At 69.2% G+C, this 84,145-nt stretch carries 80 protein-coding genes and 1 pseudogene; 36 read left to right on the forward strand and 45 right to left on the reverse strand.

What is annotated here, in order from left to right; translation table 11 throughout:
• From ON29_RS17110 to pip, 4 genes are all read left to right on the forward strand, one after another.
• On the forward strand, positions 1-681 hold a 681-nt coding region (locus tag ON29_RS17110; protein WP_040867461.1), incomplete at its 5' end, for an ATP-binding cassette domain-containing protein.
• A complete protein-coding gene (locus ON29_RS17115; RefSeq protein ID WP_040867462.1) occupies positions 678-1,469 on the forward strand; it encodes an ABC transporter permease in 792 nt (263 codons plus the stop codon). The genes ON29_RS17110 and ON29_RS17115, both read left to right, overlap by 4 nt.
• A 66-nt stretch (positions 1,470-1,535) precedes the next feature.
• Positions 1,536-2,510, forward strand: coding sequence for a COX15/CtaA family protein (locus ON29_RS17120; protein WP_040867463.1), 975 nt, complete (start codon positions 1,536-1,538; stop codon positions 2,508-2,510).
• 124 nt (positions 2,511-2,634) lie between these two features.
• Positions 2,635-3,624 (forward strand): prolyl aminopeptidase, encoded by a 990-nt coding sequence (gene pip, locus ON29_RS17125; protein ID WP_040867464.1) that lies wholly within the window; start codon positions 2,635-2,637, stop codon positions 3,622-3,624.
• 12 nt (positions 3,625-3,636) lie between these two features.
• Here pip and ON29_RS17130 read toward each other — a convergent pair whose 3' ends face one another.
• The 3 genes from ON29_RS17130 to ON29_RS17140 all read right to left on the reverse strand — a co-directional run bounded on the left by ON29_RS17130 (position 3,637) and on the right by ON29_RS17140 (position 7,324).
• Positions 3,637-5,868: a serine/threonine-protein kinase gene (locus ON29_RS17130; RefSeq protein ID WP_040867465.1), complete on the reverse strand. Its 2,232-nt coding sequence runs from the start codon at positions 5,866-5,868 to the stop codon at positions 3,637-3,639.
• 298 nt (positions 5,869-6,166) lie between these two features.
• Entirely contained in the window at positions 6,167-6,970 is an 804-nt protein-coding gene (locus ON29_RS17135; RefSeq protein WP_083863658.1) for a transporter substrate-binding domain-containing protein, read from the reverse strand.
• 3 nt (positions 6,971-6,973) lie between these two features.
• Positions 6,974-7,324, reverse strand: a complete 351-nt coding sequence (locus ON29_RS17140) for a hypothetical protein (protein WP_040867466.1) — start codon at positions 7,322-7,324, stop codon at positions 6,974-6,976.
• A gap of 61 nt (positions 7,325-7,385) precedes the next feature.
• On the opposite strand from ON29_RS17140, the gene ON29_RS17145 reads away from it, so the two are divergent.
• A complete protein-coding gene (locus tag ON29_RS17145; RefSeq protein ID WP_040867467.1) occupies positions 7,386-8,351 on the forward strand; it encodes a quinone oxidoreductase family protein in 966 nt (321 codons plus the stop codon).
• A gap of 42 nt (positions 8,352-8,393) precedes the next feature.
• On the opposite strand, the gene ON29_RS17150 is transcribed toward ON29_RS17145, so the two are convergent.
• A complete protein-coding gene (locus tag ON29_RS17150; RefSeq protein ID WP_217999210.1) occupies positions 8,394-8,996 on the reverse strand; it encodes a TetR/AcrR family transcriptional regulator in 603 nt (200 codons plus the stop codon).
• A gap of 84 nt (positions 8,997-9,080) precedes the next feature.
• Between ON29_RS17150 and ON29_RS17155 the strand changes: the two genes are divergently transcribed.
• A complete protein-coding gene (locus tag ON29_RS17155) occupies positions 9,081-10,496 on the forward strand; it encodes an FAD-dependent monooxygenase (RefSeq protein ID WP_040867468.1) in 1,416 nt (471 codons plus the stop codon).
• Here ON29_RS17155 and ON29_RS17160 read toward each other — a convergent pair.
• Positions 10,489-11,478, reverse strand: coding sequence for a heme o synthase (locus tag ON29_RS17160; RefSeq protein ID WP_083863688.1), 990 nt, complete (start codon positions 11,476-11,478; stop codon positions 10,489-10,491). The genes ON29_RS17155 and ON29_RS17160 overlap by 8 nt on opposite strands.
• 561 nt (positions 11,479-12,039) lie before the next feature.
• Here ON29_RS17160 and tkt point away from each other — a divergent pair.
• The 7 genes from tkt to ON29_RS17195 all read left to right on the forward strand — a co-directional run bounded on the left by tkt (position 12,040) and on the right by ON29_RS17195 (position 21,601).
• Positions 12,040-14,181 carry a transketolase gene (tkt, locus tag ON29_RS17165; protein ID WP_040867470.1) on the forward strand — a complete coding sequence of 714 codons (2,142 nt, stop codon included), beginning with the start codon at positions 12,040-12,042 and terminating at the stop codon, positions 14,179-14,181.
• Positions 14,182-14,187: 6 nt separating this feature from the next.
• Positions 14,188-15,324 carry a transaldolase gene (gene tal, locus ON29_RS17170; RefSeq protein ID WP_040867471.1) on the forward strand — a complete coding sequence of 379 codons (1,137 nt, stop codon included), beginning with the start codon at positions 14,188-14,190 and terminating at the stop codon, positions 15,322-15,324.
• A 3-nt stretch (positions 15,325-15,327) separates the two neighbouring features.
• Positions 15,328-16,902, forward strand: a complete 1,575-nt coding sequence (gene zwf, locus ON29_RS17175; protein ID WP_040867472.1) for a glucose-6-phosphate dehydrogenase — start codon at positions 15,328-15,330, stop codon at positions 16,900-16,902.
• Entirely contained in the window at positions 16,899-17,807 is a 909-nt protein-coding gene (gene opcA, locus ON29_RS17180) for a glucose-6-phosphate dehydrogenase assembly protein OpcA (protein WP_174371833.1), read from the forward strand. The genes zwf and opcA overlap by 4 nt, the downstream gene beginning before the upstream one ends.
• On the forward strand, positions 17,800-18,555 hold the full coding sequence (gene pgl / locus ON29_RS17185; protein ID WP_040867474.1) for a 6-phosphogluconolactonase: 756 nt from the start codon (positions 17,800-17,802) through the stop codon (positions 18,553-18,555). Before opcA ends, pgl begins: the two co-directional genes overlap by 8 nt.
• Positions 18,556-18,770: 215 nt before the next feature.
• Entirely contained in the window at positions 18,771-21,074 is a 2,304-nt protein-coding gene (locus ON29_RS17190) for a thiamine pyrophosphate-dependent enzyme (protein WP_083863664.1), read from the forward strand.
• Positions 21,075-21,121: 47 nt separating this feature from the next.
• Positions 21,122-21,601, forward strand: a complete 480-nt coding sequence (locus ON29_RS17195) for an SRPBCC family protein (protein ID WP_040867475.1) — start codon at positions 21,122-21,124, stop codon at positions 21,599-21,601.
• Between the two features lie 26 nt (positions 21,602-21,627).
• Here the strand turns inward: ON29_RS17195 and ON29_RS17200 are convergent, their stop codons facing one another.
• A complete protein-coding gene (locus tag ON29_RS17200; RefSeq protein WP_040867476.1) occupies positions 21,628-22,230 on the reverse strand; it encodes a DUF7691 family protein in 603 nt (200 codons plus the stop codon).
• Between the two features lie 61 nt (positions 22,231-22,291).
• The gene (locus ON29_RS17205) at positions 22,292-23,281 is read right to left on the reverse strand and encodes an alpha/beta hydrolase (protein ID WP_040867477.1); all 990 of its coding nucleotides are present in this window, start codon (positions 23,279-23,281) and stop codon (positions 22,292-22,294) included.
• Between the two features lie 54 nt (positions 23,282-23,335).
• On the opposite strand from ON29_RS17205, the gene ON29_RS17210 reads away from it, so the two are divergent.
• The gene (locus ON29_RS17210; RefSeq protein WP_040867478.1) at positions 23,336-24,184 is read left to right on the forward strand and encodes an SDR family NAD(P)-dependent oxidoreductase; all 849 of its coding nucleotides are present in this window, start codon (positions 23,336-23,338) and stop codon (positions 24,182-24,184) included.
• A gap of 6 nt (positions 24,185-24,190) precedes the next feature.
• On the opposite strand, the pseudogene ON29_RS17215 reads toward ON29_RS17210, so the two are convergent.
• The 4 genes and pseudogenes from ON29_RS17215 to ON29_RS17230 form a co-directional block, all read right to left on the reverse strand.
• Positions 24,191-24,550: pseudogene (locus ON29_RS17215) on the reverse strand (LysR family transcriptional regulator substrate-binding protein); the annotation flags it as partial.
• Between the two features lie 153 nt (positions 24,551-24,703).
• Positions 24,704-24,937, reverse strand: a complete 234-nt coding sequence (secG, locus tag ON29_RS17220) for a preprotein translocase subunit SecG (protein WP_039798855.1) — start codon at positions 24,935-24,937, stop codon at positions 24,704-24,706.
• Between the two features lie 71 nt (positions 24,938-25,008).
• Positions 25,009-26,607 (reverse strand): MFS transporter, encoded by a 1,599-nt coding sequence (locus ON29_RS17225; RefSeq protein ID WP_040867479.1) that lies wholly within the window; start codon positions 26,605-26,607, stop codon positions 25,009-25,011.
• A 10-nt stretch (positions 26,608-26,617) separates the two neighbouring features.
• A complete protein-coding gene (locus tag ON29_RS17230) occupies positions 26,618-27,562 on the reverse strand; it encodes a DMT family transporter (RefSeq protein WP_051175314.1) in 945 nt (314 codons plus the stop codon).
• Positions 27,563-27,850: 288 nt separating this feature from the next.
• Between ON29_RS17230 and ON29_RS17235 the strand changes: the two genes are divergently transcribed.
• Positions 27,851-28,633, forward strand: coding sequence for an META domain-containing protein (locus ON29_RS17235; protein ID WP_040867480.1), 783 nt, complete (start codon positions 27,851-27,853; stop codon positions 28,631-28,633).
• Between the two features lie 6 nt (positions 28,634-28,639).
• Here ON29_RS17235 and ON29_RS17240 read toward each other — a convergent pair whose 3' ends face one another.
• From ON29_RS17240 to ON29_RS17285, 10 genes are all read right to left on the reverse strand, one after another.
• Positions 28,640-28,840, reverse strand: a complete 201-nt coding sequence (locus ON29_RS17240; protein ID WP_040867481.1) for a hypothetical protein — start codon at positions 28,838-28,840, stop codon at positions 28,640-28,642.
• Positions 28,841-28,890: 50 nt separating this feature from the next.
• The gene (gene tpiA / locus ON29_RS17245; protein WP_040867482.1) at positions 28,891-29,676 is read right to left on the reverse strand and encodes a triose-phosphate isomerase; all 786 of its coding nucleotides are present in this window, start codon (positions 29,674-29,676) and stop codon (positions 28,891-28,893) included.
• 2 nt (positions 29,677-29,678) lie between these two features.
• Complete coding sequence (locus ON29_RS17250) at positions 29,679-30,893, reverse strand: phosphoglycerate kinase (RefSeq protein WP_040867483.1); 1,215 nt, start codon at positions 30,891-30,893, stop codon at positions 29,679-29,681.
• Between the two features lie 5 nt (positions 30,894-30,898).
• Positions 30,899-31,918, reverse strand: a complete 1,020-nt coding sequence (gap, locus tag ON29_RS17255) for a type I glyceraldehyde-3-phosphate dehydrogenase (protein ID WP_040867484.1) — start codon at positions 31,916-31,918, stop codon at positions 30,899-30,901.
• Between the two features lie 206 nt (positions 31,919-32,124).
• Positions 32,125-33,108, reverse strand: coding sequence for a DNA-binding protein WhiA (gene whiA, locus ON29_RS17260; protein WP_040867485.1), 984 nt, complete (start codon positions 33,106-33,108; stop codon positions 32,125-32,127).
• Positions 33,099-34,145 (reverse strand): gluconeogenesis factor YvcK family protein, encoded by a 1,047-nt coding sequence (locus tag ON29_RS17265; protein ID WP_040867486.1) that lies wholly within the window; start codon positions 34,143-34,145, stop codon positions 33,099-33,101. The genes whiA and ON29_RS17265 overlap by 10 nt, the downstream gene beginning before the upstream one ends.
• Positions 34,142-35,122, reverse strand: coding sequence for an RNase adapter RapZ (gene rapZ / locus ON29_RS17270; RefSeq protein ID WP_040867487.1), 981 nt, complete (start codon positions 35,120-35,122; stop codon positions 34,142-34,144). Before rapZ ends, ON29_RS17265 begins: the two co-directional genes overlap by 4 nt.
• A 113-nt stretch (positions 35,123-35,235) precedes the next feature.
• A complete protein-coding gene (gene uvrC / locus ON29_RS17275; RefSeq protein WP_040867488.1) occupies positions 35,236-37,245 on the reverse strand; it encodes an excinuclease ABC subunit UvrC in 2,010 nt (669 codons plus the stop codon).
• Between the two features lie 54 nt (positions 37,246-37,299).
• Complete coding sequence (locus ON29_RS17280; RefSeq protein ID WP_040867489.1) at positions 37,300-37,728, reverse strand: hypothetical protein; 429 nt, start codon at positions 37,726-37,728, stop codon at positions 37,300-37,302.
• Between the two features lie 143 nt (positions 37,729-37,871).
• On the reverse strand, positions 37,872-38,561 hold the full coding sequence (locus ON29_RS17285) for an HAD family hydrolase (protein ID WP_040867490.1): 690 nt from the start codon (positions 38,559-38,561) through the stop codon (positions 37,872-37,874).
• A gap of 151 nt (positions 38,562-38,712) precedes the next feature.
• On the opposite strand from ON29_RS17285, the gene ON29_RS17290 reads away from it, so the two are divergent.
• Positions 38,713-40,665 (forward strand): gamma-glutamyltransferase family protein, encoded by a 1,953-nt coding sequence (locus tag ON29_RS17290; protein ID WP_040867491.1) that lies wholly within the window; start codon positions 38,713-38,715, stop codon positions 40,663-40,665.
• Between the two features lie 92 nt (positions 40,666-40,757).
• Here the strand turns inward: ON29_RS17290 and ON29_RS17295 are convergent, their stop codons facing one another.
• From ON29_RS17295 to ON29_RS17315, 5 genes are all read right to left on the reverse strand, one after another.
• Complete coding sequence (locus tag ON29_RS17295; protein ID WP_040867492.1) at positions 40,758-41,297, reverse strand: GNAT family N-acetyltransferase; 540 nt, start codon at positions 41,295-41,297, stop codon at positions 40,758-40,760.
• 56 nt (positions 41,298-41,353) lie between these two features.
• Positions 41,354-41,854, reverse strand: coding sequence for a PH domain-containing protein (locus ON29_RS17300; RefSeq protein ID WP_051175315.1), 501 nt, complete (start codon positions 41,852-41,854; stop codon positions 41,354-41,356).
• Between the two features lie 2 nt (positions 41,855-41,856).
• Positions 41,857-42,336: a 6,7-dimethyl-8-ribityllumazine synthase gene (ribH, locus tag ON29_RS17305; RefSeq protein WP_040867493.1), complete on the reverse strand. Its 480-nt coding sequence runs from the start codon at positions 42,334-42,336 to the stop codon at positions 41,857-41,859.
• Between the two features lie 30 nt (positions 42,337-42,366).
• Positions 42,367-43,611, reverse strand: a complete 1,245-nt coding sequence (locus tag ON29_RS17310; protein WP_040867494.1) for a bifunctional 3,4-dihydroxy-2-butanone-4-phosphate synthase/GTP cyclohydrolase II — start codon at positions 43,609-43,611, stop codon at positions 42,367-42,369.
• Positions 43,612-44,560: 949 nt separating this feature from the next.
• Positions 44,561-45,184 (reverse strand): riboflavin synthase, encoded by a 624-nt coding sequence (locus ON29_RS17315; RefSeq protein WP_040867495.1) that lies wholly within the window; start codon positions 45,182-45,184, stop codon positions 44,561-44,563.
• Positions 45,185-45,822: 638 nt separating this feature from the next.
• On the opposite strand from ON29_RS17315, the gene ON29_RS17320 reads away from it, so the two are divergent.
• Positions 45,823-46,218: a hypothetical protein gene (locus ON29_RS17320; RefSeq protein WP_245548992.1), complete on the forward strand. Its 396-nt coding sequence runs from the start codon at positions 45,823-45,825 to the stop codon at positions 46,216-46,218.
• A gap of 6 nt (positions 46,219-46,224) precedes the next feature.
• Here the strand turns inward: ON29_RS17320 and rpe are convergent, their stop codons facing one another.
• Positions 46,225-46,881, reverse strand: coding sequence for a ribulose-phosphate 3-epimerase (rpe, locus tag ON29_RS17325; protein ID WP_040867497.1), 657 nt, complete (start codon positions 46,879-46,881; stop codon positions 46,225-46,227).
• A 96-nt stretch (positions 46,882-46,977) separates the two neighbouring features.
• Between rpe and ON29_RS17330 the strand changes: the two genes are divergently transcribed.
• Together ON29_RS17330 and ON29_RS17335 are read left to right on the forward strand one after the other, a co-directional pair.
• Entirely contained in the window at positions 46,978-47,400 is a 423-nt protein-coding gene (locus ON29_RS17330) for an ATP-binding protein (protein WP_040867498.1), read from the forward strand.
• Positions 47,400-48,272: an RNA polymerase sigma factor SigF gene (locus ON29_RS17335; RefSeq protein WP_051175316.1), complete on the forward strand. Its 873-nt coding sequence runs from the start codon at positions 47,400-47,402 to the stop codon at positions 48,270-48,272. Before ON29_RS17330 ends, ON29_RS17335 begins: the two co-directional genes overlap by 1 nt.
• Positions 48,273-48,392: 120 nt before the next feature.
• Here the strand turns inward: ON29_RS17335 and ON29_RS17340 are convergent, their stop codons facing one another.
• The 3 genes from ON29_RS17340 to def are packed head-to-tail and all read right to left on the reverse strand — an operon-like array spanning position 48,393 to position 51,531.
• A complete protein-coding gene (locus ON29_RS17340) occupies positions 48,393-50,045 on the reverse strand; it encodes an RsmB/NOP family class I SAM-dependent RNA methyltransferase (RefSeq protein ID WP_083863669.1) in 1,653 nt (550 codons plus the stop codon).
• Entirely contained in the window at positions 50,042-50,965 is a 924-nt protein-coding gene (fmt, locus tag ON29_RS17345; RefSeq protein WP_040867500.1) for a methionyl-tRNA formyltransferase, read from the reverse strand. Before fmt ends, ON29_RS17340 begins: the two co-directional genes overlap by 4 nt.
• Entirely contained in the window at positions 50,965-51,531 is a 567-nt protein-coding gene (gene def / locus ON29_RS17350; RefSeq protein ID WP_040867501.1) for a peptide deformylase, read from the reverse strand. Before def ends, fmt begins: the two co-directional genes overlap by 1 nt.
• A gap of 329 nt (positions 51,532-51,860) precedes the next feature.
• Here def and ON29_RS17355 point away from each other — a divergent pair, with 329 nt between their 5' ends.
• The 7 genes from ON29_RS17355 to ON29_RS17380 all read left to right on the forward strand — a co-directional run bounded on the left by ON29_RS17355 (position 51,861) and on the right by ON29_RS17380 (position 58,514).
• Positions 51,861-52,691 carry an LLM class F420-dependent oxidoreductase gene (locus ON29_RS17355; protein WP_040867502.1) on the forward strand — a complete coding sequence of 277 codons (831 nt, stop codon included), beginning with the start codon at positions 51,861-51,863 and terminating at the stop codon, positions 52,689-52,691.
• A 265-nt stretch (positions 52,692-52,956) separates the two neighbouring features.
• Complete coding sequence (locus tag ON29_RS17360) at positions 52,957-53,334, forward strand: VOC family protein (protein ID WP_040867504.1); 378 nt, start codon at positions 52,957-52,959, stop codon at positions 53,332-53,334.
• A 185-nt stretch (positions 53,335-53,519) separates the two neighbouring features.
• Positions 53,520-54,149: a TetR/AcrR family transcriptional regulator gene (locus ON29_RS17365; protein ID WP_040867532.1), complete on the forward strand. Its 630-nt coding sequence runs from the start codon at positions 53,520-53,522 to the stop codon at positions 54,147-54,149.
• 363 nt (positions 54,150-54,512) lie between these two features.
• Entirely contained in the window at positions 54,513-55,778 is a 1,266-nt protein-coding gene (locus tag ON29_RS17370; RefSeq protein WP_051175317.1) for a PucR family transcriptional regulator, read from the forward strand.
• 95 nt (positions 55,779-55,873) lie between these two features.
• Positions 55,874-57,256, forward strand: coding sequence for an ABC1 kinase family protein (locus tag ON29_RS17375; protein WP_040867536.1), 1,383 nt, complete (start codon positions 55,874-55,876; stop codon positions 57,254-57,256).
• Between the two features lie 94 nt (positions 57,257-57,350).
• Positions 57,351-57,497 (forward strand): hypothetical protein, encoded by a 147-nt coding sequence (locus ON29_RS35925; RefSeq protein WP_157172815.1) that lies wholly within the window; start codon positions 57,351-57,353, stop codon positions 57,495-57,497.
• Between the two features lie 39 nt (positions 57,498-57,536).
• Complete coding sequence (locus ON29_RS17380; RefSeq protein ID WP_040867505.1) at positions 57,537-58,514, forward strand: NAD-dependent epimerase/dehydratase family protein; 978 nt, start codon at positions 57,537-57,539, stop codon at positions 58,512-58,514.
• Between the two features lie 32 nt (positions 58,515-58,546).
• Here ON29_RS17380 and ON29_RS17385 read toward each other — a convergent pair whose 3' ends face one another.
• Positions 58,547-59,110 carry a PadR family transcriptional regulator gene (locus ON29_RS17385; protein WP_040867506.1) on the reverse strand — a complete coding sequence of 188 codons (564 nt, stop codon included), beginning with the start codon at positions 59,108-59,110 and terminating at the stop codon, positions 58,547-58,549.
• Between the two features lie 122 nt (positions 59,111-59,232).
• Here ON29_RS17385 and ON29_RS17390 point away from each other — a divergent pair, with 122 nt between their 5' ends.
• Positions 59,233-59,649 (forward strand): nuclear transport factor 2 family protein, encoded by a 417-nt coding sequence (locus ON29_RS17390; RefSeq protein WP_040867507.1) that lies wholly within the window; start codon positions 59,233-59,235, stop codon positions 59,647-59,649.
• A complete protein-coding gene (locus ON29_RS17395) occupies positions 59,646-60,530 on the forward strand; it encodes an SGNH/GDSL hydrolase family protein (RefSeq protein WP_083863672.1) in 885 nt (294 codons plus the stop codon). The genes ON29_RS17390 and ON29_RS17395 overlap by 4 nt, the downstream gene beginning before the upstream one ends.
• A gap of 29 nt (positions 60,531-60,559) precedes the next feature.
• Here ON29_RS17395 and ON29_RS17400 read toward each other — a convergent pair whose 3' ends face one another.
• A complete protein-coding gene (locus tag ON29_RS17400; RefSeq protein WP_157172816.1) occupies positions 60,560-60,949 on the reverse strand; it encodes an RICIN domain-containing protein in 390 nt (129 codons plus the stop codon).
• 331 nt (positions 60,950-61,280) lie between these two features.
• On the opposite strand from ON29_RS17400, the gene ON29_RS17405 reads away from it, so the two are divergent.
• The 3 genes from ON29_RS17405 to ON29_RS17415 all read left to right on the forward strand — a co-directional run bounded on the left by ON29_RS17405 (position 61,281) and on the right by ON29_RS17415 (position 65,138).
• On the forward strand, positions 61,281-61,637 hold the full coding sequence (locus tag ON29_RS17405) for a hypothetical protein (RefSeq protein ID WP_040867509.1): 357 nt from the start codon (positions 61,281-61,283) through the stop codon (positions 61,635-61,637).
• A gap of 250 nt (positions 61,638-61,887) precedes the next feature.
• Positions 61,888-63,345 carry a flavin-containing monooxygenase gene (locus ON29_RS17410; RefSeq protein ID WP_040867510.1) on the forward strand — a complete coding sequence of 486 codons (1,458 nt, stop codon included), beginning with the start codon at positions 61,888-61,890 and terminating at the stop codon, positions 63,343-63,345.
• Positions 63,346-63,395: 50 nt separating this feature from the next.
• A complete protein-coding gene (locus tag ON29_RS17415) occupies positions 63,396-65,138 on the forward strand; it encodes an FAD-dependent oxidoreductase (protein ID WP_040867511.1) in 1,743 nt (580 codons plus the stop codon).
• Between the two features lie 29 nt (positions 65,139-65,167).
• Here the strand turns inward: ON29_RS17415 and ON29_RS17420 are convergent, their stop codons facing one another.
• Positions 65,168-65,830, reverse strand: coding sequence for a maleylpyruvate isomerase family mycothiol-dependent enzyme (locus ON29_RS17420; RefSeq protein ID WP_040867512.1), 663 nt, complete (start codon positions 65,828-65,830; stop codon positions 65,168-65,170).
• Between the two features lie 76 nt (positions 65,831-65,906).
• Between ON29_RS17420 and ON29_RS17425 the strand changes: the two genes are divergently transcribed.
• Positions 65,907-66,362, forward strand: coding sequence for a MarR family winged helix-turn-helix transcriptional regulator (locus tag ON29_RS17425; protein WP_040867513.1), 456 nt, complete (start codon positions 65,907-65,909; stop codon positions 66,360-66,362).
• Between the two features lie 26 nt (positions 66,363-66,388).
• A complete protein-coding gene (locus tag ON29_RS17430; protein ID WP_040867514.1) occupies positions 66,389-66,700 on the forward strand; it encodes a DUF7161 family protein in 312 nt (103 codons plus the stop codon).
• A gap of 51 nt (positions 66,701-66,751) precedes the next feature.
• Here ON29_RS17430 and ON29_RS17435 read toward each other — a convergent pair whose 3' ends face one another.
• A complete protein-coding gene (locus ON29_RS17435; protein WP_085994898.1) occupies positions 66,752-67,528 on the reverse strand; it encodes a DUF1206 domain-containing protein in 777 nt (258 codons plus the stop codon).
• A 606-nt stretch (positions 67,529-68,134) separates the two neighbouring features.
• On the opposite strand from ON29_RS17435, the gene ON29_RS17440 reads away from it, so the two are divergent.
• Positions 68,135-69,667 (forward strand): acyl-CoA synthetase, encoded by a 1,533-nt coding sequence (locus tag ON29_RS17440; RefSeq protein ID WP_040867515.1) that lies wholly within the window; start codon positions 68,135-68,137, stop codon positions 69,665-69,667.
• Positions 69,668-69,674: 7 nt separating this feature from the next.
• Here the strand turns inward: ON29_RS17440 and ON29_RS17445 are convergent, their stop codons facing one another.
• Together ON29_RS17445 and ON29_RS17450 are read right to left on the reverse strand one after the other, a co-directional pair.
• Positions 69,675-70,622, reverse strand: coding sequence for an alpha/beta fold hydrolase (locus ON29_RS17445; RefSeq protein ID WP_040867516.1), 948 nt, complete (start codon positions 70,620-70,622; stop codon positions 69,675-69,677).
• 112 nt (positions 70,623-70,734) lie between these two features.
• On the reverse strand, positions 70,735-71,619 hold the full coding sequence (locus ON29_RS17450) for a TetR-type transcription factor C-terminal domain-containing protein (protein WP_051175318.1): 885 nt from the start codon (positions 71,617-71,619) through the stop codon (positions 70,735-70,737).
• A 157-nt stretch (positions 71,620-71,776) separates the two neighbouring features.
• Here ON29_RS17450 and ON29_RS17455 point away from each other — a divergent pair, with 157 nt between their 5' ends.
• The gene (locus tag ON29_RS17455) at positions 71,777-72,997 is read left to right on the forward strand and encodes an acyl-CoA dehydrogenase family protein (RefSeq protein ID WP_040867517.1); all 1,221 of its coding nucleotides are present in this window, start codon (positions 71,777-71,779) and stop codon (positions 72,995-72,997) included.
• A gap of 169 nt (positions 72,998-73,166) precedes the next feature.
• On the opposite strand, the gene mbp1 is transcribed toward ON29_RS17455, so the two are convergent.
• The 6 genes from mbp1 to ON29_RS17485 all read right to left on the reverse strand — a co-directional run bounded on the left by mbp1 (position 73,167) and on the right by ON29_RS17485 (position 78,389).
• On the reverse strand, positions 73,167-73,412 hold the full coding sequence (gene mbp1, locus ON29_RS17460) for a microaggregate-binding protein 1 (RefSeq protein ID WP_040867518.1): 246 nt from the start codon (positions 73,410-73,412) through the stop codon (positions 73,167-73,169).
• A gap of 606 nt (positions 73,413-74,018) precedes the next feature.
• Positions 74,019-75,242 (reverse strand): NADH:flavin oxidoreductase, encoded by a 1,224-nt coding sequence (locus ON29_RS17465; RefSeq protein ID WP_051175319.1) that lies wholly within the window; start codon positions 75,240-75,242, stop codon positions 74,019-74,021.
• Positions 75,239-75,820, reverse strand: coding sequence for a TetR/AcrR family transcriptional regulator (locus tag ON29_RS17470; RefSeq protein WP_040867519.1), 582 nt, complete (start codon positions 75,818-75,820; stop codon positions 75,239-75,241). The genes ON29_RS17465 and ON29_RS17470 overlap by 4 nt, the downstream gene beginning before the upstream one ends.
• 166 nt (positions 75,821-75,986) lie before the next feature.
• Entirely contained in the window at positions 75,987-76,994 is a 1,008-nt protein-coding gene (locus ON29_RS17475) for an esterase/lipase family protein (RefSeq protein WP_083863681.1), read from the reverse strand.
• A gap of 60 nt (positions 76,995-77,054) precedes the next feature.
• Complete coding sequence (locus ON29_RS17480) at positions 77,055-77,708, reverse strand: PadR family transcriptional regulator (protein WP_040867520.1); 654 nt, start codon at positions 77,706-77,708, stop codon at positions 77,055-77,057.
• 102 nt (positions 77,709-77,810) lie between these two features.
• Positions 77,811-78,389 (reverse strand): TetR/AcrR family transcriptional regulator, encoded by a 579-nt coding sequence (locus tag ON29_RS17485; protein ID WP_083863684.1) that lies wholly within the window; start codon positions 78,387-78,389, stop codon positions 77,811-77,813.
• A 72-nt stretch (positions 78,390-78,461) separates the two neighbouring features.
• Between ON29_RS17485 and ON29_RS17490 the strand changes: the two genes are divergently transcribed.
• Complete coding sequence (locus ON29_RS17490; protein ID WP_040867521.1) at positions 78,462-79,304, forward strand: SDR family oxidoreductase; 843 nt, start codon at positions 78,462-78,464, stop codon at positions 79,302-79,304.
• 33 nt (positions 79,305-79,337) lie between these two features.
• Here the strand turns inward: ON29_RS17490 and ON29_RS37135 are convergent, their stop codons facing one another.
• The 3 genes from ON29_RS37135 to ON29_RS17505 all read right to left on the reverse strand — a co-directional run.
• Positions 79,338-81,956, reverse strand: coding sequence for a primosomal protein N' (locus tag ON29_RS37135; protein WP_505777304.1), 2,619 nt, complete (start codon positions 81,954-81,956; stop codon positions 79,338-79,340).
• An 88-nt stretch (positions 81,957-82,044) separates the two neighbouring features.
• A complete protein-coding gene (metK, locus tag ON29_RS17500) occupies positions 82,045-83,256 on the reverse strand; it encodes a methionine adenosyltransferase (protein ID WP_040867522.1) in 1,212 nt (403 codons plus the stop codon).
• Between the two features lie 233 nt (positions 83,257-83,489).
• The coding region (locus tag ON29_RS17505) for a phosphopantothenoylcysteine decarboxylase domain-containing protein (RefSeq protein ID WP_040867523.1) at positions 83,490-84,145 on the reverse strand (656 nt) is incomplete at its 5' end.

The following is an 84,145-nucleotide window of genomic DNA, read 5'->3' on the forward strand; positions in this document are numbered from 1 at the left end:
GTCATGCTGCAAGGCGGCGGCGCGTATCCCGGTGCGCGAGCGGGGGAAATGCTCGACTTGGTGGCCGCCTACTCCGCGGATCCGCTCGACCCGGACTGGCTGCTGCGCACGCTCGGCCTCCAGGACAACCGCCGCACCCCCTACCGCCGCCTCTCCGGCGGCCAGCAGCAGCGGCTCGCCCTCGCCTGCGCGCTGGTGGGCAAACCGGAGATCGTGTTCCTGGACGAACCGACCGCGGGCCTGGACGCCCAGGCCCGGCTGATCGTCTGGGAGCTGATCGACGCCCTGCGCCGCGACGGGGTGACCGTCGTGCTGACCACGCACATGATGGACGAGGCCGAGCAACTCGCCGACCAGCTGGTGATCATCGACCACGGCCGCATCGTCGCCTCCGGCACCCCCGCCGAGGTCACCGCGCACGGAGCGGCGGGGCAGCTGCGGTTCAGCGCGCCGCCCAAACTGGACCTGGAACTGCTGGCGAACGCCCTGCCCGAGGGGTTCGCGCCCCGGGAGACCACCCCCGGCACCTATCTGGTGGAGGGCGAGATCAATCCGCAGGTCCTCGCGACCGTCACCGCGTGGTGCGCGCGAATGAACGTGCTGGCCACCGACATCCGGATCGATCAGCGCCGCCTCGAAGACGTCTTCCTCGAACTGACCGGACGGGACCTGCGCGGATGAGCGAGCACGACGCGACCGCCAACCGATTCGCGCCGGGCACCTTCGCCCCCGGCCCGCGCCCGAGCAGCCGCGCCGCGATGCTGTTCGCGCAGACCAGGCTCGAGCTGATCCTGTTGCTGCGCAACGGCGAACAGCTCCTGCTGACCATGTTCATTCCGATCACCCTGCTGGTCGGCCTGAGCCTGCTGCCGTTCGGCGATCTCGGCGCGCACCGGGTGGACAAGATCGTGCCCGCGGTGATGATGGTGGCCGTCATGTCCACCGCGTTCACCGGTCAGGCCATCGCCGTCGGCTTCGACCGCCGCTACGGCGCACTCAAGCGGCTCGGGGCGACGGCGCTGCCGCGCTGGGGCGTCATCGCGGGCAAGAGCGCGGCGGTGCTCATCGTGGTCGTGCTGCAAGCCGTCCTGCTCGGCCTCATCGGCTTCGCACTGGGCTGGCGACCGCAACCCGTCGGGCTGCTGCTGGGCGCGGCGGTGATCGCGCTCGGCACCGCGACCTTCGCGGCGATGGGCCTGCTGCTGGGCGGAACCCTGAAAGCCGAGGTCGTGCTCGCGCTGGCCAACATCCTGTGGTTCGTCATGCTCGGCGTCGCCAGCATCGTGTTCGCCGCCGACGACCTGCCCGCCGTGGTGAGCGTGCTCGCCCGTCTGGTGCCCTCCGGCGCGCTGGCCGAAACGCTCGAAACCGCGATGGACACCGGTGTCGACTGGTTCGGGATCGCCGTTCTCGCCGTATGGGGCGTGGTGTCGGGCGTCGCGGCCACTCGCCTGTTCCGCTTCCACTGAGTCTCAACGACGAAATGTAGTAGACCGGGTGAAGCCGCCGGATCCGGCCCGGCTACCATTTTCGACGTGCTGTATCGCGCGTTCTTGCGACTCGTCGACAAGCTGCCACTGCCCTCGCTGCGAGCGCAGCGCCTGATCGCGCTCGCTGTCGTCCTCTCGCAAGCGGGCATCTCGGTGACCGGCGCCGTCGTGCGGGTCACCGCGTCCGGTCTGGGCTGCCCGACCTGGCCGCAGTGTTTTCCCGGCAGTTTCACCCCCGTCGCAGTGTCGGAGGTTCCCGCGATCCATCAGGCGGTCGAGTTCTCCAACCGGCTGCTCACCTTCCTGGTCACCCTGTGCGCCGCCGCGGTCGTGCTGGCGGTGACCAGGGCGCGCCGCCGCCGCGAGGTGCTGGTGTACGCCTGGCTGATGCCCGGCGGCACCGTCGTGCAGGCGATCATCGGCGGCATCACCGTGCGCACCGGACTGCTGTGGTGGACCGTGGCGACCCACCTGCTCGCGTCCATGGTGATGGTGTGGGTCGCGATGGTGCTGTACGCGAAGATCGGCGAGCCCGACGACGGTATCGAGGCCGTGCGCGCCCCAGCGCCACTGCGCTGGCTCACCGCGCTCGCCGGGGTCGCGCTCAGCGCCGTCCTGGTGGCGGGCACCCTGGTGACCGCGGCGGGTCCGCACGCGGGCGACAAGAGCATCGAGCGTCAGGTCGAGCGGTTGCAGGTCGAGATCGTCACCCTCGTGCATCTGCACTCCCAGCTGCTCGTCGGGTATCTCGCGCTGCTGGTCGGCCTGACGTTCGGCCTGTTCGCGGTCGGCATCGCACCCGCCGTGCGCACCCGGCTGTTCGTGCTGCTCGCCCTGGTGTGCTCGCAGGCGCTGGTCGGCGTCGTGCAGTATTTCACCGATGTCCCCGCGGCGCTGGTCGTCGTGCACGTGGGCGGGGCCGCGGCGTGCACCGCCGCCACCGCCGCCCTGTGGGCTTCGCTGCGCACGCGCGAGCGCGTCACCGCCCCGAAGCCGGAACCCGCGACCCAGGCCGCCTGAGCGAGCCCCGCGCGTACGGTGGTCGTCCGGACCGCCGCTGGTGAACGAGCCGATCGGGAGGCGGTGAGCGGTAATTTCGCGACGCCGGGCGGTGATCCAACGCTCGGCGGTAGCGTGATCGGTCGTGTCCACGCCTGATCCGCGATCCGACGCGCCGCAGCCCTTTCCCGATATCGAGCCCTATGCCCACGGGCTGCTCGACGTCGGAAACGGCCAGCGGATCTACTGGGAGACCAGCGGTAACCCGAATGGCAAACCCGCGCTGGTGGTGCACGGTGGGCCGGGCGGCGGTGGACGGCGCGGAGCGCGGAAGAGCTTCGACCCGGCGGCCTACCGGATCGTCCTGTTCGATCAACGCGGCTGCGGGGAGAGCCTGCCGCACGCCTCCGACCCCGCGGTCGACCTCGCGCACAACACCACGCATCACCTGATCGCGGACATGGAACGGCTGCGCGAACACCTCGGGATCGACCGATGGCTGCTCTACGGCGGGTCCTGGGGGGCGACGCTGATCCTCGCCTACGCGCAGCGCTTTCCCGAGCGAGTCGGCGAGATCGTGCTGGCCGGTGTCACCATGACCCGGCAAGAGGAGGTCGACTGGCTCTACCGCGACGTCGCGCGGCTGCTGCCCGAACAGTGGGAGACCTTCCGCACCGGCGTCCCGCTCGCCGACCGCTACGGCGATCTCGTCGAGGCCTACCGGCGGCTGGTGGAAAGTCCCGACGCCGCCACCCGCGAGTCGGCGGCGCGACGGTGGTGTGCCTGGGAGGACGCCGTGATCGCGCACGAAAACCTCGGCAGCCCCGGGCAATACAGCGCGAAACCGGACGCCGCGCGCATGGCGTTCGTCCGGATCTGCACGCATTACTTCGCCAACGCGGCATGGCTGGAGGACGGGCAGTTGCTGCGCGACGTGCACCGGCTGACGGGCATTCCCGGCGTGCTGATCCACGGCCGACTCGACCTGAGCGCCCCGCTGTACACCGCCTGGCAGCTGGCCCAGGCATGGCCCGAGGCGGAATTGCGGGTCATCGATGATTCCGGGCACACCGGCAGCCCGGCCATGGGTGCGGCCATCCGGCGCGCGATCGCCGAGTTCGCCGGACAGCTCTAGCCCCGCGCCCGATCAGCCGACGCCCGCCGCCGGTCTCCTGACCACCCGCTGAAGCGCGCGCAGGTCCGCGTCGAGCGTTCGGTACAGCCAGTACACGGCGACGAAGGCGAGTCCGCCGACCGCGCACAAGCCCAGGACCGAATCGCGCACCAGTGGCAGTTCCTCGGGTTCGAGCAGGCTGAATCCGGCCAGCACCCCGACCAGCGGCACGGAGGCCGTGACCGCGAGATACACCGTGGTTCTCCGCCGCAGCGTGCGAATGTCACCGGAGTCGAGTGCGGTCGCGCGGCTGTAGCGCAGATAGACCGGATAGACACAGCGGACGATGTAGAACGTCGACAGGAAGAACGTGTAGGCAACGGAGATGATGCCCGCCATGAAAACGGTCATCGCCGCGTGGATCACCAGCCGCGCGGGAAGATCGGTGAGCCACAGGCACAGGAAGACCCCCGTCACGGTTGCCGAAACCCCGGTCTGGAAGGTGTTCAGCGCGCACATGTCACCCCAGAACAGTGTTCGCGACCGCACTCGCGCGAGCAGCGCGTCGTCGTAGCGTTTGCCATTGCGCAAGCCGCGGGGAACCGCGACCAGATCACGCGACATATACGCGTAGATGACGATCGACAGCGTCCCCGCGATGAGAACGAAAACATAGACGCCCATGTTGAGCTGGGCATTAGTGGCATCGGACAGGCGCTCCCTGATCAGTTCTTGAACGTGCACCGCCATGTAGACCGTGGCCAGTCCGACGCCGACCAGCGAGGACAGCCACAAGATCGGGGTGGGCCTGCGGGAAAGTCGTGCGCGCCAGCTGGCCGGGGGCGGATAGACCAGATCACGTGCCCGCTGCTCCAGGCACAAGTCGAGCTGCTGAGCCAGTTCCGAACCGGACGAGTAGCGGTCCGCGGGGTCGGGCGAAAGACAGGTCAGCAGGACCCGCCGCAGCGCCATGGGGCAATCCGGCGGCAGCTCCGACAGGAACGCGGGCTCCACGGGGCTGCGCCGCAGTTCGATCATGCGGGCCAGCGACGTCTGCGAATCACCCGCGGACGTTTCGTCCGCGAAGGGGCGGCGCCCGGTGAGCAACTCCCACAGCATGACGGCCAGCGCGAAGATGTCACTGCGCGTGTCCAGTTCCCCCGCGGTCGCCGCGAGGCCGGGGTGGCAGGCTTCGAGCTGTTCGGGCGACATGTACGCCAGCGATCCGCCGAAGTACGCCAGCGGACTGGTGCCCTTGACGCGTTTGCTGAAGCTGACGTTGAAGTCGGCCAGTTTCGGGCTTCCCTCGGCGCTCAGCAGCACGTTCGCGGGTTTGATGTCGCGATGCAGCACCCCCCGTTCGGACGCGTGCTGCAGGGCATCCGCGAGTCGGCGGCCCAGCCAGGCGACGGTCTCCGGCCAGGTCAGTGCGGCGATCCGCGCCCGAACGGCGGATTCGGTGGGCCGGACCTCGCCCTTGTCGGCGAGCACCTTGTCGATGGCGTCGAGCAGCAGTTGCCCACCACGCTGCTGCGGCGGCGTCGCGCGCGCCAGGCGCAGCACGTCGAGCAGTGTCCCGCCGGGGAGGTACTGCATGTAGAGCAGCTTCAGCTCGTCGTCGGCGATGAGCCGCTGGTCGTAGATGCGCACGATGTATTCGTGGTCCAGCTGGGCGAGGGTCTGCGGCTCGTTACCGTGGTTGTGCGAGATCTTGACTGCGACCAGTCGCTGCATCGATTGCTGGCGAGCGAGATACACCTGGGCGAACGCGCCCACCCCGATCCGCATCAGGAGGTCGAAATCGTCGACTTGATCGCCGGCGTCGATGGCGTCGAGCGCGACCTGGGCACTCGGGCGGGCGATCATCGTGCTGCGGTAGTCGCTGGTGAGCCGGTCGAGTTCCGCGGCGGCCGCGGTGGCGGTGGCGGTCAGGTCGGTGGTGTCGCCGCCCTGCTCGGCGCGGCGCATGGCGTGGTATTCCTCGTAGACCAGATCGGCCGGGAAAGGACCATTGCGCAGTTCGGGGAACTCCGCGCGGTAGTCGATGAGCCGCTTGGGAAAGTGGTAGCGCAGCCAGCGGTACTCGAGGTCGAGCTTGATCAGTTCGATCAAGATCGTGCGCCGCTCGGCTTGCTCGGCGGGTAGGTAAGCCGACAGGTCGGGCGGGGAGCCGGCCGCCCATGCCTCCGAGAACCGCGCCACGACGGCGGCGAGCACCGCGCGGGTTCGTTCGGCTGAATCGACCAGGTCGATCGGCTCACGCATCGGTAGCTCGGAGTCAGCCAGGATCGTTCATACGGCGGCTACGCACGGTGCGTCCTGCCTCGTAGGTCTCCCACATCAGCTCCTCGAGTTGAAGGGCCCTGTTCAAGGGTATCGCCCAGCGAGGGGTGGGCGCTGCGTCTGCGCGAGATGCGGCAAACAGGTCATTTTGCCGACGATTCGCCGACTCGATCGCTTCCGATATCCCGCCCACCGCCATGAGCGCACCCGACGCTTCCGGAAGTCGGAGGGCCCTAGGACTTCGGCGCTGTCCATCGCGCTCCCCAGACGGCGAACGGACTCAGCCGGCGGAGGCGTTCGGCCCGATCCATTGCTCGAACAACCGGTCCACCGCGCCGGTCGCGAGCCGGGTCGCCAGGTAGGCGTCCACCAGCGCCGCAAAGACCGGATCGTTCTTGCGCACCAGCAGCACCTTCCCGAACGAGTCGAACGGCGCTTCGGGATGCAGCACTTGCAGGTCCGGGTGCTGACGCACGCGGTAGCGGCCCTCGACCGAATCGGTGACGAACACGTCGGCACGGCCCTGTTCGACTTCGCCGAAGATCGTCAGATTGTCCGGCCACAAGGTGAGCTGCGCCTCGGGGAAGTTCTTGCGCGCGAATTCCTCGTTCGTTCCACCGCGATTGGCGATCACACGCACACCGGGACGGTTGATCTCCGCGATGGTCGAGTACGCCGCACCGTTCGCTCGATGGGTGATCGGGGCCTTGCCGTCGGTCCCGTAGGTGATCGAGAAGTCGGCGAACGCCCGTCGCGACGGCAGGTCGGAGATGCCCCCGACCGCGAGATCGCAGTTCCGTTCGGCGAAGTCCGTCTTCAGGGTCGCCCAGGTCACGGGCACGAACTCGAGCGGGCGGCCGAGCAGTGCGGCGAACCCCTGCGCGAGGTCGACGTCCACACCCCGGTAACCGCCCGCGTCATCTCTGATCGAGTAGGGCGGATAGTCCCCGGGAGTGCAGGCGCGCAGCACGTTCGAAGTCTCCGACGGCTGTGCGGCCGCCGGAATCGCCGCCGCGGCAAGAGCTGTCCACCCGGCGACGAGCACCGCGCCGATGCGGCCGGGCAACGTCACTGGGCTACGCACCGATCACTTCTCGTTGCGCGCCTTGGGAAAGCGAGACTGCTTGGCGACCCAGCCCGCCATCTTGGCCCAGTGGCCCTTGCGCGGGGTGACGATCGAGCTGAGTTCCCGGTCCCATTCGTCCGCCTCGGTGAGGCCGTCGATGGTCTCGATCAATGCCTTGGCGGTGTCCAGATCCGGAACGACCCGGTCGCCGAGGATGCCGTCGGCGCCCACCAAGGTGACGCGCACGCCCGCGCGACCGATGGGCTGGAGCACGGCCGTGGCCGATCCGCCGTGGTCGGCGACGAACCCCTTGACGGACTCCACGAGGGCGCCCGGCAGCTTCGCCGGCGCCGTGGCGGTTTCAGTACTCATGGCAGGCAGTTTACCGACCGGTAGGCAGCATGCCTGCCGTGCGGGTGTAGAACTAAAACACATGCGCGCCATTCAGGTTTCCGAACACGGTGGTCCCGAGGTCCTGAAGTACGTCGACGTGCCCGATCCGCGGATCGGACCGGAGCAGCTGCTGGTCGAGACGCAGGCGATCGGTGTCAACTTCATCGACACCTACATTCGCACCGGACGCTACCCCCAGGACGTTCCTTACATCCCGGGCGCGGAGGGCACCGGCGTCGTCGTGGAGGTCGGCTCGGACGTCACCGAGTTCGCGGTCGGTGACCGGGTGGCGTGGTCGGCCGCGCCGGGCAGCTACGCGCCGAAGGTCGCCGTGCCCGCGGCCGTCGCCATCCGGGTGCCCGACGGCGTCGACCCGCCGGTGGCCGCGTCGGCGCTGTTGCAGGGCATGACCGCGCACTATCTCATCGAGTCGATCTACCGGCCCGAGCCCGGCGAGACGGTGCTGGTGCACGCGGGCGCGGGCGGCGTCGGCCTGATCCTCACCCAACTGCTCACGGCACGCGGTGTACGGGTGATCACGACGGTGTCCACCGACGAGAAGGAGACGCTCTCGCGCGCGGCGGGTGCCGCGGAGGTGCTGCGCTACGGTGACGACCTCGCCGAGCGGGTGCGCGCGCTCACCGACGGCGTGGGCGTGGCGGCTGCCTACGACGGCGTCGGTGCGGCGACCTTCGAGGCCAGCCTCGCCGCGTTGCGCGTGCGCGGCACGCTCGCCCTGTTCGGCGGCGCGAGCGGCCCCGTGCCACCGTTCGACCTGCAACGGCTCAGCACGGCCGGTTCGCTGTTCGTCACCCGTCCCACGCTGGCGCATTACACCCGCGACCGCGCCGAGCTCACCTGGCGCGCGGGTGACATCCTCGACGCCATCGCCAAGGGCACGCTGAACATCCGGATCGGCGCCACCTACCCGCTCGCCGACGCCGAACGGGCACACCGCGACCTGGAAGGCCGCAAGACCACCGGTTCCATCGTCCTGCTGCCGTGAGCCGCCGACGGTGGGCGATCCGACGAATCGCCCACCGTGGCATCAGTAGTCGCGGCCGGTGAGACCGCGATAGATGAAGCGGGTCAGACCCTCCACGGCCTGCTCGTCGGTCAGTTCGACGTTTCCTTCCTCGACCGCCGCCAGCAGGCTCTGGGTGAGCAGGAACATCATCGCCAGGCTGGCATCGGCGGTGCTCGGCAGCCGCAATCCCTGGTCGGCGAAGCCCGCCACGTGATCGGCGATGTCCGCGCGCTGCTGGAGGCCGAAGCGCGCGACCATCCGCGCGAATTCCTCGTTGACCAGGGCGGCCTGATTCACCGCGCGCAGCACGGGCGCGTGCTCCCGCGCGAAGGTCCAGTACCCGGCGACGTGATAGCGCACCGACTCCGGGTCGCTGAAATCCGGTTTGTGATCCGGCCCCTCCGCGCGCTCGTCCCCCGCCGCGGCCAAGTCGTTCAGCAGGGCCTGAAGCAGTTCTTCCTTGCTCGCGAAGTGGTTGTAGAACGATCCGGCCGCCCGGCCCGCGGTCGCCGTGATGTCGGTGATCTTGGTGTTCAGGTAGCCGCGCTCGGCGAACAAGCGCAACGCCGCGGCCTTCAACGCCTGCTCGGTTTCGGCCGACTTCTCCTTGCGACTCAGCGACACCCACCTCACCTCCTTGACAAGGCAACGTACCAAGAGACAAACTGAATTTGCATTCAGTGAATTTGAATTCATCAGGAGAAGCTCATGGCACAGCCCGTTCTCGTCGCCGGCGCCGGACCCACCGGTCTCACCCTCGCCCTCGATCTCGCTCGCCGCGGCACCCCGGTTCGCATCGTCGACAAGGCGGCCACGTTCTTCGCGGGCTCCCGCGGCGACGGCATCCAGCCCCGCACGCTGGAAGTCTTCGACGACCTGGGGGTACTGGACGCGGTGCACGCCGCCGGGATGCCGACACCGGTGATGCGGGTGCACCTCGGCGGCGAGTTCGTCACCGAGCGCAGGATGAGCGAGCCGGTCGAGCCCACCCCGGCGGTCCCCTACCCCAACCCCTGGGTGCTCGGCCAATCGCAGACCGAGGCGATCCTGCGCGATCGGCTCGCCGAATTCGGCGTGCGCGTGGAGCTGGGCACCGCACTGGCCGCCTTCGACCAGGACGACAGCGGCGTCACGGCGACGCTGGAACGCGACGGCGTGCGTGAGACTGTGCGCGCCGCGTACCTGGTGGGTGCCGACGGCGGCAAGAGCACCGTCCGCAAGGGGTTGGGTATCGCATTCGAGGGCGAGACCGACGAGTCGCTGCGGATGCTGCTCGGCGACGTGCGCGCCGACGCGCTCGACCATGAATTCGGCTACTGGTTCGCCGCCGCCGACCAGCCGATGCAGGGCATCGCGTTGTCCCCGCTGCCCGGTGGGCGGCACTTCCAGTTCGCGGCGCCGCTCACCGCGGACGAGCAGCCGAGCCTGGAACTGCTGCAACGGTACGCCGACCGCTACTGCGGGCGCGACGACGTCACGCTGACCGACCTGACCTGGGCGACGGTATGGCGGCCCAATGTCCGTCTCGCGCAACGGTTCCGGGACGGGCGGGTGTTCCTCGCCGGGGACGCCGCGCACGCCCATCCGCCCACCGGCGGCCAGGGACTGAACACCGGCATCCAGGACGCCTACAACCTCGGGTGGAAGCTGGCCGCCGCCCTGGCCGGTGACGACACCCTCCTGGACAGCTACGAGACCGAGCGCAGGACGGTCGCCGCCAGGGTGCTCGGACTGAGTTCCGAACTGCTGGACAAGCTGATCGACGGCGACGAGGACGCGATGCGGCGGGGACCGGAGACCCAGCAGCTGGACATCAGCTACCGCGACCCGGCCGTGGGCGACCCGCTGGCGACCGGCGACCGGGCGCCGGACGCGCCGGTGAAGGACGACGCGGGGCGGCCGGTCCGGTTGTTCGACCTGTTCCGCGGGCCGCACGCGACGGTGCTGTCCTTCGGCACGCCGCCGGTGGCCGGACCGGACGCGTATGCGGTGGTTCGCCCGGGGACATCGGTAGCCGGGCCGCATGTGGTGGACGTCGACGGGCACGCTTTCACGGCCTATGCCGCGGTCGAGGGCACCCGGGTGCTCGTCCGCCCGGACGGCTACATCGGCGCGATCAGCTGAAGAAGCTGCCGATGGTGTCCCAGCCGAGCACCGAGTCCACCGCGAGGCCGCAGAACACCACGGCCAGGTAATTGTTCGACTGGAGGAACAGCCGCAGCGGCTTCACCGATTCACCGCGCCGCACGCCCGCGTACAGCTGGTGCGCCATGAGCAGGAACCACGCTCCGGCCACCAGCGCAACGGCCGTGTAGATCACGCCGGTGGCGGGCGCCAGGGCGAGGGTGGTGAGCACGGTCAGCCAGGTGTAGACGACGATCTGCTTGGTGACCGTCCGCTCGGTGGCGACCACCGGCAGCATGGGCACGCCCGCCGCGCGGTAGTCCTCCTTGTAGCGCATGGCCAGCGCCCAGGTGTGCGGCGGCGTCCAGAAGAAGATGACGCCGAACAGCGCGAGGGCGGGCCAGCCGATGCCGCCGGTCACCGCCGACCAGCCGACCAGCGCGGGCATGCAGCCAGCCGCGCCGCCCCACACCACGTTCTGCGAGGTGCGGCGCTTGAGGCCAAGCGTGTAGACGAAGACGTAGAACAGGATCGTCGCGACGACGAGCAGGCCGCTGAGCAGGTTGGCCTGCCACCACAGCCAGGCGAAGGAGCCGAGGCCGAGCACGACACCGAAGACGAAGGCGTTGCGGGTGGGCACCGCCTCCCGGGCCAGCGGCCGCTTGGCGGTGCGCTTCATGACCTTGTCGATGTCGGCGTCGGCGACACAATTGAGCGTGTTCGCGCTCGCCGCGCCCATCCAGCCGCCGAACAGGGTCGCGAGGATCAGGCGGATGTCGACGGTGCCGCGATCGGCGAGCAGCATGGTCGGGATCGTGGCGACCAGCAGCAGCTCGATCACCCTTGGCTTGGTCAGCGCGATGTAGGCCAGCGCCCGTCGCATCAGCCGGGACGGTAGGCCGGGACCCGTGAACCGGTCGGCCAGCGCCGTCGCGGAGGAGCCGTGCGCACCATCGCCACCCGGCCGTTGCCCAATCCGCACTGTCTCTCCTCGCACGCTGTGCATCGCATCCGGCATGGACCAGCAGTGCGCTGGTTCCGGTGGTAAGGACGAGCCCGCGCCGGACTTCCGTCCGCCCCGGCGCCCCTGCCGACCGGTGCGGCGCGACTACTACTACAAAGGATGGTAGACCCCCGCCGCCCCCGCCCCTTTCCTCGCCCCCGGGCAACGTCACCCGTATGTGACGCGCCGTACCGCTGTTTCCGCACCGCACGGAGGGACTTCGCCAGGGGCGCGCGACCCGCCGGTAGGACTGTTGGTCGAGGCTCTCGGTCGCCCGGTCCCCGCATCGAGTCCGTGTGGTTCGCGCCGCGACCCGCATACCGTTTCCCGGCGCGGACGAATTTCCTCACCTGGTTCCGGCGCGAGCGAACACGCAGAGCGACACAGGCCGCGAAACCAAGACAGGGTTAATGGTGTGCCGGTCACCGGGCACATCTAGGGTAGTTGGGTATACCCGGTGAGCACGCCGTAGCTGCCGCGCGATCATCGCCGTCAGAACCCACCCGCCGTCGACGAAACAATGTCAGGAGAACCTCGGTCGTGTCGATCACAGACGACATCCGCGCCCTCACTCAGCCGAACCACCCGGACGACTGGACGGATCTGGACACCAAGGCTGTCGACACCATCCGGGTCCTGGCCGCCGAGGCGGTGCAGAACGCCGGAAACGGCCATCCCGGTACCGCGATGAGCCTGGCGCCGCTGGCGTACACGCTCTACCAGCGCACCATGCGCATCGACCCGAGCGATCCGAGCTGGGTCGGCCGGGACCGGTTCGTGCTGTCCTGCGGTCATTCCAGCCTCACCCAGTACATCCAGCTCTACCTGGCGGGTTACGGCCTGGAACTGGACGACCTGAAGAACCTGCGCAAGTGGGGCTCGCTCACCCCGGGCCACCCCGAGTTCCGGCACACCGACGGCGTCGAGATCACCACCGGCCCGCTCGGCCAGGGCCTGGCCTCGGCGGTCGGCATGGCGATGGCGGCGCGGCGCGAGCGCGGCCTGTTCGACCCGGACGCCGCACCCGGCGCGAGCCCGTTCGATCACTTCGTCTACGTCATCGCCTCCGACGGTGACCTGGAGGAAGGCGTCACCTCCGAGGCGTCGTCGCTGGCGGGCACCCAGCAGCTGGGCAACCTCGTCGTGGTCTACGACGACAACAAGATCTCCATCGAGGACGACACCACCATCGCCTTCACCGAGGACGTCGCGAAGCGTTACGAGGCCTACGGCTGGCACGTGCAGGTGGTCGAGGGCGGCGAGGACGTCGTCGCGATCGAGGCCGCGCTGGAGGCCGCCAAGGCCGAGACCGGCAAGCCCTCGATCATCGTGCTGCGCACCATCATCGGCTACCCCGCCCCCAGCAAGATGAACACCGGTACCGCGCACGGCGCGGCGCTGGGCGCCGACGAGGTGGCCGCCACGAAGAAGATCCTCGGCTTCGACCCGGACAAGAGCTTCGACGTGGATCCCGCGGTCATCGAGCACACCCGCAAGGTCATCGAACGCGGGCGCGCGGCACATGCGGAGTGGCAGAAGTCCTTCGACGCGTGGGCCGCGGCCAACCCGGAGAACAAGGCGCTGTTCGACCGCCTGATCGAGCGGCGGCTGCCGGACAACTGGGTCGCGAATCTGCCCACCTACGAACCGGATCCGAAGGGCATGGCCACCCGCAAGGCGTCCGGCAAGGTGCTCGCCGCGCTGGCGCCGGTGCTGCCGGAGCTGTGGGGCGGCTCGGCCGACCTGGCCGAGTCCAACAACACCACCATGCCCGACCAGCCCAGCTTCGGGCCGGAATCGATCTCCACCGGCATGTGGAAGGCCGACCCGTACGGCCGGACCCTGCACTTCGGCGTCCGCGAGCACGCGATGGGCGCGATCCTCAACGGCATCGCGCTGCACGGCCCGACCCGTCCGTACGGCGGCACCTTCCTGGTGTTCAGCGACTACATGCGTCCGGCCGTCCGCCTGGCGGCGGTGATGCGGGTGCCCGCGATCTATGTCTGGACCCACGACTCCATCGGCCTCGGCGAGGACGGCCCGACGCACCAGCCGATCGAGCAGCTCGCCGCGCTGCGCGCCATCCCGGGCCTGAACGTGGTCCGTCCGGGCGACGCCAACGAGACCACCTACGCCTGGCGCACCATCCTCGAACGCGACAGCAGCGAGCACCGGTCGCACTTCTCGGTGTCCGAGCCGCCGCACCAGGACGGCCCGTCCGGGCTGGCGCTGACCCGCCAGGATCTGCCGATCCTGGAGGGCACCAGTTTCGAGGGTGTGTCGAAGGGCGGTTATGTGCTGGCCGAGGCGTCCACGGGCACACCGCAAGTGATCCTGATCGCCACCGGCTCGGAGCTGCAGCTCGCGGTCGCCGCCCGCACTACGCTGGAGGAGCAGGGCATCGCCACCCGCGTGGTGTCGATGCCGTGCGTGGAGTGGTTCGACGCGCAGGACAAGGCTTACCGGGACGAGGTGCTCCCGCCCGCGGTCGCCGCTCGAGTTGTCGTCGAAGCCGGTATCGCGATGCCGTGGCACCGGTTCGCCGGTGACGCGGGCGAGATCGTGTCGATCGAGCACTTCGGTGCCTCCGCCGACTACAAGACCCTGTTCCGCGAATTCGGCTTCACTCCGGAAGCCGTCGTTGCCGCCGCGCAGCGCACGCTCGAGAACGTGAAGGGATAAGCGCTCATGGCTCAGAACGAGAATCTCGCCGCTTTGTCGGCGGCGGGAGTGTCCGTATGGCTCGATGATCTGTCCAGGGACCGCATCCGCTCCGGCAACCTGGCCGAGCTGATCGAGACCCGCTCGGTCGTCGGGGTCACCACCAATCCGACGATCTTCCAGGGTGCGCTCAGCCAGGGCCACGCCTACGACGGCCAGCTGAAAGAGCTTGCCGCGCAAGGCGCGGACGCCGACGCCGCGATCCGCACCATCACCACCGATGACGTCCGCGCGGCCTGCGACGTGTTCGCTCCGGTCTTCGAGGCCACCGGTGGCGTGGACGGCCGGGTCTCCATCGAGGTCGACCCGCGCCTGGCGTTCGACGCCGACCGGACCGTCGCGCAGGCGGTCGAACTGTGGAAGATCGTCGACCGGCCCAACCTGTTCATCAAGATCCCCGCCACCGAGAAGGGCCTGCCCGCCATCACCGCGGTGATCGCGGAGGGCATCAGCGTGAACGTCACGCTGATCTTCTCGGTCCAGCGCTACCGCGCGGTGATGGGCGCCTACCTGGAGGGTGTGAAGAAGGCCAAGGTCGCCGGCCACGATCCGGCCAAGATCCATTCCGTCGCCTCGTTCTTCGTCTCGCGCGTGGACACCGAGATCGACAAGCGGCTGGAGGCGCTCGGCACCGAGGAGGCGCTCGCGCTGCGCGGCAAGGCGGGAATCGCCAACGCCCGCCTGGCCTACGCGGAGTACCAGGACGTCTTCGACGGCGGCAGGCACACCTCCACGTTCCTGACCCTGGCCGCCGCGGGTGCGAATCGGCAGCGTCCTCTGTGGGCCTCGACCGGTGTGAAGAACCCGGACTACCCCGACACGATGTATGTCACCGAGCTGGTGGCCCCGAATACGGTGAACACGCTGCCGGAGAAGACGCTCCAGGCGGTCGCCGATCACGGCGTGATCCGCGGTGACACCGTGTCGGGCAAGGCGGAGGAGGCCAAGGAGGTCTTCGATCGGCTCGCCGCGGTCGGCGTCGATCTCGACGACGTGTTCGTGGTGCTCGAGAGCGAGGGCGTGGACAAGTTCGAGAAATCCTGGGAGGAGCTGCTTTCCGCCACCGCCGACGAGCTGAAGTCGGCGTCGACCGGGAACGGCTGATCGATGGCCGGGGCAGCGCCGACGGATCGGCCCGAGGCCGCCGAATGGCAGAACCCGCTGCGTGACAAACGGGACAAACGGCTGCCGCGCATCGCCGGACCGTGCAGCATGGTCATCTTCGGTGTCACGGGTGACCTGTCTCGGAAGAAGCTGATGCCGGCCATCTACGACCTGGCGAACCGGGGGCTGTTGCCCCCGGCCTTCGGCCTGGTCGGCTTCGCGCGCCGCAATTACGCCGACGAGGATTTCGCCCAGGTGGTTCTGGAGGCGGTGAAGGCGCACGCGCGTACCCCCTTCCGCCAGGAGGTCTGGGATCAGCTCTCGGAGGGCATCCGGTTCGTCCAGGGCAGCTTCGACGACAACGCGGCATTCGACCGGCTCGCCGACACCTTGACCACGCTGGACAAGGAGCGCGGCACCGGCGGCAATCACGCGTTCTACCTGTCCATCCCGCCGAACATGTTCCCGGTCGTGCTCGATCAGCTCTGCGCGCACGGCCTGGCGCAGACGACCGGGCCGGACGCGGCGCGCAAACCCTGGCGACGGGTGGTGATCGAGAAGCCGTTCGGGCACGACCTGCACAGCGCGCAGGAGCTCAACGCACTGGTCAACGGGGTTTTCCCCGAGGAGCAGGTGTTCCGCATCGACCATTACCTGGGCAAGGAGACGGTGCAGAACATCCTGGCACTGCGCTTCGCCAACCAGCTCTACGAGCCGATCTGGAACGCCAACTTCGTCGACCACGTGCAGATCACGATGGCCGAGGACATCGGCCTCGGCGGTCGAGCGGGCTACTACGACGGCATCGGCGCCGCGCGGGACGTGATCCAGAACCACCTGCTGCAATTGCTGGCGCTCACCGCCATGGAGGAGCCGATCAGCTTCGAGCCCAAGCAGTTGCAGGCCGAGAAGATCAAGGTGCTCTCCGCGACCAAGCTCGTCGAACCGCTGGACGAGACCACCGCGCGCGGCCAGTACACCGAGGGGTGGCAGGGCAGCGAGCACGTGGTCGGCCTGGCGGAGGAGGAGGGCTTCGATCCGAATTCCAAGACCGAGACCTACGCCGCGATCAGGCTGCAGATCGACACCCGCCGCTGGGCGGGTGTCCCGTTCTTCCTGCGCACCGGAAAACGCCTCGGCCGCAGGGTCACCGAGATCGCGGTGATCTTCAAGCGGGCGCCGCACCTGCCGTTCGACCAGACCATGACCGAGGAACTCGGGCAGAACGCGCTGGTCATCCGGGTACAACCGGACGAGGGCATCACCACCCGGTTCGGCTCGAAGGTGCCCGGCTCCAGCATGGAGGTGCGCGACGTCAACATGGACTTCACCTACGGTGAGGCGTTCACCGAATCCTCTCCCGAGGCCTACGAACGCCTGATCCTCGACGTGCTGCTCGGGGTGCCGTCGCTGTTCCCGGTGAACGCGGAGGTCGAATTGTCCTGGCGGATCCTGGATCCGGTGCTCGAGCACTGGGCCGCCGAAGGCAGGCCGGAGCCGTACGAGGCGGGCACCTGGGGTCCGCCATCGGCCGACGAGATGATCGCCCGTACCGGGCGGGAATGGCGGCGCCCGTGATCGTCGACATGCCCGAGACCAAGACCGGCGAGGTCACCAAGCGCATAGTGCAATTGCGCGAGAGCAACGGCGTGATCACCGTGGGCCGCGTGCTCACCCTGGTGGTGTGCACGCTCGACAGCTCCGAGGCCGAGGACGCGATCGACGCGGCGAACGAGGCCAGCCGTGAGCATCCCTGTCGCGTCGTGGTGCTGGCGCGCGGTGACCGGGAGGCAGCTACCCGGCTGGACGCGCAGATCCGAGTGGGCGGCGACGCGGGAGCGGCCGAGGTCATCGTGCTGCGGCTGCAAGGCGAACTGGTCAACCACGAGAGCAGCGTCGTCACCCCGTTCCTGCTGCCGGACACGCCGGTGGTCGCCTGGTGGCCACGCGGAGCGCCGGAGTTCCCGTCCAAGGACTCGGTGGGCCGCCTGGCCGGCCGCCGCATCACCGACGCCACGTTCGCGCCCGATCCCCAGGCGGCGATCAAGAAGCGGCTGCAGTCCTACGCCAGCGGCGATACCGACCTGGCCTGGAGCCGGATCACCTACTGGCGCGCCCTGCTGGCCGCGGCGATGGACGAGCCGCCGTTCGAAAAGGTGGATTCGGTGACGGTGTCCGGGCTGCGCGACGAGCCCGCCCTGGACATCCTGGCCGGCTGGCTGGCCGCCCGGCTGGACTGCCCCGTGCGCCGCCGCACCGGCCCGCTGCAGGTGGAATTGCACCGTCCCACCGTCTCCATCGCGATCGAACGCCCGCAGACCGGCCGCACCGCGACGCTGACCCGCACCGGCGAGCCGGTGCAACGGATCGCCCTGGCGCGCAGGGAGACGCGCGACTGCCTCGCCGAAGACCTACGCAGGCTGGACGCCGACGAGACCTACGCGGAAGCGCTGGCCGGAATCGAGAAGGTGATCTATGAGTGAGCACACCGATTCGCCGTTCCCCAGCGACACCGTCGAGGTGCACCTCGACACCGAGTCGCTGGTGGCCGCCGCCGCGGCCCGCTTCGTCTCGATCGTCGTCGCGGCGCAGGCCGAGCGTGGTTCCGCGTCGGTCGTCCTGACCGGCGGCGGAACCGGCATCGCCCTGCTGGAGCTGGTGCGCAAGTCCCCCGGCGACATCGACTGGTCCCGGGTCGAGGTGTTCTGGGGGGACGAGCGTTTCGTGCCCGCGAACGATCCGGAGCGCAACGACCTGCAAGCCAGGCAGGCGCTGCTCGACCACGTGCCGGTCGATCCGGCGCGGGTGCATCCGGTGGCCGCCTCCGACGGCGAGTACCCCGATCCGGTGGAGGCGGCGGCCGAGTACTCCGCGACGGTGCACGCCTATCTCGCCGAACACGGCGCGTTCGATCTGCACCTGCTCGGCATGGGCAGCGAGGGCCACGTCAATTCGCTGTTCCCGCACACCGACGCGGTGCGGGAAGAGCACGAGCTCGTCGTCGCCGTGACGAATTCGCCGAAGCCGCCGCCGGTGCGGGTGACGCTCACCCTGCCCGCGATCCGCCGCAGCCGCCACGTCGTGCTGGTGGTCGCCGGCGCCGCCAAGGCCGAGGCGGTCGCCGCGGCCATCGGCGGCGCGGAGCCGGTGGAGGTGCCCGCCGCCGGCGCGATCGGTCTGGACTCCACCACCTGGTTGCTCGATCAAGAGGCCGCGTCCGCGCTGCGCTGAGCAGGCCACCCCGGCCGTCGGCGTGGCCGCGTCCGCGCGGGCTGCCGCGCCCAGGAGCCGGAGCGTCGTGGCTTGCTCCGGCCCTCGCGGGGCAGCGGTGTCACTGCTGCCGAGCCCGGGATATCTCGTAAATTTGTCCGACACTGTGCCCGGCGGCCGAAAGAACACCGCCGGATAACGCAGCCGAACAGCGAAGTTTACGAGATGATCGGTCGGTGACCGAGCAGGCAGTTGATCTGGACGAACGGTGGCGCACCACCGTCACCGCACTTCGCCCGCGACCCGGCCGTCCGGTGGATCAGCCGGTCGTACCCGGCGTCGCGGTCACGGGTGCGGCGTGCCTGGAATTGTTCGACGCGCAAGCGACGAGCAGGCACCTCGACCTCGCGGCACGCCGCCTCGGCAGTGCCCGGCGCGGTTTCTACAGCATCGGATCGTCCGGTCACGAGGGCAATGCCGCCCTGGCCGCCGCTGCGCGGACCACCGACCCCGCCCTGCTGCACTACCGCTCGGGAGCGTTCTTCGTGCACCGGGCCCGGCGCGTACCCGGGCTCGACCCGATCCGGGACGTGCTGCTCGGCGTGGTCGCCGCGGCGGCGGACCCGATTTCCGGTGGGCGGCACAAGGTATTCGGCAGCGCTGCCGCCCACGTCATCCCCCAGACCTCGACCATCGCGTCGCATCTGCCCCGCGCGGTAGGTCTGGCGTTCGCGATCGATCGCGCGGCACGGCTCGGCGTCGCCGGTCCCTGGCCCGCCGACGCGGTGGTGCTGTGCAGTTTCGGCGACGCGTCGGCCAACCACTCCACCGCGGCCGGAGCGATCAATGCCGCGATTCATACGGCCGGGCAAGGGATTCCGATGCCGGTCCTGTTCGTCTGTGAGGACAACGGCATCGGGATCAGCGTCCCCACTCCCCCGGACTGGATCGAGCAGGCGTACGGCCACCGCCCGGGTCTGGCCTACTTCCACGCGGAGGGCTGCGCCGCACTCGACGCGCTGACCACCGCCGACGCCGCCGTCCGGTGGGTGCGGGGTAGCCGCGCGCCCGCGTTCTTGCATCTGCGGACGGTGCGGCTGCTCGGTCACGCGGGCTCGGACGTCGAAACCGCCTACCGCCGTCCCGCCGACATCGCCGCCGATCTCGCTCGCGATCCGGTCCTGGCGACCGCACGGCTGCTGATCGAGTCCGGCGTAGCCACCCCCGCCGACCTGCTCGACCGATACGCCGACCTGGGCCGCCGCGTGGCCGCGACCGCCGAACTCGTTTCCACGGAGCCGAAACTCGCTTCGGCGGCGGCCGTGACCGCCCCGATCGGCCCCTACCGTCCGGCACTCGTGCGCGCCGACGTACTCCGGCGCGACAGCCGCGGAAATGCGGACATCGGCCACGCGATCGCCGACGTCGATGCGCCGTATCGTCGCAACGGCGCCGCGCAGGGTGATCCGGCAACCCTGGCGCAGGCGATCAACGACACGCTCGCGAGCCTGCTGGCGCGCGACCGCGACGTGCTCGTCTTCGGGGAGGACGTCGGCCGCAAGGGTGGCGTATACGGCGTGACCAAGGGTTTGCAGCGGAGGTTCGGCGCCCGCCGCGTGTTCGACACCCTGCTGGACGAGCAGAGCGTCCTCGGGACCGCGCTGGGCTCGGCGCTGGCCGGATTCGTGCCGATCCCGGAGATCCAGTACCTGGCCTACCTGCACAACGCCGCCGATCAGATCCGCGGCGAAGCGGCCACGCTGTCCTTCTTCTCCGACGGCCGCTACCGGAATCCGATGGTGGTGCGGATCGCCGGATACGCCTACCAGAAGGGCTTCGGCGGCCATTTCCACAACGACAACTCGGTGGCCGCGCTGCGCGACATCCCCGGCGTCGTGCTCGCCTCCCCGTCGCGCGCCGACGACGCAGCCGCGATGCTGCGCACGTGCGTGTCTGCCGCCCGGGTGGACGGCAGAGTGTGCCTGTACCTCGAGCCCATCGCGCTGTATCACACCCGCGACCTGCACCATCCGGGCGATGACGGCTGGCTGGCCCGCCCGTCTCCTGACGAACACGTCGAGATCGGCCGTGCTCGGGTCTACGGCGACGGGGCCGACTTGACCCTGGTCGGCTTCGCCAACGGCGTGCCGATGAGCCTGCGCGCGGCACAGCGCTTGGCCCGGCTCGGGATCCGCGCGCGGGTGCTCGATCTGCGCTGGCTCGCTCCCCTGCCGGTGCACGATCTGCTGCGGCACGCACGCGCGACCGGGCGGGTCCTCGTCGCGGACGAGACCCGGCGCAGCGGCGGTGTGTCGGAGGCGGTGTGCGCCGCGCTGATCGACGCCGGTTTCACCGGCAGGCTCGCGCGTGTGACCAGCGAGGACAGTTTCGTGCCGCTCGGTCCGGCCGCCGCGACGGTGCTACTCGACGAGGACCGCATCGAAGCCGCCGCCCTCCGGCTTCTACGCGACGCGACCGGCGTGCAACCGCGGCGCGCCGGGGCCCGGCATTCCCCGGAATCCGATTCGACGGGGGAATAGTGGAAATACAGTGAGGTGACGGTGACCAGCAGTGGAAAGGACTCGCGATGACCACGATGTCCATGCTCGGCGAGGTGCGGCCGGAGCACGAGCACACGACCGACGGCGATCTGGTGCTCCTGCACTACCTGCGGTCGTTCCACAAGCCCGTACTGGACGTGTGGTCGGCGGCCACCGAGCGCGGCCAGCTCGCCCGCTGGCTCGGGGCCGTCTCCGGCGGCAACGGCAACCTCACCATCGAGTTGTTCGACGGTCCGGTCCCCGGCCCGGTCGCGGTGCGGGTCGACCACTGCCAGGCGCCGCACGAATTGGTCGTGCACATCGACGGCTGCCTGCTCGAAGTCCGGATGACCCAAGTCGGCGTGGTCACCACCGTGGAACTGACCCGCCGCCACGTGGTCCCCGCCGACGCGGGGGCGATCGGCCCGCGCTGGCAGTACCTGCTCGACCGCCTCACCGCCTACCTCGATTTCCAACCGTTGCCCCGGTGGTCGGACTACCCGAAGCTGGCGGAGGAATACCGCTAGGCCATCGAGCCGCCCGCCGGGCAGGTTCAGTAGAAGAACCCGGCGATGCCCCAGCCGGGACGCGCCTGCGCCTCCCGGATCCACTCGACGCAGGACTCGATCGCGGCGAGGACCTCGTGGTCGACCTCCTCACGCTGCGGCGGCGTGGTCGACTCCCACTGCACGAGCGCTTCGGCGCACTGCTCGGGCGTCCATTCGCCGTAGCCGGGCAATTCATCCGGCTGCGGCAGCGACGGCGGCAGCGAGTGGTACATGAACGCGCGGACGCTCACCGCTTTGATGCCGAGTGTGGCCAGGCCGTCGTCGATGTGGTCGAGCCAGCGACCCCGGAACGCCGAGAAGTAGCGGTTGTCCACGAAGCGACCGTAGAACTGGCAGATCGTCTGATAGGCGTAGCCGTACTGGAAACCGTAGGCCGGGTCGAACGGACCGCCGTCCACGACGGCGCGCACCGCCTCGTAACGGGTGGGCGCGCCGGCCGCGATCTCGTCGGCGAACCAGTCGTCGTCGTGGGTCAGCTGGGCTTTGAACCGGCCGCCGATCATCCGCCGGAGCTTGTCGTCCCGAGACCCGATGGCGCCCTTGACCCTGTCCAGTTCGACGACGTAGATGCTCAGGCTATAACTCATTCACCGAACATTAGCGGTGCCCACCGACAACGAACATCGCTGAGCCCGAAGGCGTTTCACCTCAGGCCGGAAGCCGGGCCGGATGCGCGGCCAAGTGGGCGAGATGAGCGGTGAGCAACGCGTTCACCGGCTCGGTCCGCTCCAGCTGCACGAGGTGGCCCGCATCGCTGATCTCGGTGACCGCCCGCAGGTCGGCGACGTGCTCACGCAGCGTGGCCAGCGGGTCGCGGCCACTGAAGCCTTCCATGTCGGGATCGCGGTCGCCGTACAGGAAATAGGCGGGCACAGCGACTTTCGCGTCCGCGTACTCGGCGGTGAGTTCCCAGTTGCGATCCAGGCTGCGATACCAGTTCAATCCGCCGGTGAAGCCGGTGCGTTCGAAATCTCGGGCGAGCACGTCCAGCTCGTCCGCGCCGAGCCAGCTCCACGGCAGCGCGGGCGCCTCCGGCAGCACATCGAGATAGCCGGTGCCCTCGGCCGGGAAGCGCCAGGTGTCCAGGTAATGGTAGTCGGCGCTGAGCGCGTAGTAGACGCGGGCCAGGAACTCCCGGGGACGCGCACCGAGTTCCGCATCCGCCACGCCCGGAGTCTGGAAGTAGTGCAGGTGCAGGAAGTGCCGCGCCGCGGCCTTCGCCCACAGCTGCGAGGGAGCACGCGGCGGACGTGGCGCGAACGGATTGTTCAAGACGATCACGCCGCGCACCCGCTCCGGGGCGCGCAATGCCAGTTCCCACACCAGTGCCGCGCCGAAGTCCAAGCCGACGAATACCGCCTGCTGCGCGCCGATGTCGTCGAGCAGAGCGAGCAGATCGCCGCAGACCGCGCGATTGGTGTACGCCTCGGGGTCGGCCGGGACGTCGGTGCGACCGTAGCCGCGCAGGTCCGGCGCGAGAGCTCGATACCCGGCGGCGGCGACCGCGGGAAGCTGGCGGTGCCAGATGTACCAGGTGTGCGGAAAGCCGTGGCAGAAGACCACCGGCTGCCCGGTTCCCTGCTCGGCGACGTGCATACGGACCCCGCCGGTCGTCACGAACCGATGCGTCAGCTCCACTCGGGCCTCCAAAACCTAGAACACGTTATCGTTTCACGGTAATGTTCCGGTTTCGTGAGCGGAATACCCGAGAGGCTCGAAGGCAAGATCGCGGTGGTCACCGGCGCCAGCCGCGGCATCGGCAAAGGGATCGCGCTGGAACTCGGTGCGGCGGGTGCCACGGTGTTCGTCACCGGACGCTCGGCGGCGCAGGGACGACTACCCGGCACCGTACACGCCACGGCCGCGGAAATCGATGCCGCGGGCGGGGTCGGCATCCCGTTCGTGTGCGACCACCGCGACGACGACGCGGTGGAGCGGCTGTTCGAGCTGATCCGCACCGAGCACGGCAGGCTGGACGTGCTGGTCAACAACGTCTACAACTCCCCCGCCGCGGCCCGATGGCTGGGCAAGCCGTTCTGGGAGGTGCCGCCCGCAGCGTGGGACGAGTCGGTCGACGTGGGCGTCCGGTCGCATTACGTGGCAAGCTATTTCGCCGCGCCGCTGTTGATCGCATCGGGCGGGCTGATCGCCAACATCTCCTCGCCGGGGGCGCGCAGGTACATGCACAACGCGGTGTACGGCGTCGCGAAATCCGCCCTGGACCGGCTCACCGCCGACATGGCGCACAACCTCGCGGGCACCGAGGTCACCGTGGTCTCGCTCTGGCCGGGCATCGTCGACACCGAACTGCTGCAACTGGTTCCGGCAGGCGCCGATGGCCGCAGGCTGGTCACGCTGCCCGGTGAGGGCACCTTCGACCTCGGCGACGCGCAGACGCCGCGCTTCACCGGCCGCGCCGTCGTCGCGCTCGCCACCGACGCGGGGCGTCGCTCCCGCACCGGGTTGCCCTGGCCGGTAGCCGATCTCGCCGAGTACTACGGGTTCACCGATATCGACGGGCGCATCCCGCGCGTCGACTGACTCCGTTCACAGCGCGCCGAGGAAGCGCTGCACCGAGCGCGACGGGACCGGTCTGGCCCGCCACGCCACGTACACGTGCGAGGGCGGTGCGTCGGGGATGTCCAGATAGACGACGCCGGGATGCGGCGCCCTGGTGCGCGCGAGATCGGGTACGACACCGATACCGCGGTCGGCCGCGACCAATTCGATCCATTCGTCGAAGTTCGTGCAGGTGATGACGGCGCGGTCCGGGTCGACCGGCTGCCAGGACGCCGCATCGGTGGTGCCGGACACGGTGTTGACCACCAGCGGCCGACCGGCCAGATCGGACCAGGACAGGCGGGGCGCGCTCGCCAGCGGCGAATGGGTGGCCACCGCGAGCACCCGCCGTTCCGTCGTCCGCGGGGTACGGGGCGGGACAGATCCTCGGGCCGGTGGCGGTGGCCCCGGTCCTCGGGACGTCCTATCCCGCCGCGTTCGCCATCGCCGCGGTCGTGCTCGGCGCGGCGACGCTCACGGCAGGCGTGGTGACCGCCGGGATCAGGCGAACTTGATCTCGAGGCCGATGCCGAGAATGGCGATCAACCAGATGACGCCGGTGAAGATGGTGACGCGGTCGAGGTTCTTCTCCACAACAGTGGACCCGGACAGGCTGGACTGCACGCCGCCGCCGAACAAGCTGGACAGACCTCCACCCTTGGCGCGGTGCAGCAGCACCAGCAGCACCAGCAGCACGCTGGTGATGATCAGGAGGATATCCAGGAACATCCGCATGCCGGACAGTGTATGCGGTCGGGGCGACCGCACCGAATCAGGCACTCGGCAGCCGCGCGCAGGGCACCGCCCTAGCGCCGGTCGACCGCCACGAGGTGGGTGACCTGCTCCCCCTCGACGGCGCCGAACTTCGCGACGGCCTCTTCCCGCAGCTGATCCTGCGCGGTGAGCCGGACCTGGTGCTGGTGCATGTGCTCGGCCCAGGACCGCACGACGAACGCCTCGACATAACGGTCGATCACCCCGACGTCGCGATACAGGCGCCATTCCATCGCGCCGGTGCGCTGCCGCGACCGGCCGACGAAGGCCATGGCGGCGAGGAATTCCTCGACCTCTTCCGGCGGCACGTCGTAGCTGCGCAGAATCAGCACCGGACCGTCGTCGGGATCGGGTTCCACCGCCAGTTGCGGCTCCGGCCAGAACGCCGAGGGCGTCAGGTCGAGCACCTCGGGATCGTTCCGGATGGGCAGCCACACCGTGCTCACCGCGCAGAACGCGAGCAGCGCCGTGGCCCACAGCAGCGCGGGCACCGAGCCGATCGCGCCGGCGACCAGGCCCCAGACCAGCGAGCCGATCGCCTGGCCACCCATGAACACCAGCAGATACACCGACAACCCGCGCGCACGCACCCAGGCGGGCAGCAGTAGCTGCATGGTCGAGTTCATCGTGGACATCGCCAGCAGCCACGCCAGTCCCGCGAAGACCAGCAGCACCAATACCACCGGCACCACGCGCAGCAGCGCGGTGCCCGCCGTCGCCGACCCGAACAGGATCGCGGCGATGGTGAGCCGCTGCGTCGGGGTGAGCCATGCCCGCAACCGGGACAGCATCGCCGCGCCGAGCACCGCGCCGACGCCGAGCGCCCCGAGCATCAGACCGTACCCGGACGACGACAGCGCGAGGCGGTCGCGCGCGATCACCGGCAGCAGCGCCCAGACCGCGCTCGCGGGTGCGATGAACAGGATCGACCGCAGCAGCACCCGGCGGATCGCGGGCGCCGCGCGGATGAAGCGGGTGCCCGCCTGCAACGCCGCCAGCGGGCGCTCGGTGGGCAGGCGCCGGTCGATCGCAGGCCTGCGCCAGACCGTCAGGACGGCGACGATCCCGACGAACGACACCGCGTTCAGCGCGAACACCAGCGTCGGCCCGGACAACGAGACCAGCGCGCCGGCCAGCGCGGGACCGACCGCCCTGCCGATGTTGATGTTCATGCTGCCCAGCGCGGAGGCCGCCGGGATCTGCTCGCGCGAGACCAGTTCGGGCTGGATCGCCTGCCAGGCCGGGGCGGTCAGCGCCTGCCCGCAACCGAGCAGGAACAACAAGGTGAGCAGCACCCCGGGGGTGGTGTGACCCGTCGCCGTCGACACGGCGAGCAGCGCGGCCAGCGCCGCCATCGCGGACTGGGCGCCGAGCAGCAGCCTGCGCCGGTCCACGAGGTCGGCGATCACCCCGGACGGGATGGCCAGCAGCATCACCGGCAGCGTGATGGCGGTCTGCACGAACGACACCAGCACCGCGGCGTTGGGCTGGTCGACCATGATCCACTGCGCGCCGACGGTCTGCATCCAGGTGCCTAGATTCGACACCAGCTGCGCCACCCACAGCGCGCGGTACACCGGTGATCGCAGCGGCGCCCAAGTGGAAATCGGGGTCGTCGCGGCTGTCGTCACTCGCCGAAGCTTAGTCGCGGCGGCGCCCCCGCCCCGACGCCGCGTCCGGCCCCCGGACCGCCGGACGCGCCGCTGTCGCGGCCAGCAGCAACGCCACGATCAGCAGCGCGGCTCCCGCCAGGCCCGCCACCGTCAGGCGTTCGCCGAGGATCACCGCCGCAAGCGCCGCTCCCGTGAGCGGTTCCAGCAGGGCCAGTACCGCGGCGATCCCAGGACCGGCGTCCGAGAGGCCGCGGAAGTACAGCGTGTAGGCGACCGCGGTTGGCGCGAGCCCCAGCACCAGGACCAGCGCGATGCTGCCGGGCTTCGGGTCGAACACCAGCCCGCTCGTGGCCGCGAGTGGCGCCAGCAGCAACGCGCCTCCGGTGAACCCGAGGCCGGTCGTGGTCATCGCGTCGAGCCCGGGCACCGGCACGGCGTTGAGGACGGTGACCGTCGCGAACGCCGCGGCGGCCACCGCCGCGAACGCCGCGCCCACCAGCACCCCGTGCGCACCGCCGGTACCGCTCGGCACACCGACCAGCAAGGCCAGTCCGCACACCGCGATGCCGATCGTCGCCGCGCGGCGACGGTCCACCGCGTGTCGTCCGGTGACATGCTCCAACCCGGCGACGACCACCGGCGACATACCGATCGTGATCAACGTCGCGAGGCTGACCGAGGAGGCGGCGACCGCGCCGAAGTAGGCCGCCTGGAAGGCCGCCGCGAGCACGGCGACCGCGCCGATCCGGCGCCAGGCCAGCGGGTCTCGCGGCCACGGCCGCCGCGTGCCCGCGAGCAGAACCACCAGGAGCAGCCCGCCGACGGCGAGCCGGCAGGTGGCCACCGAGACGGGTGACAAGCCGGTGGCCCGGTGCACCAACGTGCCGAGCAGACCGCCGGTGCCCCACAGGAGGCCGGCGCCGACGAGGTAGACCAGCCCGGGACGCGCGGCAGTGGACACAGTGGAGGACATGAGAGATCGCGCTCCTGCGACAAGAGGGATTGGGGTCGCGGAAGCGAGGTGCACAGTGCTGCCGAAAGAAGCGCGCCCACCCGTTCGGCGGCGCGCTGGATGCCTACACCTCGCTCAGGAAGCGGGCGGCGGAGTGATCGGGAAGCACCGGTGCACGGCACAGATACTAATACGGGGCCGAGTGAGTCATCCCATGAGTATTGATTCCGGCGGCGGGCGAGTTCACCGGCAGGCCGTGACGACCGACGCGACCTCGGTGGCGCGGCCGGTCGTCGGTAACATCGCCGCATGGCGGCACTCTTCGCGCGACCAGGACCGCTCGTCTTGCTCGCCCTCTGCACGGTGGCGGCGTGTTCGAGCGGTGAGCCCGACCGCGGCGCCGACGAGCCGACGCCGGTGGGCCGCACATTTCTCTCCACCGGCGTCGAAGGCACCCCGATTCCCGGCGGCGGGCCGCTGACCATCAGCTTCACCGAGGGCCGGGTAGCGGCCGACGCGGGATGCAACAAGTTCACCGGCGCGGCCTCCCTGGACGATCAGGTGCTGCACGTCTCCGGTCTGGCCACCACCCTGATGGCCTGCGAGGACGATCGGCGCGGCGCCGACGAGTGGCTCAGCGGCCTGCTGAACTCGCAGCCCACCTGGCGGCTGGACGACTCGCGGCTCACCCTGCACAGCCCCGACCGCACGGTGAGCTTGATCGACAAGAAGGTCGCCCAGCCGGACAAACCGATCGTGGGCACGCCTTGGCTGGTCACCGCGCTCATCACCGACAACAGCCAGATCCGCTCGCGTGCCCTCGACGAGGCGCAGCCGACGCTCACCATCGCCGCGGACGACAGCGTCTCCGGCGGCGCCGGGTGCAATCGCATGACCGGCAGCGCCCAGGTGTCCGGCGCCCGGATCACCTTCCGGATCGCCACCACGAAGATGCTGTGCTCGCCGGAGGTGATGGAGGTCGAGCAGGCCGTGTTGAGAACCCTGGACGGCACGGCGACCGCCACGGTGGACGCCGACACGCTGACCCTGCGCAACGACAACGGCGCGGGTCTGGTCCTGCACGCGCAGTGACGCCTGCTACTTCACCGACGATGCCGGGTCACCGCCGCTCCCCTCGGCGCCCTTGTAGCTCATGGTCATCGGCGTGACGCTGTCGAAGGTCGTCCATTCGTAGCGATGGTCGATCGGTCCCAATCCGAGGAGTCCGAGCCGGTAGTACGCGCCGCTGCCGTGGATGTCCTCGGCTTCCTCCGTGAGCGCTCTCGGCGTATACGGCACAGCCCGGTATCGCGGGAAGCGATACCGGGCTGTCGCGCGTCGGACCCGGGTCAGGGCAGGGGGCCGCCCGCGGCGATCGCGGAGAGGGTGGCGAATTCGTCACCCTTGAGCGAAGCGCCGCCCACCAATGCACCGTCGATGTCGCTCTGGGCGACCAGTTCTCCGACGTTCTTGGCGTTCACCGATCCGCCGTAGAGCACGCGCACCTGTGCCGCGACTTCCGGCGAGGCGAGTTTCTCCAGCTCCCCGCGAATCGCGCCGCAGACCTCTTGCGCGTCGGCGGGGGTGGCGACCTTGCCGGTGCCGATCGCCCACACCGGCTCGTAGGCGATGACGATCTTCGAGATCTCCTCCGCCGACAAGCCTTTCAACGATCCGCGCAGTTGCTCGAGGTTGTACTCGACGTGCGTTCCCGCCTCGCGGACGTTCAAGCCTTCGCCGATGCACACGATCGGGGTGATCCCGTGCTTCAACGCCTGCTTGGCCTTGGCCAGCACGGTGGCGTCGTCCTCGTTGTGGTACTGCCGCCGCTCGGAGTGCCCGACCACGACGAAGGTGCAGCCCAGCTTGGCGAGCATGCTCGCGCTGATCTCACCGGTGTAGGCGCCCGCCTCGTGCATCGAGACGTCCTGGCCTCCGTAGGTGAGCAGGAGTTTGTCGCCTTCGACCAGCGTCTGCACGCTGCGCAGGTCGACGAACGGCGGGAGCACCGCGACGTCCACCTTGTCGAAGTACTTCTCCGGCAGCGCGAACGCGATCTTCTGCACCAGGGCGATGGCCTCGAGGTGATTGAGGTTCATCTTCCAGTTGCCCGCGATGAGCGGTTTGCGTGCCATGCTCAGTCCTCCAACACCGCGATGCCGGGGAGCTCTTTGCCCTCCAGGTATTCCAGCGACGCGCCGCCACCGGTGGAGATGTGCGAGAAGCCGTCCTCCGGCAGGCCGAGCGCCCGCACGGCCGCGGCCGAATCGCCGCCGCCGACCACGGTGAACGCGCCCTTGCCGGTGGCGGTCACGATCGCCTCGGCGACCCCACGGGTGCCCGCGGCGAACTTCTCGAACTCGAACACGCCCATCGGCCCGTTCCAGAAGACGGTCCGCGCCTCGGTCAGCAGGACCGCGAAGCGGTGCACCGAGTCCGGGCCCACGTCCAGACCCAGCCAGCCGTCCGGAATCTCATGCGCCGGTACCACCTTCGACTCCGCGTCGGCGGCGAACTTGTCGGCCACCACGATGTCGCGCGGCAGGTGGATGACGTCGGCGTACTGCTCGAGCAGCTGCTTGCAGGTGTCCACCATCTCCTCCTGCAGCAGCGAGTCGCCCACCGAAAGGCCCTGTGCGGCAAGGAAGGTGAAGCACATGCCGCCGCCGATCACCAGGGTGTCGACCTTCGGCGCGAGCGCCTCGATGACCGCCAGCTTGTCGGAGACCTTGGAACCGCCGAGCACCACCGCGTACGGCCGGTCCGGGTTCTCGGTCAGCTTGGCCAGCACCTCGACCTCGGCCGCGACCAGCGTGCCCGCGTAGTGCGGCAGCAGCTCGGCGACGTCGTACACCGACGCCTGCTTGCGGTGCACCACGCCGAAACCGTCGGAGACGAACGCGCCGTCGTCGCCGACCAGCTCGACCAGCGCTGCCGCCAGCTTGGCCCGGTCGGCGTCGTCCTTGCTGGTCTCGCGCGCGTCGAACCGGATGTTCTCCAGCAGCAGCACGTCGCCGTCGGTGAGGCCCTCCGACCGCGCGAGCGCGTCCTGGCCCACCACGTCACCGGCGAGCTGGACATTGCGGCCCAGTTCCTCGGCGAGGCGGGCGGCCACCGGCGCCAGCGAGAGCTTCGGGTCCGGTTCACCCTTCGGGCGGCCGAGGTGCGCGGTGACGACGACCTTGGCACCTGCCTCGGCGAGTGCCTTGATGGTCGGCGCCGAGGCGATGATGCGGCCGGGATCGGTGATCTGTCCTTGGTCGTCGAGGGGGACGTTCAGGTCGGAGCGCACCAGCACGCCCCGGCCCTCGACGCCCTCGCCGAGCAGATCCGCGAGTGTCTTGACAGTCATGCGCGTCAGAGCGACTTGCCGACGAGGCCGATGAGATCGGCGAGACGGTTCGAGTAGCCCCACTCGTTGTCGTACCAGGACACGACCTTGACCTGGTTGTCGATCACCTTGGTCAGCGGCGCGTCGTAGATCGACGAGGCCGGGTCGGTGACGATGTCGCTGGAGACGATCGGGTCGGTGTTGTACTTCAGGATGCCCTTCAGCGGGCCTTCCGCGGCGGCCTTGTAGGCGGCGTTGATCTCCTCGATCGAGGCCGACTTGCGCAGCGTCGCGGTCAGGTCGGTGACCGAGCCCGTCGGGACCGGCACGCGCAGCGCGTAGCCGTCCAGCTTGCCCTGCAGCTCGGGCAGCACCAGGCCGATGGCCTTCGCGGCGCCGGTGCCGGTGGGCACGATGTTCAGCGCGGCGGCGCGGGCGCGACGCAGGTCGCTGTGCGGGCCGTCCTGCAGGTTCTGGTCCTGGGTGTAGGCATGGATGGTGGTCATCAGGCCGTGCTCGATGCCGAACTCGTCGTTGAGCACCTTGGCCAGCGGGCCCAGGCAGTTGGTGGTGCAGGACGCGTTGGAGATGATGTTCTGGCTGCCGTCGTACTTGTCGTCGTTGACGCCCATGACGATGGTGATGTCCTCGCCCTTGGCCGGGGCGGAGATGATGACCTTCTTGGCGCCCGCGGCGAGGTGGCCCTTGGCCTTGGTGGCATCGGTGAAGATGCCGGTGGACTCGACGACCACGTCGACACCCAGGTCACCCCAGGGCAGCGCGGCAGGGCCTTCCTTGATCGCCAGCGCCTTGATCCGCTGGTCGCCCACCACGATGGTGTCGTCGCCGTCGAGCGAGACGTCCTGGGGCAGACGGCCCAGGATCGAGTCGTACTTGAGCAGGGTCGCCAGGGTCGCGTTGTCGGTGAGGTCGTTGACCGCGACGATCTCGATGTCGGTGGTGCCGAGCGCCTTCTGCGCCTCCACCGCCCGGAAGAAGTTACGTCCGATACGACCGAAGCCGTTGATGCCTACCCGGACAGTCACGTTATCGCTCCTCAACTTTCCAGCGGATCATTCCGATGCCCACTCACACTAACGTCCTGCGGCGACCTCGCCGACACGCACCTGGCATTCGCGAGGACGGGATGCCTGGTCAGACGCCCGACCAACACGGTTTCCGCAGTCGAAACGCCGCGATCCCCGCGACTGGCCCAGTCGCGGGGATCGCGGCGAACGTCCGGAGCGCGGGCTCAGGCTTCGTCGAGCAGTTCGGCCGTGACGGCCGATTCGGTGTCCGGAACGCCCAGTTCCTTGGCGCGCCGGTCGGCCATCGACAGCAGCCGCCGGATGCGGCCCGCGACAGCGTCTTTCGTCATCGGCGGCTCGGCGAGCTGGCCGAGTTCCTCCAGTGACGCCTGCCGGTGCTGCACGCGCAGCCGGCCCGCGGCGGCGAGATGGTCGGGCACGTCGTCGCTGAGGATCTCCAGCGCGCGTTCCACCCGCGCCGCCGCGGCGACCGCGGCGCGCGCCGAGCGGCGCAGATTGGCGTCGTCGAAATTGGCCAGGCGATTCGCGGTCGCGCGCACTTCGCGGCGCAGCCTGCGTTCCTCCCAGACCATCCGGGTGCCGTGCGCGCCCATCCTGGTCAGCAGCGCGCCGATCGCCTCACCGTCGCGCACCACCACGCGGTCGGTGCCGCGCACCTCGCGGGCCTTGGCCGTGATGCCGAGCCGCCGGGCCGCGCCGACCAGCGCCAGCGCCGCCTCGGGTCCGGGGCAGCTGACCTCGAGCGCCGAGGAGCGTCCGGGTTCGGTGAGCGAACCGTGCGCGAGAAACGCGCCGCGCCAAGCGGCTTCGGCATCGGCGATGCTGCCGCCGACCACCTGCGCGGGCAGGCCGCGCACCGGACGGCCCCGCACGTCGAGCAGACCGGTCTGCCGAGCCAGCGCCTCGCCCTCCTTGGAGACGCGCACCACGTACCGGGAGGTTTTGCGCAGTCCGCCCGCGCCGAGCACGTGCACGTCGGAGCCGTAACCGTAGAGTTCGAAGATCTCCCGGCGCAGCCTGCGCGCGATGGAACCCATGTCCACCTCGGCCTCGACGATCACCCGGCCGCCGACGATGTGCAGGCCGCCCGCGAAACGCAGCAGAGCGGACAGTTCCGCCTTGCGGGAACTCACCTGCGACACCGTGAGCCTGCTCAGCTCGTCTTTCACATCGGCTGTCATCGCCACGGGACGCGCTCCTTTCCACCCAACCCGGAACGCACATCCTGGCCCATGTGCCGTCCCTCGACTCGAAGCCCTGCCATTTGCGGCCGAGGTTGCCGGATCAGTTGATCCAGTGCGGCGGCAAGCTTTCCGGGGTGATGCCGGTCCGTTCCCGCTTCGGCGACATCGGAGAACGTTACCCGTGCCCGCAACTGTTCGGCAGCCCTGGCCACATGTTCCCGTTCACGACCCTCCGGCACCGAGCCGGAGTCGACCAGCACCTCATCGACGACGAATTCCGGTGCGTGCTGGGACAATACATGCAAATGCCGCTCCGCGGAGAATCCGGCGGTCTCCCCCGGCTCCGCGGCGAGATTGAGCACGAGGACTTTCCGGGCCCTGGTGTACACCAGGGCTTCCCGTAGCTCCGGAACGAGGACGTGCGGAATCACGCTGGTGAACCACGATCCCGGCCCGAGCACCACGACATCCGCGTGTTCGATCGCCGAGGTCGCCTCCGGACTGGCCGGTGGGTCGGACGGAATCAGCCGCACCCGCCGCACCTTACCCGGCGTGGTCGCGATGGCAACTTGGCCGCGAATGCAACGGCTCACCCGTGGATCCGCCTCCAGCCCAGACACATCCGCCTCGATGTCCAGCGCGATCGGCGACATGGGGAGCACTTGTCCGGTGATGCGCAACATGCGGGCGACTTCATCGAGCGCGGCGACCGGATCGCCGAGCACCTCGGTGAGCCCGGCCAGGATCAGATTGCCCACGGAGTGCCCGGCCAGCGCGCCGGTACCACCGAAACGATGCTGGACCGTCTGCGTCCAGACGCCGTCGGCGTCCGCGGCCAGGGCCGCCAGCGCCATCCGGAGATCCCCCGGCGGCAGCACCCCCAGCTCGGCGCGTAGCCGGCCCGAGGAGCCGCCGTCGTCGGCGACGGTGACCACCGCGCAGATCTTCCTGGTCAGCCGCCGCACCGCGGTCAGTGTCGCGTACAGCCCATGTCCACCACCCAGCGCGACGATGCTGGGATTGGATTCCCAACCGGTCATTCGCGCCCCAGGTCTCGATGGACGACCCGGACCACGTCGGCGGACTCCTCCGGCCCACCGGTGACCTCACTCATCAACTCGCCCAGTGCCTCGGCAATCGCGACGCTCCGGTGCTTGCCTCCGGTGCAGCCCACTGCGACCGTCATGTATCGCTTCCCCTCTTGGCGGTAACCGTTCGTGGTCAGCTCGACCAGGTGGTGGCAGGTACGCAGATAATCGTCCGCGCCGGGACGCGACAACACGTACTCGCTGACCACCGTCTCCTGACCGGTGTGTTCCCGCAACTCCGGTATCCAATGCGGATTGGGTAGAAAACGCACATCCAACACCATGTCGGCGTCCAGCGGAACCCCGTACTTGAAGCCGAACGACTGCACGGTGAGTTGCAACGCGCTGGGCGCGCCGCCGCCGTAGGCCTCCTCCATCTTGCGGTGCAACTGATGGATGGACAGCTCGGTGGTGTCGATCACCAGGTCGGCGGCCGCCTTCACGGCGGACAGCCGCACCCGCTCGGCGGCGATACCCGCCGACAACGTGCCGTCCTTGCTCTCGCTCTGCAGCGGATGTCTGCGCCGGGCGAAGCCGAAGCGGCGGATCAGCACGTCGTCGGAGGCCTCGAGGAACAGGACCCTGGTGCGCACGCCGAGGATCCGCAGCTGCTCGGTGACCACCGAGAGATCGCCGGTGAAGAACCGGCTGCGCACGTCCATGACCAGCGCGAGACGGCGGATCGGCGGCTTCGCGGACGCGCCCAGCTCCACCATCCGCCCGAACAGCTCGGGCGGCAGGTTGTCGGCCACGTACCAGCCGAGGTCCTCGAGCACGCGGGCGGCCGTGCCGCGGCCCGCGCCCGAGAGCCCGGTCACGATCACGACCTCGACCTGCGGATTCGCTCCGCCGACGGCGCCGGACGAAGCCACTCGTCCCGCACTCGTCGGCGGACTGCCCGCACTGCTGTTCGATTCGACGCGTGTCATGTCCTACCGGATCCGTGTCTGGGGTGCCTTCCGATCATCGCGCACCGGTTTCGGTATCGGCCGCAGACACACAACGTACGCGATACCGAAATTTCCGGTGCACTGTCGACTGTCTATTCGGACTCGAGCGCCGCAAGGACCGCTTTCGCGGTCGCCATCCCGATTCCGGGCACCTCGATGATCTCCTCGACCGTGGCCTGCTTCAGCTTGGCGACCGATCCGAAATGGGTGACCAGCGCGGTCCGGCGCGCCGTGCCGAGCCCCGGCACCGAGTCCAGGGCCGAGGCGGTCATCCGGCGTGAGCGTTTGCTGCGATGGAAGGTGATGGCGAAGCGGTGCGCCTCGTCGCGCACCCGTTGCAGCAGATAGAGCGCCTCGCTGTTGCGCGGCAGGATCACCGGGTCGCTTTCGCCGGGCACCCACACCTCCTCGAGCCGTTTGGCCAGGCCGATCACCGCGACATCGGTGATGCCCAGCTCGTCGAGCACCTCGGCGGCCGCGGCGACCTGGGGCGCGCCGCCGTCGACGACGAACAGGTTGGGCGGATAGGAGAACTTGCGCGGGCGCCCGGTGCGGGGATCGATACCCGGAAGGGAGGTCAAGTCGAGCGCGTCGTCGTCGCTTCCGGTCGCGGCGAGATCGTCCTGCTCCATCGTGTCGCGCTCACGGCGCAGCTTGAGGAACCGGCGACGGGTCACCTCGGCGATGCTGCCGACATCATCGGAACGGCCGTCGCCCGCTGCTTCCCGGATCGTGTAGTGGCGGTAATCGGACTTGCGGGCCAGGCCGTCCTCGAAGACCACCAGCGAGGCGACCACGTCGGTCCCCTGCACGTGACTGACGTCGACGCACTCGATGCGCAGCGGCGCGCTGTCGAGTTCCAAGGCGTCCTGGATCTCTTGCAGCGCTTGCGATCTCGAGGTCAGGTCACCCGCCCGCTTGAGCTTGTGCTGGGCCAGCGCCTCCATCGCGTTGCGCTGCACGGTCTCGGCGAGCGCCTTCTTGTCCCCGCGCTGGGGCACCCGTACCTTCACCGCCGAGCCGCGCAGGCCGGACAGCCACTGCTGGACCTGCTCGATATCGGCGGGTAGTTCGGGCACGAGCACTTCGCGCGGCACCACGGTGGCGAGCAACTCGTCGGCGGACTGCTCGGCCACCGTGACCTGCTCGCCGTAGAACTGGGTGAGGAACTGCTCGACCAGCGCGGCGAGCTCACCGCCCTCCTCCGGGACATCGACCGCGTCACCCGACTTGTCGACCACCCACCCGCGCTGGCCGCGCACCCGGCCGTCCCGCACATGGAAGACCTGCACCGCCACCTCCAGTTCGTCGGCGGCGAAGGCGATGACGTCGGCGTCGGTGCCCGTGCCGAGCACCACCGCCTGCTTCTCCAGCGCCCGGCGCAGCGCTTGCACGTCGTCGCGCAGCCGGGCGGCGGCCTCGAAATCCAGGTCGTCCGCGGCGTCGTGCATGCGGCGCTCCAGTTCGCGGACCAACCGATCGGTGCGGCCTGCGAGGAAGTCGCAGAAGTCCTCGACGATGGCGCGGTGCTCCTCGGCGCTCACCCGGCCGACGCACGGCGCCGAGCACTTGTCGATATAGCCGAGCAGGCAGGGACGCCCGATCTGGTGGTGCCGCCGGAAGACGCCGTTGGAGCAGGTACGCGCGGGAAACACCCGCAGCAGCAGATCGAGCGTCTCGCGGATGGCCCAGGCGTGCGCGAACGGGCCGAAGTAGCGCACCCCTTTGCGGCGCGCGCCGCGGTAGACGAACAGCCGCGGGTACTCCTCGTTCAAGGTGACCGCGAGCACCGGGTAGGACTTGTCGTCGCGGTAGCGGACGTTGAAGCGGGGATCGAATTCCTTGATCCAGTTGTATTCCAGCTGCAACGCCTCCACCTCGGTGGAGACGACCGTCCATTCGACGCTCGCGGCCGTGGTGACCATCTGCCTCGTGCGCGGATGCAGGCCCGCGACGTCGGCGAAATACGAGTTCAGTCTGCTGCGCAGGCTCTTTGCCTTGCCGACGTAGATGACCTGCCGATGGGCGTCCCGGAATTTGTAGACACCTGGTTCGACGGGAATCGTGCCCGGCGCGGGCCGGTACGTCGCTGGATCTGCCACCCATCCAGCGTATCGACCGCGACCGACAGCCCGGCCGACGGCGGCCACGCGTGACTATGCGGACCCCGGGACCCCGAACCACGTCTTGGCTTCCGGGCGGCACAGCAGGTACACGACGGCGGCCGAGGTGGCGAGCGAATACGCCGCCGCCACGATGGCGACGACGGGCGGGACGGTCGCCGAGTCCCTGATCGCCCAGCATCCGACGACCGCCTGCAGGAATGCCAGCCCGATCGTCAGCTTGCGCACGGCGGGCGCGCCCTCCGCGAATCCGAGCACGAGCAGACCCAGTGCCCACGCCACACAGAACTGGGTGGACGCCGTGGCGGCCGCGTCGCCACCGCGGGTCAGATTCATCAGGACGGGATAGGCGAGTCCGAATCCCGCCATCCCGGCGACGGCTTCCCGCACGTCCCGAACCGCCTCCGGCATGGCGGTTTCCACGCCGGCGGACGGCTCCTCACCGGAGAACGCCAAGCTCACAGCCGTACCTCCGTTGGTACCGAACCTTCCGGCACATCCTGCGACTACGCCGGAATCGCACCGTAACACGGTGACATCCCGCGCAACTCGGAGTTCGGCAAATGCACCAGACGGTCGCGGCGCGGCCCGACCGCGCGGGTCGGTCAGTCCACGAGACCGTGCCGCCGCAGCGCGGCCAGCAGCGCGTCCGGGCGCTCCCCGGTGGGCAGGGCCTCCACCAGAGCGAATAGGCTGCCCAGCGCCTCGGCGCCGCCGTCGGCCTCGGCGCTGTCACCGATCATCAGCGCCGCCTCGGCGGGCACGCCCAGATCGCGCAGCGCGGCACGGAAGATCTCCGGGTCGGGCTTCATGGCGCCGACCTCGAAGGAGAGGGTGAACGCGGCGACCAGCCGATCCCAGCCGCGCGCCGCGAACGATGGACGGATGTCGAACGGGATGTTGCTCACCACCGCGACCGGAACGCCTTGTGCGGCCAACAGATCGAGGACGGCCTCGCTGTCCGGGTACGGCGTCCACTCCAACGGGTCGAGCAACCGGGCGTACAGCCGTTCGGCGTCCTCGTCGGTGGGTACACCCGACGTGCGCAGCACCTTCATCATCACCTTGCGATGCAGTGCCGGGTCCAGGTCACGGTGGTCCCACGCGTATTGCGTCTCTTCGTCGAATTCGGCGATGTGGTCGACCGGCGCCGTCATCCGCCGCATGATCTCGGCCTTCTCGTCCACGTCGAACGCCTGTCCGTCCGGCCGGGTCAGATCCGCGTACCAGGATTCGTCGGCCTCCAGGCGGAACAAGGTCCCGGAGAAGTCGAACAGCACCGCCTCGATCGCCACCCGGCCAGCCTACCGACCGCTCGCATCGCGCCGCCGGGTCGCGCGGGACGGTCCGCACCGGCCCGACCTCGACACACGCTGCGGCCACGGCGATTTCGTCCGTGGGAAGGAAACCGGCGCGGCTGCCGGTGCCTGGGGTTAGAGTCCGGGCATGGGGCACAAGCGAGGAAGTTGGGTCGCCGCCGCGGCGGCGTTCGCACTCACCGTCGGAATGGCCACCGCGTGTTCGTCCGGCGAAAGCCAGGCCGGCGGGGTGTGCGAGACGGTTCCGAACGGCACGCCGGTGACGGCCACCGCGGCGGGACCTGCGGGCGGTGGCACCAAGGATCTCAGCACCAACCCGGAAATAGCGAGCGGCTATCGCACGAACATGACGCCGGTGCGCACGCATACCTTCGCGGTGTCGACGGCGAATCCGGTGTCGACCAAAGCCGCCTGCGAGGTCCTCCGCGACGGCGGCACCGCGGCGGACGCCCTGATCGCGGCACAGACGGTGCTCGGCTTGGTCGAACCGCAGGCCTCCGGTATCGGCGGCGGCGCGTTCCTGCTCTACTACGACGCGAACACCAAGACCGTGGACGCCTACGACGGCCGCGAGGTGGCCCCCGCGGCGGCCACCGAGAACTATCTGCGCTGGATCAACGACACCGACCGCACCGAGCCCAAACCGAACGCGCGCGCCAGTGGCCGATCCATCGGCGTCCCCGGTGTGCTGCGGATGCTCGAGCTGGCGCACCGCGACCACGGCAAGACCGCGTGGCGCGAGCTGTTCGACCCGGCCATCGGACTGGCCGATCAGGGTTTCCCGATCAGTCCCCGCCTCGCGGGGCAGATCGCGGAATCGGCGAAGGACCTCGCCGCGGACGAGGACGCCAAGGCGTATTTCCTCGAGCCGGGCGGCAGCCCGAAGACCGCGGGCACCGTCCTCACCAACCCCGCCATGGCGAAGACGCTCGGCGCCGTCGCCACCGAGGGCGCGCAGGCCTTCTATACGGGCGCCATCGCCCGGGACATCGCCGCGGCCGCGGGCCGATCCTCCGGCGGGCGCACCCCCGGCCTGATCACGACTGAGGACTTGGCCGGTTACCAGGCGAAGAAACGCACCGCGCTGTGCACGGGCTATCGCGAGCACGAGATCTGCGGCATGCCCAGTCCCTCGTCGGGCGGCATCGCCGTCGCCGCGACACTGGGCATCCTGGAGAACTTCGACCTGGCCACCATGCGGCCGGACAACATCGACCACAACGGCGGCAAGCCGAACCCGCAGGCCGTGCACCTCATCTCCGAGGCCGAACGCCTCGCCTACGCCGATCGCAACAAGTACGTGGCCGACACGGATTTCGTACCGCTGCCCGGCAATTCGGCGCAAACCCTGCTGAATCGCGACTATTTGCGGCAGCGCGCCGGGCTCATCGACCCGAACCGCAGCATGGGCACCGCGCAGCCGGGTGACTTCGGCCCCGTGCCGCTCGGTGTGGGCCCGCAACCGCCCGAGCACGGCACCAGCCACATCTCGGTGGTCGACAAGTACGGCAACGCCGCGGCGATGACCACCACCGTGGAGTCGGCGTTCGGTTCGTTCCATCTGGTCGACGGCTTCGTGCTGAACAATCAGCTCACCGACTTCAACGCCGATCCGCTGGGCGCCGACGGCGTGCCGATGGCCAACCGGGTGCAGCCGGGCAAGCGCCCGCGCAGCTCGATGAGCCCGACGCTGATCTTCGGCAAGGCCCCCGACGGCTCGCGCGGCGAGCTGACCCATGTCGCGGGCTCGCCAGGCGGCTCGGTGATCATCCAATTCGTGGTGAAGACGCTGGTCAACATGTTCGACTGGGGCCTGGATCCGCAGCAGGCGGTCTCCGCGGTCGCGTTCGGCGCCGGGAACGGCCCGTCCACCGGTATCGGCGGTGAGCATCCGGCGATCAACGCCACCGACAACGGCGACCACGACCCGCTCGTGGTGCGGCTGCGGGAGCTGGGCCATCAGGTCTCGGTCGCACCGCAGTCCAGCGGCCTGAGCGCCCTCAAACGCAACGGCGCGGACGGCTGGATCGGCGGTGCGGACCCGCGCCGCGAAGGCGCGGTCCTAGGCGACACCCACTGAATCGACCCGGTCCCGGGCTCGCTGGGAGAGTCCCAGCGAGCCCGGGCGGCTCACGGCTCACGAGGATCGACATGGCCGCCGGAATAGGGCGGTTATTTCCTCCGAATCATCGGATACACCACCGGACCCCGTCCGATCGGCAGCTCGGCCTGCGGCTCGAAACCGAATCGCTCATAGAAGGGCACCGTGCGGCGGGTATTCGAGATGAGGAAGCCGTCCTGCCCGGCCGCCGACAGCCGTCGCTCGAGCAACGCGCTCGCCAATCCCCTGCCCTGCGCGCCGGGCAGCGTCCCGATGGCGGCCAGGTACAGATGCGGTGTGGCCGGGCGAGCGCGCTCCATCCGCCGCCCGGCGGCCAGCGCCCGCGCCGCGCTCGGCCCCAAGGCTCGCAGCAAGGTCACCGGCTTCGCCGTCGGCGCCACCACGTCCGCCGGTTCCCACAGCGCCACACAGGCGAGATTGCCCTCCGCGTCGTGCGCCAGATCGACCAGGCTGTTCTTCCGGCGCGACGCGATGCGCGAATCCCAGAACAGCGGAAGGGCTTTGCGCCGCCGCGGCGACCCCGGCCAGAAATAGGTCATCAGCGGATCGTCGGCGAAAGCCGCCGCGAGGACGAACGCACCCGGCTCCATACCGGCGAGGCTAGACCAGCTTCCGAACCCGCGCGAGCACTGAATGCCGCGCCAGCTCACTTGCTCCCGGAATACTTCGCGCCGAGTTCACGCAGCCGAGCCATGGCTCTGGCCGCGTGCTCCTTGTCGTTCGAGCGGATCGCCAGCATCGGGACGTAGTCGTCGTCGACCAATTCCAGGCGCGCCCAGGCCTTCCGGTCCGGGAACGACACGCCGCGGATGTAGTCCCAGGGGAAATCGTTGTCGCCCAGGATGTTTCGTACCGACACGCCGCGAGCGCCGACGCGAACCCGCGGCCTTGTCAACAGCAGTACCGCGGCGGCGCCGAGTACGCCGATCCCGATCATCGCGATCTGATCGGCCACCCGGAAGTTGACGCCGGTCGGGCCGCTGCGCAGCCAGACGCCGCCCACGGTGAAAGTGGCCGCGATCAGCACCGCCGCGATCCAGGCCGTCCGCACCGCACGGCGGGGACGCACCTCGAAGTCCCACTCCGCCCCGTCGCCGGCCGCCGGAGCCGAGCCCGCGTTCCTGCGGAAGATACGGACGACCGGCATCGTCACGCGGACTGTCGCAGGGCGCGCAGGGTCAGCGCGGCGTCCAGCGCCGCGGCAGCCGCCTGCTCGCCCTTGTTCTCTTGGGATTCCGGCAGCCCGGCCCGGTCCAGGGCCTGCCGCTCGTTGTTGGTGGTGAGAACCCCGTTCGCGACCGGCGTGCCCTCGTCCAGCGACACCCGGGTGAGCCCCGCGGTCACCGCGTCACAGACGTACTCGAAATGCGGGGTGTCACCGCGGATCACCACACCGAGCGCCACCACCGCGTCGTGCGACCTGGCCAGCTCCTGAGCCACCACCGGCAGCTCCATCGCGCCGGCGCAGCGCACCACCGTGATCTGCTGGACACCCGCCTCCTTGGCGACCCGCTCGGCGTTCGCCACCAGGGTGTCGCAGATCTGGGTGTGCCAGCGCGAGGCGACGATACCCAAGGAGAGGTCCTTGGCGTCCGCCAGCGCGAAGGTCGGTACCCCGGTACCGCTCATCGATGTCCGCCTTTCCGGTCTGCTCGCAGTTCAGTGCGCCGTCTCGCCGAGATCGAGTTCGTCGAGGCCGATCAGGTCATGCCCCATCCGGTCCCGCTTGGTGCGCAGGTAGCGCAGGTTCTCCGCGTTCGCGCGCAACGGCATCGGCACCCGATCGGTGATCCGCAGGCCATAGCCGTCCAAGCCGACCCGCTTGGCCGGGTTGTTGGTGAGCAATCGCATCGAGCGAAGGCCGAGATCCACCAGGATCTGCGCGCCGGTGCCGTAATCGCGCGCGTCCGCGGGCAGCCCCAGCTCCAGATTCGCGTCGACCGTGTCGTGGCCGGAATCCTGCAACTGGTAGGCCTGCAACTTGTGCATCAGGCCGATGCCGCGCCCTTCGTGACCGCGCATGTACAGCACCACGCCGCGCCCCTCGGCCGCGACCATCTCCAACGCGGCATCCAGTTGCGGACCGCAGTCGCAGCGCAACGACCCGAACACGTCGCCGGTCAGGCACTCCGAATGCACCCGAACCAGGACGTCCTCACCGTCGCTGATATCGCCGCGCACCAGCGCGACGTGCTCGACCTCGTCGTAGATGCTCTGATAGCCGACGGCCGTGAACTCGCCGTGCGCGGTGGGGATGCGCGCCTCGGCGACGCGCACCACGTGCTTCTCGTGCCTGCGCCGCCACGCGATCATGTCGGCGATCGAGATCAGCGCCAGCTCGTGCTCGTCGGCGAAGACGCGCAACTCCTCGGTGCGGGCCATGTGGCCCTCGTCCTTCTGACTGACGATCTCGCAGATCACACCCGCCGGACGCAAACCGGCCATGCGCGCCAGATCCACGGCCGCCTCGGTGTGGCCGGGCCTGCGCAGCACGCCACCATCCTTGGCGCGCAACGGCACCACGTGGCCGGGGCGGGTGAAATCGTCGGCCTTGGCGTCGCCGTCGGCCAGCAGCCGCATGGTGGTGGCGCGGTCGGCGCCGGAGATACCGGTCGTCACGCCCTCGCGCGCGTCCACCGAGACGGTGTAGGCGGTGCCGTGCTTGTCCTCGTTCATCGCGTACATCGGCGGCAGGCCCAGCCGATCGCAATCGTCACCCGTGAGCGGCACACAGATGTAACCGGAGGTGTAGCGGATCATGAAGGCGACCAGCTCCGGGGTGGCCTTCTCCGCCGCGAAGATGAGGTCGCCCTCGTTCTCGCGGTCCTCGTCGTCGACGACGACGACCGCCTTACCGGCGGCGATATCGGCGACTGCGCGCTCGATGCTGTCGAACCTGGTCACGTCTGTTGTGCTCCATCTCGAAATAGGTGCCTCACCACAGTACTGTGTTGGATTTGCAGCGCCTGCGGCGCTGCGTGTTCGCGGCCCCTTTGTGGCTCGCGTGTGCGCGACCGCCGCTGGCGACTTCGTCGCGGACGCGGCGGTCGCGCACACGCGAGCCGGGCCGCGAACGGCGCATGCTCGGTCTCGCTTCGCTCGAAAGCCGGAGTGCGGTTGAGCCGGTTACTCGATGCCGTTATCACCGGGCCCGCATGTTCGCCGCATTCCCGCGCCTCGCGGGCGGAGGACGGGGGCGGGCCGACGGTACCGAGTAGGCGGTACGGCGGCTCTTCGGCCGCGAGCTGGGCCGACTTGCTTCGCGCGGGGACCGGAGTGAGATCCGCCTGGTCACTCGACGCCGTAATCACTTGACCCGCGCACCTGGCGCATTGTGGCGCTCCGTGGGTCGGCGACCGGCGCGGGCTCACAGTACTGGGTAGGAAGCACGGCGGCTGCTCGACCGCGAGCTGGGCCGACTTACTTCGCGCGGGAACCGGAGTGAGATCCACTTGGTTACGCGAAGTCGCTTTCACCGAACCCGCAGGTTCGCCGCATTCCGGCGCTTCGGGGGGAGGCGAGCGGCGGAGGCTATTACTACGGGGTGGGGGTTCGGGCTTCTCGAGTGTGGGCCGATCCGCGTCTCCGTTGTGTCCGTGCGCACCGAGAACTGGGGGCCATTCGAGGCTATCGGGGCGCGGACGTGGGAATCGTTCGGATGCGGGTTGAGGCGCGGACCGTGCCCGCTCGGTCTCGGTGCGCGCGGTGACCAGGGTGGAGCAGACCATACTGCGCCGGACAGTGATCACCGCTCCCGCGCGCACGGCGCTTCCCGGCAGGCAACGCCGGAGGAGCGCGCTCGCCGTCGCGCGCCCTCGTCCGGCGTGGGCGGGGACGAGCGGGGCGGTCACGGTCAGCCGCGCTGCTGGAGGCGTTCGACGTACTTGGCGATCACGTCGACCTCCAAGTTGACGGTGGTGCCGACGGTGGCGAAGCCCAGGTTGGTCAGCGAGAGGGTGGTGGGGATGAGGGAGACCTCGAACCAGTCCCGGCTGCCGGTTTCGGCGGGGTCGTCGGAGACGCCGAGTCCGGAGACGGTGAGCGAGATGCCGTCGACGGTGATCGAACCCTTCTGCACGACGTAGCGGGCGATGTTCTCGGGCAGCGAGATCCGCACCACGTCCCAGTTCTCCGAGGGAGTGCGCGAGAGCACGGTGCCGGTGCCGTCGACATGGCCTTGGACCAGATGCCCACCGAGCCTGCTGTTCAACGCCGCGGCGCGCTCGAGATTCACCTTGGCACCGACGTCCAGTTTGCCGATGCTCGAGCGGTTGAGTGTCTCGGCCATGACGTCGACGGTGAACGAGTCGCCGCCGATCACCTCCACGACGGTCAGGCACACCCCGTTCACGGCGATCGAATCACCGTGCCCGGCATCGGAGGTCACCAGCTTGCCCTTGATCGTCAGCCGCGCGGCGTCGGTCAGCTGCTCGCTGGCGACGATCTCGCCGAGTTCCTCGACGATGCCTGTGAACATGTGCCCTGACTCCCTGTCGCGTCGTTGTCTTCCGGTTGCGGAACCGCGCGGGGCCCGGCCGATATTCCCGCGCCCACTCAGCCTAATGACGCCGGGGCGGCCGCAGACAGCGGCGCTCAGGAGCGGAACGGCGCACCGGCGATCGCACCGTAAGCAGACCGGCGGGCGGGCCGAGGCGCGCGGAACCGGCCGGTCTCATCGAATATGGAACGAAATATGTCCACATAGGCCGCGAAACACCGCGGGGCACGGGATCCGATGATTATTCGGCGCCTACCGGCATACCGCACGTATTTATTTACCCCCGGTGAGTTTGCCGATTCTTACTCGATACCCGAAAGAAACACGCTTATAACGCAGATTCCGCGCTCCGACGAGTGCGGAGGCGATATCGTTACGCGGCCGACTTCTCGCGTTCAACCATTCCGCCCAAGTAGCTCGATGGGGTGTTCTACCAGGTCATACGGCGGACGACCGGGAAGCCTGTCGCACGATGTCCACTCCTCGAGAAAGCCGGAGAACACAGTGGAACAAATTGGGTCGGACACAGCCGGGGGCGCGGTGTGACCACATTTCTCGATTCGACGCCGGAAGTTCGCTGCTCACGGTATCGGCGCGAATTCCAGCTGCCGGCATCGATGGATCCCGGTTCGCATCGCATTCTCCTGCACATCGGCGTGGACTACGGTGCCGTCACCATGCCCGCCGAACTCGGCGAGCGGGTACTGCGACAACTCGTCCAGGACGGAATCGCGGGCCCGGTCGTCGACCATCCGCGGGCCAGGCACTGGACCTTCCTCACCGGCCCCGCCGGGCCCGACGCGATCAGCCCGGCGGTCTCGGCCGAACTGTTCCGCCTGTACGCGGCGGTGGCCTGCGCGGGCAGCCAGGTTGTGCTGCCCTCACCGGAAGACGAGCGCACCGGCTACCGCGTGTGGATCCGGTCGCCCGAGGCCGGGCCGCGCCGCCCGTCGATCAGCGCGATGATCGAGACGATCCGCGCGGTCGCCGCACGGCGGACCCGCACCGGATAGATCCGATCAGCGCGCCCACGCCGAGGCAGCCTGATCGCGCAACTTCTGCACGGTGGCCCCGGGATCGGCGGTGCTGTACACCGCGGAACCGGCGACGAAGCAGTCCACTCCCGCCTCCGCGGCCGCCTCGATGGTGTCGGCGTTGATGCCGCCATCGATCTCCACCAGCAGCCGCAGCTCACCGGAGTCGACCAGGTTCCGCACGATGCGCGCCTTCTGCAACACCTCCGGGATGAACGACTGCCCGCCGAAGCCCGGTTCCACGCTCATCACCAGCAGGGTGTCGAAATCGCGCAGGATCTCCAGGTACGGCTCGATCGGCGTGCCGGGCTTCACCGAGAGCCCCGCCTTGGCGCCCGCGGCGCGGATGTCGCGCGCCACCGCGATCGGATCGTCGGTCGCCTCCGCGTGGAAGGTCACGTTGTGCGCGCCCGCCTCGGCGTACGGCGGCGCCCAGCGGCCCGGATCATCGATCATCAGATGGCAGTCCAGCGGGATCTCGGTCGCCTTCAGCAGGCTCTCCACCACCGGAAGGCCGAGCGTGAGATTCGGCACGAAGTGCGCGTCCATCACATCCACGTGCAGCCAGTCGGCGCCTGCGACGGCCTCCGCTTCATCCGCGAGATGCGCGAAGTCGGCGGACAGAATGGACGGGGCGATCATCGGAACGGCCGGACGCGGGTAAGTCGGGTTGGACACAACGCCTGAGTCTAACGGTCGCCGGGGTTGCCCAGCGCGGGAGTGGGTAGCCTGCATAGGGTGATCAATATTTCGGCGGAACAGGGGCTCTACAGCACCCCGGTGGAGATTCGGGTGGCGGCGTCGGTGACACAACTGCCCATCGTGCGTGGGCTCGCCGAAACCCTCGTCCTACTCAGCGAATTCACGCTGGACGAGGTCGCCGACATCCGGCTGGCCGTCGACGAGGTCTGCTCGACGCTGATCGCGGTCGCCGCCCCGGAAACGAGCTTGAACTGCCGGTTCACCGTCGGTGACACCGAGTTGCTCGTCCGGGTCGAGGGCATCGCGGAGAAGCCGGGACTGCCCGACCAGCGCAGCTTCGGCTGGCATGTACTTCGCACCCTCACCGACGCGGTGGACGCGACCCAGGATTCGTACGACGCGGCGATCTCCGGATATCCGACAACGGTCGAGTTCCGTCGGGTCCGGGGGAAGGCGTAGTGGCGGACGAAGAAACCGTGTTCGATGCACAGCGCGACGAGGACGCAGACACGCTGACCACCGAGGACGCCGAGGATGCCGTCGACGCCGAGGAAACCCTGGAAGCGGCGGGAACGGTCCCCGGCTACGACGACGTCGGATTGCTCTTCGAGCAGCTCGCGGCCAGCGAGAACGGGACGGCGCGGCACGCCGCGCTCCGCGCGGAGCTGATCAGCCGTTGCATTCCGCTCGCCGACCACATCGCCCGCAAGTTCAGCGGGCGCGGTGAGCCGTTCGATGATCTGACCCAGGTGGCGCGGGTCGGCTTGGTGCACGCGGTGGATCGTTTCGACGTGGAGCGCGGCTCGAATTTCCTGTCTTTCGCGGTGCCGACCATCATGGGCGAGGTCCGCCGGTATTTCCGCGACAACACCTGGGCGATGCGAGTGCCGAGACGGGTCAAGGAGACTCACCTACGCATCGGCGCCGCGATCGACAGTCTCTCCCAGACCCTCGGCCGCTCCCCCACGGCGAAGGAGATCGCCGCGGAGCTGGACGTCGATCCGGACGAGGTGACCCAGGCGGTCATCGCGGGCAACGCCTACCAGCCGAGCTCGATCGACGCGGCCACCCTCGGCCGTGACACCGACGCCTCGCTGCTGGACACCCTCGGCGAGGAGGAGTCCCAGTTCGACCGGGTCGAGGAGTACGTCGCGATCCGGCCGCTGCTGGCCGGGCTGCCCGAGCGGGAACGGCGCATCCTGACGATGCGGTTCTTCGAATCGATGACCCAGACCCAGATCGCGCAGCAGATGGGCATCTCCCAGATGCACGTGTCGCGCATCCTGGCGAAAACCCTTGCCCGTCTGCGGGAACAGTCCAGCCGGGAATGAGATAGCCTCCTCCACCTCCGGAAGTTCGGCAGCCATGGCCACCACCTGCTGCCGGGTCATCGTCATGGTCCGAGTGCGCGGCCGGTTCCGCGCGTCCGGCGCGGACGAATGGCATGCCGCTCAGCGCGGCTTGCGCAGCGCGGCCAGGAACATCGCGTCGGTGCCGTGCCGGTGTGGCCACAGCTGCGCCCCCGGTCCGTCCCCGACATCGGTCACGCCGGGCAGCAGCTCGCGGGTGTCGAGTTGCTCGGCGCCGAGGCGGCGCACCGCGTCGGCGACGATCGACACCGTCTCCGGCAGATGCGGCGAGCAGGTCGAGTACACCACGACACCACCGGGGCGCAGCAAATCCCATGCGGCGGAGAGTAATTCGCGCTGTAGGACGACCAGTTCGCGGACGTCCGCGGGGGTGCGCCGCCAGCGCGCCTCCGGCCTGCGGCGCAGCGCGCCGAGCCCGGTGCACGGGGCGTCCACCAGGATGCGGTCATAGCCCGGGGTCAGTCCGCTGGCGCGGCCGTCGGCGACGTGGATGTCCACCGGCAGGTCGCGCACGGCCTTGCGCACCAGTTCGGCACGGTGCGCGGCGGGCTCGACCGCGTCCACCCGGAAGCCGTCGATCGCGGCGATCGCGCCGAGCAGCGCGGCCTTGCCGCCCGGTCCGGCACACAGGTCCAGCCAGCGACCGGTGTCCGGTCCGTCGAGTTCGGCCCTGGTCAGCGCCAGCGCCACCAGCTGGCTGCCTTCGTCCTGTACGGCCGCCATGCCCTCGCGCACCGGCTCGAGCTTGCCCGGGTCGCCGCCCTCCAGGTAGACCGCGTACGGCGACCAGCGGCCCTCCTCGCCGCCGGTCACCAGCGCGAGTTCCTCCGCGGTGATGTCGCCAGGGCGGGCCACCAGATGCACCAGCGGCCGAGCGTCGTCGGCGGCGAGCACCTCGCGCAACTCCCCCGCTCGCGCTCCCAGCGCGTCGGCGAACGCCTGCGCGATCCAGGCCGGGTGCGCGTACTCGAACGCCAGCCGGCCGACCGGATCGGCGGGCGCGAGCGCCTCCACCCACTGTTCGGGGGTCTTCTCCCCCGCCCGCCGGAGCACGGCGTTGACGAATCCGGCCTTGCCCGCGCCGAATTCGGAGCGCGCCAATGCCACCGAGGTGTCCACCGCGGCGTGCGCACCGATCCTGGTGCGCAGCAGCTGGTAGACGCCGAGCCGGAGCACGTCGAGCAGCGGTCCGTCGATCTCCTCGATCGGCCGGCCCGCCCCCTCGGCGATCACCGCGTCGAGCAGACCCAGCGACCGGCACGCGCCGTAGGCGAGTTCGGTCGCCAACGCCGCGTCCCGGCCCGACAACCCCAGGTCCCGCAGCAGCGGGGGCAGAACGAGGTTGGCGTAGGCGTCGCGCTCCCGGACCGCTCGCAGCACATCCCTCGCGGCCGTCCGTGGCGGATCGGTGGGCTCTTTACGATGCGGTCGCCTGCCCGCGGCGGCTTTGGACCCCGAGGACGGACGCCCGGCGGTGGAACGATCCGACCGGCCCGTCGCCGCGCGTTGTCCCGCGCCACCCCGCCGTTCGTCGCGACCGCGCGCTTCGGCCGGCCCGCTGCCTGCCCGCGGATCGGCCGCTCGTGACCGTCCCGCGCCGGTGCGGTCCTGCCGCGGGCCACCCTGCGCACGAGGCCGACCGGCCTCGCCGGAACGGTTCGGCGCGGACTCCCGGTCGTCGCGCCGCCGGTCGCGGGCGTTGTCGTCACCGGGCCGATTGCCGCGCGGCGTCATTCGACCACCGCGCCGGGCTGCAGGCGGGCGCCGCGCGCCCAGTCGAGCGCGGCCATCATGCGCTTGCCCTGCGGCTGCACCTGATCCAGCCGCACCGCGGTGGTGGCGGTGCCGACGAACACGCCGGACTTGCGCACCTCGATGACGCGTTCCGGCAATTCCTCCTCGACCAGTTCGACCGGTCCCAGCTTCAGCCGTGTGCCGCCCACCTCGGTCCAGGCGCCGGGAGCCGGGGTTACCGCGCGAATCCGCCTGCTGATGGCCAGGGCGGGTTGGTCCCAGCGCACATGCCCGGCCTCGACACCGACCTTGGGCGCGTACGAGACGCCGTCGGTGGACTGCGGGACGGGCTGCAAGGTCCCGTCCTCCACTCCGTCGAGCGTCGCTTCCAGCAGGCGGGCGCCGCTGTCGGCCAATCGCTGCAGCAGGGCGCCCGCGGTATCGGTGACGGCGATCTTCTCGGTCACCATGCCGAAGACCGGCCCGGTGTCCAATCCGGCCTCGATCTGGAAGGTGGAGGCGCCGGTGATCTCGTCGCCCGCGTCGATCGCCGCCTGCACCGGCGCCGCGCCCCGCCAGGCGGGCAGCAGCGAGAAATGCAGATTGATCCAGCCGAAGCGCGGGATGTCGAGCACCGGCTCGGGCAGCAGCGCGCCGTAGGCGACGACGGGACAGCAGTCCGGCGCCAAGTCGGTGAGCTGCGCCAGGAATTCCGGCTCCGAAGGACGACGGGGAGTGAGCACCGGGATGCCGTGCCGGTCGGCCAGCTGACCGACCGGCGACCTGGTCACCTTCCGGCCGCGCCCTGCGATCGCGTCCGGCCGCGTCACCACGGCGATCACCTCGTGACGCGCTGATTCCAGCAGACGCCGCAGCGACGGAACCGCCGGTTCCGGGGTGCCCGCGAAGACGACGCGCATCAGCGGCCGGCCCCGAACGGGTTGGGCCGGCCCGAGCCGCTCATCGAGCGCGCGGGACGCACCGTCGATCCCGCTGTGAACCAATCGGATTCGCGGATCACCCGCATCGCCTCCTTGCGCTGGGCCGGGTCGAGACGGTCGATGAACAGCACCCCGTCGAGATGATCGGTCTCATGCTGCACGCACCGCGCGAGCAGGCCTTCCGCCTCGAAAGCGACAGGCGCGCCGTCGACGTCCACACCGGACGCTCGCACACGCAAGGCCCGGCGCGTGTCGTAGCGCACGCCGGGGATCGACAGGCAGCCTTCCGGCCCGACCTGCTCTTCGTCTCCGACGACCTCCCACTGCGGGTTCACCAGATGTCCCGAAGCGTCGCCGGTGTCGTAGACGAACACGCGCAGCCCGACCCCGATCTGCGGCGCGGCCATCCCGACCCCGCCGTCGTCGTGCATGGTCTCGGTCAGGTCGGTGACCAGCTGCCGCAGATCGCGGTCGAACGCGGTGACCTCCGCGGCGCGGGCACGCAGAATGGGATCGCCGAACAGGCGAACGGGCTGGATGGTCACGGCTGGCTCCCGGAAGCGGACGAATACGGTCGCCCCATTCTAGTGAGACACCGGAAATCCCCGATTCCCCGGCCGGAAGCTGGTAGAACTCCTATGCGGTCCGGGCGGGGTGTCGATCCCTCCGCCCGGCCGCCCGGAAATGTCCTGGTCAGCGGCCTGCCGGTGACACCTGGCCTGCTTCTCACCCGCAGGTTCACAACACGATGTCACCCCGAGGAACCCGGGAGCAGATCGAGGCCCCGGTCGAGGTCCGCGAATCGGGTCGGGTCGGCCTTCGAATCGAGAACGGCATCCGGAACAGACGAGCTCACAGGAAGGTTGGGATATTCATGGCGATCGACGGTCTCGGACGGTTCGGAGTATGGCGCGGCTACCAGGGGTTCACTCCCGAGGATGCCGCCGAACTGGAGAAGCTCGGCTACAGCGCGTTGTGGCTCGGCGGGTCACCGCCCGCTGACCTGCCGGTGGTCGAATCGTTGCTCGAGGCGACGCAGACGCTGATCGTCGCCACCAGCATCGTGAACATCTGGACCGCCCCGGCGAACGCCGTCGCCGAATCATTCCACCGGATCGAACAGCGCTTCCCCGGTCGTTTCCTGCTCGGTATCGGCGCGGGCCACCCAGAAGCCAACAAGCCGTACCAGAAACCGTACGACGCGCTGGTGGATTACCTCGACGAACTCGACGCGGCCGGGGTGCCGAAGAACCGGATAGCGCTGGCCGCGCTCGGGCCCAAGGTGCTCGAACTGTCGCGCACGCGCACCGCGGGTGCGCTGCCGTATCTGGTCCCGCCGGAACACACCGCGCGGGCACGCCAGATCCTCGGCCCCGCTCTGCTGGTCGCGGAGCAGAAATTCGTGCTCGACGACGACCCCCAGCGGGCACGCGAGGTCGGCAGGCAGATGGTCGATGTGTATCTCGGCCTGCGCAACTACGTCTCGAACCTGCGGCGTCTCGGCTTCTCCGAGGAGGACGTGACCAAGCCGGGCAGCGACCGTCTCATCGATGTGCTCACGGTGCACGGCACACCCGTCGAGGTCGCCAGGCAGGTGGTCGAGCACCTGAAGGCGGGCGCCGACCACGTCGCGCTGCAAGCTCTGGGCGAGGACTACCTCGGTTCGCTGCGCCGGCTCGCGCCACTGCTGACGGCGGCCGAATGAATCAGATGCAGAACCGTCGTACGGTAAGCACCCCCGAGTCGGGGAGGCTTGGCCGGCTTCGCCCGATGGGCTACGCTGTGTGGCGATGACTACCGGGACGGCCTTGCGCCACACACGGATTGGTTACCCGGTGCTCTTCTGAGCGCCGTTCGGGCCTGCAGCGGCCCGAACCAGCCATTCGATCGAGGACCTCGCGCCGCTGCGCGGGCCCCACCTCCGTCGTGATGATCACACGCTTCACAGATCGATCACGACAGGAGAAATCATGCCCGCACGCTTCAACCACACCATCATCGCGGCCAAGGATCGCCACGAGTCCGCGGCCTTCTTCCGCGATCTCTTCGAGTTCGCCGAAGCCCCTTCGTGGGGAGTGTTCACCAACCTGCTCTGCGAGGACGGGGTGCTGCTGCAGTTCGCCGAACCACCGGTCGAGGACATCCAGATGCAGCACTACGCCTTCCTCGTCGACGACGAGCTGTTCGAGCGGGCCTACGGAAAGCTGCGTGATCGGGGTATCGAACACGCGGCCGACCCGTTCTTCCAGCGGCCGGGTACCACCAACACCGAACACGGCGGACGCGGGGTCTACTTCCGCGACCCCGCCGGGCACGGGATCGAGATGATCACCCGGCCATATCTGTGACCTGCCGCCGATATCGTTGCGACCCTGCGCTTTGCGCTTCGCCCGGCCGGGGTCGCGACGGGGCTCCATCGGTTTCCGCGCGGCATCGCGGAGGTCGGGAATCCACCTCGTCGTTATGCCGACGGCGGCGCTGACGCTCAGTAACATGAGCGTTGCTCATTTTCCATGATCAGCAGGAGGGCGTGATGCCGTCGAAGGCTGTCGGTCAGCGCCGTCGTCCGACGCAGGAGCGTGCGAAGGCGACCAGGGAGCACATCCTCGATACGGCCGCGCGGCTGTTCGGCGAGCGCGGTATCGCCAACACCTCGACCAACCGGATCGCGGTGGAGGCCGGTGTCAGCATCGGGACGGTCTACCGCTACTTCGCCGATCGCGCCGTCCTGGTCGAGGAGTTGCTCGAGCGGCTGCTCGAGACCATCGAGCGGCGCTTCACGCAGCAGGTGTTCAATCTGTCGGAGAAATCGATCCCGCAGGTCGTCAGCGATGTCCTGCAAGTGATCACCGCGGAACTGGTCGCGAACGCGCAATTGGTTCGCGCGCTGGTCGGCGGAGTGCAGTTCTACAGCAGTGGTATTCCGGAATTCGAGCCACGACTGCGTCTGCTGGTCAAGGTGATGTTGATCCAGATCCTCGGCCCGGGAGACGATCACGAGTACGACGTGATGACCTTCGTCATGATCAACACCGGATTCGCGGCCGTCCTGCGCGCGTCGGCTCTGGATGTGGACAGCCGGGCCCGCGCGGAGGCAATCGACATGACCGGGCGGATGATCGGCGCGTGGATGGAAGCCGAAGCCGAGGCCGCCGCCGTCTGATCGACGCGGCGTCCTTCGGCACGGTGACGATTCCGTCTGCCGTCGCACCTGTGCTGCGCGTGGCCGCCTACCGATCGGACGACTGTCCACGTGCGGGGCGAGGAAAGTGAGCGGGTCACCAGGTTCTGGCTCCGGCACACTCCCCCAGGCTACGGCCCCGGTCGCTATTCCTCCTGGTTAACAGCTGTTTTCGTGGTATCCGGCCGACCGGCCGAAAGCGGAGTAGTAGCTGATCTAGGACTCGGATTACCGTTGAGGACAGGGTGAACAACCGGTGATGCCGAGGCGCCGCACGGTTGCTTCCCCGGGCGGTTCGAGCTTGGACGTGGCCGCGGATGCGCGGTGGCGAGGAGGTCACACGTGATGATCGAAGACATCGCTCCCCCTGCGGTCGATCCGGAAGGACAACCGGTCATCCGGCCGCTGCACGATGTGCACCGACTCGCGCGCGAAGTGGTCGCACACGTCGCGGATACGGCGGCGCCCTGCCGCACGCTGCCGGGTGGTGCGGTCGGCGCCGACGTCGCCGAGGTGGTCCGTGCGTGCATGCGATGGGCCATCCAGCGATTGGACGGGCAGGCGGTGCCGGACCGCATCGACTGTTTGCAGGTCGCGGCAGCGGGATGGGCGCGCGAGGGGATCCCGGTCGACGCCGTCCTGCACGCGGTTCACGTGGGGTTCAAGTTCGGGCTCGGATTGCTGTTCGGCGACCGCGAATCCACGCATCGCGTCGATATCGCCACCGGCACCGCGACCGTAGTGGAGCTGTTGAATCTGCTGACGTCGACGGTCAGCAAAGCCTACGTCCGCGAATACAAGGCCATCGCCGCCGAACACCACACCGCGGTGCACACTCTGACCTCGGCGTTGCTGGGCGGGCACGCGACATCCGCGATGGCCCGCGAATGCGGAATACCCCTCGCCGACCAATATTTCGTGCTCGCCCTCGCCGTGCCCGCGCATCCCGACGAAACCCGCCCCGGGCTCGACAGCCAGGTCGTCGCGCGGCGCAAACTCCGCCGCCTCCAGGCCGCCCTCGCGGGCCTGTTCGATGACCGAGCACTGTCGCTGCTGTCGGTCGACGGGGGAACCATCCTCATTCCCTGTACCCGGCCCGGAGATCCCGGCGACGACATAGACCTCGACAAGGTCGTCGCGACACTTTCCGGCGCCGCGCAGGTGCCGGTCACCGCCGGCGTCGTGTCCGCCGGTCCCGACGAGGTCTCCGCGGCGGCTGTCCAAGCGCACGAACTGCTGGACACGGTGCAACAACTGGAACGTGGACCAGGGCTGTACAGGTTCCCCGAGCTGGCGCTGCACTATCAACTGACCCGCCCCGGAGTCGGTCGAGACCAGCTCCGCACACACCTCGCCCCGCTGATGGGCCATCCGGAGCTGTTGGAAACCCTGCGGACTCACCTCGACACGGGCATGCACCGCTTGCGCACCGCGCGGCGACTGCATGTTCATCCGAACACCGTCGATTACCGGCTGCGGCGCATCGCGCAGCTCACCGGCTTCGACCCCGCCGACGGCAGAGGCCTGTGGTATCTGCGGTCGGCGCTCATCGCCTCTGCCGTCAGCGACCTTCCGAGCGAGGTACCGGCCGGCACCCGCCGCCCGGCCTGAAGAAGCACCCGACACCGGTCGACAAGCGGCGGTCGGGCTGCGAAGAATACGGACGTGCGGCATCGGCGGCACGAATGCTCATGGAGGTGCGTGCGGTGGCCGGACGGGTACCCAAAGGTCGCCTGGCGAGAAGTGGCCGCCTCGGCGGCCTGGCCGCAGGCCAGGCGGTACGCGGGGTCGGGACCCGGCTGTCGATGATCGGCAGAACCGAGGAAGCCCGGCGGGTTCTCGCCGAGCGCTCGACGCTGCAGACGGCGCAGCAACTCGTCACGGTGCTCGGTGCCATGAAGGGCGCGGCGATGAAGCTGGGGCAGATGCTGTCGGTTCTCGAGGTCGACCTCGTGCCCGAATCGCACCGTGAACTGTTTCGCACCAAGCTCGCCGAACTGCGGGATCGCGCGCCGGTCGTGCCGTTCGCCGCGATGAAGCAGGTGATCGAGGACGATCTCGGGCCATTGGCGCGCGTGTTCGCCGACTTCGACGAGACACCGATCGCCGCGGCGTCGATCGGGCAGGTGTATCGGGCCCGGTTACACGACGGACGCACCGTGGCGGTCAAGGTGCAATACCCGGGGGTGGACGCGGCGATCCACGCGGACCTGCGCAATCTGGAAGTGCTCAGCAAGCTGTGGAAAACCGTCCTGCCGAGTGCGGCCGACACCGCCGTGCTGGACGAGATCGCCCGCAACATCGGCAACGAACTCGACTACCCCCGCGAAGCCCGGACCCAGCACCGGGTGGCGCTGCGCTACCGCGACCACCCCTTCATCACCGTCCCCGACAGCATCGAAGAGCACTGCACGCGAAGCGTTCTCGTCTCCGAGTACGTCGAGGGCGGTGATTTCCAGCGGATTCGATCATTGCCCGCCGCCGATCGCGATCGCCTCGGCGAGTTGATCTACCGCTTCTACATCAGTGCGCTGTTCAGCGACAACGAGTTCTGCGGCGACCCGCATCCGGGCAACATCCTGCTCGCCGCCGACGGCCGGCTGGCGTTCGTCGATTTCGGGCTCTACGACCACATGGACCCCGTGCACGTGGACTTCGAGCGCACGTGTCTGCGGGCCGCCAGTGAACACCGCGCACGAGACCTGTACGACGCCTGGGTCGGACGCGGCATCATCGACCCGGACGCGGGAGTCACCACACAGGAATGCCTGGATTATGTATGGGCCGCCGCGGGATGGCATCTGCTCGACGAACCGATCACCATCACACCCGAGGTCGCCACCGGCGCGGTCATCCTCGCCATCGACCCGCGAGCCGCCGAGTTCAAAGGTATGCGCCACCAATCACTCCCGGCCGAGCACGTCTTCTCCCGCCGCGCGGACCTGTTCACCTTCGCCGCGCTCGGTCAGCTCCACGTCACCAACAACTGGCATCGACTCGCGCGGGAGTGGCTCTACCACGAGCCCGCCACCACCGACATCGGCCGGGCGATCGAGCAGTGGCAACGCGACCGGGAACACCGAGCGTGACCCCCCACGGCACCGGACCCGCGCCTCGTACGGCACCCAACGGATATGCGCGCGCACTCCGCGTGAAGTCCACGCCGATGGGTAGCCCACGGGCGTGACCGAACCCGGAAACAAGAACGCACCCGAACTGGGCGACCAGACCGACACTTCCCACCCTGACGACCTGGACCTCGAGACCCGCGAAACACCCGAGAACGAGGACGTGAACGAAGAGGCGGGCACCGTCGAACCGCCCGACTGAGCACGGTTTCACCCACGGCGGCCGGGGAATTCCGGCCGCATGGGTATCACTGTCGCCGTCACCGGGCCGACCGGCGAGATCGGCATCTCCGCCGTCTCCGCACTCGAACACGACCCCGCGGTCGACCGGATCCTCGGAATGGCCCGCAGGCCGTTCGACCCCGCCGCACACGGCTGGGCCAAGACCGAGTACCGGCGCGGCGACATCCTCGACCGAGCCGCGGTGGATGCCTTGGTCGCGGATGCCGACGTGGTGATCCATCTGGCGTTCGTGATCATGGGCTCGCGGGAGGAGAGCGCGCGGGTGAATCTCGCGGGCACCCGCAATGTCTTCGAGGCGACGGTGGCCGCCGAGCGGGTCCGCCGCCTGGTCTACACATCCTCGGTCGCCGCCTACGGCTACCACCCGCGCAATCCCTCCCCCATCACCGAAGACGTGCCGCCCGAGGGCTCGCCCGAGCACTACTACTCCGAGCAGAAGGCCGCGTGCGAGGCGGCGCTCGCCGAGATCACCGCCGGTTCCGGTCTGGAGGTGTTCGTGCTGCGGCCGTGCATCGTGGCCGGCCCGAAAGCGCCGGCTCTGCACGACCTGCCATGGGAGAAACTTCCCGGCCCGCTGCGCACTCTGGCCCGCTCGAACCCGCTGTTCAAACCGGTGATTCCCGACCCGGGCCACCCACTGCAACTCGTCCACCACGACGACGTGGCCGCCGCCATCGCGCTGGCCGCCACCGCGCAGGCGCCACCCGGCGCCTACAACATCGCGGGCGATGGCACCCTCACCCTGTCCGAGGTGGTCGCCGCGCTGGGCGGCCGGCCGGTGCGCGTTCCCGCGGTCGCGGCCACCGCCGCGTCCGCCGCCCTCGCCCGTCTCCCGTTCATGCCCGCCACGCTCGAATGGCTGCACATCGTCCGCACTCCCGTGGTCATGGACACCAGCCGCGCGAAGCGGCAGCTCGGTTGGGAGCCCGCGCATACCTCCGCGGAGACCCTCGCGGCACTCGCCGCCGCCCGCTGAGCCGCGCCGGGTCCGGACATCCTCGCGGATCGCTACGGGTGCGCGGCCATCCGCCGGTCGATCACCGACAGGGCGAACTCCGCCCAGCGGACGTTCTCTTGTTCGAAGGAGATGCCACGCAGCAGGGTGAGATACGGGCCGACTCGTTCGGCCTCGGCGAGATAGGCATGTTCGCTGCGGCCGTTCAGCAGCCGGGTGCGCAGCCGTTCGTATCGCGCCAGTTTCGCCTTCGACCAATTCAGGCGCTCGGCCACCGTGGCGCGCACCGCCGCGGCGTCCTCGACGTCCATGCCCTGGACCTTCACCATCATCTCGTCGCGGATGGCGGTGGGTTTGGCGGGCTCGGCGACGAACTCGTGCAGCGCCGCCCGTCCGGCGGGGGTGATGGAGTGCAGGCGCTTGTTGGGGCGGCGCTCCTGGTGAACGATCCGGGTCTCGATGAGACCGTCGGCCGCCATGCGTTCCAGTTCCTTGTACAGCTGCTGGGGCGTGGCCATCCAGAAGTTCGCCACCGAAGCGTCGAACCCCTTGGCCAGGTCGTAGCCGGACGCCTCGCCTTCCAACAGGGCGGCCAACACCGCGTTACGTAGCGCCATCCACCCAGGCTAGCACTGGATGCGAATATTCAATTAGTTGTCCTTCAATCCCTGGACATACCTCATGAGCCGCAACTACTGTTCAGTTCACCTATTCAACTTCTTGAGTATGCGAGGTGCACATGCATCCCTTCCGGGCAGCCGTGGAGGCCCGCGACGAGGCCGCCATCGAGGCACTCCTGGCCGACGACGTCGTGTTCACCAGTCCGGTGGCGTTCAAGCCCTATCCGGGCAAGGCCATCACCGCCGCGATCCTGCGCGCGGTGATCCGGGTCTTCGAAGACTTCCGCTACGTGCGCGAGATCGCCGATGCCGACGGCCGCGATCACGCGTTCGTCTTCGAGGCCACCGTCGACGGCAAGCAGCTGACCGGCTGTGACTTCCTGCATTTCGACGAGGACGGCAAGATCGACGACTTCACCGTCATGGTGCGCCCGCTCTCGGCCGCGCAGGCCCTGGCCGCGCGGATGGGCGAACAGTTCGAACGCATCAAGGCCGAAGCCACCGCGCAGCTCGAGGGTGAGGCGAGCGGAGCATGAGCGACTACGACGCCGTGGTGGCCGGCGCGGGCAGTGCCGAGCCGGCCACCACGGCGTTGCAGCGTGCCGGCACTCGCACACCTGCGACCCGCGGCGGTTACTCGCGGTATGTCGCTCTCGGCGACAGCCAGACCGAAGGCATCGGCGACGGCGACGACCGGATCGGAGTGCGCGGCTTGGCCGACCGCCTCGCCGAACGGCTCGCCCAGGACAATCCCGATTTGCACTACGCCAATCTCGCGGTGCGCGGCAAACTCGCCCGGCAGGTCCACACCGAACAACTCGATGCCGCACTCGCGCTGCGACCGGACCTCGCCACCGTCATCGCCGGGGTCAACGACGTCCTGCGACCGGGATTCGACGCCGACGAGGTCGCAGGCCACCTGGACGCCATGTTCGCCGCGCTCACCGCGCAGGGCGCGGTCGTGGCCACGGTGACCTTCCCCGACATCGCGCGCATCACCCCCCTCGCCCGGCCGTTCAGCACCCGAGTCACCGCGCTCAACCTGCGCATCCGCGACTCCGCCGCGAGCCACGGCGTCGTCGTCGCCGAAACGGCACGGCACGCGGTGGTCACCGATCCCCGCCTCTGGAGCCCCGATCGGCTGCACGCCAGTCCGCTCGGGCATCAGCGCATAGCCGACGCTCTGGCGCACGCGCTGCGGCTGCCCGGCGCCGACGACGGCTGGACCAGGCCCGTGCGGCCACCACTGGTGGCACGAGGCCCGGTCTCCGCGGCCGCGTACGAACTGCGCTGGGCGACAACCTTTCTCGGCCCATGGCTGCGACGCCGGGTCACCGGACGGTCCTCCGGGGACGGCCGCACCGCCAAACGCCCCCGGCTACGCCCGGTTCGCGAGCACCGGAACTCGACGGAATAGCCGCGATCGGCGCGGCGAAACCGCGCCGGTCATACTTTTCTGAATATCCACTTCTCCCGTTCGCTTTCTCGATTGACCAGCAACTGTGGTTGATTGTTCTGGATTACGCCGATGACGAATCCGTCGTCACTGGTGGCGATCGGGGATATCTCGGGGAACTCGGGCATATCCCAGCCACAATGCTCGTCGGCGCACAGCAACCGCCCATTCGCACGATTCGCCGCGAGGTGCCCGCCGGTTTTCTTGTTGACGATGTCGAAGTCGCCCTCTTCGGGATTGGCCGGGCACGTCCACAGTTGGGCCTCGTCGTCGGCGGCACGCTGTCGCATGGTCACACTGTCCGCGCTGCCGTCGACCGCGAGTGCTTGGCCGGTTTCATAGTTGATGATTTGATATGTGGTGGCAATCTTCTCAGCCATGGTCTCGTCCTCACTGTGTGAGCGCACCGCTACCGAGCTCGACACCGCCGGTGACGCTGCGCTGATCTCGTAGTCGTCGTCCGAGGCGAATCGCCGGGGCCAAGTACAGCAGAATCGGCGCCACGCCGGAGCGAATTCCATCAGCCGTGACCTGATCGCCGTCGTCTCCCGCCGTTCGATCCGGAATCGCGCGCTATTTCATCCGAAAAAGGTGAGGGAAGCCCCCGTTGCGTATTCATATGCTGCGAAGCGGCGCGAGAAACACTGCCAACCACCGACGTTCGCGCCGATTTCTCGGACTCCGTGTGCACGATCCGAAGGGAGACGACCGATGACCGGAACCGGCATGGACGCCAAGCGAAAGACCGTACCTCTGTCATCGCTGACCGAGGGGACGCCCGCCGAGCGAAGCTCGTCCGGCTGGTACAAGCTCTACAACGACACGGATATGCATGTCTCGATCTACCGGCAAGAATGGGACAAGCCCAAATCGCTGTTCATTCTCGCTCCCGGCCAGACCAGCTCGGAATACGAGGCCGGGCACGAGATCTACATCCTCTGGATAACGAACGTCGGCACCGAGTCGACACCCATCACCTGGGACAGTTCCGGCGGGTTCAGCTGCGAGTACGTGCAGAGCGGCTACACGCAATCGAACCAAGTGAACAACGTGAGTTCCTTCCTGTAGGTGACGGCCACGGAGGTACCGCCGGACCCGGTCGGCGGCCCGCTCGTCGGAGGCCACCGCCTCGTGGGCGCGCCGACGGATCGCGCGAGCTCGAGTTTGTCCGCGCTGACGTGCCATGGACGAGGCGCCGCCGGCCTACCAGCGGTGGTCCTGCCCAGGAGTGGGATAGCCGACGATGTGGCCGAAAGTGTTGATTTTCTGACCTCAGGTGTTTGGCACAGGTCTTTGCCGAGGTCATAGCGTTGTCGCCATGAGCACACCTTCGATCGTCATCATCGGCACCGGATTCGGCGGGCTCGGCATGGCGATGGAACTGCAGCGTGCGGGCCTGCACGATTTCACGATCTTGGAGCGGGCCGAGGACGTCGGCGGCGTCTGGCGAGAGAACACCTACCCGGGCGCGGGCTGCGACATCCCCTCGCCGCTGTATTCCTATTCCTACGCGCCGCGCATCGACTGGCCGAAGCGATTCTCCCAGCAACCCGACATCCTGGGCTATCTGCGCGGCATCGCCCGCGATCACGACCTGCTGCCCAAGATCCGCTTCCGCAGCGAGGTCACCGAGGCCGAGTTCGACGACGCCACCGGCCGGTGGACCGTGCGCACCGCCGACGGCGACCAGTTGACCTGCGACGTGCTGATCTCGGCGGTCGGGCAGCTCTCGCGGCCCGCGCTGCCGAACATTCCCGGTGTGGAGAGCTTCCGGGGCACGGCCTTCCATTCCGCCGAATGGGATCACGAGGCCGACCTGACCGGCAAGCGGGTGGCGGTGATCGGCACGGGCGCCAGCGCGGTGCAGTTCGTGCCCGCGATCGCGCCCTCGGTAGCGCATCTGACGCTGTTCCAGCGCTCGGCGGCGTGGATCATGCCGAAGCCGGACGTCGAGTACAAAGCGTGGCATCACCGCGCCTTCCGGCTGCTGCCGGTCACCCGCCTCACCGAGCGATTCGCGTTCTGGCTGTTCTGCGAGTTCCTCTCCCTGGGCATCGTCGACGTGCCGGTCATCCGCAAGCTGGTGACGCGGATCGGCCTGCGGCATCTGCGGCGTCAGGTGGCGGACCCGGGTCTGCGGGCACGGCTGACCCCGGATTATCCGGCCGGCTGCAAGCGGGCGCTGTTCTCCAACGACTACCTGCCCGCGCTCACCCGGCCCAACGTGACGGTGGAGACCACCGCGATCACCGAGATCACCCCGGAGGGCGTGCGCACCGCCGACGGTGCGCTGCACGAGGTGGACGCCGTCGTCTACGGCACCGGGTTCAAGGGCACCGAATTCCTCTGGCCCATGCGCATCTCGGGCCGGGGTGGGCGCAAGCTGGCCGACGAGTGGTCGCAGGGCGCTCGGGCGTATCAGGGCATCACGATGCCCGGCTATCCGAACTTGTTCCTGATCTACGGCCCGAACACCAACCTCGGTGTCGGCTCGATCGTCTACATGATCGAATCGCAGGCCCGCTACATCCGCCAGGCCGTCCAGCGTGTCGCCGAACGCCCCGGCCACGTGCTCGAGGTGCGTCCCGAAGTCGAGGCCCGCTTCGATCGCCTGCTGCAACAGCGTCTCGACCGCACGCCGTGGAACTTCTGCTCGAGCTGGTACCGAAACGCGGCCGGGCGGATCACCAACAACTGGCCGGGCACCGTCACCAGCTACCGGTGGCGCACTCGCAAGCTCGACGCCGCGGACTTCGAAACGAGGAGAGTCGCTTGACCCGGCCCGCCTCTTCCGCGGCAACAACTTCGACAACTGGTGGAGATCAGATGACGTTCGACTACGACGTGGTGGTCGTCGGTTCCGGGTTCGGCGGCAGCGTGACCGCACTGCGACTGACCGAGAAGGGCTACCGGGTCGGCGTGCTCGAGGCGGGAAGGCGCTTCGCCGACGACGAGTTCGCCGAAACCTCGTGGGACGCGAAGAAGTACCTGTGGGCCCCGGGACTGGGTTGCTTCGGCATCCAGCGGCTGACGCTGCTGAGGGACACCTTCATCATGGCGGGCGCGGGGGTCGGCGGTGGCTCGCTGGTCTACGCGAACACGCTCTACGAGCCGCCGGACAAGTTCTATCAGGACCGCCAGTGGGCGCACATCACCGACTGGAAGGACGAGCTCGCTCCGCACTACGACCAGGCCAAGCGAATGCTGGGCGTCACGGCCAACCCGGCGACAACGCCGTCGGACCGCGTGCTGGCCGAGATCGCCGAGGAGATGGGCGTCGGCTCCACCTACCGCAGCACGCCGGTCGGCGTCCTGTTCGGCGGCAACGGCGTACGGCCCGGTCAGGATGTGCCCGACCCGTACTTCGGCGGCGTCGGCCCCGCGCGCAGCACCTGCACGCACTGCGGCGAATGCATGACCGGCTGCCGTCACAACGCCAAGAACACCTTGGTCAAGAACTACCTCTATCTCGCCGAGCAGGCCGGGGCGACGGTACACGCGCTCACCACGGTGACCGATGTGCGTCCGCTGCCCGGCGGCGGCTACGAGATCGCCACTGTCCGCACCGGACGGTGGGTCCGTAAGGCGCGCCGCAAGTTCACCGCCGAGCAAGTCGTCTTCGCCGCAGCCGCCCTCGGCACGCAGAAACTGCTGCACCGGCTGCGCGACCGCGGTTCGCTGCCGGACATCTCCCCGCGACTGGGCGAGCTCTCGCGCACCAATTCCGAGGAACTCCTCTCGGTGCGCAGCCGCCGCAAGGACTCCGACTTCACCAAAGGGGTGGCGATCACCTCTTCGATCCACCCGGACGACGACACCCACATCGAGCCGGTGCGCTACGGCAAGGGCAGCAACGCCATCGGCCTCATCGGCACCGCCATGATCGACCCGGACGGGCACACCCCGAAGCTGCGCCTGTGGGCGCGGACGATGCGCAAGCTCGGCCGCGACGCTCTGCACCTGCAGAACCCGCGCGGCTGGTCGGAACAGATGATCGGGCTGCTGGTGATGCAATCGGTGGACAACTCCATCACCACGTACACCAAACGCGGTCTGTTCGGTCGCAGGATGACCACCGAACAGGGTGTGGGCGAACCGAATCCGACCTGGCTTCCGGCCGGGCACGAGGTGGCCCACCGGGTCGCCGACAAGATCGACGGCATCGCGGGCGCCGGCTGGAGCGCCCTGTTCGACATCCCGATGACCGGGCATTTCATCGGCGGCTGCGTCATCGGCGACTCCCCCGAAACCGGCGTCGTGGATCCGTACCATCGGATGCACGGATATCCGGGGCTGCACGTCATCGATGGCTCGACCATCTCGGCCAACCTCGGTGTGAACCCTTCGCTCACCATCACCGCGCAGGCCGAACGGGCCGCCGCCCTGTGGCCGAACAAGGGTGAGCCGGATGCCCGTCCGCAGCTCGGTGCGCCCTACCGGCGCATCGCCCCGGTGCCGCCGCGCAATCCGGTGGTCCCGGCCGATGCGCCTGCCGCGCTACGGCTGCCGATAGTCGAGATCAAAGGGCCGATCGCCCGGTCCGAACCGGCGGGCGACCAACGCGGCTGAGCACCGGAATCGTTTACGCGTGATCCGGGTCAGGCGCTCATGAGGCGTTCGGTCAACGGCGCCAGACCCGCGCCGGCCAGGTCGCGCAGCCGCGCGGTACGTCCGGTGACCGCCAACAGCAATGCCGTGACCGGACCGTGGACTTCGGGCCCGGTGCCGTGCGACCAGTCGATATCGGTGGCGCGCAGGCGGATCCCGCGCAACCGCCTACGATCGAAGACCGGCCGGCCCAGAGTGACCGCGTGGGCGATAGCCATAGCGGCGGCGGCCGGGGGAAGGTCGAGAGTACGTCCGAGCGGGATGGCGATGTCTTGGCAGTGGACCACGGTGTCCGTCAGGACGTTGCGGTAGTTGGTCAGCACCGGCACGCGGCGTGCGGCCGCCTGGTCTCGTATGCCCGAAACCAGCTGATCCACGGGCACTTCCGCGTATCGCCTGGCGAGCAGATCGACCAGACGATTGTAGTCGCCTCCGGCGCGCAGACCGGTCGCGATCATGACGCCGACCGGCGGCGGGGACGGTGTCATCGCCAGGTGGGCGGCTACGTGCCGGACTCGCCAACCGGCGCAGAGCGAGGGATGGTCCCACTCCTCCGGAGACAGCTCGGCCAGCAGGCCCGCGATCGCGCGGCGCTGCTGCTCGACGACCCGCCAGCTGCTCTCACGGTCGAGGACTGTCGATCGGGCGGGCATGAGGGCACCTCCGATATAATTGGTCAGCCTATCTGACTAATATTGTCAGTGTCTCGTACCAACGTCAAGGAGTGGGATGACGGAGGAACTCAACGTCGGCCTGTTGATGCAGATCGCATTTCGGGCGATGGAGCAACGGGTGCTGACAGCGCTGACCGACTCGGGATTCGGCGACATCACCGTCGCGCAGGCGAGGATAGTCGCCCAGATCGACGCCACGGGCACCCGCCTGACCGAACTGGCCGAACGAGCGCAGATCACGAAACAGACCGCCGGCTTCCTCGTCGACCAGGTCGAACGTGCCGGTTATGTGGAGCGGGTCCCCGATCCGAGCGACCGCAGGGCCCGCCTGGTGTGCCTGACCGAACGCGGCAGGCAAGCGGCCGGTTTCGCCAATTCGGTGGCCGAACGCGTCGAGCGGGAATGGGCGGCGCATCTGGGCGCCCAGGGAATGCGGCAGCTGCGGCAAGCGCTGAATCGCCTGCGCGAGATCACCGACCCCTACCCTGCCGCCGCGGGCACCGACCGGTAGCGATCAGCATCGGGAGCGATCAGCACATGAGCGAAGATCAGGGTCCTACGCCACTGCGCTACAACCAGACGGGCCTGCGCGGAAGGCTCGCCCGGTTGCTCGTCGAGGAGGCCACCGACGAGATCGATTGGCCCGCGGACCTTCCGTCCGGTACCGACACCGTCGTGATCATCGATGACCAGCCGAACCCCCACCACACCTTGCGCGTGCACCCGCCGGACGACCCCACGCGCGTCGCCTTGGTCGTATACGACCAGTTGGCGCTCTGCGACGACCGGCCGCGCATGGATCCGCGACGAATCGGGCACGATCGCAGGCACATCCGGGAGATGGGTTGACGATCGAAGCCGAGCGGCGGTAGGCGACGACGCCGCCCACCTTCGCCCGATTCACACCGGAACCCCTCCGTAGGTCCGCCGGTATTTCGCTTGCAGGAACGACAGGACCCCGAACGCCATCAAGCCGAGGGATACCAGGATGAGCAGCCAAGGACCGAGGGTACTTCCGGCGAAATCGTGCAGTACCGCATCGACGCCTTTGACGTTCGCCGGCTCGTAGTTCGCGGCCGCCACCACCGCGGCGAGCCCGATCCCCATGACGATCAAGCCCCGCGCCAGATAACCGAACCGGCCCAGCCAGATCACGCTTTCACGGGACGCGTGGGTCATCCAGCCCATCCGCAGGTCGTCGACGAAAGCCAGACGAAGCCCGCGCAGGGTGGTCAGGACGCCCAACGCGAGGATGACCAAGCCGATCAACAGGACGACCACTTGCCCACCGTCCCAGGCCAGGATCCGGGCGGTCACGTCGCGTGCGACGGCCTCACCGGGCTGCGGCGTCCGGCCGTCCACGACGAACCGCAGGATGACGAAGAACGCTATGGCGTAGGCCAGCCCGATGGCCAGCGCGCGCAAGCGAAGTCCGCTCGGGCTCGCGGCGGGCGCGCCGGCAGCCTGCGCCAGTCGCCACGCGGCCAGGGCCGCGAATCCGAGGGCAAGTATCCACAGCAGGAGATATCCCAGCGGTTTACCGGCGAGCGCGGCGAGCGCCCCGCCCGCGGTCGGCTCATGTTGCGCGGTGCCGACCGCCAGCATGAAGGCGAGAATACCGATGACGATGTAGGCGATTCCGCGTGCGATGAAGCCGAATCGCGCGGCCCCCGCCAATCCCCCGGATCCCGCGTGCCTGCGCGGCCCCCTGCTGTCACGCCGCCGACGGCGGCCATACCGGCTGCGCCAGCCGCTTCCGTAACCGCTGCGCCACCGGCCGTACCCCCCGCTGCGGGGGCGGCGCCGTCGATATCTGTCAGCACTTCGGAACAAGCTCATGATTCTCACCTCTCCATGGACCGTATTGCCCGCTGCGGGTGGAATAACCGGACGAACATCGTCGAAAAGCGTGAAACCGCCCCGCCACTCAGGGCACGGCGGTCACTTCGGCACAGCCGGATAATCCTGGACGGCGCCGACGGCCCTGCGGGCGCTCCGCCGCGGACTCCACGGTGGACGGCAGATCGGTCCGGGGTGATCTGCGGTGCCGATCGTGCCGACATCCTCGAGCAACGCGTCGTAGCGGACCGCTACCCCCCACCCCGGAGCGCACGCCTGGAATTGTGCCGAATAAACCAGAACCGCCGTTTACTTTCAGCTATCGTACGGTGGCAGAGCAACCGCTCTGCGGGACACCAGGGATGCCGGCGCGGCCGAGGATCCGGGGAGCCCGCGCAGGCCGGGCGGTCGGGCACCGACCGCTCCGTTCCACCGAGGAGCCGTATGTACCCCGGCGCACACGTCGACCGATTCCCTGACAAACCGGCTGTTGTCCGCGCCGAGAGCGGTGAAGTGCTGACCTATCGGGAACTCGAGGAGAACTCGGTCCGGCTGGCCCGCCACCTGTACGACGCGGGGTTGCGCAAAGGTGATCATGTCGCGCTGCTGTCCGGGAACGACCCGAAAGTCTACGAGGTCTACTGGGCGGCACTGCGAACCGGGCTTTACATCACTGCCGTCAACCGGCACCTGTCGCCGAGCGAGATCAGCTACATCGTCAACGACTGCGGAGCCAGGGCACTGATCGTGTCGGCTGGTCTCGCCGGCGCCGCCGAGCAGATCGTGGCGCAGACCCCCTCGGTCGACATCCGCCTCGCCTTCGGCGGCCCGGTGCAGGGGTACAAGTCCTATGAGGACGCCCGGGCGGCGGCCTCGCCCGAACCCCTGCCGGACCAGCCGCGCGGCGCGGACATGCTCTATTCCTCGGGTACCACCGGACGGCCCAAGGGCATCAAGCAGCCCCTGCCGGACCGCCAGGTCGGCGATGCGCCCGGCGACACCTATACCGCGATCTTCGGCCCCCTCTACGGATTCGACACCGAGACGGTCTACCTCTCCCCCGCCCCGCTCTATCACGCCGCGCCGCTGCGCTTCGGTGGCGTGGTCCACGCGCTCGGCGGAACTCTGGTGATCATGGAGAAATTCGACGCCGAGCAGGCACTGGCCGCCATCGAGCGCTACCGCGTGACGCACAGCCAATGGGTGCCGACCATGTTCGTCCGGATGCTGAAGCTCGACGAGGCGATCCGCGCCCGCTACGACGTGTCCAGCCTGCGGGTCGCCGTGCACGCGGCGGCACCGTGTCCGGTCGACGTGAAGCGGGCGATGATCGATTGGTGGGGCCCGATCCTGCACGAGTACTACGCCTCGACCGAGGCCAACGGCGCCACCTTCATCGACAGCGAGCAGTGGTTGCGCAAGCCGGGCTCGGTCGGCAGGGCCGGTCTGGGGACGATCCGGGTGTGCGGCGACGACGGCGCGGAACTGCCCACCGGCGAGATCGGCACCGTCTATTTCGAACGTGACGAGATCCCCTTCGCCTATCACAACGACCCCGCCAAGACGGCGGAGGCGGTCCACCCCGAACACCCGACCTGGACCACCACCGGCGATATCGGCTACGTGGACGAGGAGGGCTATCTGTTCCTCACCGACCGCAAGGCCTTCATGATCATCTCCGGTGGCGTGAACATCTACCCGCAGGAGGTCGAGGACGCGCTCGCCCTGCACCCCCGGGTGCTCGACGTGGCGGTGATCGGCGTGCCCGACGAGGAGATGGGCGAATCGGTCAAGGCGGTCGTCCAACCGGCGCCGGGCGTCGAACCGGGCCCGGAACTCGCCGCGGAGCTGCGCGACTACCTGCGCGGGCGCATCGCCCACTACAAGGTGCCGAAGAGTTTCGACTTCGCCGACGACCTCCCCCGGACCCCCACGGGGAAGCTGGTCAAGGGCAAACTCCGCCAGCGGTACATGTGAGTGTCGCTCAGGCGGCGTAGGTGAGGTCGGTAGCACCGACCTCACCGGCCCGCGCCATCAGGCGCGCGACGGCCTCGGCCACCTGGCCGGGCTGCTCCAGGATCACGGAGTGACCCGCGCCATCGATCATCACGAAGTCCGAGTACTCGACGGCGGCGGCCATCGCGACGGAATGCGACGGCGGCGTCATCAGGTCGGCGGAGCCGCACAGCACCAACGTGGGGATCCGGGAGAGAACCGGGAGCGCGTCGGTTCGGTCGTAGACCATGAAGTCGCTCAAGAAGCTCGCCATCGTGACGATCGGTGTCTCGTTGCGCATCGCGTTGGCCAGGGTGAGCACCCGGGAACTCACCTCGCCATCACCGAATTCCGCGGTGCGGATGATCGGGGCGAAGAGCTTGCAGGCCGCGAGCTTCGCGTGGTGCATCAGGCGCGGGGCACGTCGGACGGCCGCCTGGAAGACGGAGACGACCGGGTTGCGCAGCAGCCGGCCGAAGCCCGCGTCGGCGAGCCCGTCGGCAGCGGTCGCGAGGAGCGCGACGCCGACGATGCGGGTGCCGATCTCGTGCGGGTTGCGGCGGGCGTAGGTCAGAGCGGTCATGCCGCCCATCGAGTGACCGACGAGGACGACCGGTCCGGTGGGGGCCACGGCATCGAGAACCACCCGCAGGTCGCGACCGAGCTGCTCGAGGTTGTAGGTCTGCCGGGGCGCCGAGGCGGACTCGCCGTGACCGCGGTGGTCGTAGCAGACGACCCGCGCGCCGGGGTTCCCGCGCAGCAGGGCGTCGCGAACGTAGGTCCAGGACTCGGTGCGCAGGCAATGTCCGTGCAGCAACACGACGGTGAGGTCCGCGTCGCGCGGACCGTATTCGCGAACCGCGAGGGCCACGCCGTCTTCGGTCCGGACCGTGGCACGCCGCTCCGCCGCGGTGGGGATTGTGCTGGGGATCGACATGGGATGCTCCGGTTCGCCGGCGGTGACACGTCTTACTGTCCGCCGTCCCAGCCGCAGGCATCAGGCCCCCGAGTGGTGGTGTCCGGTCCCCGAGGGTGTGGTCGATCGCCACCTAGGTGAGGCGGGAGCGATGCGGCTGGGTCGCGGGATGGATCCCGAGCACGCCCAGGGCGAAATCGCCATACCGCGCGGCCACCTCCTCCGGCGTCGCCGGGCCGGACTCGCGAAACCACTGCGGGATGGCGGTGCACATGGTGGCGATGGCTCGACCCGCCGCCCGGATATCGGGAGTGGCGATGCGGCCCTCGCCATGGGCCTCGGTGATCGCGTCGTCCAGGATGGCCTGGATGTCGCGGCGGGAACGGGCGATGCGCACGCGTTCGCCCGGAGACAGACTGCGCATCTCGCTGGCGCCGATGAACCCGAGGTCGCGGCGGTGGGTGTGGAACAGGGCCAAGGCTTCGACGATCAGGCGCACCCGGTGCACGCTGTCGCGGCCCTCCGCACGGGCGGCGCGCACGCGCCAGTGCAGTTCGTCCATGGTCAGGTCGAGGATGCGCACCAGTAGCTCGTGCTTGTCGCGGTAGTGGTGGTAGAGGCCGGGAACGCTGGTGCCCGCCCGCCGGGCCAGGGCGCGCACGGTCGTGCCGTGATAGCCGATCTCGACGAACGAGGCGAGAGCGGCGGCCAGTACCGGGTCGACGTCCAATGGAGCGAAGTCACGCCAGCCGCCGTGTGCGCCCGGCTCGGTGTCGGTCCGGTCGTAGCTAGGCCGGGACACGGAGGCCATGTCACCGAGCAAATGCGTGACCGGCACACCGAGCACGTCGGCCAACCGGGTCAGGCGTGCAACCGAGATTCCGGTCTTTCCCGTCTCCACGGCGCTGAGCGTCGCGGGACTCACCTCGAGCCTGCGGGCCACTTCGCGCAGCGACAAGCCGGCGGCGCGGCGCGCCCGACGGATCGCCTCGTGCGGCGACGTTCCCTCGTCTTCCATAATGTTCAGGATAACTGAATTCGAAACTTCGACTATTCCCGCCCGAAAAGACACAAACAAGGCACTTTGACACGGATCGAACCCAGTGGGACAGTGTTCAGATGGAGCGATCGTTCGGTCCGATGACGAGGCTCCGGATGTCGAGGAGGAATGCGCGATGCCGATCGATCTGACCTATTCCGACGAAGTACGGGCGCTGACCGAACGCACCCGCGCGTTCGTGCGGGAGACGGTGCTGCCGATCGAGGACGAACACCACGGCGACATCACCGCCGCGGGTGGTGACGAGCTGCGCGTCACGCTCAACGAGCAGGCGCGCCGAGCAGGCGTCTTCGCGCCGCACGCGCCCGTCGAGTACGGCGGTCACGGGCTGTCGATGTCGGATCGCGCCCCGGTGTTCGAAGAGGCGGGCTACTCGCTGTTCGGTCCGACCGCGCTCAACATCGCGGCGCCGGACGAGGGCAATGTGCACATGCTCGCCCACATCGCCGACCCGGAGCAGAAGTCGCGCTACCTCGAGCCGCTCGCCCGCGGGGCGGTGCGCTCCGCCTTCGCGATGACGGAGCCCGCACCCGGCGCGGGCTCCGATCCGGCGGCGCTGGCGACCCGGGCCGTCCGCGCCGACGGCGGCTGGCGCATCAACGGCCACAAGTACTTCATCACCGGCGCGGACGGCGCGGGTTTCTTCATCGTGATGGCCCGCACCTCCGGCGAACCGGGCCAGCGCGGCGGGGCGACCATGTTCCTGGCCCCTGCCGACACACCCGGCCTGCGTGTGGGCAGGCATATCACCACGCTCGACCGGGCCATGATCGGCGGCCACTGCGAGGTCTTCTTCGAGGACATGTTCGTTCCCGACGAAGCGGTGCTGGGCGCTGTCGACCGCGGCTTCGAATACGCCCAGGTGCGGCTGGGTCCTGCCCGCATGACGCATGTGATGCGGTGGCTCGGCGCGGCGCGGCGCGGTCACGACATCGCCGTCGCCCGCGTCGCTCAGCGCGAAGGATTCGGTGCGCGCATCGGCGATCTCGGCCTGGCGCAACAGATGATCGCCGACAACGAGATCGACATCGCCGCCACCCGTGCGCTGCTGGTGCGCGCCTGCTGGGAACTCGACAGCGGGGAGCACGCGGGCAACGCCACCTCGATAGCGAAGACGTTCGCCGCCGAGGCGATCTTCCGCATCGTCGACCGGAGCATCCAGCTGTGCGGCGGTCTCGGCGTCTCCGACGACCTGCCGCTGGCGCGCCTGTCCCGCGAGGTGCGGCCTTTCCGCATCTACGACGGACCCTCCGAGGTGCACCGATGGGCTATCGCCAAGCGGGCGGTCGGTGCCGCCCGGCGGGCCGCGGCCGACGGGTCCGGCCCTTCGCACTGATCCGGTAAGCCGCCGGGCGAGGCGATGGGTGGTCCGTCCGCCGAGGGACTGGCCGAATCAGCCGGCGCCGAGGCGTGACCACGCTGATGAACATATGCGAACACCCCGCCGCCGCCAGCTCGGCTGACGGCGGCGGGGTGCGTCTGCGGTCGGACGAACCGACGGGTGATTACCGTCCGTGCTGATGCGCGGACTGGCGGGCTTCGTCGACGTCCGCCTCGGCCCTGGCCTTCTCGGCGGCAGCTTCCTTGCCTGCCGCCTCGCGCTGCGATTCCGCCTTGTCCTGCTGCGCGCGGCCCTCGTCCTTCAGATTCTCGTGACCGGTGACGGTACCGGCCGCTTCCTTCACCTTGCCCTTGACATCTTCGACGACGCCTTCGACGCCTTCACGAGCACCGCTTCCGTGTTCAGCCACAACAACCTCCTGGAATATCGGAACAAGCTGACATCTCGCGCATACCCGGGAGACCGGCCTCGAACCGTCTTCGGCGAGAAAGACCGGCGCCGCGTGTGTCGTGCCTGGTCGCGGGCGGGTGGCAGCACCGAAGCGGGGTGGTCTCGCTCGGGCCTTGCCGATACCGGGTCATCGTGAGCCGCTGTTCGCGGTCGTTGTACTCCGGAATCGGCAGCGGGAACCAGTAGCTGCCGTCGAGCCAGGCCTGCCCGAGCAGCGGGACCGGCTTCGGTACGGTGCCGCCCGAGGGGCGGACGGGGCCGATCCTCGACACCGCGCCCTATCCGGACGTGCTGGTCACCAAGGCGGTGACCGTGCGACCGAGCCGACGCGTCGCGCCTTCGTCGTCACAGTGTTCCCGCACCTGGCCAAAGACATCGCGATGATGGCGATGCTGGTCGACGCGCCGGCAGCGCCCGGTCCGGACGGATCAGCCGCCGCCCTGACCACCGGACTCTGAAACACCGCCGGACTCTGAGACATCGGAGCCGAGAAGCGCCGCGGCGTCACGTGGACGCCGGGAGCGCGCGCCGCTCGCCCGGCGCCGTGTGGATCGACCGCTGACCGCTACACCTGCGCTTCGGTCCCGCCGATGCCCGACATCGTCAGCTCGACGGGTTCCCGCGGCTGGTCGGGACGGAATACGCAGCGCGTGCACGTGTAGATCGTGGGCATGCACTCGTTGCAGTGCACGCAGGCCGACCGGGTCGTCGCGTCGGATCGGATGCGCTGCAACAGGTTCGGTTCCCGGAGCAGGGCACGGCCCATGGCGACGAACTCGAAGCCTTCCGCCATCGCGAGCCGCATGGTGTCCAGATTCGTGATGCCTCCGAGCAGAACCAGGGGCATGGTCAATTCTCGCCGGAAGTGCCGCGCCCGCTCGAGCAGATACGCCTCCTGATACGGGTACTCCTTCAAGAACGCCTTGCCGACCATCCGGAAACCCCAGCGCGCGGGCACCGGGAGAACATCGCCGAACGACCGCCGCGGGGCGGCACCGTGGAACAGCAGCATCGGGTTCAGCAGCGAACTGCCCGCCGTCAGCTCCAGCGCGTCCAGGGTGCCGTCGGCTTCCAGCCACGCGGCGACCTGCACCGACTCCGGCACGGTAAGCCCGCCCCGCACTCCGTCTTCCATGTTCAGCTTCGCCGTCACCGCGAGCCGGCCGCCCACGGCTTGCCGTACCGCGGCGGCGATCTCGCGCGCCAACCGCGCCCGGTTGGCCAAGCTTCCGCCGTAACGATCGGTGCGGCGGTTCAGCTTGGGACTCAGGAACGAGCTGACCAGGTAGTTGTGCCCGAAGTGGATCTCCACCGCATCGAAGCCGGATGCTTCGGCCAGCTTCGCCGCGTCGGCATGAGCGGCCACGAGTTCACGGATCCCGTTCTCGTCGGGACTGCGCATCATGCGCATCGAGAGGGGGCTGAACATCCGGCTCGGCGCCAGCGCCGGAACCCGGTTGGAGGCCGCGTTGGCCACCGGACCCGCATGGCCGATCTGCGCACTCACCGCGGCGCCTTCATCGTGCACGGCGTCGGTGAGCCTCCGCAGTCCCGGCACGGCGTCCGGACGCATCCAGATCTGGTGCCGGTCGGTCCGGCCACCGGGAGCGACAGCGCAATACGCCACCGTCGTCATCCCGACGCCACCGGCGGCGACCTCGCGATGGAACTCGATCAATTCATCGGTCACCAGAGCGTCCGGCGTGCGGCCTTCGAAGGTCGCGGCCTTGATCACCCGATTGCGCAGGGCGATCGGTCCGAGCCGGGCCGGTGCGAATACGTCGTTCATCGTTGTTTCTCTCCTGTCGGCGCGGTCAATCCGGCCACTACGAATTCCCGGAGGGTGGCCACCGCCTCCTGCGACATCTCCCGGTGCTCCGCACTGCCGAATCGCATGATGAGCAGGTCGAACGCCAACATCCACCGGCGGCGGCTCTCACGCTCGCTCACGCCGGGCAACAGGCTCACCCACGCATCGATCCGGAACCATGGCTGACGCCATTCGGTCACCTGCCTGCCGAGCACGAATTGCGCGAGCAATCTCAGGTGCAACCGCCCCACCGGATCGGCGGCCAACGCAACGAACGGCTCGATCACCGCATCGACCACCTCGGCGATCGACCCGTGCCCGCTGGTGACAGCGGCCAAGCGGTCCTCCCACACCGGCCCCAGCCGCTCCTCGAGCAACGCGGCGACGAGGGCGTCCTTCGACCCGAAGTGATAGTGCACCGCCGCCGGGTTGGCCCCGGCCTGCGCGCAGATCCCGCGAACCGACACCTCGTCGTAGCGGCCCTCCAGCAGCAGTCGTTCCGCGGCTGTCAGCAGGCGATCGCGGGTGGTCGCGGCCTCGGAGACCTGTTTCGGCATGCGCTAAGTGAAGCACGTCTCCATCGCCGATTCAATCACTGATTGAAACAATGTTTGACCGGGCGGCTCCGGCCGCGAGCCCGGCCGGGCGCCAGCCCGCCTCGTTGATGGTGGAGGCATTCGGTGCGGCGGGCACTGGCACACCGAAACGGCCCGCGCCGATTCCTCAGGAATTGCCCGCGATGATCACCTCGGGAATGCCGGTGCCGAGCGGGACCGGCCGGCACACCGGCGCCGGACTGCCCGGAGCAAGCACGGTGAGCAGCAACTCCTGCACGAACGGGTCGTACACCATGTGGAAGTGCCCGGTCAGATCGGCGGGACACAGGTCCTGCAGGGCGATGTTCCGCGCGCCGGGCCCGCGCAGCGCGATGTTCTCGAACGGCTGGATCATCTCGTCGACGTGGCTGCCGATGGTCACGTATCGCACCCCTGGCACCGTGTCGCCGCCCGCGTTGAGATCGAGCATGGTCTGCGACCCCTCGGCCTGCTGCACGGCGGCGAGCGAGGTCACCTGGGCGAACGCCTGCAACGCGCCGGGGATCGCCTGGGCCACCGGCACCAGCCCGTACATCACACCGCCGTAGGTGGGCGAGGCGAGGCCGACCCACTGGCCGACCTTGGGCGCACCACCCAGCTTGTTGACGTAGTACCGAGTGACATTGGCACCCTGGGAGAATCCGATCAGATCGACCTTGCCCGCGCCGGTTGCCGCGAGCACCTGATCGACGAACGCGCCGATCTGATAGGCGCTGAGCACCAGATCCTCGGTACCGTAACTATCCGCGCCGGGCTTGCCGCCGTAGTTCAGCGCGAACACGCAGAATCCGGCCGCGGTCAGGCGAGGCGCTATCCCCGACCAATCGGAATACGCTGTGGAGTCGGTTCCGTGCGCGAGCACCAACGGATGGGGATGCCGGGCGCTGGGAACGCATCCGAAGTCGTTGGTGCCGCTCGGGACCGCATTCGGATGGCTTTTCTGATACCACGCGGCGGCGAGGTGGTCGGACTGCGGCGGAGCGGGGTACGTCGGCACGTCGGGCGGGCGGAGGCCGAGCGGCTCGGCCGACGCCACGCCCGGACCCAGCGCGGCCGCGCCGGCGACCACCAGGGCCAGCACGGCGCGACGCAAGTGTGAACTGCCCCAAGCTTCCGCTCGACTCGACTGTCGCATCTCACAATGATCGCTCCGATCGGCTCGAAATGCGCGCGGTATCGGGGTGTTTCGCCTCCCCTACTTCTCGGGGGTCTCGTCCTCGGCGAGGATGCGGTAGAGGGACTTGCGGGTCTCGGTGAGCAACTCCGCCGCACGCGCCGCCTGCTGCGGGGTACCCGCCGCCGCGACCTGCGCGACCGCCCCCATCAGCTGCCCCACGAGTCCGCGCAGGTCCATCGCCTGGGCTCCGACGTCCTGCTGCACGTCCGCCCACGGATCGCCCAGCTCGTCCCGGTGCGCGGCGACGTACTCGTTACCGGTCTCGGTGAGCTTGGCGGTCTTGCGCCCGGCGACCTTCTCGATGAGGACAAGGCCCTCGTCCTCCAACTGCGCGAGCGCGGGGTAGATCGAACCGGGGCTCGGCCTCCAGATGTCGTTGCTGCGCTCGCGGATCTGCTGGATGAGTTCGTAGCCGTGCATGGGCTGCTCGGCGAGCAGCAGCAGCACGGCGGCGCGGACGTCACCGCGCCTGCCACGACCGCCGCGTCCGCGTCCGCGACCGAATTGCGGGCCGAAGCCAGGGCCGAAACCGGGACCGAATCCCGGCCCGAACTCGGGGCCGAAACCGTGGCGTCCACCGCGGCGGAAGCGCAGCCGCTGTTCGAAGCCATCGGGCCCGGGCAGCGGCCCACGGCCACGTCGGCCGAATTCTCGATCTTCTCGGTATTCCATGTCAGCCTCCCAAGGCTCTCGTGTTTGTTTCATGCTATCGACGATATATCGGCAATGCATCGAACGCAAGGCCCGATTTCGGAATCGGGCCGGGCAGGGAGGTCAGCTCACCAGTGAGTCGATCCAGCGCGACAGCCGCGCGCCCTCGGTGACCATGAGTTCTGGATCACGAAAGGTGTTGGTGAGCAACGAGATTCCTTGATATGCGGCGACATAGGCGATCGCGAGTTCCCCCGCGTCGGTGCGCCCCATCGCGACGAACTGCCGTTCGGCCCAGTCCACCAGCACGCGCATCACATCGGCGGCCGCGGTGTCCAACCCGTCACCACGCTTGTCCAACTCCGAGGACAAGGTGCCGAACGGGCAGCCGTACCGCACAGTCTGCTCACGATCGGCGACCCAGCCCGCGATCAGGGCCTTCAGCCGCTCCGACGGCGTCTCGTGGCGGTCGCTCGCGGCGATCACGGCATCGAGAATGTGCGCGTGCGAGCCGATCGCCGCCTCGATGAGCTGGTCCTTCGTCTTGAAGTAGTAGTAGACGTTGCCGACCGGAACGTCGGCGGCGCGGGCGATGTCGGCGATCGTCGTCTTCTCCACACCCTGCTGGTAGAACACCCGCACGGCCGCCTCGACCAGCCGTTGCCGCTTGCTCGGCCTGGTTTCCGTCACTGAGTCAGTCACACAACTAACTGTAGACAACGTGCCCGCGACCGGCTACGTTGTGTTTAGTCAGTCAACTAACTAAGGAGAACGATGATCGTGGTCACCGGAGCCACCGGAAATATCGGCGCGCCCCTCGTGCGCTCGCTGTCGGCCGCGGGCGAGGAGGTGACAGCGGTCGCCCGCCATGCGGACCTCTCGCTGCCCGACGGCGTCCGGTCGGTTCGGGCCGACCTCGGCGAGCCGGAAAGCCTCTCCCCTGCCCTGGCGGGAGCCGACACCCTGTTTCTCCTGATCACCGGTGAGCAGTTGGTGGCAGGCCCCGAGCCCGAACAGGTGCTGAAAGTCGCCGCGGCCGGAGGCGTGCGGCGCGTCGTCTTCGTGTCCTCGCAGGGGGTTGCCACCCGCCCCGACGCGGCGGGCTACGCCCGGCTCGTCGCCTACGAGCAGGCGATCAGGGACTCCGGCCTGGCCTGGACCTTCCTGCGACCGTCCGGGTTCTTCTCCAACACCTACGCGTGGGCGGATTCGGTGCGCACGCAGCGTATGGTCGCCGCGCCGTTCGGCGATATCGGCCTGCCCTCGATCGATCCGGCCGATATCGCCGCCGTCGCGGCGGCGGCATTGCGCGACGAACGGCACGCCGGACAGGTCTACACCCTGACCGGACCCGAACTCGCCACACCGCGAGCCCAGGCCGAGGCACTCGGTGCGGCGCTGGGCGAGCCGCTCGGATTCATGGAGTTGACTCGGGCGCAAGCCCATTCGGCGATGCTCGACTTCATGCCCGAACCGGTGGTCGAGCACACGCTGACGATCCTCGGCGAACCGACCCCCGCCGAACAGCTGATCAGCCCCGATGTGCCGCGTGTGCTGGGGCGGCCCGCCGCGAAGTACGCCGAGTGGGCGGTTCGCAATCGGGCGGCCTTCGCCTGACGCGTCCGGCAGGGTGGATGGCCGGTGGCTTCGTCAGCCGATGTCGACCGGGTCGATCTGCACGCGAAGGGGGGCGTCGGAGCGATGCGTGCTGCGGATCGCCTGGGCCGCGCGCAACGCACCCGCGAGCGCCGCTCCGGAGCGGCGCTCGACCCGCAGCAGCAAACGTTCGACTTCGGCGGGCGAATCCTCGGCGGAGAAGGGCTTGCGAGCGCCGTCCGGCAGCGGCACCGGGCCGAGGCGGTCGACCGTCGCGGGCAGATCCGCCGCCGAGAGCAGTTCGGCGATGCTCTCGGCGGTGCCGTCGATCGCGGCGAGCCGGACCGCGGGCGGGAAGCCGACCTCGGCCCGGGCCGCGACCTCCGCGCGCGCCGCGCCCACCGGGTCCCACCGGACCAGCGCCTGCACGGTGGGGATCGATGGTTCGGCCATGACGATGACCTGCCCGTGCGCGCGGACCAGCGTCGCGGCGGCCATCCAGCGGCGCAGTGCGTCCTCGGCGGCCCGCAGGTCGGCGCGCCCGAGCAAGGCCCAGCCGTCGAGCAACAGTGCGACGCCGTACCCGCCGGGGACCAAGGGTTCGGCGCCGACCGTGGCGACGACCACTTGCGGGCCCGGCTCCACGGTATCGAGCATGGCGCCGCCCCCGGAGCCACGGATCGGCACGCCGGGAAAGGCGCGGCCGAGTTCCTCCGCCGTACGCGCCGCCCCGATCACCACGGCCCGCAGCGCGCGCGAACCGCAGGTGGTACAACGGAACGCGGCCTCGGTGATCCCGCACCAACGGCAAGCGGGACTGTGCGCGGCGGCGCTTTCCGCCGCCGCGCCGCGGGTCTCCGGCAGCGCGAGTGGCCCGTTGCAGTGCCTGCATCGGGCCGGAGTGCGGCACTTCCCGCAGGCCAGCGCGGGGATGTACCCGCGGCGTGGCACCTGCACCAGCACCGGCGCCCCCTCCTTCAGCGCGGAACGGGCGGCCGCGAAGGCGACGCCGGGAATGCGGACGGCACGGGCGACCGGATCGCGCTCCAGGGCGACGTCGCTGTCACCGGGGGCGCTGATCCGCGGCGCGGCCTCGCGCAGCACCGCGCGGTCGGCGACCAGATCGTGCGCCCAGCCGGAATCGACCACCGCTTGGATCTCCGCGGTCCGCGCGAAACCCGCCGCGACGAATGCCGCACCGGTGTCGTGCGCTCGCAACATCGCCACCTCACGCGTGTGCGGATACGGTGCGCGTGGTTCGGCGTAGGTGTCGTCGCCGTCGTCCCACAGCGCGATCAGCCCGAGGTTCGCCGCCGGTGCGAACACCGCGCTGCGCGTGCCGACCACAACCCGCGCCGTACCGCGCAGCACCGCCAGCCAACGCCGGTACCGTGCCGCGGGCCCGAGACCGGCGGCGAGCCCGACGGCCGAGTCCCCTACCAGCGCAGCGCATTCCGCCAACACCCGGTCGAGGTCGCGTTGGTCAGGGACCATCAGGATCGCGCTGCGCCCCTGCCGGGCCACCAAGGCGGCGAGCTCCGCCAGCCGACGCGGCCAGTCCTCACCGGGCAGCGCCTGCCAAGCCGCCCGCGCCCCTTTTCCTTGTGCGAGCGCACCGACGAACGCCGGGCCGTGCACATAACGCTCCCAGGCGGTGAGGTCGACGGCCGAAAGTTCCGGCGATACCGCCTCCTGGTTCGTGGTGCCGCCGCGAGGCTCCGCGCTCTGCCCGACACCGATTCGCCCTTCGCCCGAGGGCGGTGCCTGCGGCTCCGAGGACCCGCCGGTGCCCCCCTCCGATGACGGCGCCTGCCGCACGGCCACTGCGCTCCGCCCGACACCGATTCGCCCCTCGCCCGAAGGCGGTGCCTGCGGCTCCGAGGACCCGCCGGTGCCCCCCTCCGATGACGGCGCCTGCCGCACGGCCACTGCGCTCCGCCCAACACCGATTCGCCCCTCAACCGAAGGCGGTTCAAGCGGCTCCGAGGACCCGCCGGTGCCCCCCTCCGAGGGGTGCTCCTGTTGCGCGGTGCCCACGCTCGAGGTGCCGGGATCATCATCCGATCCGGTCGCGGCACCGGGTTCGGTGTTCACTCCCGGGGCTGCGTGGCCCGCAACTGCCGATTCGGCTTGCGGTACTGCGGGATCCGAGGAGGGCGAACCGAGGAGGGCCCCTGCGGGCGCGGAGTCCACCATGGCTGACCGCAAGGAATCCGTTGCAGTGCAGGGTTCTTCGTCTTCGAGAGCGCTCGCGGACGCACCGGGGTCCGCTGCGGCAACAGGAGCCGTGGACCCGACGGAATCGCTCTGAGCCCCAGCGGACTTCTTCGCACCGCCGGTCTCGGTGCGGGCGTGGCGCGGTGGAATGGCCAGACGCAGGACGTCGGCGCGCGTGCCCGCGTAACGGGCCGCCACTTTGCCGGCCAGCTCCTGGATTTCCGGCGTCAGCACGCGTTCGCCGGAGACGACGCGTTCGAGTTCGACCAGTTTGCCGCCGTGATCACTGTGCGCGGAGCGCGCGAGAAGGTAACCGTCGACCAACCGTCCGGCGAAACGGACGCGCACCCGGACCCCCGGCTGGGCGATCTCGTCCAGCTCGGGGGGCACCAGGTAGTCGAAGTCGCGGTCGAGATGCGCGGGCGACAGCAGTGGGAGCACCCGGGCGATCGGCAGCTCCGCGCCCGCGGGACCCGCGGCCGGACGGTCCGCCTCGGTGGCGGGGGTGCCCGCCGCGGGTGCGTTCACTCGGACCTGATCGAGGTCAGAGTCCGACGGCCGCGCGCAGCTTGTCCGCGCGGTCGGTGTGCTCCCACGGCAGGTCGACGTCGGTGCGGCCGAAGTGGCCGTACGCGGCGGTCGGCGCGTAGATCGGGCGCAGCAGGTCGAGGTCGCGGATGATCGCGCCGGGGCGCAGGTCGAAGACCTCGGTGATCGCGGTGGAGATGCGCGCCGGGTCGACCTTCTCGGTACCGAAGGTCTCGACGAACAGGCCGACCGGAGCCGCCTTGCCGATCGCGTAGGCCACCTGGACCTCGACCCGATCCGCCAGATCGGCCGCGACCACGTTCTTCGCGACCCAGCGCATGGCGTAGGCGGCCGAGCGGTCGACCTTGGACGGGTCCTTGCCGGAGAAGGCGCCACCACCGTGGCGGGCCATGCCGCCGTAGGTGTCGACGATGATCTTGCGGCCGGTCAGGCCCGCGTCGCCCATCGGACCACCGAGCACGAACTTGCCGGTGGGGTTGACCAGCAGGCGGACGTTCGAGGTGTCCAGCGAGGGCACCTCCAGGTCGGCGAGCACCGCTTCGAGGACCTTCTCGCGGATGTCGGGCGCGAGCAGGTTGTCCAGGTCGATATCGGCGGCGTGCTGGGTGGAGACGACCACCGTGTCCAGGCGGACCGGGCGATCGCCGTCGTACTCGATGGTGACCTGGGTCTTGCCGTCCGGACGCAGGTAGGGCAGCACGCCGGACTTGCGCACCTCGGTCAAGCGGCGCGACAACCGGTGCGCGAGAGCGATCGGCAGCGGCATCAGCTCGGGGGTGTCCTTGGTGGCGTAACCGAACATCAAGCCCTGATCGCCCGCGCCCTGCCGCTCGATCTCGTCGTCGGAGCCGCCGACCCGGGCCTCGTGCGAGGTGTCCACGCCTTGGGCGATATCCGGCGACTGCGCGCCGATCGCGATATTCACACCGCAGGAATTTCCGTCGAATCCCTTCGCGGACGAGTCATATCCGATTTCCAGGACCTTTTCCCGGACAATACGGGGAATATCGGCGTACGCCGACGTGGTGACCTCACCCGCGACATGGACCTGGCCGGTCGTCACGAGGGTTTCCACCGCGACCCGGCTGCGCGGATCCTCCGCGAGCAACGCGTCGAGAATGGAATCGCTGATGGCATCACAGATTTTGTCCGGATGACCTTCGGTCACGGACTCACTGGTGAAAAGCCGGCTCCCGGACGTGCGCACAGTTGTTCCCTCTCCCTCAACGGGTTACTCGTATCGGCTTGCGACAGTAACGCCATGTCGCGCCTGCGCAACCCTTACATTCCAGACTATTCCAAATCACCGACAGGGCGGACCTCAACTACGAAGCCGCCCCGGACTGCTGAATTCCCGGTGTCCCGGCGATGCCGAAAGAATGACGACGCCGCGAACGAACGACGGATCGGATGGCAATCCCGGCAGGCCCGCCACCCGGCTCAGCGCAGCAACCCACTCAGCGCGTCGAGCACACGGCTGGCCAGCAATGCCTTCGAACCGTGGTCGAGCGCCTGCTCGGTGCCGTCCGCGCCGAGCAGCCAGCCGTCGTTGGTGTCCACCTCGAACGCTTTGCCCTCACCGACCGCGTTCACCACGAGCAGGTCGCAGCCCTTGCGGGCGAGCTTGGCCCGCGCGTGGGTGAGGACGTCGCCGTGCTCGTCACCGGTCTCGGCGGCGAAGCCGACGATCGCGGTACCGGGCAACTGCCCGTCGCGGCGCGCCTGCACCAGTCCGGCGAGGATGTCGTCGGTCTTGGTCAGCGGAATGACGTCGGGCTCGCCCGCGCCCTTCTTGATCTTGGCGGCGGCGACGTTGGTCGGCCGGAAATCGGCGACCGCCGCGGCCATGATCACCGCGTCGGCGCCGGCGGCGTGCTTGTCGACGGCGGTCTTCAGCTGTTCGGCGGTGGTGATGTGCACCAGGTCGACGGCGGCCGGTGCCGCCATCTCGATCGTGTTGCCCGCGATCAGGGTGACGTGGGCGCCGCGCTGGGCCGCGACCCTCGCGAGCGCGTAGCCCTGCTTGCCGGAGCTGCGATTACCGAGGAAACGCACCGGATCCAGCGGTTCCCTGGTGCCGCCCGCCGTGATGACGA

The organism is Nocardia exalbida NBRC 100660, from assembly GCF_000308575.1.
Taxonomy (GTDB): Bacteria; Actinomycetota; Actinomycetes; order Mycobacteriales; family Mycobacteriaceae; genus Nocardia; species Nocardia exalbida.

What these genes read in the sequence shown, in the direction of transcription:
- ON29_RS17115 (WP_040867462.1), top strand. Translation starts at nt 678, where the DNA reads ATGAGCGAGCACGACGCGACCGCCAACCGATTCGCGCCGGGCACCTTC.
- ON29_RS17130 (WP_040867465.1), bottom strand. Translation starts at nt 5,868, where the DNA reads ATGCGTGAGCCGATCGACCTGGTCGATTCAGCCGAACGAACCCGCGCG.
- ON29_RS17140 (WP_040867466.1), bottom strand. Translation starts at nt 7,324, where the DNA reads ATGAGTACTGAAACCGCCACGGCGCCGGCGAAGCTGCCGGGCGCCCTC.
- ON29_RS17145 (WP_040867467.1), top strand. Translation starts at nt 7,386, where the DNA reads ATGCGCGCCATTCAGGTTTCCGAACACGGTGGTCCCGAGGTCCTGAAG.
- ON29_RS17155 (WP_040867468.1), top strand. Translation starts at nt 9,081, where the DNA reads ATGGCACAGCCCGTTCTCGTCGCCGGCGCCGGACCCACCGGTCTCACC.
- tal (WP_040867471.1), top strand. Translation starts at nt 14,188, where the DNA reads ATGGCTCAGAACGAGAATCTCGCCGCTTTGTCGGCGGCGGGAGTGTCC.
- zwf (WP_040867472.1), top strand. Translation starts at nt 15,328, where the DNA reads ATGGCCGGGGCAGCGCCGACGGATCGGCCCGAGGCCGCCGAATGGCAG.
- pgl (WP_040867474.1), top strand. Translation starts at nt 17,800, where the DNA reads ATGAGTGAGCACACCGATTCGCCGTTCCCCAGCGACACCGTCGAGGTG.
- ON29_RS17195 (WP_040867475.1), top strand. Translation starts at nt 21,122, where the DNA reads ATGACCACGATGTCCATGCTCGGCGAGGTGCGGCCGGAGCACGAGCAC.
- ON29_RS17200 (WP_040867476.1), bottom strand. Translation starts at nt 22,230, where the DNA reads ATGAGTTATAGCCTGAGCATCTACGTCGTCGAACTGGACAGGGTCAAG.
- secG (WP_039798855.1), bottom strand. Translation starts at nt 24,937, where the DNA reads ATGCGGATGTTCCTGGATATCCTCCTGATCATCACCAGCGTGCTGCTG.
- ON29_RS17230 (WP_051175314.1), bottom strand. Translation starts at nt 27,562, where the DNA reads ATGTCCTCCACTGTGTCCACTGCCGCGCGTCCCGGGCTGGTCTACCTC.
- ON29_RS17235 (WP_040867480.1), top strand. Translation starts at nt 27,851, where the DNA reads ATGGCGGCACTCTTCGCGCGACCAGGACCGCTCGTCTTGCTCGCCCTC.
- tpiA (WP_040867482.1), bottom strand. Translation starts at nt 29,676, where the DNA reads ATGGCACGCAAACCGCTCATCGCGGGCAACTGGAAGATGAACCTCAAT.
- ON29_RS17250 (WP_040867483.1), bottom strand. Translation starts at nt 30,893, where the DNA reads ATGACTGTCAAGACACTCGCGGATCTGCTCGGCGAGGGCGTCGAGGGC.
- ON29_RS17265 (WP_040867486.1), bottom strand. Translation starts at nt 34,145, where the DNA reads ATGACCGGTTGGGAATCCAATCCCAGCATCGTCGCGCTGGGTGGTGGA.
- rapZ (WP_040867487.1), bottom strand. Translation starts at nt 35,122, where the DNA reads ATGACACGCGTCGAATCGAACAGCAGTGCGGGCAGTCCGCCGACGAGT.
- ON29_RS17290 (WP_040867491.1), top strand. Translation starts at nt 38,713, where the DNA reads ATGGGGCACAAGCGAGGAAGTTGGGTCGCCGCCGCGGCGGCGTTCGCA.
- ON29_RS17295 (WP_040867492.1), bottom strand. Translation starts at nt 41,297, where the DNA reads ATGGAGCCGGGTGCGTTCGTCCTCGCGGCGGCTTTCGCCGACGATCCG.
- ON29_RS17300 (WP_051175315.1), bottom strand. Translation starts at nt 41,854, where the DNA reads ATGCCGGTCGTCCGTATCTTCCGCAGGAACGCGGGCTCGGCTCCGGCG.
- ribH (WP_040867493.1), bottom strand. Translation starts at nt 42,336, where the DNA reads ATGAGCGGTACCGGGGTACCGACCTTCGCGCTGGCGGACGCCAAGGAC.
- ON29_RS17315 (WP_040867495.1), bottom strand. Translation starts at nt 45,184, where the DNA reads ATGTTCACAGGCATCGTCGAGGAACTCGGCGAGATCGTCGCCAGCGAG.
- ON29_RS17320 (WP_245548992.1), top strand. Translation starts at nt 45,823, where the DNA reads ATGGATCCCGGTTCGCATCGCATTCTCCTGCACATCGGCGTGGACTAC.
- rpe (WP_040867497.1), bottom strand. Translation starts at nt 46,881, where the DNA reads ATGATCGCCCCGTCCATTCTGTCCGCCGACTTCGCGCATCTCGCGGAT.
- ON29_RS17340 (WP_083863669.1), bottom strand. Translation starts at nt 50,045, where the DNA reads ATGACGCCGCGCGGCAATCGGCCCGGTGACGACAACGCCCGCGACCGG.
- fmt (WP_040867500.1), bottom strand. Translation starts at nt 50,965, where the DNA reads ATGCGCGTCGTCTTCGCGGGCACCCCGGAACCGGCGGTTCCGTCGCTG.
- ON29_RS17355 (WP_040867502.1), top strand. Translation starts at nt 51,861, where the DNA reads ATGGCGATCGACGGTCTCGGACGGTTCGGAGTATGGCGCGGCTACCAG.
- ON29_RS17360 (WP_040867504.1), top strand. Translation starts at nt 52,957, where the DNA reads ATGCCCGCACGCTTCAACCACACCATCATCGCGGCCAAGGATCGCCAC.
- ON29_RS17365 (WP_040867532.1), top strand. Translation starts at nt 53,520, where the DNA reads ATGCCGTCGAAGGCTGTCGGTCAGCGCCGTCGTCCGACGCAGGAGCGT.
- ON29_RS17370 (WP_051175317.1), top strand. Translation starts at nt 54,513, where the DNA reads ATGATCGAAGACATCGCTCCCCCTGCGGTCGATCCGGAAGGACAACCG.
- ON29_RS17380 (WP_040867505.1), top strand. Translation starts at nt 57,537, where the DNA reads ATGGGTATCACTGTCGCCGTCACCGGGCCGACCGGCGAGATCGGCATC.
- ON29_RS17385 (WP_040867506.1), bottom strand. Translation starts at nt 59,110, where the DNA reads ATGGCGCTACGTAACGCGGTGTTGGCCGCCCTGTTGGAAGGCGAGGCG.
- ON29_RS17390 (WP_040867507.1), top strand. Translation starts at nt 59,233, where the DNA reads ATGCATCCCTTCCGGGCAGCCGTGGAGGCCCGCGACGAGGCCGCCATC.
- ON29_RS17395 (WP_083863672.1), top strand. Translation starts at nt 59,646, where the DNA reads ATGAGCGACTACGACGCCGTGGTGGCCGGCGCGGGCAGTGCCGAGCCG.
- ON29_RS17400 (WP_157172816.1), bottom strand. Translation starts at nt 60,949, where the DNA reads ATGGCTGAGAAGATTGCCACCACATATCAAATCATCAACTATGAAACC.
- ON29_RS17405 (WP_040867509.1), top strand. Translation starts at nt 61,281, where the DNA reads ATGACCGGAACCGGCATGGACGCCAAGCGAAAGACCGTACCTCTGTCA.
- ON29_RS17410 (WP_040867510.1), top strand. Translation starts at nt 61,888, where the DNA reads ATGAGCACACCTTCGATCGTCATCATCGGCACCGGATTCGGCGGGCTC.
- ON29_RS17415 (WP_040867511.1), top strand. Translation starts at nt 63,396, where the DNA reads ATGACGTTCGACTACGACGTGGTGGTCGTCGGTTCCGGGTTCGGCGGC.
- ON29_RS17420 (WP_040867512.1), bottom strand. Translation starts at nt 65,830, where the DNA reads ATGCCCGCCCGATCGACAGTCCTCGACCGTGAGAGCAGCTGGCGGGTC.
- ON29_RS17425 (WP_040867513.1), top strand. Translation starts at nt 65,907, where the DNA reads ATGACGGAGGAACTCAACGTCGGCCTGTTGATGCAGATCGCATTTCGG.
- ON29_RS17430 (WP_040867514.1), top strand. Translation starts at nt 66,389, where the DNA reads ATGAGCGAAGATCAGGGTCCTACGCCACTGCGCTACAACCAGACGGGC.
- ON29_RS17440 (WP_040867515.1), top strand. Translation starts at nt 68,135, where the DNA reads ATGTACCCCGGCGCACACGTCGACCGATTCCCTGACAAACCGGCTGTT.
- ON29_RS17445 (WP_040867516.1), bottom strand. Translation starts at nt 70,622, where the DNA reads ATGTCGATCCCCAGCACAATCCCCACCGCGGCGGAGCGGCGTGCCACG.
- ON29_RS17450 (WP_051175318.1), bottom strand. Translation starts at nt 71,619, where the DNA reads ATGGAAGACGAGGGAACGTCGCCGCACGAGGCGATCCGTCGGGCGCGC.
- ON29_RS17455 (WP_040867517.1), top strand. Translation starts at nt 71,777, where the DNA reads ATGCCGATCGATCTGACCTATTCCGACGAAGTACGGGCGCTGACCGAA.
- ON29_RS17465 (WP_051175319.1), bottom strand. Translation starts at nt 75,242, where the DNA reads ATGAACGACGTATTCGCACCGGCCCGGCTCGGACCGATCGCCCTGCGC.
- ON29_RS17470 (WP_040867519.1), bottom strand. Translation starts at nt 75,820, where the DNA reads ATGCCGAAACAGGTCTCCGAGGCCGCGACCACCCGCGATCGCCTGCTG.
- ON29_RS17475 (WP_083863681.1), bottom strand. Translation starts at nt 76,994, where the DNA reads ATGCGACAGTCGAGTCGAGCGGAAGCTTGGGGCAGTTCACACTTGCGT.
- ON29_RS17480 (WP_040867520.1), bottom strand. Translation starts at nt 77,708, where the DNA reads ATGGAATACCGAGAAGATCGAGAATTCGGCCGACGTGGCCGTGGGCCG.
- ON29_RS17490 (WP_040867521.1), top strand. Translation starts at nt 78,462, where the DNA reads ATGATCGTGGTCACCGGAGCCACCGGAAATATCGGCGCGCCCCTCGTG.